Genomic DNA, 101,565 nt, shown 5'->3' on the forward strand with positions numbered 1-101,565 from the left:
CCCCAATGGCGCTGGTCCTCGGCGTTGCCTCGTCCGGATTACCCTCGATGATCCGAAAAAATTCTCAAGGTAATCTTGAACGAAAACTGACCGTTTGGTCAACAAACCTCATGAGCACCGCTTGGGGACTTGACCCGTTCTTCGCTTCCCCCCCCATGCATTTATGTATAGCCCTATAAAAATTTGTGGATCGCCTGCGATAGCATTTATCACCAAATTTCCATCACGCACTGAGACGCGGTGACTTGAGGGATGAGGATGGCGCGATCTCAGATGATTGTTCAACACTCCCTGTTGGATAATGATCAATGACCCGGCGCCTTGTCCCCGCATGGCGCCGGGCTCTCTTTTCGATACAAACACTCCAAACAGGTCTTAGACGCCAAAAAGACCGATAACCGCCCCCTGGATCAACAGCACGCCAAGCCAGTGACCACTGTCAATCACTGTGAGCGAGCGCTTCGCACCCTGGAATCCGTGGTTGACCAGCATCGCCATAAGAATAAAGCCGAACCAGACACACAGAGCGGTGATCAGGCCGTTGACCAGCGAGACGGAAGAGCCCGCAACCGCTCCGCCTTCGCCGGCTAAAACCAAGTGCCCAAGCACGCCGGCCAGCATGAACGCCATGACCAGTTGCGCCGCAAAGGCCACGATGAAAACCCGCGGCGAAGAACCGCTTTTGAATTCCTCTTCGGTCTTGCCGACCGCCGCCATCCAGGGCTTCGCGAGGCTCATGTAATACACCGACCCGAAGGCATAAGACGCAACCCCGGCCACCAGGACCGCGATGTAATTGATACCTGTGAAAAGCATATCCTTCGAATTCCCCCTTGGCGCTTGCGCTGTCCAATACGCGGCCACAACAATGATCGCCGCAGCCCTATCGGCGATTGTATCGCATAGCAGACAACAGCGCGAGATCGAGAGAAGAGCGAAGTTCAAACGTGCGGCTGGATTGAGCGTCGTGTTGCGCTTATAACTTGCAGTGGTGCGACAACTTCGCGAAAAAGCAAACTACTCAGCGGCTAGTCTTCACTTCCATGTCGGCGTTCCGAAACAGAAAACCTTGGGCGACTGCAATCGTGGCCCTGCTCGGCCCAACCACGTCAATGCTCTATCTCGGCAGAGGCCAGCTCGCGATCGCGTACTATCTACTCTCGATTCTGGGCGCCTTAGCTGCGATCCTCTCGGTCCACTACCACGCGCTGGACATGAGCTTTCAAGCCGGCATGTGGGCAGGTTTCTTTGCCATTTACGTGATCGGCTTTGTTCACAGCGTGGTTCTCGCACGTCGGCTTCAGGGCGAAACGCCGCAGGTCTGGTTCGCACGCTGGTATTGGGTCCTCGGACTTGCCATCCTGGTCCCCACGATGATCGCTTCTCTCATCCGATGGTTCCTCTGGGAGCCCTACAGTATTCCATCCCGCTCGATGTATCCCGTGCTGCAGGTCGGCGACCTGATTTACGTTTCCAAATTTGCCTATGGTTACTCTCCGCATTCCCTGCCCTTCGATCCGCAGGTCTTTTCCGGGAGAATTCTGTTCAGCGAACCTGAACGCGGCGATATCGCCGTCTTCAAAAACCCGATGGACATCCGCACCGACTACATCAAACGCATCGTCGGCCTGCCCGGCGATAGTGTTCAGGTCAAAGGCGGCATTCTGCAGATCAACGGCGAAGCGGTTTTGCGGACAAAGATTGAAAACAAACCGGAAGACACCGGTGGGGGTTTCCGCGGACAGAATCTGCAGCGTTACATTGAACAACTGCCCGGCGGCGCCAGATATCCCATTCTCGAGGAGAGAGATACGGGACGGCTCGACAACACCCGTCTGTTCGAAGTGCCGGAAGGCCACTACTTCGCAATGGGCGACAACCGCGACAACACGCAGGACAGCCGGATCATCGGCTTCATTCCCAGGGAAAATCTGGTTGGCCGCTTGTCGCTCGTTCTTTGGAACGACAAGGATCGGCGCCTGAAGTTCTTGGACTAAGCGCCGCTCCCGTCACTCGTAAACCACCTCCAGTTCCGACGAGGTGGCCAGCGATTGGCAGGTCAACACCACACCCTTCGAGATCTCAGTATCTTCCAGAGCCATGCGCGCGCGCATTTCGGCACTGCCCTTGACGAGTCTGGCGCGGCAGGCGCCGCAGACGCCCGACTGACAGGAGAAAGGCGGTGTCAGACCGGCCGCCCGGGCAGCCTCGAGCAGTGTCTGGCCTTCGGCGACCTCGATACTCTGCGTCGAGTCACCGAGTGTCACGCGCGCCGTCGCGGCCATGCCCTTGATCGTATCGTCCTGTGCAACGGCGCCACCGTAACTTTCCATGTGGATACGGCTCACCGGGACATCGAGGCTCGTGAGTGCGGTCCGGACAAACCGGTTCATATCGCCAGGTCCGCAGATGTAATACTGCACGTCCTGAGCATAAGGCGGATATTCCGCGAACACCGCCTCGATCGCCGCTGCATCGATTTTACCCTTACGCCAGGGACGAAAGCCTGACCAGAGCGACGGACTGGAGAGAAGGTGCGAGACGCTGAGACGGCCGGGATAAGCGTCACACAGTCGATCGAGCTCGTCCTTGAAGAGAATCGTAGCGGCGTTTCTGTTGCCGTCGACCAGATGCACAACCGAATGGGGTTCGTCACTGAGCACCGACTGTATCATAGCAAAGAGCGGCGTGATGCCGCTGCCGGCCCCGAAGAAGTAATGGGTACGACGCCGCATCGCTCCGGGATCGAGGCAGAAGCCGCCAAAGGGCGGCATGACTTCGACCTTATCGCCGGCCTTAAGGTTGTCGTTGATGTGGTTAGAGATCCGGCCGCCCTCCACACGCTTCACTGTGATGCGCATCGAGAGCCGGCGATCATCTGAAAAGGGCGACGAGGAAATTGAGTAGGACCGGCGTAATTCTTCGCCACTAAGATTGAAACGCAGAGTCAGATGCTGCCCCGGACGCCAACGAAATGTCTCGCACAGGGCGCCCGGCAGATCGAACACGATCGTCTTCGCACTGCCGCCGATCTCCAAGCGTGTTTCACCGACCCGGAGTTTGTGAAAAGAACGCGTCGCCTGGGGTGCCGCCTGCGTCATCAGCGCCGACCCTCCAGGAAGTCAAGCACGATCTGCTGATGCTGGCGAACCGGGCTCTCGCCCTGTTCGGCGGAAGCGCCAACCTCGAAGTAGGGACTCTTCAGGGACTTCTGTTGCTGCTCGCAGGCATAGACATCCTCGGCCATGAAGTCACCTGAAGTCATGGGGTCTTCTGCCTCCCCGAGTTCCTCCACCGCGTACTTGCCCGAGATATGCTTGCCCCAGAAGGCGCCTGAACGCCACTCCTGCGTACTGAATTCCCAATCCGAGGCATTCTTGACCCGCGTGCGGGTCTCGACCCGGGTCAAATCGGGTGCAAGCGGGATAACGTGGAATGTGGACCAACTGGTCTCGGACTCTCCCAGTCCCAGCCCGGGAAAGAGCATTGGGACGGAAGCGCCGAGCTGGTCCTTCGGCAGAACAAGCGGCATCGGCGCGTTCTTTTCGACATCCCGGGCATAGAACTCGGCGAGGGGTTCCCAAAAGGCATAGTGTGGCCCCACGAAACCGTATTTCGCCCTGGCGTGATCGTACATGGCGAGCGTGCCGGAATGCAGATGCGAGAGATGGTAGACGTCGATGTAGTTCTCAACGACGATCTTCCAGTTCGCCTTGATATCGTGTGAGGTTGCCGCCTGCGGATATTCGACCAGCTCTTCCACCTTGTGAGGCCCCAGGTGCGGCTCCACCTTGCCGAACCATTCCATGATGGAACCTGGGTCGGGCTCCGGATGCACGAACAGCATACCGCGCCAGAGATCGACGGACGCTGGTTTCAGGCCGAGGCAGTTCTTATTGAGGCCGGTGAACTCTTCCGCTTCTTCGGGCACCGAAACGAGCCTACCTTCCAGATCATAGGTCCAGTCGTGATAGGGGCAGGTGATGGCTTTCTGGGTCTTGCCGACGGCGCGTAACAGCTGTGTACCGCGATGGCGGCAGATGTTATGGAACGCGCGCAGCCGCCGGTCACGCCCCATGACGATGAAGATATTGTTGAGCCCGGCCTGAACCGAGAGATACTGGCCTGGCTCGGAGATGTCCTCGGAAAAACCCGCGAAGCGCCATAGCTTCGAGAAGATCTGCGCCTGCTCGCGGTCGAACCATTCCTGCGAGGTATAAGCCTCGACCGGGAGGACATGCATCATACGTGCAACAGTCATTTTAAGCTCCGAACAAGGGTAGAAGGTCGGCAAGGACAAGGTAAATGCTCAGAACGAACCAGGTTCCGAGGATCAGCCAGAAGAGGATGGGGTTTTCACTACGGGCGACCTCCTCCACCAGGTGGGTTCGGCCGGAATAGACCGCCGGCACCAGCCACATGATGAACAGCAGACCCCACACCCAGTTCAGCTCGAATAGGATTGCAACGTAAACGACCGCCAGCGCGGCGATGGTCTTCCATTTGTTCGGCATGACTGTTCTCATATTTATTATCAAACTTGATAATTTACATTTGAGCTTTCATAAGTTAATTGTCAAGTATGATAATTTATAGAGTCGAAAATGGGCCGTCCGAGCGTTAAGGCCCAAAGATCCTCAGAGATCCTCGATGCCTTCGAAACCTGCGTCGCCCGTTACGGTGTGGAAGGTGCCACGCTTGAGCGGATAGCTGCCGAGGCGGGATTGGCCCGCGCCCTCATCCGGCACCACGTGGGCAACCGCGACGACCTGCTGAAAGCCCTCACCAGAAGATTCCTGGCTCAGTCGGAACGCCATCAGCAGGATTTGCTGGATTACCTTCCCGAAGGCGACCGGGTCCTGAGCCTGATCGATCTGCTGTTCGATCACTCCCAGTCCGACCAGAATTTCGTCCTCGTGGCAGAAGCCCTGATCGCCGCCGCGGGTGAGCGCCCCGAATTGGCGGCACAGCTGGCGGACTGGGTACACTCCTTTATCGCCCTGATCGCGGCCGAACTGCGCCGGGAATATGACGCCGCAGCGGCTGACGCAATTGACGCAGTGGCCGCCGGGATCGCCGGAATCTATTTCAATGTGGATTCCCTGACGACACTGGGTGACATGGGAGGACTGCGGCAGGCCTCGAAACAGGCGGCCCTGCGGTTGGTGCGGAGTATCGAACTCGATCATGAGTCACGCTAAAAAGACGCAACCTGTCTGCGACCGACGAAGCCTGTTCTACTGCCCTTCCACCCGCGCCAAAAAATCCGCCAACAGTCCCGCACAGTCGTTAGCATGACTGGTGATCAGAAAATGGTTCGCGCCTTCGACCACGGCGGCGCGAACGTCAGGCAGGCTGTCGTCGAGCGCATCGGTGATGTGGGCCATTGCCGAACAAGCGTTGCTGCCGCGCACCAGAAGCACGGGCATCTTCAGCTGGGCGTAGTCCTTTTTCGTCGCGTGAAACGCAAAGGCTGAGCGCCAGTCCAGAACATTGGCATAGGCGGTCTTGCGGCAGTAATCCCGGACCGCTTCCGGCATGGCCGCGAAGACCCCTTCCCCGCCCCAGAAATCGATGATGCGCCCAGCGGCATCAAGTTCGCCTTCATGATAGGCCGTTTCGAAAGCCTGGCTCATACGATGAACCTCGTCGAAAGCCTCCTGGCTCCCCTGCTCTCTGATCAGTTCGAGGGGATTGGCCTCGAAGACGGCAAGGCTCAAGACGTTGATCCTGCCGGCCAGCGCGGTTGCCAGGGCAACGGTGCCGCCGAAGGAATGACCAACCAGATGAAGCGGCTGGCCGATTTCCCCGGCGACCCGCTCGATCACTTGTACTTCATGCGTCATCTCCAGATCGCCGATGGACCGGGTTTCCTCTGTCGCGCCATAGCCGCAGAGGCTCGTAGCGGACAGACGATAACAGGCCGGCAGAAGTTTTTGCATTGGGCGCCAGGCAGCGGGTGTACTGAAGGAGCCCGGAATGAAGAGAACCGCCGGACCACTCCCACTGTCTTGAAAATCGACGTTCCCGCCGTCGAACGTAATCATGGACCGCCTCAATCCTTTGCAACCTCAAGCATGAATGACGGGCGTGTAAGGTTCAACATTTTGAGACTCTAGGCCCAAACGCCTTTCGGGATCTTCTCGTCGGCAAAAGCCTCGACCAGGAAGTCGATCAGCGCACGCACGCGTTTCGGCAGATTGCGGCCACCGGGATAGATCACCTGAAGTGAACTGGGTGGCTGCTCGAACCCTGCCAGCAACTCAACCAACCGTCCCGCGGCGAGGTCCTCACGGACGTCCCAAATTGCCTTGAGCGCAATACCGTGTCCTTCAAGGCACCAGTGCCGCACGAGGCTGCCGTCGTTGGCCTGGCGGTTGCCGCGAACGAAAAACAGCCGACGCTTGCCGCCGATCATAAAAGGCCATTCCTGATCGATGGTCACGCCGAAGCGCATCAGGAGACAGTTGTGTCCGGCCAGTTCATCCGGATGCTTCGGCGTACCGAATCGTTCCAGATAACTCGGCGCAGCACAGACCAGCCGGCGGCTCAGGCCGAGCCGGCGCGTCCGCAGTGAACTGTCCTTCAGGTCGCCGAAGCGGATCCCGAGGTCAATCCCCTGGGCCACCAGATCGACGTAGCTGTCGCTCAGGGTGAGTTCGATACCAACCTCCGGATGCTCCGCCATGAAACGGTCCAGCATCTGCACGACCCGATGGCGACCAAGGTCGAGCGGCGCGCTGATCCGAACCGGACCCGAGAGTTGCTCCACTCCGTGACGCACCCGAGCTTCCAGATCGCCGGCTTCGTTGACCAAGTCGCGCGCGCCTTCCTGCAGCAATCGTCCTTCGTCGGTCAGACTGATTGCGCGCGTGGTTCGATTGAGGAGTCGCGCACCGTAGTGCGCCTCCAATCCGGCCAAACGTTCCGTCACCGCAGCGGGCGACAGACCGAAATCGCGCCCAGCGGCCGCGAGCCCGCCCTTTTCCACGATCCGCAGAAACAGGGCCAATGAGTCCAGACGATCCATTATTCAGATTTTCCGAATTATATTTCCTGTTTTGTCTCAATTATATCGTGTTTTCGCAAGGACTAGATTGACGATGAACAGGCCGACGTGCAGCCGGACCGGCACCAACTCAAAGCAGAACGGATCGCTTACCATGTCCCTCACATCGAAGATGCCCTTGCAGGTATGGATCCTGACCCTGTCGGCCTTTGCGATCGGCACCGCAGAGTTCGTCATTGCCGGGGTTCTGACCCAGGTCGCCGACTCTCTCGCCATCACCGAGGGACAAGCGGGCCACCTGATCACCGCCTATGCGCTCGCTATCGTGATCGGAGGGCCAGTACTCACCCTCTGGCTCGCGCGTTTCGACCGGCTGAAAGTCTTGGTCGGACTGATGGGCCTTTTTATCGCCGGCAATTTGATCGCGGCCTTTACCACCGACTATTCGACCCTGCTGGCCAGCCGCGTGCTGGCCGGACTGACCCAGGGCCCCTTCTATGGCATCGGCGCCGTGGTCGCGACGCAGCTGGTTTCGGACAAGCTTGCAGGCCGAGCCGTTGGGCAAATGTTTGCCGGGCTGACGCTGGCCAACGTGCTCGGCGTCCCTGCCGGGGCCTGGATCGGAAACAGCTTCGGCTGGAACACGACCTTCTTGGTGGTCGCGGGCCTTGGTGTTGTGGCCACCGCCGCGATCCTGGCCGTTATCCCGTCGCAACAGCCCGAGGCAGGTCGCAGCTTGAAATCTCAGATCGGTGCGTTCAGGAACACAAACTTACTGGCGAGCCTCGCCATCACTGTGCTTGGTTGGGTAGGCTTCATGACTTTCTACGGTTACATCGCACCTGTCGCCGAACAGGTCGCGGGCTTTGCGCGTGCCGATCTGAGCTGGGTTCTGGTGATCATCGGTTTGGGCCTGGTAATCGGCAATAGCCTGGGCGGCCGCTCGGCCGACACCAATCTCAGTCGGGCTTTGATCTTCTGGCCTGCCGCCATGATCGTTGCGTTGATCGTGGTCGGCGTCCTGGCACCCTTCAAGTGGCCCTTCCTGATCGCCGCCTTCGTCTTTGGAATCGTGTCCTTCGCCAACGTGCCGCCCATGCAGATGCGTGTAATGAAGCACGGTGGCGCAGCACCGGAACTCGCGGCCACCGCCAACATCTCCGCCTTCAATATCGCCAATGCCCTGGGCGGCGTGATCGGCGGAAGCGTGGTGGACAGCAGTTGGGGTGCAGCCGCTATTCCCTTCGCTGCAACCCTCATCCCCGTCGCCGGTCTGGTCTTCATTCTGATGCAGGAGCGCAGGCCCCGCAGCGTCTGCCCCAACCCAATCTGTTAGATCCGCTCATGTTTAGGCTGATTCAAGAAAACAGCAAACCGCTACCCATAAGGAGAAAATTCATGAAAGCCGTTGCCCTCACCCGCTATCTGCCGATCGACGATCCGCAGTCCTTCATCGACGCAGACCTTCCCAAACCGGCTCCGGAAGGCCGAGATATCCTGGTCGCCGTCAAGGCAATCGCCGTCAACCCGGTCGACACCAAGGTGCGCGCTCCCAAAGATCAGATCGAGGAAACACCGCGCGTGCTTGGTTGGGACGCCAGCGGCGTGGTCGAAGCGGTCGGTTCCGACGTGTCCCTCTTCAAGCCTGGCGATGAAGTGTACTACGCGGGTGATATCACCCGTTCCGGCACCAACGCGGAGTTCCAGCTGGTTGACGAGCGTATCGTTGGCCAAAAGCCGACAAGCCTGAGTCATGCCGAGGCGGCCGCGCTGCCCCTCACGGCAATCACCGCCTATGAGGCCTTCTTCGATCGGCTTGAGATCGACCGAATTGGTGCAGACAAGGGTCAGTCGATCCTGTTGGTCGGCGGGGCCGGCGGCGTGGGGTCAATCGGGATCCAGCTGGCGAAGCGCGCTGGGCTGATCGTGATCGCCACGGCCTCCCGTCCGGAGACAATCGCCTGGGTCAAGGAACTCGGCGCCGATCACGTGGTCAATCACCGCGAGCCCATGGTGGAGCAGGTTCGCGGCCTTGGGTTCCAGCATGTCGATCACATTGCGATCTTCAACGATATGCGGCATTGGGAAGAAGCAGTTGAATTGATCCGGCCCCAGGGCGGCATCGTCTCGATCGACGACACCAACCTGCCGATGCCCATGGCCGGCATGAAAATGAAAGCCGCCAGCCTGCACTGGGAATTCATGTTTGCCCGCGCCATGCACCAGACCCCAGATATGATCGAGCAGCACAATCTGCTCAATCACGTCGCGGCGGAGATCGACGCGGGTCACATCCGCACGACCCTCGCCGAGGTGCTGAACCCGATCAACGCGGAAAACCTCCGCAAGGCGCACGCAATGATCGAGGCCGGCACGGCGAAGGGAAAAATTGTGCTGGAGGGCTTTTAGACCGGTTAGTGCGGGTGCCTCGATCATTGATGATCGGGCACCCTGCCTATCCCGAAGTTACCCTACCGTCATGACGTTTCCACTACGACCATCAACTCTTGTTCACCAGAACAAGATGCATTTCGGACAAATTTGCACGCGTTTGAGACAAAATGCCGGACAGCTCTTCACATCGGTATTTCGATATGGTGCTGTCTTGTTGATGTCGCTCAACACCTTCGCCCCGAAACAGCTCCTGCGACCACAGCGTCAAAGTCGAGAGTTTTGGAGCGGCCCGTCAAGTAAGTTTCGCCGGATCCCGCAGAACAACGACCATCTGATCGATGCGGGCTTAGTCGTTGGCAACGAGACTGATTCTCCAAGCGACAATAGGAGGTAATCGTCATGGCAAACACGCACACCGTAACCGTTCATGTATGGGATAGTGATGATCAATTTGAGAAGGCCGCAGACGGAGATAAGACCGTAAATCTGAATGCGCCCGCGGTCATCTTGGGTCATGCCTCATTGAAGCTTCAGCACGTCGGTGCAGCCAAAGGAGATTACTACTATTTAAGTTTTTGGCCCGAAGGTAATCATGAAGACCGACCCGCTTTTGGTGGTAACGCAAGAAACCATCAGATGCCGTTACGACACGGACCAGGGTCTGAAGCTCAGGCTCTCGCAGCTGCAAATTTCAAGAAGTTCGACAGCAGTAACTTAGGCGCTGAAAGTAATGACATCTCTTCTGATTGGGAAGATGAAAAGCCTACAACTACATACAGGATAAACGGATTAAATATGGCTAGAATGGTTGGCTGGGTTCAAAATATTCAAGACAAAACTATGAGTGATTATTATTATCATTTAATAAAACATAACTGCGCCACAGCCATTGCCCAGTGCTTAGAAGTCGGCGGAGCACCCAATAAGCCTGCACATAATGTATGGACGCCCCGCAGAGTTGGCGTTTGGTGCGAGCAACTTGTCGTTCATTTTAACGGTCAAAAAAAGACCGCTGCCGGAGTACAGAATTTTTGACCGGAACACTGCGCAACACCATGTAACATCCAGCCAATTCTGAATGCTGATAGTAGCCTGAACTAACTACCATCCGCTGGAAAGCTCTATCAAAGTTTGCTTCGCCTAAACCGGCGTAGGATCGGCATCGAGTTCTGCAGCACTAACTTAGTTACGTCCCAAAGCCTACTCCCCGCCCGGATCGAAGGGATAATCCCAGGCGTCACCGCCAATGAGTTTGGAGATACCGGAATAGTCGGTCTGGCTGTCGCCGGAATCGCAGAAGTGCGAAAAGATCGAGAGCGCGTGGGCAGCGAGCGGTGTGCAGGCGTCGACCGAGCGGGCGGCGTCTTGCGACAGGCGCAGGTCCTTGCGCATCATCTCAGCGGTGAAGCCCGGTTTGTAGCCGTTGGTGGAAGGCACGCCTTCAAGAAAACCGGGTAAGGGGCAGTAGTTGCTGAGCGCCCAGTTCTGGCCCGACGCGTTGGTGATAATCTCGAAGGTTCGCTCCAGATCCAGGCCCAGGCGTTTCGCCATCATCAGAGTCTCAGCGGCGGCGATCATGGAGATGCCCAGAGACATATTGTTGCAGATTTTCACGCCGATGCCGCTGCCCTGCGGGCCGGCGTAGAGTAGCTTCTGGCCCATAACATCCAAGACCGGCCGCGCCCGCTCGAAGGCTTCCTCCGTACCGCCGACGATGAAGTTCAGCTTGCCTACACGCGCCGCCATGACGCCACCGGTTACGGGAGCATCGATCATTTCCAGCCGTGAATTTGAGGCTGCCGTGCCGACAGCACGTGACGTCTCAACGTCGATAGTCGAAGAATCAATCAGTAATGTCCCTGGAGCCGCGGACGAGATCAGCCCGTCGTCGCTGAGATAGACCGTGCGTACGTGCTGCCCTGCCGGCAGCATGGTCACAACGGTGGTCGCACCCCTTGCCGCATCAGCGATCGAATCTGCGATAGTGGCACCGGCCGCATCCGCCTGTTTCAGCGCCGGCTCCGACAGATCGAAAGCCCGCACGGCATATTCCGCTTTTAAAAGCTGCTCGACCATGGGCAAGCCCATGTTGCCGAGACCGATAAAGCCAATCGTTTCCGCCATCATCATCTCTCCATAGAAGGTACGCACCACGCAGGCGTAGCAGTGTTCTCGCTCGGCCCTGTTTTAAAGACCGGGATTTGGTGTGCCGCGGTTGATCAGGACGGTCTTCGAGCAGGTGAAGTGGTTCAGCATGCTGTCGAGAGCGTATTCCTTGCCCAGGCCGCTCATTTTCAGACCACCGTATGACACGTTCGAGCGTGGCGCGACGCATTGATTAACCTGGACAAAGCCCGCCTCGATGCGATCGACGTATTCCATCGCTCGGGAAAGATCTCGGGTCCAAAGGTTTGCAGCCAGACCATAGGGCGTGTCGTTTGCGTTGACGATCATCTCGTCAAAAGACGTAAAGGGCAGCACAGTCGCGACCGGGCCGAAGATTTCGTCCTGACAGAGTTCCGACGTCAGCGGCAAGCCATCGAGCAATGTCGGCGGATAGAAGTAACCCTTGCCGAGTTCAGGGTCCGACGGCCGCTGGCCGCCGAAGAGGACCCGGGCGTCGGGGGTGTTGTGGGCGATCTCCATGTAGTGCAGCGTGCGCTGGAACTGTTCGGCGGAAATGATTGCGCCCATATCAGTGGCTTCGTCCATGGGGTTGCCGAGTTTGATATCGGCCAGCTTTGCTGTGACACCCGCGACCACCTGGTCGTAGATGCTTTCCTGCACAAAGACCCGTGTGCCTGCGGTGCAGGCCTGACCCTGACGGGTATAGCGCATGCCGTCGATGATGCCCGGGATTGCGAGATCCAGATCCGCGTCCTGCAGAACGATGCTGGGGTTCTTACCACCGAGTTCCAAGGTGACTGGGCAGAGCTTCGGGGCGGCGTAGCTTGCGATCGCCTGTCCCACCGCGAGTGAACCGGTGAAGGTCACTTTTCGCACAGCGGGATGTTCAACCAACGGCTTTCCGCAATCCTCGCCGTAACCGGAAATCACATTGAGCACACCGGGTGGCAGTTCGCGGTTCATGATCTCGGCCAAGAACAGCACACAGAACGGCGCTTGCTCGGCAGTCTTGACGACGACCGTGTTCCCCGCCGCGATCGCCGGCGCCACCTTGGCGACGAAGAGAAACAGCGGCGCGTTCCAGGGAATAATACCCGCGACGACCCCGACGGGATCACGCGTGCTGTATTGCAGGACATCGGGATGAGCCGAGGGGATGGTCTCCCCCTTGAGTTCGCCGGCCAGCCCGCCGAACATGCGGGTCAGATCGATGCTGGAGCCAGTTTCAGGCCTGGCCTGCGTGCGTAGCGCGTTGCCGGTATCCAGCGCCAGAACCCGTTCGACCATTGCCGCATTGGCTTCAATGGCGTCCGCTGCCTTTTGCAACATGCGGCCACGATCCCGAGCGGCAACTGTCTTCCACTTTACGAAGGCTTTATGAGCAACCTCAACCGCCGTATCGACATCGGCCTTACCACACTTGGGAGCTTGCCCAATGACGGAAAGGTCGCCTGGATGAATGACCTCGAAGTTTTCCTCAGCTTGCGCCTTCCGCAGTTGGCCGTCGATCAGCACTTTGCCGGAAAGACGCCGGGTCTCCGCAAGAGCCTGTGCTGCGTTTTGCATGGCTGCTGTCTGGTTATCGGTCATTGCTAAATCAGTCATCTCTCGGTTTCTCAAAACTCATTCCAGTCGTCTGCCAGCCTGTGCACTGGGATGAAAGAGAGTACGTGGGGCGGTGACCCCACGTACTCCAATGAGCAAGAGGAAAGCGCAACCTCTTACTCGCCTCCAGGGAGGATCTTTTGGTTGCCGCCTTTACGATTTCCACCAACGGCGTGGTTCCACATTTTCGACCAGCGTATCGGCAGGCAACTCGCGGGCGATCCGATGGATCTCCGTGTAGGTGTCGATGCCACCGGCCCAGCCATTGATGCGTTCGCGCCACTGCTCCCAGGGCTCCGGGACATGCTCGGGTGCGCAAAGTTTGGCGGCTTTCTCACGCTCTTCGTCCGAAAGCGGAATGAAACGCGTGCCGTTTTTCACAAAGATTGTGTTTGGCAGCTGCGGCACGGAATGACCCACCGTATTAACCAGCGCAGCTTCATGTGCGCCTTGAATCAGAGCCTGTGTGAAGTAGGCAGATTCCATGACATCGTCCTGCAGATCACTGCCGAGGCTTTCGAAGACATCCAAGTTCATGGCGGTATGTTCGAAACCGGAGAAGAAGCGCAGATCGATAACCTGGCTGACCACTGGCGACATGTTGGCGTAGGCCACTGCAGAGGACCAGGTTTCAGCACCGTCTATCAAACCCGTCTTCAGGCCGTCGAGGGTTTCTTCCCAGGCAATTGGTGTCGGGTTCAGCTTGAGAAGCGTCATGGCGATCCGGCCAAGCTGTGTGCCGGTCACCCGATTCTTGGTTCCCGCAAGCTCTTCGATTTTGGTGACGTCCGGACGGTCCTTCCACTTCAGGCCCATCTGTAGTCCGCGCAGCTGACAGACCGAAAAGAGGAAGTGCAGCTTATGCTGCTTGCGTAGCGGTTCCCGGAAGATCCGCTCGCTTTCCGGGTGGTAGAGGAAATGATATTGCGACGCCCGGTTGGGGAACATGTAGGCATAATCGAGCACGTTATAGTAAGGCGCGCCGCCAGCCGTGTTTTGGGTAGAGGCCGCAAAGATATCGACGATGCCCTGCTGGGTTTTCTTCACGCAGTTGAGCTGCCCGCAGATCGCATTGTTGCCGATAAACTCGACACGGATCGCACCGTCCGATCGTTCCTCGAGGTCGCGGACGAACTCGAGACAACCTGCGCGCTCGATCAGGAGATTACGCTCGTTGAACCCGGACGCACCGAATTTCAAGGTATGTTTGGCCGGTGTTTTGAAGCGCTTCTCATAGGTCGAGTTCGCCGCTTCCGCCAAGCGTGGCAACGTGATCGCTCCGGTCAGGGTTGCCCCACCCAGCAACGTCGAGGTCAAACCGTACCGGCCTGCGACCCGCATCAGGTCGCGTCTGGAAACACCCTCGCTTACGAATTTGTTCAGCATTACCTTCCTCCCAATAGTCATTGCGCTTTTTTATCGCGCCTTGCGTTCAGGCTTCACGCGAAGAACCGGATCCACCTGTGTCTGCCGCCATCAGGCGGTAATAGAGGGATCTTCCTTAATCCCACTTTCTATTCCCTTCAGTTCAATCCCAAAGGGGTGTCTCTCCCGATCGCGATCTGGCGCCGAGCCAGCCGCCTTCGATCTTGATCTCCGATCCGTTGACAAAGCCCGATTCTTCGCTCGCCAGGAACACCGCCGCGCCCGTAATGTCGTCCGGCTGCCCCCATCGTCCGATCAGATTTTCTTCCGCCCAGGCGGGACCGGTATCCGAGGCCTCAGCGAAGGATTGGTTAAAGGGGGACGCGATCATGCCGGGTGCGATGGCGTTAACACGGATGTTTTTGCCTGCCAGATCGGTCGCCATGGCGCGTGTCAGTCCAAGGACGCCGGATTTTGCAGCCACGTAGGCGCAGCGGTTCGGACGGCCCATAAAACTCGCAATCGAAGCCAGATTAATGATGTTACCGGAACCCCGCTTGACCATGTCGGGGAGGACAGCCTGCGCGCAGAGAAATGGACCGGTCAGGTTGATCCGGAGCATCTGCTCCCAGTCCTCCAGGCTATGCTGCATGAGGCCCTTAATAATCCTGGCGCCGGCGTTATTCACGAGTACGTCGATCTGGCCATAGGCTTCCAGAACCGTGGCTGCCATACCTGTGGTGCTGTTGGGATCTGTGATATCGACCAGTAGCGGAAAAGCATTCCCACCGGAATCACAGATTGATGACGCGACCTGTTCGGCCCCTTGACGGTCTATGTCGGCAACGACGACCCTGGCACCTTCATTCGCAAAAGCTGCGCAGATGGCCGCTCCGATTCCATTACCGCCGCCGGTGACAATCGCGACTTTATTTTCCAGCCTCATGATTGGGCAGCTCTCCTCTAATCCCGCGCCTGAATGTTCCGTCGGCGAGCGATGATTTTCTTAGTTTAGTACGCGCTGAAGCCGGCCAGCCTATAGAGGCAGTTCGTTTCGGTTCGAATCATCGTGATCCTTGAACCAGTCTCCAGTTAGCCGGTAAGAGAGCTATTCGTGTTCTATACGGCTCAAACAACAACGGTCGCTCTCCAACAGGTGAACGCTATTGAAGAAAAGATTACAGATGTTCTTTTTCGGTGAATGTCAGATTTTTGACATTCGGGCAGATTGCTAAAGATTGTTCATCAAGGGCCCGACAAGAGCTAAATCGGTTTCCACAAACCCAGCATCTGAATTGCATAGTCCAGCGCAATCAACGATCAGCCTCTAGGCAGAAAGGATTCGGTTCAGCTTTTCCGGCCGAAGGATGCGGATACGCCGACGTTTATTCTCGATCAGCCCGTCAGACACGAAAGTCCTGAGGATCGCCGTTACATATTGTCTCCGGGAAAGAACAAGCGTGGCCAATTCCTCGTGCGTAATCGGCAAAACTGGCTCTTCGTTCTTGGGCGTCCGGGTTGCAACTTCGGCGTTCAGCTGCAACAGAACACGCGCCAGACGCTGTTCGACACTATGGCCGGTAACGTCGCTGACCCGGCTGTGCAGCAGCTGCTGGCGCTTCAAGAGCACACGCACCAGCAGGACACCCAACTCGCCGTCCGAGCGCATGTAGTTAAAAAATTCATCGCGACTGAAACAGGTCGTCTCCGCTTGCTCGAGCGCGATACCGTTCGCATCACGCAACGCCTGCGGCCGGAGCGCGGAAAGGCCAAGCAGACTTCCCGGACCATGGATCTTGAGCAGAGTCTCATGCCCGTTTTCATCAGTACAGGTCGCTTTTACCGTACCGCTGTTCAGCACATAGACGTGCCCGGCCGTATCGCCTTGAAAATAGAGGTGTTCATTGCGGCTGAAGGCGCGTTTCTGGCCGAGCATCGCCAAACTGCGCAGGTATGCGTCGTTCAGATCCTGCTCGAGGTCGATCCCGTCGCTGAGTTCAAAGTCTGACATGCTTTCGGTATAGTCTTCATCGTCGGCCTACCGCAATGGCTTCGCCGAACCTTCTTCGGACTCTGCCGGTGGCGGCACTGCTTCAGCGAGTTTCCTCACCGGATTGCTGCGTCTTCTGTAGAATCCGGCGCAAGGTATCTACGCGAACCGGTTTCGCGATCGGGCTGATCTTCAGGTTTTTGGAACGACCCATTGCCAACTTATCGGCCATAATGGCGTAGCGCGGATCGTATCCCGTTGCCAGCACGACATGAATCGGGCGTTCCTTGGACGAGAGCCAGCGAATGATCTCGATCCCATCCATGTCGGGCATCACCAGATCGAGAACTATCAAGGTCGGATCAAAAGACTCAAATAGCTCCTGGAACTTGCGGGAATCCTGAATCGTCTCAACGAGGTAATCTTCCTGCTCGGCGACCGTGCGCACGTATTCACAGAACTCCGGTTCATCATCGAGGACGAGTAATCGCCGCTGCGTCATGACTCCCCCTTCTCTACGTCGTCACCTTTCGGCATCTCTCGTGCAAGGGCTTCGCGTATCTTCAGCGCAAGGTCTTTTTTGCGAAAGGGTTTTTGCAGCAGCAGGGCGTCGTGGTCCAGGCGACCGTGGTGGATGATAGCATTTTCAGTATAACCCGACATATAGAGCACAGCTGTGCCCGGCCGCATCGCCACCACGGCGCGGGCCAATTCGCGGCCATTCATCCCTTCCGGCAGGACAGCGTCGGTCAGCAACAGGTCGATTGGCTCGGTAACCTGCAGAAGGCTTAAGGCTTTCGGACCACTTTCGGCCATGAAAACCCGATACCCCAGTTCAACGAGCAGATCGCGCGCCAATTCACGCACCAGGCTGTCATCTTCAACGACGAGTACAAGCTGGCCTCTTCCGGTGACGTCGCCCCGATCAACATTAGTCACTGGCTCTTTCTCGTCCGGCGCCATAGCCCTGGGCAGGTAGATTTTGATGGTCGTACCTTCGTCCTCCTCACTATAGACCGAGATATGCCCGCAGGATTGCTTAACGAAGCCGTAAACCATGCTGAGTCCCAAACCACTTCCCTGACCGGCTTCTTTCGTCGTGTAGAAGGGCTCGAAAATCCGCGCCTTGACGCTGGAGGACATTCCTGTGCCGGTGTCCGTCACCGCGATCATCACGTATTGACCAGGTGTTACCTCAAGCTGTGCCGCCGCATATTCATCATCGATGTAGGCATTCGCTGTTTCCAGGGTCAGTTTGCCCCCGTCCAGCATCGAGTCCCGCGCGTTTATCGCCATATTCAAAAGAGCGTTTTCGACCTGAGAGGGATCGACTTCACAACGCCACAGGCCCGCCGCGCGCACGAATTCCAGTTCATTCTGCTCACCGATCGCCCGGCGCAAAAGGTCTTCGATACTGCGGATCAAGCGGTTGACGTCGGTCGGCCTCGGCATCAAAGGCTGCTTGCGCGAGAAAGCCAGCAAACGCTGGGTCAGCAAAGCGCCTCGCTCAGCGGCGCGGATTGCCTTAAACGCCAGGTTAGCGCATTCCTCATGATCCTTCACATGTTCTGACATTAAGTCCAGGTTACCGAGTACGACCGCCAGGATGTTGTTGAAATCATGGGCGATGCCACCGGTCAACTGGCCAACCGCCTCCATTTTCTGGGCCTGACGCAGCTGCTCTTCGCGTTGAACCAAATCGGTCACATGCGTATATCTTGCCAAAGTGTAACCTTCGGCGGTACGGATCCGGCAGGCGTCGGACCAGTGTTCACTACCATCGAGCCATCTGTACTTGATCCTGTATTGTGGCTCCTGTTCGCCCACCTGCAGTGACCGGAATCCGAGAAGAAGTTCCTCCACCCAGGCATCTTCACGGCCTTCGGCACCTTCCACCGAGCCAAGCCTGATGATTTCACGCAGTACGTCTTCGTAGTGGTCGCCGAGGCTGGTGTTCCAGCCGGCACTCTTGACGAAACTCGCAAAGGTATCGTTGTGATAAATCATCACTTCGTCGGGATCGTAGATCGCAAAGCTTACGTCCCGCATGTCCAAAGCTTTGGCGAAGAAATCCTGAAGGCGCTCGCGCTCCCTAATTGCCTCGATTTCCTTGGTAATGTCAGAGGCGCTGCCCCGGTATCCTATGAAGCGGAGGGCAGAGTCGAACAGGGGAATGCCGCTTATGGAGATATGATGGAGTTTACCGTCGCGTCCCCCTTTGTAATGCCCTCGGAAGTCACGAAAGGCTTCATGCGCTTCGACAAGTCGGCGATACTCCTGCCAAACCTGATCGCTGTTGTCCGGATCGTTGGCCTCCCAGGGGGTCATGCCGATCTGCCGGCCGATATCGATGCCACCTAAATCACTGGCCCGTTCGGACAGATACGAGAGCCGCAGGTCCGAATCAATTTCCCAGAACCAGTCTGATGAAGCCGACACGATGTCCCGAAATCGCTGTTCACTGATCTGCAACGCTTCTTCGGCGCGCTTACGTTCATCAATGTCGACCATCAAGGCATAGAAACCCTGTACTCTGCGGGCTGGATCGATCGTGTTTGATCCCTGACCTACCAAATCGGGTACGTAGGTAACGGAAATCCAGTGACGCCTGCCGTCCTTGAAAACAATCTGATTTTCGAACTTGACGGTTTCTCCTGCGAGCGCCCGATCCATCATCGGCCTCGCCAGAGCATAGGTTTCGGGAGTCAGAAAATCCCCGGGAGTCTTGCCGATGATCGTATCGGCATCGGCATCCAGCGTTTCGGCATAGCGGCGGTTGACGACACGATAGCGCAGGTCTGCATCGAGGTAAGCGATCAGCGCGGGGACATTATCCATAACCAACCGCAACTCGGCTCCACTTCTATGAAGCGAGTCATTGGCAGATTTATGATCTCCGTCGTCCTCGATGAGGTAAATTCCTTGATAACAGAGAATACTAGAACAAGCATAACAAAATACATTCAGCGCACAAAGCAGCAATAACCAACATTCACTTATAGTTGTTTATCAATCTCATGCATGAATTCATCTCAATGACATAAATATCCGCGCTGCCTATATACAATGATTCGCAGAAACTACCAGAGATCGTATCTATTCTCGGGCATATCATTATTCAGTCGCAGCTCTTAATGCACCACGACCCTGCACCGCAACATAGCCGCTCGTCCATGGCCAAGGATGAGCCACGCTGAATCGATGAGCGCTGCACAGGAGTGTAGATTTGGCTTAGCAGGTATGCCTGCAAGCTCCCAGCAGAGGTCATTGACCGATCCGCATTGCGGAATGGGCAATGCATAGCCGTACAGACGAAGTCTGAGAGCTCAGAAATAATTTGACCAAATGGACAGGTTTCCTGGATGATTAAAAAAATACGGAATCTTTAGCAGGCCACGCAGGTTCAAATCGGCCCTACTTCCGGCGGATACTGCAGTGGCCTCAGGGGAAGAGGATATCCAGTTTTGCGGAGACGAAGCATCAGGTCGGTTGCAAAGATTAGCTCAAAACGCGGACGCTTGCGGGGCAGAGGTTTCACAAACCACGCACAAAAACTGAGCAAAGCCGCCTGAAGGAACCGAATTCGACGCAAGACCTAGAGTGCGATCGTTCTTGATTGAAGAAATTAAGGACGTGAATCGCCCTCAAACGATATGATCAAGAGGCTGAGTCACGTTTTTCACATAACCAATGAAAAGCGATCAGGCCTCAGCTGAACGAGAGGAGAGCGAAAATGTCTGTTCTGATCCGAGGCGGTACCATCGTTACCGCAGATCGCAGCTATCGCGGCGATGTCTACAGCGAAAACGGCACCATCAAAGCTATCGGTGAAAACCTGGACGTCCCTGCCGGCGCAGAGGTGGTTGACGCAGGCGGTTGCTATGTTATGCCCGGCGGCATCGATCCACATACTCACATGGAACTGCCCTTTATGGGCACCGTAGCCTCCGAAGATTTCTTCACGGGCACGACAGCTGGCGCGGCCGGCGGCACCACCATGATTATCGATTTCGTAATCCCATCGCCCCAACAGAATATCATGGAAGCCTACAACACCTGGCGCGGTTGGTCCGAGAAGGCCGCAACCGACTACTCCTTCCATGTCGCTATCACCTGGTGGGACGAGAGCGTCCATAAGGATATGGGTACCCTGGTCGCCGAGCACGGCGTCAACTCCTTTAAGCACTTCATGGCCTACAAGGGCGCGATCATGGCCGAAGACGAGGTGCTGGTGAATTCCTTCACCCGGGCCCGCGAATTGGGTGCGATCTGCACGGTTCATGCCGAGAACGGCGAATTGGTGTTCCACCTGCAGCAGGAGATGCTGAAGAAAGGCATCACCGGACCTGAGGGGCATCCTCTCTCCCGCCCCCCCGAAGTCGAGGGTGAGGCTGCGAACCGGGCAATCCGGGTCGCGCAGGTACTTGATGTGCCGCTCTACGTCGTCCACAACTCCTGCATCGAATCCCTGGAAGCCATCACACGGGCACGACAGGAAGGCCAGCGGGTCTTTGGAGAAGTGCTAGCTGGACATCTGCTGGTGGACGACAGCGTTTACCGCCATCCGGATTGGGATTTTGCAGCAGCACACGTCATGAGCCCGCCCTTCCGGGCAAAGAAACACCAGGAAGCTCTGTGGCGTGGTCTGCAGTCCGGCAATCTGCAAACCACGGCGACCGATCATTGCTGCTTCTGCGCGCCGCAAAAGGCCGCCGGCATGGACGATTTCAGTAAGATTCCGAACGGTACGGCCGGCATCGAAGATCGCATGGGCGTGCTGTGGCATCACGGCGTGAACAGCGGCAAGCTGACCATGAACGAGTTCGTGGCAGCGACCTCGTCCAACGCAGCCAAGATCTTCAATATCTATCCGCGCAAGGGCTCGATCACCATTGGTGCCGATGCCGATGTGATCGTTTGGGATCCGAAAAAGAGCCGCACGATCTCAGCCAAGACCCATCACCAGAACATCGACTTCAATATTTTTGAAGGCATGACGGTCACCGGCGCCAACACCATGACCATGAGTCAGGGCAAGATCGTTTATCAGGACGGCGAGTTGCGGACGGAACGTGGCGCAGGACGCTACATCGACCGGCCACCCTTCGCGTCCTACTACGACGCACTCAAAATCAAGCATGAGCGCGAACAGCCTGTGCCTGTCGAACGGCCGCAAGCTGCGGAGTAGTCCACGTCAAACAAGCTCGAATGATTGTGAATACAGCAAACCCCGTCAACTTTGGCGGGGTTTGTTCTTTTAAGCGGCTGACGCGTTATCGAATCGAGTTTGGCAGCAAAAGCTTCGGCAACCACAAGACGACTTCCGGCAGCAAGATGATAATGAGGAGAATCAGCAGCATCGGCAGCAGAATAATCACGACGTCCCGCAACACCTGCACCACGTTGAGACCGCCGATCGAGGCGGAAATCAGCAGACAGAGGCCGTATGGCGGCGTCACCAGACCAAAGGCAAGTGACACAATTCCGATGATCGCGAAAGCCACCGGGTGGATGTCCGCCGCCGTTGCAACCGGAAAGAGCACCGTGCCCAGGATGATGATGGTCGGGATGGCATCGATGAAGAGGCCGAACAACAGAAACAACGCAGCAATGACGAGAGCCGTTCCGAACTGACCGAATTCCAGACTGGTCATCAGTCCCACGATCAAACGTGGCACGTTGTAAAAAGCAAGCATCCATCCGAAGGCGGAAGCCGTGCCGATGGCAAAGAGCGAGATGGCGGCAAAGCGGCCCGTATCGTACAGCACATCGACCAGATCGCGCGCACTGATCGAACGGTAAACGAAGAAACCCAGGACGAAAGAATAGAAGGCCGCGACGATGGCGCTTTCCGTGGGCGTTACGATTCCGCCGACAATCCCGCCGATCACGAAGACTGGAGTAAGCATGGCGAGGCCCGCGCCTTTCAAGGCCAGCCAGAATTCGCCAAAGGTGGGGCGTCCCGCAGTCGGATAATCGTAGACCTTGGCATAACCATAAACCGTCGCCATCAGGGCGGCAGCAATCATCAATCCAGGTATAGCACCGGCCAGAAACAGCGCGCCGACCGAAATGGACATCACGCCACCCCAGACAACCATTAAGATACTGGGCGGAATGATCACTCCCATGACCGAAGAGCAGGCGGTGATCGCGACTGCAAAGCGTGGATCGTAGCCCTGCTTGGTCATGGCTGGGATGAGAATCTTGCCACAACCTGCGGCATCGGCAGTCGAGGAGCCCGAAATTCCGGCGAAGAGCATGGAGACCGCGACATTTACCTGCCCCAATCCGCCCGGCAGCCAGCCGGTCAGCACCCGGGCCAGCTCAATCAATCGATCTGTGATCTTGCCCGAATTCATCAGGTTGGCGGCCAAAAGGAAAAACGGAACCGCCAGCAGGATGAAGGAATTATAAGACTGAAACATCCGGTCCATGATAAGGAAGGGCGTCAGACGCAAGTCAAACGCCACAACCGGAATGGTCGCGATCCCCAACGCAAAAGCAACGGGAACCCGCGCGGCCACGAGAAGGACAAATCCGCCCACCAGGATAAGGCAGGCAACACCGGTTGGGATAATCACTCCGTCACCTCGCTTCGGTGACGATAGTCCCGTACCACTTCCCACAGCCGGTAAAGCGCGAATATCGACCAGCTGATTCCCGCAATGGGCACGGTGATATAGATCACAAGAAGGTTCACCTGCATCATCACCGACTGTTGTATTGAGCCGAACTTTGCGTATCCGATGCCGTAGTACGCAAAGAGGACCGCGAAGGTGCTGACCATCGCCAGTACAAAGCCCTTTTGCAGGAGCTTGCCGAGCGGTGACTTCGCATCCGGCACGACATGAACATCAAAGTGCGTGCCCTCCCACACCGCGATCATGGAGCCGACCATCACGATCCAGATGAAAATGAATTTTGCGAGTTCTTCGGTCCAAAGATAAACCGGGATTAGGCCGGTGTAGCGAGCGATCACCTGCATTGACACCGGGACAATCAGAACAGCGATCAAAACGCCGACGAGAATTCGCAGCACCTGACAATAGGCTTCCAGAGCCTGCTTAATCATGGCGATATCCAACGCGTGAGTTTTTGAGGTCGAACCTGTTGCACCCAGTAGAGTGAAACACACTCAAATTCCTGCGCCAACGAGGGTGGTCTCAAAAAAAGCACCCCGCGGCCGGTCGACCGCGGGGAGCAGTGCAGGTACGTTTATTTCTCGCGGATCGCCTTAAGCAAGGCGTCTGCGCCCAGTTCCTTGGCATAGGAATCCTGAACCGGAATCACCAGATCGAGCAGCTTCGCGCGTTCGGCGAAAGGATGAACCTGGATCTGTTTGGCGGTTTCCATCTGTGTCAGCTTCTCGCCGTCCTGACGGGATTCCAGCTCACGGCCGTATTCTCCCGCTTCCTTACCGGCACGTAACACGATCTCCTGCATCTCCGGGGACAGCTTTGCAAAGGATTTGCCGCTGAAGAGAATGGGACGGACGGTGATGGAGTGTTGAGTCAGCGTGATGTGTGGTGCGACTTCGAAAAACTTGTACTGTAAGAGACTCGCAGACTCGTTCTCCAGACCATCGACCACACCGGTCTGAATGGCGTTGTAGACCTCGGAATAGGCAATCGCCGATGGCGCTGCAGTCAGAGCCTCGAACACGCGGGCCTGAATCGGCGCGCCCATGACGCGCATCTTGTGACCCGCCAGCTCGTCCATGTTGGAGATCTTCTTGTTCGAGATCAGGTTACGGGTTCCACCGCCTGCATATCCGATGACCTTAATGTCTGCCTTTTCGAGAATGGCATCTTCCAAAGGCTTCAGCACATCGCTGGAAAGAACCGCATTCCAGTGATCGAGGTCGCGGAACACGAACGGCATATCCATGAGCGGTACCGACGGTGCGAAACGGGCAAGGTTCGACGGTGCCGCGATGGCGTAGTCGATGGCAACACCTTGATTCAAAAAGTTGACGTAGTCTGGCTCTATCCCCAGTTCGCTGTTACCGCGAAGATCGAACTCAATCTCCTTACCGGCATACTTGTTGACCAACTCACCGAAGCGGATAAGCGTTTTACTGTAGGCATGCTCGTTGTCGAACAGGCTTGCACCCCGAAATGTCATATCTGCGGACTGCGCAACGGTCGCCGAGACAGCAAGCGCCCCAACGATGGCAGCACCTTGAAACAGTCTTTTTGTCGTGTTGAAAAGCGTCATGTCATTCCTCCCAGAGACCTGATTTCGCCACTCCTGGAATGTTGGGCAGCGGATTGATTTCTTGATTTTCATGATCGAGACAAGCACGCCAATTTGCGCTCGTCAACAAATATGTAGACTAGTATGGTAATTTACTGAAATCTTAAAACCTGCGGTCCGACGACAGTTCCCATTTAAGGTTATGGCTTGAGAAACCCCTCTCTTCATGGTTTATCGTCAAGCAGCGCAGTGTGCGGGACGTCTGTCATACAGCCGAGATTCTGTATCTGCAGTTGACGGGTTCGCCGAACAAGCTGGCAATCTGGGGTATTGAATGAACGTACAGAATACATTCCGGGATTCGGAAAGACGGACGTCCGCCGACGAAGTTTTTGAACGGTTGCGCGCAGATATTGTGGCACTCCGTTTAATCCCCGGCGCCAAGCTCTCGGAAGTAGAGGTTGCAAAGCAGAGCGACGTGTCGCGGCAACCAGTGCGCGAGGCCTTCATTCGTCTCAGCAACATGAATCTGCTTCTGGTCCGACCTCAGAAAGCAACGCTGGTTCGGAAGATTTCCGTGCAAGACATTCTCAATACGCGATTTATCCGCACTGCGATCGAAGTCGAAGTGGTGCGCAAGGCCTGTCTGACAGTGGACGAAGAGGGCCTTAAGAGGATCAAAGACAATCTGAAGCAGCAAAAGCGAGCCGCCAACAAGCGGGATAGTGACCGGTTCCACGAACTCGATTACGAATTTCACCATTTGATCTGCGCCGCCGCCGACAGCGAGTTTGCGTTCGCTGCAATTGCGGAAAACAAGTCCCACGTCGACCGCCTATGCATGCTGAGTCTGGCGAACAAGAGCGGGATGTTAGAGCTGTATCGGGACCACTCGGCGATTTATGACGCCCTCGAAAAGCGGGATGAAGAGGGCATCGTCTCCATGACAAGGCTGCACCTTTCGCGTCTTGACGAAACGCTGGACGATGCCCGAAAGAACCATCCCGACTACTTCGAGGATTAAAACCTTCGGCAATTTGGTAACATTCCTCTCCCTGCTGCTCCCTGCCCGCATCAGCTATTGTATGCCCTTGCGTTGATGGTCTGATCAGTTTTCTTTGAATCAAACACGAATACGAAACACTTCACCTTCAAAGCATTGGAGGATGAGGGATCGAATTCCTTGACAGATCTAGGAGACTACCATACCAGTTTAATCATAACCGGTAACTGACACCTTGAGCATGGTCGCGCCACTTTGACGCAATTAATGACGGCCAGACCCTAGATTTGATTGAAAGCACGAGGAAGAATTGATGAACCTGAACGACAAAGTAGCGATTGTAACCGGCGGGGGCCGAGATATTGGCCGCGCCTGTGTCATGAGATTGGCGCAGGAAGGCGCGAAGGTTGCAATCAATTACCATTCCAGCAGCGCAGGTGCAGAGTCCGCAGTTCAGGAAATCACTGCTGCCGGCGGCGAGGCTTTCGCTCTTCAGGGCGACATGACCAAACCAGCCGACGTTGAGAAGCTTGTCAGCGAGACCCGCACGACCTTCGGCAACGCCATCAATGTTCTCATCCATGTGACCGGAGGTCTGGTCGCACGCAAGCGCATCGAAGAAATGGACCTCGAGCACTACAACCGGGTCATGGACTTGAACACCACATCACTGTTTCTGACCGTAAAGGCGATTGAGCCCTTTATGCCTGAAGGCAGCGCGATCGTTCCACTTGCTTCACAGGCCGGCAGAGATGGTGGAGGTCCAGGCGCTGTAATCTACGCCACCTCAAAGGGCGCCGTGATGACGATGACCCGCGGTTTGGCCAAGGAGTTTGGTCCACGCATCCGCGTCAATGCCTTGTGCCCTGGGATGATCGACACCGACTTCCATAACACTTTCACGAAACCCGAAGTCCGCACGCACGTGGCCAATGCCAGCCCGTTAAAACGCGAAGGCACGCCAGAAGACACCGCTAATCTTGCCGTTTTCCTTGCTTCGGACCGATCGGCTTTCATGACCGGTGCCTGCATCGACATCAACGGCGGCATGTTGTTTTCCTGACCCTCAGGCCCTTCTTTGTATCGGCTGACCGGAGTTGCACACCTTTACTCCAGATTATGATCGTTTTTCTGGAACATCGTGTGTCACACCTGACGCATTGAAGCTGTCCGAAATTGAAAGCAACCGCTTATCAACCTCCAAAAGCTGCCAAAGCGTAATATCAGACGACAGTTATCTTCAAATCACCCACACCTTCTACATGGCCGTGGAGCCTGTCACCGCGCTGTACCGGTCCGACGCCAGCCGGCGTACCAGTCAGAATGATGTCGCCAGCCTGCAGGGTAAACAGCTCCGACAGATAGGAAATCATCTCGGGGATTTTCCAGATCATCTGATTGAGGTCGCCTTCTTGCCGAACTTCATCGTTAATCTTGAGCCACACGGCCCCATGATCGGGATGACCGGTGTCCCCAGCCGGGATCAAGGCTGAGCACGGTGCCGAGTTTTCAAAGGCTTTACCGATTTCCCATGGTCGGCCGAGCTTCTTCATCTGTCCCTGCAGGTCGCGCCGTGTCATGTCCAGAGAGACGCCATAGCCGAAGACGCAGTCGAGAGCGGCTTCCACAGGGATATCACTACCGCCGGACTTGAGGGCGACGGCCAGTTCGATTTCGTGATGAACGTCGCTGGTCTTGCCGGGGTAGGGAAAATCTTCGCCTTCGAGCAGAATATTGCCGGGGTTTTTCTGAAAGAAAAAAGGCGGTTCCCGATCCGGATCATGCCCCATCTCGATGGCATGAGCCGCATAGTTTCGTCCAACGCAATAGATTCGATGGACAGGGAACACCTCGTCGCTGCCGCGCACCGGAATTGTCGTTTGTTTAGGAGGAGAGAAGACGTATTTCATGGTTCTGTGCTTTCAAACTTTGTGCCGCGGCCCGGTAAATAAAAATCTCGCGGTTAACCGGCCAACTCCGGAATACTCAGTTCCTGCGCGATCTTGGAAAGTGTGTCAACGAGGTTTGGATGCAGGGGGATGCCGTTCAGATTCCGATCTTTATGGATATCACCGCGAAGCTGCCCCGGAATTCGGACGGGGTCATGCCCGGCAAGCGGCGTTGAACCGCGCATTGTGGCCAGAACACCGTCAACGGCAGACTTGAAGACAGCAACATCTCCAAAAGCCTCCACAGAAATGGCCGCAACGAACTGGCCGGTATTGGTGGGGCTTGTCGTATCCTTGGTAAAATTGACGACATCATCGCCGAAGGCCGCGCCATTGAGCGTACCAGCTAGCAATCCGATGGCCATGGCAAGCCCGTATCCCTTGGCTCCGCCTATCGGTAGCAACAGGCCTTCCCCCTGGCGGTTCGGATCGGTCATCGGATTGCCCTCACGATCGATCATCCAGCCTTCCGGCATCGGCTCACCGCGTTGAGCAAGGACCTTGATCTTGCCGGCGGCTGCGTTGGAAGTCGCCATATCCAGCACAAAGGGCGGTGCTTCTCCGGCTGGAACGGCAATGGCAATCGGGTTGGTGCCGAGCAACAGGTCCTGCCCACCGAAGGGCGCCACATGGTTGGCGCTGCCGACGGCGGCCACAATGCCGATCATATCTCTTTCCACCGCCATATTGACGTAGAGCGAAGCCGGTCCGGCATGGTTGCCGTTGCGCACACCGACCCAGCCGATGCCGCCGCCGGTCGCCTTTTCGATCGCCAGCTCCGTTGCCCGCTGCATAGCCAGATGTCCTAGACCATTGTCGCCGTCGACAACGGCACTGGCACCGCGTTCCACGGGCGTCGTTATATTGGCGTTCGGATTGGTGCCTCCATCTCGAAGCCGGTTGACGTACTGACGCAAGCGGAATGTGCCGTGCGTGTCGTAACCATAGAGATCCGCCCTGACCATCAATCCGGCGACGCTTTTGGCATCGGCTTCAGGCACGTTCAGCGCAATGAAGGCCGACGTCAGGAACGCTTCTATATTCTCGGCGCGGTATACTTTGCTATCTCCACTCATTGCGATGCCTCCTGAGCCTTCGTCAAGCTGTCAGGCACGGGTGCTGGCATAGTATTCAACCTTATGCTCCAGCCAGCCAATAGCCGAAGAGAACACCAGAGCGAAAATAAAGAGAATGATTGTCAAAGCCCAAAACTCCTCGAATTGGAAATTGTCCGAAAAGGTTCTGAATAGCCTGCCGAGCGCGACCACTGAGACCAGTAACTGACCGATCACGATGCCCTTCACCGCCCGGATCAACCCCATGCGGATGCCTGCGAGGATTTCCGGCAATGCCGCCCAGAATAAAACCTTGCTAATGAGCTGCCACCGGCTGGCGCCGAAGCAACGGCCCATTTCAGACAGCGACGGCGAGATGTGTCGAACGCCGGCATAGGTATCGAGGGCGATGATCCAAGTTGAAAACAAAACAACCGTCACGACGATTGTTGTCTGGCCGAGACCAAAGAGCAGCATCAGCACAGGCACCAGCGACGATAATGGCGCGCTTGCAAAGATGTTCACCCACATTCCAAGGACGCTGTTGGCGATTTTGTTGGTGCCCATCAGAAAGCCAATCACCACACCCAGCAAGATAGCAATGGCCATGCCGATCGCGAACGACTGAAACGTCAAGAGAGCCGCCGCCTGAAAATCCGCACGCTGAACCAGGATTACCAACTGCGCCAGAACAGCCGAGAATGGTGGCAGGATGAAAGCAAGTTCCAACTGCCCCGCAACTTCCCAAATCGCAATCCAGATCAGCAATGAAAAAACCGGCGGGATGCGAAAACCGTAAATACTCATCCAGCTGCCCTCAATCCAGGTATTTGCGCAGGTCGGTCCAGATCTCTTCGACGGTATCGAGATAGGTCTTGTTACGCCGTATGTCGTCCGGGCTGATGTCGCGGCTGATATCAGGACGGATCGTGGCGTGGATACGTCCCGGACGCGGCGATAAGAGGACGATTTGATCGGAGACGTAAACCGCCTCCTCGATCGAATGCGTAACGAAGATGACTGTTTTTCGCTCGACCGAGAGAAGATGCAGGAGGTCTTCCTGAAACTTGCGGCGCGTTTGTTCATCGACCGCCGAAAAGGGCTCATCCATCAGCAGCACATCCGCGTCGACCGCCATGGCCCGTGCCAGGCCGACGCGCTGACGCATGCCACCCGACAGTTCGTGGGGATACTTGTCCTCGAAACCGGCCAGGCCTACTTCGTTGATATAATGTCGCGCCTTTTCCTCGCGCTCGGACTTTGGGTGTTTTGTCAGTTCCAAGCCGAAGCCGACGTTGCGCAAAACCGTAGCCCAGGGCAGCAAGGCAAAATCCTGAAACACGAACGCGCGTTCCGGTCCTGGACCGGTGACCGGCCTGCCATGCACGAAAACCTGGCCGTCGCTTGGCTCCAGAAGCCCGGCGATAATTTTAAGCAATGTTGTCTTACCGCAACCGCTGGGCCCCAGCAGGGTCGTCATCTGGCCGGTCGGAAAAGCCAGGTTAATAGCATCGAGCGCGTGGATATCCGTCCCGTAGGTCTTTGAGATATTGCGCACCTCGACAATGTTGTCTTTTGAGGTTTCGGTCGTCCCTTTGTATGCCGGTGCTGCAGCTGCACTTGCCATTACAGACCTTTCTTCTTTTCGGGCCGGAAGTATTTGACTTCAACGTTTTCGAGAAACCCAACCATGACAGCGGAAAAGACAATGATCGAAAACACCGCTGCGTACATCTGAGGGTATTCCGCGATTGAACGGTGATAGGAGATCAAATCGCCAAGACCGGTCGGCGTGATCAGAAGCTCGGCGAGGATGACACCGATAAAACCCGCAGCGACACCCAGTCTGAGACCAGCAAAGATTATGGGTGCAGCGCTTGGGATGATCACCTTCCAGATTTCCTGCATCCGCGTCCCTTGAAAGGAACGACTCATCTGTATGAGACTCGGGCTGGCGTTTCGAACCGCCTTATAGGTGTTGAGGACAATGATGGGGGCGGCCAGCATGATGACCGCAACTGTTTTCGCGGTGAGCCCGATCCCATAGGCATAGGTTATCAGCGGGATCAGCGCAGCGACCGGAGAGGCCTGAAGCACAATGAAGATCGGTTCCCACATCCATTGGAACAGCCGGTTAAGCCCCATTCCAACGCCGATAACGACGCCAAACACTCCCGATATGATCACCCCGGTCGCAAGCGGCTTGAGCGTTTCACCGTAAGCATGGACCATGCGTCCATCCAAGGTCATCTCGAATAGGGCCTGCATGGTCTCGCCGAAGGTTGGGAAGGCGACACTGATTGGAATTCTGCCCGCGATCTCCCAGATGCCAAACACGGCTACGATCGACAACAATCGATAGACAAGCGTATTCGACAGGCCAAAGAGCAGATTCTTTTTCCCCGGCCTATCGGCTCCAGCCTGCGTTGACGAAGTGGCGCTCGACATTATTTCCCTTACATCGGGTCGTAGAGTCCAGCGTTCGCGCTATGCAGTAAATGGCGCGAACGCAGATGGATTTTCCTGTTCACCTAGAGCCTGATCCAGGTTCACCGAGTCTGTAGTGATCGTTAATCGGCCTCGACGCTACAATGCGCTCTGGGCGATGGATCCCCGGGGCGCGGATTACTTTTTGCCCAGCTTTGCCAGCGCTGCATCCACCGGGTCGAGGTACCAGTAGTCTTCGACCTTGAGTTCTTCCGCATTACCGTCCAGTGACCCGGAAGTCGTAAAGAAAGCGAAGTCTTCTTTAACGGAATCGGCGCTGCCACCATTGTCCGGATAAAGATCGATCTCGACGCCTTGTGTAAACGACGGCACGAGCTCGTCGACCTCGATTTTCTCGATATCAGGCAGAACATTATATTTGGCCCGAAGCGCTTCGATAGAAGCAGGATCGTCATTGATCTCCCGCCAGGTCTTGATCAACTCCTCAACCAGGATAGCGACGGCTTCCTTTTCACTTTCCAGCCAGTTCTTGTTGGCATAGAGCGCTTCATCCGTTGCCTTGATGTCCGGTAGCGGTAGAAAAACGAACTTTCCGGGGGCTTCACGTTCCAACAGTCGGCTGCGCTCGTAGTCCACGATCGATGCGGTTATGCGATCCTGCAATAAGGCGCCGGCACGAACACCGGAACCGGGAACATAGCTTACGGAGTTATAGGAGACGCCGTTTTCCTTGGCCATCAATTGCATAATCGCCTCGGTTCCCGAACCCCGGCCATGCACCGCGACATCGGCACCGTCGAGATCCTTCCAGCTTTTGTACTTCTCGCCGTTCACGACCGGATAGAAACGCAACATAGAAAGTTGATAGAACATCCGGATAGGTGCTTTGACCTTCTGGATCAAAGCGTAGGGAGTGCCGACGCCGATATCGGCCTGGCCGCTGACGATCGCCTGGGCCGCTAGATCTTCGGACTGCAAATACGATGTCTCAACCGAGACGCCGCGTTCCGCTGCGCGAGCCACAGCGATCATGAAGTTGACCATTTCACCGCCGGGAACGTCACCGAAGGCGACCCGCATTGTGCCTTTGTCCTGTGCCATTGCAGGTACAGCCGTAAACCCCATAACCAACGCCACCGCTACCGCGGTGCCGGCACGTTTCACTTTGGCAAAGCTCTGCATTGTTTCCTCCCAGGTTTGTTTTGCGTAATCCTTTACGGATTATTTTGTCCGGAGATCTTTGAGACAGTCAGGCAGCGAGACCCTCCTTGGAGACATCACGAACGCTATTCGTCAACTGACCAATGCCTTCGATTTCGCAGGTGAGGATATCGCCGTTTTTCAAGAACTGTGGAGGGTCCATGGCATAGCCGACGCCCGAGGGGGTCCCTGTCGCCAGAAGATCACCGGACTCGAGCGTCAAACCCTCGGAAAGCTGCTCCAGCAGATGAGCGATCGGAAAAATCAGATCTCCGGTACTGCCGTCCTGACGCAGCTCGCCGTTAACCTTTATGCTGATGCGCAGATTTTCGAAGTTCGGCAATTCATCGAGCGTGACAATCTGTGGCCCCATCGGGCAGCAGGTATCCAGGCCCTTGCCTTTCAAAAACTGACCGCCGTGCGCGCGTTGAAGGTCGCGCGCCGTAACGTCATTGATAATGGTGAACCCAAAAATATGATCCAGGACGTCCGCCGCCTTGATGTTACGGCCGGGTTTGCCGATCACAACGCCCAACTCAACCTCATAGTCCATTTTGTCGGAGACGGCCGGATCGAGACGTATCGCATCGCCCGGTCCAACGACGGCTGTCGGAGGTTTTGTAAAGAAGACCGGACGCTTCGGAACCTTGTCTTCCTTTTTCTGCGCCCGGCTCGACTCCGTGACATGAGCACGGTAATTGCTGCCGACGCAAAAAACGTTTTTTGCAGGCCGCGGGATAGGCGCCATCAGACTTACACTACCGATCGGCATTTGGGCTTCAGACAACACACCAGCTTGAGCCTCACGCAAAATGGTCCGACAGGCGTCGGCCAATGCCGGACCACCGGCGATAATACCGGTGATGTCTTTCGGAACCTCCAAGGTGTCTTTGACAGATCCGCTTGCTTTGGCGCGCGAAAACGCGGTTGCCAAATCCAAGAGAGTCCCGCCATCAACCTCCAGGGCCGGGCGTGGCTCATTGCCGGATCGATAGGTTACAAATCGCATGAGGTGTCTCCCACTGGATAACCGCATCAACTGGAAAAACTGCAACCGGCGCCGTTCAGGACTTCAAACTCGACCGTGACCCCCAAAACCAATCTTGATTTTGGTGTAACCTCATTGTGTTATTATTTGGCTTGTTACCTGCCATTTTTATAAATTAGATATGAAGCTTCGTTCCAAGAGAACCCCCTTTTTTAACCCAATATGCAAAATGGTTCGCAATGGTTGATAACGCAGGTGACGCTCAAACTGCCCTTGTTTCGCTCAGAAACTATCTGTCCGAACAGAAACTTGCGCTGAACGGCCGCTTGCCGGCAGAACGCCAATTGTGCAGCGAGCTAAATCTTTCGCGCGGCAAATTACGCAAGGCACTCGCGCAGCTCGAGTCTGAAGGCCAGATCTGGCGCCATGTCGGACGCGGAACTTTCATTGGCCCGCGGCCGGTCCTCAATCTCAGCGATGTCGAGTACTTGAGCGAACAGTCCCGCCCGACGGAAGTGATGGAAGCGCGCATGGCAGTTGAGCCTCAACTCGCAAAACTGGCGTCACTGCATAGCACCGCGTCAAATTTTGCCGAAATCCGCCGGTGCAACCGGCGATGCCGGGCGGCAAAGGAATGGCGCGTCTATGAGGCCTGGGACAATAATTTTCATCAGGCGATTGCATCGGCAACGTGCAACAGACTTCTGATCAGCCTGTTCGATACGCTGAACATTGTGCGGCGCTCAACGGTCTGGGGACAATTGCGCTCGACAAAACTGCCGCCAGCCGACCATCGCAGCTTTGATGAGCACGACGCAATTTATGAGGCGATCGCTGCACGCGATCCGGAGTTGGCAGCCGAATGCATGCGGACCCATCTCAGATCGGTTCGCGACAGAACCTTCTCTTCATTGGATTCCTGAGAGAAGCCCAACTCCGGCCTCACCCGCTACTTCAGCGCATGACGAAGCGCGGCACGCGCAAGCAAACGCGTCGAATCTAGCGTGGGAAGCGGAGAATTCGCATCGTCAATGATCAGTGGGATTTCGGTACACCCCAGAACCACCGCGTCACAACCACCCTCCCCCAGCCGCCCGATGACTTGCTGAAAGCAGGCAATCGCCTCCGGTTTGCAAACACCCTTCACCAGTTCGTCCATGATGATGCGGTTGATTTCCAGTCTCTCGGCGGCAGAGGGTCGTTCGAATGAGAGCCCGCGGCCGGATAGCTTTGCGGGATAGACCTCGCTCTCGACCAGCCATTTCGTTCCGGTGAGCGCCAGCCGCCGATACCCCCGATTGACCGCCTCCCCTGCGACGACCTCGGCAATATGCAGCCATGGCAACGGGGACCGCGGAGCGACGTAATCAAAGGCCTGATGGATCGTATTGTCGGGGCAGATCAGGAAATCCGCCCCAGCCTTCTCCAGCTTCTGCGCGGAAGCCAACATCAGTTCTCCGACACCCTCAATGTCGCCCTGATCCAGGCGAACGACATAATCCGCTAGAGACGGTGTATGCATGGATACTTCGGGATGGGCGTGTGGCCCGAGCAACCTTTCACCCTCGGCACAAATGGTGCGGTAACAGAGCGAGGCGCCCTCAGCGGAGCAACCGACGATGCCGATGTGCTGGGTCATATACACTTATCTCTCATTGTTATCTTGCTACAGATTATCGCGGAGCAGATTAAGTACAATGCGATTTTGGCTGGCGGCAACAGGCGGTCAGAACATGTTTACCGCCGAACCGCGATAACGCCTGAAATCACGATTATAATCAAACCGCAAACGGTTACCGCGTCTGGCACTTCACCAAAGAAAATAAAGCCCCAGATCACCGCAAACCCGACATAGGCAAAGTCGAAGGTGGCAACGACGGACGACGGCCCAGCCTGATAAGCAACGGCAGTGCCGATACTGCCCACTAAAATCGCGATTGCGAGAAGAATGATCGCCACGAATTCGTTCGTCGCCATTGGTGCCCAGCCAGCCAAGAGAAAAGACGACGAAGCCTCTAGAGGGTTCACGACTTCGATCAAGAGGGTGGCAGCCAATCCGACGGCGATGAATGTCACGTTGAGCGCAGCAGACAACATCAGCGGGTGCTCATCCCGACATTTAGTTCTCGTCAGAATCATCGCAAGCGCATAGAGCATGGCCGACATCAGCGGCATCAAGGCATAGAGATTAAAGTCGTCCGCCGCCGGCTTGAGAATAAGCGTCACGCCGCAAAAGCCTAAAACAATCGCGAACCACCCCAGCGCCCGAACCTTCTCTCCGACGAAGAACGCAGAAAACAGCGTGATGAAGATCGGCAGAGTGTAATAGGCAGCGGCGGCGATCGAGAGCTGCAGATGAGGCAGCGAAGCATAGTAGGCCACCCACATGAGCGTGAGCATCAGGCTTCGCACAGCGGTCCAACCTGACGCGCGCAACCTCAAGGGAACCGATGCGAAGCGCGTGCGCATAAGCAGAAGCAAAAGCGGGATCGCAAGCAACGACCGAAGTACGAATATCTGCCAGAGCACCATGTTCGCGCTGGCTTTCTTGATTACGGCATCACCGAGGGAGAGCGCCAGCACTGTCAAGACGATGACGGTAACGGCAAGCTTGATGTTGTCGTGCCGGAGTTCTGTGTGAGCGGACATTGGGAGTCACCAGATTTTTTAAATAACCACCAATTAATGATATTCCTGCCCATTTATTATAAAAATTGACTTTTTATGTCAGATTCATAACTTTTAGATATGCATTTAAATGGAGGATTCGACTAAACGGGGTCAACTTAGAACACAGGGATCAGCATCAAGATGCAAACCAATGCGTCATCTTCGCGGATTGCCACATGAACAAATTGAGAAAAATGCTCCCGCCGCTAACGAGCCTTTTGCCCTTCGAGGCAACGGCAAGACTAGGCAGCATCACGAAAGCCGGTGCGGAGCTTGGGCTCACCCAGGCCGCAATCAGCAAACAGATACGGTCCCTCGAAGAAAACCTCGGGACGCGGTTGTTCGAGCGGCGCAACCGGGCAATTCATTTGAATGAGGACGGCCGCGATCTCGAGCGCATTGTGTCTGCGGCCTTCGAATCGATAGGAACCTTTTCGCAAAGCTTGCGCCAGACGCACACGGAGGGCGAGATTGTCCTGCATGCGCAGCTCTGCGAGGGCCTCTACTGGCTGATGCCAAGACTATCCAAGTTCTACCAGCAGCATCCAAACATCGAAGTAAGAGTATCTGTCTCCACCAAGCCGATCACCGAGACGCAGGAACGCTTCGATCTGGCCCTGCAGACCACTGGCCGGGATAGCGGAAACGCAAAGCTGGCCTTCAGCGTTTCAGACGAAGTCTTTCCGATCTGCAGCCCAAAATACCTCGGGGACGACAGCGGGCCTCATTCGATTGGTCAACTGACCCAACATCGCCTCCTTCACCATAAGATAGATCCTCAAGATTGGATCGACTGGGATGGCTGGCTGGAGCAGCTGAAACTCGATATTCGGGTCGGGCATAACGGGATGGTCTACGATAGCTATCCCATGATGATGCAATCGGTTCTCGAAGGCCACGGCATCGCTCTTGCCTGGCGCCGGACCACCGAACAGCTGCTGCATAGCGGTGCAGTTGTCCGGCCATTCAAGGAGCAGTTGCAGCTTCCGGATAGTCTTTCCGTCTATCACCCAGATGGTTGGCTGATGAGAAAGAACGCGACTGTATTATTGGATTGGTTGAAAGCCGAATTCTCGTCGTGAGCGCTATCTCATGTTGCAACTGTTTAGTCGAGGCAGGTCACCCGGTTGCTGATGCGGACGACTACTTAAAATTGGGTCACCTGTTCAACCATACCCACGGCGCATTCAATCAGCCCCTGCAGTCAGCAGTTGCGTTCGCTGATGACCTGCTCCAGCCAAGCCTGGAATCTGGTGTTCAACAGGTCCAGGTCGCCAAGTTCGGCCTGTAGACGCGACAGCGTGTCGTCGTCAGGTGTTGCAGCTATCTCGAAGGGATCACGTTTCGCAAAAGACTCAAAAACACTGAACAATTTATCGGTCTCGTCTTGAAGGAACAGGATGAAATAGCGTGCCGTGGCGTGATTGACAGCCTGCTGCGCCACCAGTTCACCTCCTTCTAAACTGTTGAAGGCGCGCCAATCCATCGTGACCAGAGTGCGGAGAGACGGTAGTTCGATCTCCGATCCAAAACGTTCAATCCAGAACTTTCTTAAAACGCAGCTACGCCAGTTCTCTCTCCCACGCACCGCAAGCTCTCCACCCACTATCGGCGCCCCCTGACTACCTATATCGGCCGGTCGATCGGGCAGGTACTTGTCTGCCGTATTGGAAACCTCATAGAGTGCCGCAGTTCCCTCATCCAGCCAGGGTGGAAGATCACCGTACTGATCCCGCACCATCATGTGGAAGAGCTCGTGTGCCAGCGTCCCCATCCTTGCGTCCCGAACCACGCCGAGAATACTGAGATCGTCCTTAAACGAATATCCGATTGATTGCGCCGGTATCCTCAAGCCATGAAGCTCTTCAGCAACTGCCGCTAGCTCGTCGACACTCGGAACTAGATAGACGGTTATCAGGTGTTCTGGTGCGCGCAGGCGGTAGGCGTCACGAAAAAATGCAAGGAACTTTTCGAGCTTTTGTCCGACCCGCTCAAGTTCTCCCCGCGAATGATCGCCTGTGTCTGCCACAACGAACGAGCTCGTGGAAATCACCTGGGCTCGCACAGTCAGACGTTCTTCAGCTGCCTCTCTGGCCCTGTCAGCGCTGGCAGCCACGTACAGCCTGCCAAGTAGTTCCTCGGGTGATCTGGGGTCGACGATTTCTATCGGCTCGGTGTTGATCGCCGCGTTTTCACGCCCCAGCCAGTAGTAGAGCTTTAAGCGGACTTCGGATTTGCCTGCGCCGCCCTGGCCGAACTGCACGTTAAAGGAGACGTCGGTAGGTATATCCGATCGACCGCAGCGGTCCATTTCCCGAAGGATCGTGTCGTAACTGTCGCCGACCTGATAGGAGTTGAGAATCCAGTTGAAATGCCTCCGGCCGGCGGACACGAAGTCCGGAACGCGGCAGAGGGCCGACGCAATCATGTAATCGACCTCCGGCGTCTTTGCGAAACGTCCTTCCCGATAGATTTTCAGATCTTTGGCCGCTTGGAAGTAGTCTTCCTCAGTTTCGGCCATGCGCCAGGCTGTACGCACGCGTTCCAGTTCATCGGCCCGCGCGGAGCCGGCAGCCGATGCACTGATAACTAACAAAATGACAACCCTTGACACTACGGTCATCAATTTAAACTGGGACAACATCATTGCAGGGTCCCTCCCAATACTTGGGTGTTATCGGGTCACGCCAGCGCCGTTACCACCATTTCCACCGAACAGGTCATCAAGTTCAGGATTGGATGGCACGCCTGCCGATTCAGATGGTGCTTCCATGCTGCCGGAGCCATTGCGAAGCGACAGTGGTTTGGCAATTCCCTCATTGCCGCCGCCACTCATCCTCAGCCCCCCGACAAAGATCGCCTGATCGGTGACGGCGATCTCGTGATGAGTGGTGATGGTCGTGATCATCATGGCCACGCCGAGCGTCGCCATGATGAGGCCAGGCGACGCCGTCTTGAAGGTAAAACTGCCGGCAGATGATTTTGCCGTGGCCTCTGAACCCTGGTCTTGAAGACGGCCGAGTACAAAGGCGGCGCCGACCATTGCCAGCACCATGCCGGTCACGAATCCCAGATAACGGGTCCACACTCTCGAGAGGAGAGCCACATTGGCCTGGTGGTAGCGAAATCTCATGGCGCTGAGTTCAAGCGCCGACAGAACGGCAATCGCGGCATTCTGACGTTCACCGTTGCCCGCCTCTTCATCCCCGGAACCCTGCAGCAAGGCCATCGGCATTTCGAGGTCAGGCTGAGGCGCCTTTCCGATTTCTACATGCAGATAGGCAAGCTGGATAGCACTCGCGATGAAGAAGAAGAGAGTCAGACCGATCAACATCCAGCCCATCAGGGGCAACAGCTTCTTCGACCAGTTTTCTCTTTCAAGCACGGAAGAGCCGGCTTGATTCTGATGCTGCTCATCGGGAACCACAGCAGTTATTTGCGCTGTTTTATCCATAACTGGTGCGAGTATATCAGAAATGTTTGTATAGATACAATTATTCGAAACTCAGCCGTTCGCTATGGGAACACAGTGACCGGGTCGCACCGGAAGTAATTCTCGATGTCCAAAAGGCCTTAATTGCTCATCATGATCGCTCTGCTTGACTGTTCTGCACCGCTAATCTGCCACGACCGCCGCCGGACCCACCGCTGCCGGAAGCTTCCTTGGAAGGGCCGCGACGGCAATCAGAACAACGAAAGCCGCACCCGCGAGAATATGAAACAGTGTATCGAAACCCCATCTTTCGTAGACAACAGCGATCAAGGGCAGCGTCATCGCCAGGACGGAAAAGGCGACGACATAGCGAACACCGTAGATACGAGCCCGATGAGCACCGCTGGCCATCTTGCCGATCATGAAATCGTTTATCGGAATTTGCCCGAAAGCGCCGAGCATAAAGCCGAACGCCACCGCGAGCGCAGCCCCGTCGTTGAGCCCAGGCATGAGGGAAAAGAAAATCAACTGTATGGTCGCCACGACCATGAACACGCGGCGCGGTCCGAAACGATCAAGCATACTGCCGACTAGGAGCTGTGCCAGGGAAGCGACTGCAAAAACCACAAAAGCGAGCGAACCGACAACGGTCGCGATCTCTCCCTGACCGGATATCGCCGAGCCCAGCATTGATTCCGACAGCTGCGCTGCGAGGCCTTGGAGCCGTTCATCGAAAATCTTCGGCAGAGCAAATGTGGTCGACTGGAAGATAACGGAAGAGACGGCCGTCGTGAGAAAAACGATCGCCGAGACACGCATCAACAGTGTCCTGTACGAGACCGATAAATTTGATTCCTTATTGGTTGATCCGGCCTTAGGTACCGCCTGATTGCTCTGAGTAATCGACCGGACCAGCCCGGTGTAGGCCACGCCCATCAGGATGGAGAAACAGCCGGGCAGAATGAATGCCATACGCCAGCCGCCGTTATCGATCAGATATCCGGTGATAAGTGCGGCGCAAGCGACACCGAGATTTCCCCAGACACCGTTTATGGCAATCCGCATTCCGGTATTGCGCCACTTCATGGTGACAATAGCCAGGCCCACCGGGTGGTATATGGCGGCAAACATGCCAATCACGAAGAGACCAACGCCCATCTGCAGGGCGGTTTCGGCAAAGCCGGTGACGATCGACGCAAGGCCGATGCCGATAAAGAAGACGCACATCATGCCATCGCGGCTCCATTTATCTGCAAGCCACCCGGCAGGGAGCGCAAAGAAACCAAAGGCGAAAAAGCCGGGTGTCGCATAGGCGAGGAGTTCTGCATAACCGACACCCCATTCACGGTGCAACACCAGGGCCGCGACAGTCGCAAAGATCAACGTGAACAAATGGTCGAGGAAATGCCCGATGTTAAGAAGAAGAAAAAGCAGACCGTTTTTGTTCATTGCATAGAAAATCCCAGCGAGTTGAGCGCCTTCACAGACGAGGCGTGTTCTTATGCGAAGCATTGCCGGTCCGTAAGTTACCCTTGGCAGAAAAGTGATGTCATGCCAACATTCATCGAAATTCTGCCAGAACTTCGAATTCAATCGGAGAATTCCGATCCATAAAGACCGCAGCACCGACCCGCTTGAGTTTCAAGACCTGCCGCAAGCCATTGGGGCAATGTCAAAGAGCTTTGACGATGGATATGTCGTCAGGCCCCACGATCATGACCGTGATCAATTGCTTTATGCAACGGCCGGCATAATGCGTTTGAGAACCGAGCGCGAAGCATGGATCGTGCCCCCTGACCGGGCAGTTTACATACCCGCCGGAACACGTCATTCCGTCAGCATGCACGGCAACGTCGATATGCGTACCCTGTACATCGACGTGGCGGCCGTCCGTGAGCGTCCCGACACCCTTTGTGTCGTTGCAGTTTCCAACCTGCTAAGAGAACTCATCCTTGCGCTGAGCGAGGAACCGGTCGTGTACGGTTCTGACAGCCGCGGCGGCCTCATCGCCCGACTTATCGAACTGGAAATGCTTCGGGCACGCCAACTATCGCTTCACGTTCCGCTGCCGAAGGACCAAAGACTGCAAAAGCTTTGCGCCAGGCTCCTCGCGGATCCTTCGGACAACAGAACCCTTATAGGCTGGTCCGAGGTGGTCGGAGCCTCGCCCCGCACCCTCGCCAGGTTGTTCGAGAGTGACCTGGGAATGACCTTCAACCTCTGGCGCCAGCGTATTCGTTTTCAAAGCGCCATGGAGGCACTGTCACACGGTGAGCCGGTATCACGTGTGGCGGAGAAGCACGGTTACCGCAGTGCAAGCGCCTTCTCCGCCGCCTTCAACAAAGTCATGGGATCACCGCCGTCGAAAATACAGGTCGAGTAAATTTTTGACCGTAAATTCACTTTAGAAGCGCCGTAACTGAGCAAAGCAATTCTCGGCAGATTCGCGACATAGTCAAAATCAACCAATTGAAAAAACTTAACTTTCTTTGACTCGATAATTTAGGGAGGCCAAGCCGGATTTGACTCAATCAAACCTATCCATCACACGGCCTTTCGTTACGGTCGCGAAAATACCGAACTTATGAAGGGCGTGAAACGGCGTCTGATAAAGGGCCGTGACCGGCAGATCTGCGCCCTCGCCTGTGATCTCCCGCGCCAGTTGCTTGCCCATCATGGTAGCCATGGCGATGCCGCGGCCGTTATAGCCCATTCCGGCGAGGACACCTGGGGCAAGCTGCATGAGTTTTGGCGCCTTGTCCCAAGTCATGGCGGGATATCCGGCCCAGTCGTAAATCCACTTTACGCCTTTAAGGGCCGGAAAATACCGCTCGGCCATGGCGCGGCAAGCCGCCGTCGACCCCTGCTCCGCCGCCTGCCAGACCGGCCCCGCACCACCAATGACAAATCGACCTTCATTATCCAGTCGATAATAGACCTGAATGCGAATGGTCTCGGATACGGAATGTAAAGCGGGCAGGATCGATTCGCGCAGGTTGTCGGAGAGCGGTTCGGTTGCCGTGAGCACACTGGCGACGGGCACGACAGCTTTCTTGAGGCCCGGCCAGAGATTGTCGGTGTAACCGTTTGTGCCGATAACCACATGGCGTGCTGTCAGCGTCCCATTTGTGGTGCGGACACGCCAATCCTGGCCCATCGGTTCGATAGAAATCGCTGCCGAATTCCCATGTACCAAAGTACCCGCCGACTGGGCAGCGAGGGTCAAGCCTCGGGCATAGGAAAGCGGCTGCAGATTACCGCCATCCGGATGCTGCATGCAGGCGTCATAAGCTTCGGTGCCGAGCAAGTCAGCGGATTCCCGCGCATTCAACAGCCGGGCGTCCTTTCCGACGCTCTGCCACAGCTCACAACGCTGTTGGAGTTGGCGAAGCCCCCGCTTCCCCACACCACCTTGGACATAGCCAGAGCGAACCGCCTGGCAGTCAATCTTGTGGCGATCGATCAATTCGAAGACGGTGCCGCAAGCTTCCTTCGCAACACCGATCGCCCGATCTTTCCAGGCATCGCCGTAATGTCGTGCGATCTCATCGAGATCAAGTTTCCAGCCCGGGTTGATCTGCCCGCCGTTTCGCCCGGAGCAGCCCCAGCCCGGTTCGTGACTGTCGAGCACCCGCACGTTCTTTCCCGCTTCCGCGAGATGAAGCGCCGCCGACATACCCGTGTAGCCAGCGCCGACCACAGCGACATCACAGTCTTCATCGCTGTCCAGGGCCGGACAAGGAGGTGCCGCAGGAGCAGTCGCCGCCCAAAGCCCGTGGGTATTTGTGTTATCCGAAATCATCCGCCGCGTTCCAACATTGTCTTTGCGGCTAGAAGATCACGATATGCCGGTGACTGGCAAACAGAGGCAACTCGTTGTCACCTCATGACCCGCCGGCGGCTTTCGTGAAACGATCTGCAAGATCTGCCATCGCCGTAAAATACGGCCTTGGCCCGTAGCTGATACGCCCAACGCCAAGTGACGCCAGTTTGTCGATTGAAGGCGCGCCGTCCATCATCATGGCGTTGACGGGCAGGCTCGTTGCTTCACAGATCGCACCAATGAGCTCCGGCGCCACCAGACCTGGAATGAAGAAGCCACTCGCCCCGGCTTCCGCGTAGGCCCCAGCCCGTTCCGTAGCTTCCGACACCAGACCACCATGCGCACTACGATCCCTTTCCTTGAGAAAAAGGTCGGTTCTGGCATTTATGAAAAACGGAATATCCGATTCTTCTGCTGCCTGTCGGATCGCCGCAATTCTCTTGCTTTGCGCGTCCAGAGAGTGGAAACCGGCCCCGCCGACGATCTGATCTTCGAAGTTAATACCGACTGCACCGGTCCCGATCATCCGGGAGACGTTTGCAGCAACCTCATCAGGCGCCTCGGCGTACCCGCCTTCAAAGTCCACAGTTACGGGCAGATCGCTTGTCGCCACGATCCGGGCAGTTATCTGCAGGAGAAGCTCAATCGGGATTTTCTGGCCGTCCTGATAGCCATGGGCAGCAGCGACCGACCAGCTTCCCGTCGCAATCGCCTTCGCGCCGGCCTCTGCAATGGCTTTGGCACTACCGGCATCCCAGATATTGTAAAGCACTAACGGAGTTCCCGGCACATGCAGGTCGTAAAATTGGCGAGCTTTAACTGCTTGGGTCATAGGAATTTCCTCAGGAATGCTGGTATTGGCGAAAACTGTAGTGCGATCGCGTAGGTCTGTTGAATTTCGGATCTCGGCTCTGAATTACCAGCGGGACGCGACAAGCACCAGACAGGACAGACTATGAGGTCCGAAAGAGGCCAAGTCCATTGAGAAGCCGCAACACCGCTGTTCAAATTCTACGACAACCGGCATAGGCTATTGCAGCTTCAATCTTTTGTTAGGAATGCGCATGACCTCCTGGTTCCGAGGCTGCGCTGTGCTACTGTGGGAGGTGGGATCAGACGATCCGCGACAGGAAGTATTTTGCACTAAGATCAGAAAGAACCAGGTAGTTTACATGACCGAATACAACGCCAAGGACGCCGAACACCTCCATCCTCTGATCCATTCTCACGTGCCTTCGGAGCCTGCTTTGCGGGTTAAGGCGCTGGAAACACTGTTGGTCGAGAAAGGCCTGTTGGACAGCGCCGCGGTCGATGCCTGGGTAGAGGTCTACAGCGACGAGATCGGACCGAAGGTCGGTGCGGCCGTGGTGGCGCGCGCTTGGTGCGATGACGGTTTTCGCGAGCGGCTCCTGGCGGATGGCGCGACCGCAATCGGTGAGCTGGGCATTCAGGGTTGGGCACCCAATCACCTGAAAGTCGTCGAAAACACCGAGAGCGTGCACAACCTGGTGGTCTGCACGCTCTGCTCCTGTTACCCCCACCGCCTGCTGGGTATTCAGCCGGCCTGGTACAAGCTCGAAGCCTACCGCTCCCGAGCAGTGCGGGACCCGCGCGGTGTCCTGGCCGAGTTCGAGGTCTCGATCCCCGAAACGGTGCGGGTCGATGTTTGGGACAGCACCGCGGAATTGCGCTACTTCGTACTGCCGCAAAGACCGGAGGGAAGCGAAGATATGGATGAACAGGCGCTCGCAGCTTTGGTCAGCCGAAACAGTATGATCGGGACGCAACGCGATCTTCCGATCGAAACCGGCGGAGCATAATCATGGACGGCATTCATGACGTCGGCGGCAAGCTTGGCTTCGGTCCGATTGGCATCACCAGCGACGAGCCGCCGTTCCACGCTCCATGGGAAGGCCGGATGTTTGGTATTGTGCGTTCCATGGCCCGTCCGTCTGATTGGAACGTGGATAAATTCCGGCATACGCGCGAGCTCGAAGACCCGGTGCTCTATCTGACGCGGCCCTATTTCGACCAGTGGTACAAGGTCTACGCCTGCATGTTCGTCGGATCCGGCGTTCTTACTGTGGCCGAACTCGCGTCAGGTGAATCCGATGGAACAAGCCCTGAAGGGCTGCCCGAACCTATGGCAGCCGATGCGGTTGACGGCGCAAAAAATGGCGGCGCCAGTTTTGAGCGCCCCTACGATGCAAAACCAAAATTTGAAGTTGGCGATACGGCACGCGCACGCCTGATTACGCCGGTGGGACACTGCCGGTTGCCGGCTTATGTACGCGGTCACCTCGGTAAGATTGCCGATTATCGTGGCGCCCATCTGCTAGCCGATGCATCGGCCCATAACGAAGAGCGGTCGGAGCCGCTTTACAGCGTGGCCTTCAAGTTGAGCGACTTGTTTCCCGAGCGAGAGGGCTCGACGGATCAGGTTTATCTCGACCTCTGGGAAAGCCATCTTGAAAATGATGAGTGAACTCGGCGACCGGCAGCAACCCGCCTTCGACGAACCTTGGCACGCACAGGCCTATGCCATGTCGCAAGTCCTTATCGAAAGCGGCCGGATTACACCTGGCGACTGGGCGGCAGCGCTTGGCAATGCGATCAAAACGCGCCTGGCATCAGGAGCGCCCGATACGACTGATAGTTACTTTGCGGCCATTACAGATGCGCTGGAAAGCGTGCTCGCCGTCAAAGAGCAGGAAATCAACCATACCGTAGAGGCTTGGCGCGATGCCTACGAAACCACTCCGCACGGCAAGCCAGTGAAGCTGAAAACCGGCAAACCCGAATAGAGAACTTGGTCGCACTCTTGATGGGCCGCCTACATTCCCCGCTTATGACTCGTTTGCAGTGATGGCAGCGCGCCCCTCATCAGTTCCGGCGGTGCTTTTGGCGACCGGACGTCCGGCCGCCAGCCAGTAACCGTAGCCCATAAAAAGTGCGCCCGAGGCAGTGTTACCGAGGGTCACCCAAAGCAGATTGCGTCCGGCCCCGAAGAGCGAGACTTTGTCGGGATGTTCCGACAGCAGCGCGACGCTAAAGACCGTCATATTGGCCACCGAGTGCTCGAACCCTGCCGCGATGAAAGCAAAGAGGCACCAAAAGATGATCAGGCACTTGGCGGCGTCGTTCTGAGTGCGCGACGCGCCCCAGATTGCCAGGCAAACCAGCCAATTACACAGCATGGCGCGAACAAAAAGCTCGAACGCGGGCGCCGTCATTTTCTTGGCGGCCACGGCATGAAGAAGATCCTGTCCTCCCGCCTGCAAAACGACTCCACCGCCCCCTGCAACAAAAAGCGCTCCCAGGAGAACTGAACCGCCAAGGTTTCCGAACCAGGTCGCTGCCCAGGCGCGCAACACCTGAACAGTTCTGATTCTGCCGGTCAGCCTCCCGATCGCCATGTACATGGTGTAACCGGTGAAGAGCTCGGAACCGGCAAAGACCACCAGCGTTAAGGCGATGCCGAAACTTACCCCCATGATCAGATTGCGCAGGGCAGGATCGGCGTTCTGCCCGACTGAAAATATCAGCAGGATGCCCATGCCGACGTACGCGCCGGCCATCATAGCCGCAACCCAGAAGCCAAGCGGATTCCTGGCGAGAAATTCGGTCTTGGCAACGGATAGTTTGCCGAAGGCCGAAACGGAGTCACCAAGCGTCATACCGTCACCTTATTCGTTTTTGACTGAGAAGCGCCCGTTTCGCTGGGGGATGGGAAAAACAACGGAAACGTCCAAGCGAGGCTCACGGCAATCGCAGCAATGAGAAAACCATAGCCCAGGCGTTGCTGGTCGGAGACCAAGTAGGAATTGCAGATTCTCAAGGGTGCATGAATGTAGAGAAAGCCCAGAACACCCAGCATGGAAATGGCATTCGCTTTCAGGAACCCCCGCAAAAAAGGGTGCGCCTGACGCCAAGCCAGCGCAAGTGAGGCCCCAACCAGCGTTGGCAGGGTCAAAAACTTCGCGAACTCGACGAACGGGTTGATCAAAGAAGCATCGATATAGCGCGGCAGCATCCAGAAAAAGACAGCGAAGACCGCCACTAGCGTGATCGCATTGGCAAAGTAAGCAGGTAGTTTCACAAACCGCAGGTCGGTTGCGAGCAGCAGCAACACGCCCGCAAGCGCAAGCGCGGGCAGTTGCAGCAACATATGCGTAACCGGGTCCGCCTCAAGTTCTCCGCGGAAAACCACGCAGCCGGAGAACAGGACAGCGGACAGGACGGCGAAGAGCGTACGCGTCACAACCTCTCCTCCAGCGCGCGATAGGCGCCCTCAACGTCATCGATGTCGAAGACGGCGGAGAAACGTCCCGACGGATCGATCAAATGCATTGCAGCGTTGTGCTCGTATCCGCCCCAGACGTCGGGGATCACCCGTAAACCGAAGCTGCGTTTCATCAGCTCCAAATCCTGTACGCCGACCCGCGCAATGTTCCAAAGAACACCATCCGCTCCATGCGCCTCGGCATATCCGCGCAGCTCTTCCGGGCCGTCCTGCTCAGGATCGAAGCTGACCGAAAGCAGGCGCACCCGGTCTCCCAAGCCGGATTGCTTCAGACGGTCCCGCAGCTGCGCATAGTCGCTTCCAGCGGTCTGACAAATGGTTGGGCAACTGGTGTAGATGAACTCCACCAGGGTAATCTGCCGTTCCTCGCCGGCCTTGTCAGCGAACGCCCCATGGGTCAAACCCAGTATCCGGCCGTTCATATCCTCGAGCAACAGAGAAGGCACTTGCGGTCGGGACTCGGCAACCTGCAGGCGGCGGGCGCTTTCCTCGGTCAGCGCCCGAAACCCATCGGTGGCTGCCCAGAGAGTGCCGACGCCCAAAACGAGGACGCCGAGACTCGGAAACCAGCGGTAGATGGATGACTGGGCACTCATGACCTCTGGCCTCGGCCCAGCCCAACCGCATACTTCAGCACCAGTGCCAGGGTCGACAGCACCACCAGTGCGGCGAAAAGGGTACCGATCCGGTCCTGCAGGATCCACCCAGGCAGATGCACGGCCCAACGGCGGGGTACTGACAGGGCGCCGGAGATCAGGAACACCATTGTAAAGCCGGCAGCCCCGACCAGATAAGTGCCAAAAGTGGCCTTGTCCAGCGTGGACATTCCTGCTTCCGACGCCTGCCCCTTACGGACCAGCCAGGCCATGAATCCGAAGCTCATGGCGACCTCACCGAGCAACAGATAGATGTGAAAATGCCCGGGAACCCATTGGGTGTTGTGCATCACTTTATTAACCACAAGCATCCCGTCGATGATCGCCGGGATCGCGCCGATCGACCAACCGCCAACACCCAGCACAAGCAGGGATAGGCCAAGATCCCACCGCGCTTTCGAGCCGTGAAGATAGACGCCGAGCGAGAATGCCGTAACCGCAAGCAGCGGCACGCCATTCAAGTAGGACACCACCTGCCCCATCACCAGTATCCACCCCGGCATAACCACATCCTGCTGCAGGTGATGCGGATAGACCGCCATGACGAAGAGCAGGATAGCGCTCCAGGCAATGATAAACGGCCGGGAAGACTTCCAGGGTCGTCCTGTGTACTCCGGTACGATCTCATAGACCGCAATCACCGCCATGTAGATTGAGGCGTTGATGAAGACGTGGCCGAAGAAATAGATCGCGTTCTTCGCCAGGAGAGCGTCGACCGCAAAGCCCGGCACCAGCAGATGCACCAGGCTGGCAACCAGCACGGCGGCACCCACGACGGTTCCCAGGGTGTTGAACACGGTGACGGCGGCCGCGGCGATAATGGTGGGCGGCGGTCCGTCCGCCGGGTCGGCACCAGCAAAGACGACATGCCATCCAAGCGCACGGGCGAGCCCGCCGTAGCGTTTAATAACGGGATAGCCAATCGCGAGATAGTACAGCAGAAAGCCAACGCCGATAGAGACATAACCTAAGATAAAGGTCGCTGCAGCCCAGGGTTCCCAGGCGCCGCCCGCGATGGCAGGCAAAGGGAAGAGAAAGGTCCACGCACCCCCGAATTCGCCGAGAAAAATCGCGCTGAGAATCAGCACCACCCCCAGCAGAAACAAGCCGAGGAAGGCCCAGTACATCGCCGCGCTTAATTGGACGTAGCGGCCTACGAAATACCACATGATGGCGGCACCTGAGAGACCGGCAACACCCACCATCCCGGCCCCGTGCGCGGTCAGGATCTGATAGAACAGTGCGGGATCCAGCTCGATAAATTCGCCTTGCGCCGCGCGCATGATCAAGCCGAGCGCCATCATCAGGACAAAGACCAGACCTGACAGCAGCATGGTGAACTTAACGGCGCCGGCGTGGGGTTTGATTTCCGCTTCGGACATGTCAGCCTCCCTTAGTTCGCAACGACGGTGAATTCGTCGAGCATGTCGTGATGGCCGACGCCGCAGAACTCCATGCAGAGCACGCGGTAGTCACCCGGTGTATCGAAAACGTATTCCACTTGATTGACGTAGCCCGGCATGGCCTGAGTCTGAAACAGCAGGCGACCTTCGGAATCGACAACGCCGAACCCGTGGTTCACATCTTCGGTATGGAGATTAAAGACAATCGGTTTTCCTGCCGGAAGCTCCGACCTATCGATTTCCCAATACCACTGTCCGCCGGTTGCATTGACCTGAATCGCGGCATCGCCGGAAGCCAGGGCATGGGGCCATTCACGCAGGGAGGCCACTGTAACCAGTAAACCAACAGCCAGCATGACCCATATAAGCTGGCTGCGCCGACTATTGGTGTCACCAAGTTGTCTGTCCGCATTGGTCGCGCGAACGACACGATAAAATACGAAGGCGAGCAGGATCATCAACGCCAGGGTGACAGCCAGAACTAGGGTCTGCATATCTCTCTCCTTTTTTTAGGTATTTTATATACCTATTTTTAGCGACACAATTGATCTGTCAATCGCAATCTGTCAAGAATGCGTGATGCAGATCACGACTTTCTCGGATTACTGTCTCAGAATCCTGATCTTTCTTGCTGTCAGCGATGGACAGCAGGCGAGCTCACGTGAGATCGCCGAACGCTATGGCATTTCCGTTCACCATGTTGCCAAAGCCTCAAAATGGCTGGTGCGACAGGGTTACGTCGCGGCCACAAGGGGCAAAGGCGGTGGCCTGCGCCTTGCCCGCCAACCCGATCAAATCAAGATCGGCGAAGTGATCGGTCGGGCGGAAACCGGTACAGGACTGGTCGAATGCATGCGCAGCGGCAAAGGCAGTTGCGCAATTGAAGGATCCTGCGGACTGGCCGCTATTCTGGACGAAGCCCGCGACGCCTTCTTTGATACCTTGGACCGCTATACACTCGCCGACGCCATCACCAAGCGAAAGGGCTTAGCCAAGCTTCTGCAGCTGCTGGATACCCGGCCCTAAGGAATGGTGTAAGCCGCTGGCAAAAGCCTCCCCAGTCCTGCGTCCCGCCACGACCGCCAGAGCCAGGAGCATCGGCAGCTTCACGGCCTGAGAAAGAACGTACAGAAGATGCATCCGGGATTCGGGAAGAGGCCGATCGGCCAGTACCGCAAGGAGCCGCTCGTCGAGCAATGGCCTCAGCAGGAAATTCTCACCCAAGGTTATTGCCAGGCATAAACCCGCAATAACCGGCAACAGTCCCAAAGATCTTCCGCGAGAAGCCAAAAGCACTGCCCCCAGAAGCAGGATCGACATCGCAACCTCGACTGGACCAAACAGTCCGAAAGTCACGCGGCCCAAATCAAGCGCTTCCTTGAAGTTAATTAGGGGAGCAGTGAACTTGACCGGCGTCGCAATAAAGGACACGCCGAGAATCAATCCGCACCAGACGGACGCAATAAGCGTCGCCACCCTGCGCGCAGTGTCAGAGGCTACATTCATGGTCGTCAGATTCCGCCACGTTCAATTCGATCCGATTTCGGGGAAATTCCGCAAGTAGGCATTGAGATTTTCGATGTCCGCCGGTTTTTTGAGACCCGGAAAGGCCATTTTGGTACCCGGCACATATTTCTTCGGCGCAGTCAGAAAGGCCGCCAGAGTTTCGTCTGTCCAGACCAAGCCATCACCGCTCTTGGCAAGCATGGCCTTCGAGAATTTGTATCCGTCGATCGATCCGGCCGCCCGGCCAAATAGACCATTGAGCTGAGGCCCGATTTTGTGCTTCGCGCCTTCACCAACCAAATGACAAGACTTACACTTCCGGAAGACCTTCTCCCCCAATTTCTGATCACCCGCGACGGCGGGTTGCGCAACCGTAATCGCGGCAACAAACATACCCAAGAGCACCAAATTTCCTTGCATTCGTCTTCTCTCTCCCGAATTGCCGTTCAAATCGAATTCGTGGCGTTCAAATTATAAAAAGGGCCACAAGCACGGTTACCAGGCCCCAAAAACACATGTTGACGAAGGAGCGCAGGATCCCGCCGTCCTCCTCGATGCTGATGCCGACTCGTTTAATCACGAGATCACCCGGCATGAGAAAAGCTATGAGAATCCAACGAAACACGGACATGGCTTGAACTCCGACTCTCGATTAAATAGGTATATTAAATACCTGTTTAATCGAGAGCACGCCTGGATGCAACAACGGAATTCAGAAAAGTACACCGGTCTCATTAGATAGCGCCGCGTCAGAGACACTGAATTTTCACTCGTGCAGCCTTTGCACGACGCCATTGCTGCTCCTGCGGTTTATTCCTGCTGCGACCGGCAATATTCTAGGGGCCTCTACGATCAGTCCGTTGCCAAAACCCAACAGATAGAGAAAGACAACAGATGACAGACCTCACAGGAAAGGCCGCAATCATCACCGGTGCGAGCCGTGGCATTGGCGCAGCAGCAGCGCGTGAACTCGCGACACAAGGTGCTTCGGTCGTTCTGGCCGCACGCTCTCATGGCGAAATCAATGCGATCGCTGAAGAGATCCGTGATCAAGGAGGCAGGGCCGAGAGTGTAGTCTGCGACGTCAGTCACTACAGAGACCTGGCGAAGGTCATCGAGACCTGTCAGCGCGACTTTGGGTCTGTCGACATCCTGGTAAATAATGCGGGTGTGATCGACCCCATTGCCCGCCTCGCCGACTCTGATCCCGACCACTGGGACAAAGTGGTCGATATCAACCTCAAAGGTGTTTATCACGGGCTGCGGGCGGCCATTCCGGTCATGCAGGAGCAAGGTTCAGGTGTAATCGTCAACATCAGTTCCGGCGCCGCCACAGGCGCCCTGGAAGGATGGAGCCACTATTGTGCGACCAAGGCGGCAGTCTTCTCGTTGACCCGATGCGCCGACAAGGAATATCGAAACCACGGCATCCGTGTCGTGGGCCTTAGCCCAGGCACGGTGGCAACCGATATGCAGATCTCAATCAAAAGTTCGGGCATCAATCCGGTCAGCCAGTTGGATCCGTCGGTGCACATCCCTGCCGACTGGCCCGCCCGTGCCATTGCCTGGCTTTGCACCGAAGATGCAGCGGAGTTCGCGGGAACGGATTTTTCAATCAAGAACGACGAAGGACGAAGAAGAGTCGGGTTGATCGATTAGCGGCCGATACGCAGCGGGACATGGAACTGGCGGGCGCCGATATTTCCATCCAAGCCGAGGGACAACAACGTCGGGTAGATTCCACCTCCAACAGCAATTCGGGCGGACCTGACTTAAAGCTGGAAAAGGTCCCTGCCTCATGATAATATGTATGCATACAAATAAATACTCAGTGAAAGACTTAAAGGCCATTCCACAGAGAGAGTCTGATCGTTTTCTACTGGAACAGCGAACAATGTGAATCCACCTCTCTTTATTCTGTTCGAGGACGATTCACGTTCTTGATCGCTATTACCAATGACGATCGTTCTCTAGATCAGGATCTGCCTGACTCGTTCTGAAGCGCGTACCTTGTCACGGTGCCAGCTTATTGAGCAGGCGATTCCGAAAGGAGTACGCCATGAAATCTCGATTTACGGCAGTTGCGCTTACCGCCGCTTTGTCGTTTGGCGCCGCCGACAAGAGTCATAGCGCCCAACAGATGGGATTCATCTGTGATCTGAACGGGGTCGATGCTCAGATGAGGGTCGTGGTCGAATACGTTTCCTCGACGGGCATTGTAACCGGGCCCGGAGCCAATCCGAACATCACGGGACTTATCCCCACTGGGAACTACACGGTCTATACAGCAGGCGACGTTCGCAGTCCGTCCGCATACTATACCTTCAAGGGGCAAGGCGAATATGCGGACTTCACTAACATGCATCAGAACGAGCGCTTCCGTGTCCGATTCGTTTCGGCGTCCAAAGGCATCTGGATGATCATTAATCCCCACCAGCCGCCCGAATGGCAGGGCCGCCACTTTTGCCGGCGTGTCGGTTAAACCGACTGAAACAAGTCAGACCGCCAGACGAGATCATTGAGCATCAGGGAAGCTTACGTGTATTCCGCAGAACTCGCGCAGGTTTCTAACCTCTACTGCTCGGCCGCTGTCGAGACCTTCTGCGGAATCAGCCTCAGTGCGACCGGATTGGGCAACTCGCTACAGGAAGCCGAAGCACGGCGGGAAGCAGAATTTGCAGAAGGCAAAGCACAGATACTGGGACCGCGTGGCCCCACCGTTGAGTTTTTCAAAAAATTAAGATCAGAGGCGGAGGGAGATCCGGACTGGGGAGAACTTCTCGACGAGATCTCACCACCTGGGACGCCCCTAACATGCGAAACCCTGGAGTGCTTCCGCGCCCGCGATATTTCTTCCGGCGCCGAGCGGTTCTTGCCAACGGCATTCTTGGGTAGCGAAGGCAGCCAGGCGCCAGTCGCGATTGGAATCGCCGCGGGTACAAACCTTGATATGGCCCTTTTTAATGCGTTGCTGGAAGCGATCGAACGCTATTCCAGCCTGAATTGGTGGTCCGGCTGTCATACAGCAGCCGCGCCATCTCCTGCCGCAGAGCGTTGTTTCAGTGACCAGCAAAGATACTGGATTCGAAAGGCCACGCGGCGGACCGGTCTGCTCGACATCACGCCGCACTTCGGCATTCCAGTGTACGTTGCCTGGTCCTGCGGACATGGTGGACGCGATCTATGTTTCGGCACGGCGTGCCGGCCAAACGATCAAGCCGCGGTCCGTGCAGCACTGAAAGAGCTTTTTCAGATGGAGTTCGGACTGGACGTGATACGCTATCGTCAACGACACGGCGTAAAACTTGACCGAAAGGAAAGGGTCATGCTCGCGCGCGCGTTCAGGTTGAGTGTCGAAAACTGTTCGGCGCTTCTGACTCCTGCCCGCGCGGTTAATCCAGCTGCACCTTCAGCATCGATGGAAACCTCAACGCGCATCGCCGCGCACCTCTCTCGCTTTGACAAACAATGTTATGCGATCGATTTCGAACGCCCGGACGAAGTTCATTGGGTGGTTAAGGTCTTGTCCCCCAATCTGCGAATCTCTTCGGCCTGTCGCAAGGGTGACGGACAGGTTTCGCCGATCGAACGGCGGGCGGAAAACGAGGCGCCCTGGCGGCGCTGGGATCTCTACTAACCGGATTGATCGGGAGCATGACAGCCAATCAACTATACCTGCAGCTAATCGACGGCTTTCAGGCCCGCGTGTCGGGAACGGGTCTGGCGGCATCAGATTTGCCAATTACATCTGCGCCGGCACGTCTGGCCCTAGGCTATCTGGCCCTCAGCCCGGGGAAAACAGAAAGCCGGGCGAAACTCGCCGCGATGATTTGGGAAGATTCGGACGACTATCGTGCAAGACGAAACCTGCGGCAGTTGCTTTATGGTCTGCGCGCCGATCTGGGGCGTAGCTGGGACGGGCTTAAAGCCGGTCGCTCAGACGTAACACTCCAATCGGACGTTATCCTGACCGACTGTGACGAGATCATCGAAGCGCTGCAAATTGGTACCGTACCGGATGTCATCGTAAACAAACCGGAGATTCACAGGCGGCTGCTGACTGCCGTTCCCGATCAGGGCGAGCTCTTCGCGAGTTGGCTGCATCTCAGGCGCAAGGAATTTGAAAATCAGCTGCAAAGCGAACTCGAAAAGATCTTGAATACCAACGCGCACGAACAGAGAGAGCAAGCTGCACGTGCTCTATTAAGTCTCGACGCATCAGACGAAAATGCCGCACGGCGATTGATCAGTTTGTATCACGATCGCGGAGACACGGGACGTGCCTTAGGAGTCTACTCCAGCCTTTGGGAGCATTTGGACGAAGCCTACGGGATGGAACCTGCGCCTCAGACTCAAGACCTAATCGTCGAGGTAAAATCGGGAGTGCGCAAGCCTCTTGATCGAACACCAGCGGGTAGCCAGGGACCAGCAGAAGGTAGAACGAACAGCCGAAACGCTTCCGATCATAGAGGCAGTGACCGGAGGATCGCCGGCCGAAGGGCCACGGATCGCAACTCTGGAGATGGAGCATCTGAGGATGCGGCGAGTGATGCCAAATCGGACCGGAAACTGGAGATTGGCGTTCTGCCGATTTTGACCTCCGAAATGACCGGCGACGCGCATCTGATCGGAGATCTTTTCCGCACAGAGCTGATCTCCAGGATGGTCAGTTTTCGCGAAATCGATGTCATCGATGCCGCGGTCAAGGACGTCGCAACCGAGTATCGGCTCAAACTGACCATGGCCCCGGCGGGCGAGCAGCTTGCATTGATCGCAACCCTCACCCGTTCGACTGACGGTATGGTGATCTGGAGTGACCGTTTCGGCCAGATCGTCCAACACTGGTGGGAGTATCAGGCGGATCTCGCCAGCCGGCTGGCGACGGCCTGCAGCCTCACCCTGTCCCGGGCACGGCTATCGGAAATCAGGACCATGTCGACGGTCCAGGGCTCCATCAACAACTGGCTCATGGGTCAGAAATTTCTTGATGGCTTTCACTCGGAAGATTGGGATTCAGCGATCAGCTGTTTTCGCAAGGCAATCGAGCTGGATCCAAGCTTTTCGATGGCCTACAGCAGTCTTTCACAGGTTCACAACATCCGCCATCTCGTCCATCCGGGCTTTATGCGGCAACGCGAACTTCTGCTGGAGAGCAAGTCGCTGGCAAATGCCGCCATTGCGTTGGATCCGACCGACAGCCGTGCCCACCTCTGCAGAGCCTGGTCCAGCCTGCTGCTGGCCGATTATGCCCAGTCGGCAGCAAGTTTCGCCATAGCAAGGCAGTGCAATGAGAACGACCCCTGGACTGTGATGTCCTCCGCCTTGGGGGCGGCCTTCAGCGGCGAAATCATACTGGCGAACGAATTGGCCTCCCGTTTTCACAAGGAAGGTTGGACGAGCAATCTGTGGCTCTGGGGATACCAGTCCAACATCCATTTTCTGGCAGGCGATGACGAAGCTTGCGTGATTGCGATCGACTACGCCGGCGACTGCATCATGAATTTACCAGCCTGGAAGGCGGCCGCACTCTGGCATCTCGGCAAACGGGAGGAAGCCGCCGCAGCCTGGCGTGTGTTTGAAACTGCGGCCAGCGCTCAATGGACAGGAACCGAGCCGGCCAGCACAGAAACTATCCTGGCGTGGTTCTTAGCCTGTTTCCCGATTCGTATGCGAGACGCACAGGAGCGTCTTGCAGAGGGCGCGACCCAGGCCGCACAGCTCTATCTGCATTGCCCGCAAACATAAGCGGCCATATAGGGATCGAGGAAACATTCGAAGGGCTGATCCCGCAGCGTGACTTCATAGTTCGCTGGGCCACTGTCTTCAATGGCGGGCCGTATGGGCACGGCATCTGGGTCTCCAGGAACAACTTCTGCATAAACAGCGGCCACACGCACCTGCAGCGGCAGGTCGTGATCGAGCAAATGATGTATCATCTCGGCTTCCGGCAACAGAATTGAGAAACGGTTCGGCTGCCTAAGGATCAGTTCGACCTCTTCGATCCCCGCACGAATGCAGTAGTCGCCATCGCCACTTTCCGGTTGGCCTTCATTCAGCCCTTCCCCATTCAGCGCATTTCTGAAGGCGTCCACGTAAAAGACGCAACGGCGCTCTTCTTCTAACCTATGGTCGGGACGCGATGCAGGATCAACCGTCCATTCCCTGATCAATTTACCAAGAACGCCCATAGCTTTTTTGGTGCGGAGTGTGACTGGGTTTTCCATCGCTGTTTCCTTCCCAATTCCCTGACAGAACGCCGAACGAGGCCGCAGTCTAACAAAGACACCTGGAGCGCGACAGTCATGGCCAGCGGCGCTTGACGCGCCAATGACGCTGAAATGACGCTGCCGCCTACACCCCCATGTTCGATTGATTTTGCGACCCGAGGGATTGGACCCGAGGGCGTGAACACCCGGAAGAACAGGCGCACCAATCTCGCGGCTGTCCGAAACAGGAAAGGGACTGCATCATGTTTAATTCGGATTTTGTCTGGCTCAACTTCGACAAGGAGTTCAACCGGCCTAACGAAGAAGCCACCCGTTCGTTCTACATCGATGAAGAACCGACGGCCGCTTCCCCACGCGGTCAGAACATCACCTCTGAAGGCTACATCCTCATCCAGGCCGAGGACGTCGGCAACAGCAGCACCGAAGAGGGCGATGAAATTACCCATCGGATCCTGATCAACGGCAAACATTTGCCGTCCTTCGACATGGTTGCCGCCGATGGATGGAACCTTTGGATGGACCGCATCCCTAAGGACTTTCTTTTGAAGGGCGACAACTGCTTAACCATCCGACGCCGTGCGGTTGATGGTTTTCGGGTGGCCAACGTGGTCGTCCAATGGCGCGAGCGCCGCGGGACAGCGAGCCTCTCTGCCTCCGATGACATTGCTGTGGGGTGATGTTGGTCTCAGGGAAAGGAGTGAGCCATGAATTCCGTGTCACCTTTTTTCAAAAGCCTTTTCTTCGCGGTTTTGCTCACGCACGCGGCACCGTGGAAAACGGTCCTCGCCGAGGAGGTGAAACAGTATCAGGCGAAGCCGGAGTTGAACTCTGTTCTACGCTCAATTTCACCTCAAAGAGGCCGGCTTATTCCGCATGGCACCCGCCTTCAGGCCCGTGGGCGCTCCGAACAGCTGACCTGTTGCACCCACTGGAACAGCTCCACGGGCGGAACAGGCTGCGCAACTCACGACGACAGCGAAGGCTCCTGTCCTAAGGATACCTTTCAAGTCGATTGCGGAGCCAATGGCTGCTGGTAGCCAATCGAAACTGTTGTGCTTCCAGAAGCTGGTCGAGCGGCGGGTTCGCAGACGCCGGCGAGCCCGCCGATCACCCAAAAACATTCGTGTAATCACGCCCGCCGCCATTGTCAGACAAGGAGAAACCGATGTCTAAATTCAATTCCAGACTTGCCGCTACCGTCATGTTGTTGATGGCCAGCGGCTGCACCGAAATTCTCAATACGCATTCCAGCGGCAGCGGACCGGAGGGGCCTGGCGCCATTCCAGGCGCACCGGGTGGAGATTCGGTCAGCGCAACCGGCCCGGTGATCTTCAACAGCGGCAACATTCAGCTACCTGCCAACGGAACTTCGCCGATACTGGTCGATCTGATCGTAGGCGGTCATCCGCACGACACTAGCGAATACGCGATCAGCTTTTCCGGCGTGAAGCTGACCATCACAGACACGCCGGTAATCGCCATCGACGCTCTCAATGCCGTCGGGCAGCAGGCCTGCGGCCTGGAAATTTCAGGCGGCGAGTTCCGCCTTGTCAGCGGTGCCGGTGCTCCGGCGATCGGAACCTATACGGGGGCAGCGGATGAACATCGCGTCTTCCTGCGCGTCGATCTTGCCAGTGCGCGCTGCTTCGTTCGGATCGAACAGGTGGCACAGGGCACGGATGGTCCACCGGTTCAGCCGGTGATCGTTGGAGATGGCCCAGTCATCGCAGCGGCGTTCGGCGAACTGGACCGGCTGCGCATCGCCTGGGAAGAAACCTCGCCGGGCGACGCAACCAACTACTTTCTAGGACCGGTCGTCATCTCCAAGCGCAATTGAAGCGAACGGGATGAACATCAGGCCACCATATCGTCGAAGCCGAGCGGTGCAAGTTGATCGATCACACCACCATCAGCTTTGATCACATCGTTGTAGGGCGCGGCCTCCAAATTGGCCGCGCTCAAGTCTTCGGCCTGGACATCCTTGAGAGTGTAGTTGTGTCCACCATTGTCGAGAACTTCAATTACCAGATCGTCGCCCTGTTCGGTGATCTTCACCTGATTTGCCGCCATGTGGCCGAAATCGAACACATCGGTCGCCGGATCAAAATCGCTGACCACCTCCTGCTTAGCCCAGCTCCAGGCGATCTCAATCCGCCCGTCGCTCGGCTCGGCGTCACCTTCGCCGCTGGTCGGCGTTCCGCCTGATCCACTGCCACCGTCCTGCGGCGTCACGCCGCCGCCATCACTTCCACCGCCGCTGTCACCGCCGCCCGGTGCATTGACGCCGTCGCGTGTCTGGAAACCATCCGTTCCCTGCCCCGGCGGTGCTTCAGGGGTCAGCAGAACCGTGCGGTCAACCAGCGTCACGTCTTCCTGGGCGAACCCAAACGGCACCTCCAGATTGTCCTCGATCACCTGGTCGAAATGAAACTCCACCTGCCCAGGCGAGAGATCGGCAAGTTCCACGCCCGCAAAGGTAAAGCTCTGACCGCTTGGCAGGGTCTGAATGACAAGTCCATCAGCGGTATCCTCGACCGAGAGCTGTTCACGGGTCCCGAAATAGAGAAAGCTAATCTTCATGGTCGCGGGATCGAAGTCGTCGATCACCTCCTGCTTGCCGTATTCGTGAGAGCGGATGTAAACCGTATCGGCCTCTCGAGGGCCGATCCCGAGTTCCCAGGACAGCACGCCACCGATATCCTCGCGGAGATGTTCGTTACCCACGACCCCGAAATTTTCGATACTGAGATCCGCGAACTTCACGCCTTGAACGATCTGAATGGCTTGGCTCCAGGGAAAATCGATGGCCACCTCTCCGGCCGGTGTTTTGGTGAGAATCATGCCATGCACTGAATTGTTGCCGAAATCGAATTGGTCTTTGGCCGGGTCGAAATTCAGAATGTCGTCGGCATTGACGTCCGCGACATACTTGACGCCGCCTTTTTCTGTAGTGCCTGAGGTCTTAGCAGGGCTTGAACCATCGTTATCGTCGGTAATATCGAAGCCGCCTCCCTGGGGTGGCGGCGCGCTGACCGTCGCGTTGATGGCTGTCACCACCTCATTAAATGCGGTTTGCTCGGCAACCGAAAAATTACTCAGAGTGAGGTCGGCCAAAGTGATCGCCTGCAGTGTGGTCACGCTGATCATCGCACCGTTCTCGTCGGTGATGACGATACGTACAGCCTTTCCAGCTCCCTCCCCCTCTTCCGACATCTCGAATCGATCGCCTGTGACGTCCTCGAGCAAGTGAACCATATCCTTTGCCGGATCGAAGTCGGAGATATCGCGCGAGCCACTGTCGAGTCCGATCATTACCATTTGCGCTGGATCGCCACTGTTCCCCTGGCCATTCCCGCCGCCATGGCCGCCATCATGACCTCCCCCATGGCCGTTGCCGTTGCCTTGACCTGCATCCCCGCCTGACCCATCCTCCGTGTTCTCGTCCACTGCAATAAGACCAAACACTTCCGTCGCGGCGGTGCCATCTAGAATCGTAAAATTTGAAGGTGTCAGATCTGCCAGAGCGACCCCCTGCAGGATCACGTTCTGATTGTTGGAAGGAATAGCGAAAACCGCACTGCCGTTCTGTTCCGACACTTCGAGCTGCTCGGCGTTAATCCAATCGATGAAGATCGTATCGGACGAAGGGTCGAATTCGGTCACAACCTGTTTTTGACCCCAGGCCCAGGTCACAACCACATCGGCGGTTTCTTTAGTGACGCCGGCACCATTGCCATCGGTACCGCCGCCCAAATCACTCCCACCTGAACCAGAAGATCCGCCACCTGCACCGGGTGCCCCAAGACCTTCGTCGCCTGTCAACCGGCTTTCAAAGTAGGCCACAGCTTCAGCTACCGACGGCGCATCGTAATCGCCGAACTGTTCGATATAGCGCAAGATCGAGGTACCGAATTCATCGGTGGAAACCGAGCCGCCCTGCAGCAGTGCCAAGGTCCCATAGGCGCCGCGCAGATGCGCTGCCGCCATGATTCCGCTCAGAGTCAGTGGCACTTCCACAGCTTGGCCGTTTTCGACATAGCTGCGCGTGGTCCCGATGTAGTCGTCGAGACTCTCACCATTGTTGGCGAGTCCTTCCTGGATAATCTTAAGATTGAAGCCGAAGGCCTCCTGGATCGCAACTTCCTGTGCCTCCTTTGTCATGAAGTCCTCCAGGGAGTTCACGCCGTTCTTGCCGGTCCAGGTTCCATCCCAGGTATTGGTCGTAGCGCCCGCACCATAGAAGACATCGTCATCGTAGTAACCCAGGTCGATCATCAGGGCTTCGCCGAACTGGTAACCGACAAATCCCAGAGTGTTCATAGAGCGATAGGACATGGAATCCCATTCTTCGTCGCTCAGTTGGGACCAACTGGAGTATCCGGGAAAAATCTCCTGGACGCTGCCGCCAGCCCAAAGGTCGAGCTGAAAATCCTGGATGTTTCCATTGTCATACCGCTCCCGATCCCAACCGGATTCGAAAGCGCGCAAAGCATCACGGAACTCGCTGTAGGACCCTCGGCTCATGTTTTAACCCCTGTGTCGGCTACGGTTGGTACAAACAAACGACAACCTAGCTACACCAAGAGGCGATAAAGGGATTATGAGAAAGCTGTGGTTTTATCCTGACAATCTTTGTCGTACGGCACGAACTGTTGGTGGGCCGCCCACCCCGTGCTTTCAATCGCTGTTCAGTAAGGAGCTAATTCTGGTCGCCGCCTGTTCGATGGTTTCCAATGCCGTGTCGGCCACGACATTCGCGGAAACCCATGGGATATACTCTCGTGCCAAGACGTCCTGCCAGCTCGGCGGGCGCAGACCGGGAATATCAGAAACGCGCGTCTCAACCCGACGCCGGTGTTCATTTTTGTCAGTGCAGATTACCTCGACTTCGAGCGCGGCCACAGCGGCACGTTGCGCGACTTTCAGCCATGCTTCCCGGGTTATTGCGATGGGATTGACTGAGTCGGCGATCACTTTTTTGCCAAGGCGGAGATTATCTTCGGCAACCGCATAAGCAACGAGATATCCGCTTTCGTCCATGGACGCGGGTGCCATGGATGAATTCCTGATGGCCTGTTCGATCGTATCGATCCGCAGATGGAAGGCATCCAATCGTCTTGCCAAGGCCTTCGATAGCGTTGTCTTTCCTGTCCCGGGCAGGCCGCCGAGGATAATCAGCACGTCTTTCTCCTCACAACGAGGAACTCCAATTGAAACACAATATCCATCGCCGGGATCACGGTAAGAGCTTTCCCAAGAGCCGGCTTAATGTTGCCGTTTCCTTCGCCGTCAGACGATCGGCAACAGCACTATTGAGGGCGGGCGCATAAACTTGCCACATTCTGCGGCGCAGCTGTCTGCCCAGCTTTGTGATGACAACGACCTGGCCCCGACCGTCTCCATCGCATGGCCGGCGCTCAACGTAGCCTGCTTTTTCGACCCGGTCGAGCAGCCGCGACAATCCGTACTGCGGGACCAGCAAATGACTCTCAAGCTCGAAAGGCCGCATCCCTGCCCTATCGCCGCGTTCCAGCTCCCATAAAACATCATACCAGGTCAGAGGTGGAAACCCGGCATCCTTGAAGGATTGCTCTACCTGGGTCAGGGCTGCGTTTTGGGCGCGCATCAGCTGCGTCCAGGCACGGACAGCAGTTTCATTCGGTTCGTTTTTCATTGAGGGAGATTTTACAGATAAATGCGTTTGCATCAAGCTTGACATTTTTATGCGTTCGCATATATCTACATGCAATTGCATTTAGTGGAATAACAGCATGACGCAGACCACCCTTACTGCGACAGCGGCGTTGCTGCTGCGGATCGCGCTCGGCACCATGTTCCTGGCACACAGTGCACTTCTGAAATATTTCATCTTCTCGCTGGAAGGAACCGCTCAATTCTTTCAGGCGATCGGCTTGCCGGGTTGGCTTGCCTATGCCGTGTTCTTTACCGAAGTCATTGGCGGAACGCTGCTCATTCTCGGCGTCCAGACGCGCTGGATCGCGCTTGCTCTGATGCCGATCCTGCTGGGTGCCACCTGGGCGCATTGGGGCAATGGCTGGATGTTCGGATATGAAAACGGGGGATGGGAGTATCCGCTCTACCTATCGCTGCTGGCAATCGTGCAATTCCTGCTGGGCGACGGCGCCTATGCACTGATGAAATCAGCACCAGTTCCCAAAATCGCAGATTCAGACGCGCCAGCATAAACTTGAAAGGAAGTCCGAATGTCCCAGCCTCTTATCCTGGCCAGTCATCACCTCTGTCCTTACGTGCAGCGCGCAGCAATCGCGCTGACCGAAAAAGGTGTCGCGTTTGAGCGCAGGCATGTCGACCTCTCGAACAAACCCAAGTGGTTCCTGGCGATCTCACCACTGGGAAAGACGCCGGTTCTCAAAGTAGGCGGCACGGCCGTATTCGAATCAACCGTGATCCTGGAGTACCTGGAAGAGACGCAAGGCAACCCGCTTCATCCCGACGACCCGTTGAAACGAGCGGAGCACCGTTCCTGGATCGAGTTCGGTTCATCGGTCTTAAGTGATATCTGGGGGTTCTACGCTGCACAGGACACCGAAACTTTCAAAGCAAAAACAGATGCGCTGTCAGCGAAATTTGCGCGACTTGAACAGCGACTGGGCAATGGCCCCTATTTCGATGGTGACGCTTTTTCTCTGGTCGACGCGGCTTTCGGCCCAATCTTTCGGTACTTTGACACCTTTGATTGCATCGGCGAATTTGGCATTCTCCATAGCAAACCCAAGGTTACAGCCTGGCGAGAAGAACTAGCTATCCGCCCTTCTGTCGCGACCGCAGTATCATCAGACTATCCAACTCTCCTCTGGAGCTTTCTTGAGAAACGCAATTCTCGCCTCTCTGACTTGATAGCAAGGGTTGCTTGAAATCGAATCAGCAAAATTTTCCTTTTTTCAGTTTAATGCGTCTAGCTGCAAACTACTCAACTGCTTGTATGAAGGAATGCCGGTTGCACCCGGCGTCGATCCCTACCGAACGTCCGCCCTGGGACATGGCGACTCCTAACGAGCGGCCGACCGCTTGGCGACGGTGAACCGTGGCTTCTTCGCACCGCCCGGTATTTGACTGCCGACCAGTGCTGCCGCCGCTTCACCCGCCGCCTCAACATAGGCCGGATCGCGATGAACCAACATCGATGAAAAGGCGCCGTCCATCAGCAGAACGATCTGCCGCGCCAACAGCTCTGCGTTGCCGCAACCGGCCTCATCGATAACTTCCATCAACCAGGCTTCGAATTTTCGCTTGTGTGCTGCGCCAACCTTTACCGCCGGATGGCCCGGCATGTTCGCGAGCTCGGCAGCTGTTCTAAGAAATCCACAACCCTTCCATTTTGGATGGCGGGCAGACTTGGCGAGGTTCAGAAAAATAGCCTGGATCTTGTCCGCGAGCGTGCCGTCCGCAGCATTGAACCATTTTGCAAAGAGCTTGAGATTAGGCTGGTCCCGGGATTCGAGATAAGCGGTGATAAGCTCATCCTTACTCTTGAAGTGGTAGTAGAGCGTCCGTTTGGTCAGACCGGCCCGTTCAGCAATCGCATCAACGCTGACCGCACGGATACCCTCACCATAAAACAAATGGTTGGCGGCATCTAGGATACGGTTTTTGGTTACTGAAGCGTCACGTGGCATCCCTCAAAGTATACTAACCAGTGAGTGTACTCAATATCACAGTGACGATAGGCTTTATCGCAGCAGATTAATCTACCTCCTCAAGGAACACCCCAATGGCTGCGCCGGTACTTATTCAGATTGAAAACAACATTGCGCTTCTCACGCTTAACCGCCCGGAGAAGCACAATGCACTCAATTACGAAACCAACGACCTGCTCTTATATTTGTTTAATGAGATCGAAGCTGACACGAATGTCGGGGCAGTCATCATCACCGGCGCCGGCGACAGAGCATTTTCCGCAGGGGGTGATATCCACGAGTTTTCGACAAGCATCGAAGAAGGTCCCGACGACGCCGTGAGAGAATTCGCTCGTCGCGGTCAAACCGTGACAGCACGCATGGAAGCCTTTCCCAAACCCATCATCGCAGCAGTTAACGGCCTCGCCTTCGGTGGAGGCTGTGAAATCACTGAAGCCGTTCATCTCGCAGTCGCCAGCGACCAGGCCCGTTTCGCCAAACCTGAAATCAACATCGGAATCCCACCAACCTTTGGCGGCACGCAACGTCTGCCCAGGCTTGCTGGTCGGAAACGGGCGTTGGAACTGTTGCTGACCGGCGACAGCTTCTCACCCCAGCGGGCCTATGAACTTGGCCTCGTAAATCAGATCGTCCCGCACGAAAACCTCCTGCCCGCCGCCTTCGCGCTGGCGAACCGTATCATCCGCCATTCACCTCTGGCAGCTTCGCGCATCATCACCGCGGTTACACGTGGCCTAAATACGACCATCGCTGAGGGCTTGCAGATCGAAAGCGAGCAATTCGCGCGCATGGCCGCCACGCAAGACTGCCGCGAGGGCCTGAAGGCCTGGATCGAACGCCGCGAACCAAAGTATCGGGGCTGTTAGCAGCAAGACTCCCGCCCTGGGTTGAGGACTCATGTTTCTTGATGGCCTTGATCGTATTTTGGGCAACTAGATTATGCGTTGTGGACAGCGTCGCGTTGTCGGTCCAATTCCGGCAAAGGCACGATGCATCAGCATCGCTCCGTTACTAACTCCTTGCCAGAAAACCTAGTTTTGTCGTCAAGGTCATCAAGGAATAGGAATTCCCAACCTAGGAGGCAGCCCCGAAGCTCTCCCGAAATGCTGCGACAATTGCGGTTACGATTTCTTTCCCCGCCCTTCCGCTCGTCGTCCGGTGATGCAGACACATTTTAGTCGATGGTAAAGGCGGCAAACCGGACCCACGCCCGAGTTCTCGACAATCGGCGGGCAGGTTTCGACCGTCCACCGCCGCAACACCCAGTCCGGCCGAGACAGCGGCCTGAACCGCAGCAACGCCGCTGCCAAGAAAAACCTCTCGCCATTTGATTTCCTGAGCTTCCAATGCTGCGATAGCAGCCGCCCGGACACCGCAGGGCGCCGCCAAGGAGACGAGTGGCAATGCCTCCGAGCGATCCCAGGAAAAGCCTTTCGCCGCAGCCCAGATTATCCGGTCCCGGAACAGCCTGCGCCCCTTCCCTTCGCCGCTTTCATCTCTGACCACCACAGCGTCGTATTCTCCAGCCGCGAAGGCATCGTAGAGCTCAGATGAAACTCCGACCGTCACCATAAACTGCACTTCCGGGTGCCGTTCAGCCAGCACCGCAAGTACCTGAGGCAAACAGGCCCCTGTGGCATGATCACTGACCGCTAGACGAAAAGCCGGCCGCTGCTTCGGTCCATGCGCCCGGATAACCGCTTCGTCATGAGCATCCAAGATGCGCCGGGCGTCCGATAGAAAGCTCTCGCCAAAGCTGGTCAGGCTGATCAAGCGTGGCGTACGTTCCATCAAACGCCGGCCTAAACGCTCTTCAAGCTTGCGAATGCGCACACTCATGGCCGATTGGCTGGCACCCAGTGTAACGCCTGCGGCAGTGAAGCTATGGCCTTCGGCAACAGCCACGAAACTGCGAAGCAATTCAATGTCGAGCGACGGAGGAATCATCATTCCATTTCATTATCTTTAAAATAATATCTATTCGTTTCTATTATGATAAAAACGCTCTTACCTTTCCAGTATCAATCTCGCTCGTGATTTCACCCAGGAAAGGAAGCCGCTATGCCACTTACCCGAATCTCGCTGAAAAAAGGAAAGAGCGGAGACTACCGCCATGCCGTCATGGATCAGGTTTATCAGGCCATGCGCGAGACTTTCGATGTCCCTGAAGACGACCGCTTCATGACGGTTTCCGAGCATGATGACGAAACCTACGACTTTGGCCGCAGCTATCTTGATATCGCACGCTCCGATGATCTGGTTCTCATCCAACTTACCGTCAGCAACACCAGGAACCTGGAACAGAAAAAGGCGCTCTTTGCCAAGATAGCAGAACGCCTTTCTGTTACACCGGGCATTCGACCGGAAGACATCTTTATCAATCTTGTCGAGGTGCCAAAGGAAAACTGGTCCTTCGGTCACGGGCTGGCTCAGTACGCCTGACCAGCCTCAGAAGCGAGCGCCTAGAGGGCGATTCTTGTTCTTGACCGATTCATTCAAGAACGCCCTCGCTCTCGAGTGTCCAATCCTCCAGGAACAATGCCATGGCTTCACTGCCTGTAGCCTTCACGTCCTGCGGATTCAGGGCGGTACCTGCCTCCAGCAGCAATCGGGCACAACCGATGTGGTCACGTCCGGCCCGATCAGGGCAGTGTTCGGCCCCGTGGATAACCGTCGAAAGCGCATCGCCGCCATATGCGTTGACATGCTTCAGATCGGGTTGGTGTTCCAGGAGAAGCGCCACTAGATCGAAGATCCCCTGCCAACCGGCCGCCTGCAACGCGGTCAGCCCCATTTCATCGGCCTGATCCGGATCATATCCCGCTTCAAGCAATGTTTTGATATGCAAGAAGCGGCTTGGCTCGTGGGCAAGACGTGTCAGAAGGAGTTGGTCTTCTTTGCTCAGATCTGCCGGATCGATCCGAACGCCGGGCCGTTTACCATCAGCGCAAAGCGCCAAAGCGCGCTCGCTATCCGAGAGCGAGGTTGCACAACCACGAGCCTTCAGCGCCGAGGCGGCATCTCGATTGCCATAGATCCGGGCCGTGGCATAGGGCGTATGGGACTCCCAGATCGCGTCCAGGTCAGCGCCATGATCGAGCAACAGCTCGACGACTGCCTCTGACCGCCAACGGCGTGCCGCCTGATGTAGCGCGGGGATACCGTCGACCGGCTGTCCGCTGGGATGTTCGGTCATGGCTTCGTTGGGGTCTGCACCATGTTCCAGAAGCAGACGCACGGCTTCAAGGTCGTCAAAATCCAAAGCACGCGGCAAAGCGTTCGTCCCGCTGCACCGGACACCGTGCTTGATCAACAGCTTGAGACCCTCATTATGGCCAAGTTCCACAGCATGATAGAGGCTCTCGTCATCGTTCGCGTCGGCGCCGTGATCAAGCAGCCAGGCCGCTAACGCCATGTTGTCAGCGTGTCCCAGTGCACCATAGAGCGCGGAAAGCTTGTGTTCACTGCCGGGTTCGGCGGCATATCCGTCGTTAGGGTCTGCTCCCTGCTCCAACAGCAAGTCCGCGAGCTCGAGCATCTCGGTTTTTTTTTCCGGCGCCATGTGAATGTACTTCGAAAAAGCGAGGTGCAAGATCGGACGTCGCGGTCCGATTTCCAACAGCGCGCGCTCAGGGCGTTCCAATAACGCGGTTCGAACGGCTTCGAGATCATAAAGGGCGATCTGCAGGCCCAGGTTATCGGCGGGAAGATCGGGATCGTCTGCCAGCAGTTTTTCGATCACCCAGTTTTGCCCGAAATAGAGCGCCGTCTTCAACCGCTCCGCCCGCTCATCGCGATCCATCGATGCCGTTTCCAACGCGAACTTAAGCTTCGGCCAGCTTTCGTGCCCATTCTCGCGCGCGATCACATGTAGGAAATCGGCGTGCTTGGGTGTCACGTCTCCAGACACATACCTATGGCAGCGCTGCAGTGTTTGCGGATCGCCCGTGGCATAGGTTTTCTTGAGCCGTTTGGCGGCGGATCGCAGTTTTTCGATTTCAGGAGTCATTGGCTTTCCTCTTGTCGCATCCCAACGGCCCGCCACTTTGGGAATAAGAAGAAAAACCAGATAGACGGCATCTGACTGGCAAGGTGCTGTAAAGCTTTCCGCGGACCCGGATGCCGCCCCGACGGCAACACATTTTTAGCATTGAGCGGTCGGAGCAACAAGCAGGTGTGTTCAATTTCCAAACAACGATGTCAACAGCTTGCGGGTTACGGCTTTATAGTCCTCAGGCGGCTGGCCTTCGGCGATCGCCAGCGCAGCCCGGTCGAAGGCTGCAGATAGGATATCTGCCATGGCATCGAGCGGCAGCGGATCGATTCCACCTTTCTCAATCGAGAACGCCAGCCCTTGGCGCAGTTCCTCTCCACCCGTCTCCCTGTCAATTGCCGCCATCTCCGTATGTCCCAAGACGGCCGGTCCATCCAGCAGTAAAAGGCGGGTACGTCCGGGCATGGTCATAGCATCGAAATAAGCCTCCGCACCCACAATCATCGCCTCCAAAGCGCCTCCGGGTTCGGAGGTTTTCCGTGCGATCTGAACGGCCACGGCCTGAGCTTCCCGCGCCACCGTCGCGCGGAAGAGATCCTCCTTGTCGGCGAAGTGATGATACAGCGCACCCCTCGTGACCTTTGCCGCCGCAACGATTTCCGGCGTACCGGTTTCGGCGTATCCCTTTTCAACAAACAGCGCACGTGCTGCAGCGATCAGAGCGTTGCGTGTGGCTTCGGTGCGCGCCTTGTTGGTACGGCGGTCAGGGGACCGAGCCGAGGACCCGGCAGCAGATAAGCCACGCGACGGTTTAGGTTTTTCTTGCATACATACAGCCTGTATGTTTTTATCTTTTACATACACATTGTATGTTAATTATCTGAAGGTTGAAAGCCATGAAATGCACGCAGTTTTATCCCGTCATCATGACTGACGACGTCGCCGGCACCGCCCGCTTTTATCAAGAGCATTTCCGCTTTAAGCCGAGTTTCGAGAGCGACTGGTACGTGCATCTGCAATCCAGCGAAGATGAAAGCATAAACATCGCAGTCCTGCAGGGCGATCACGAGACGATCCCCGAAGCCGGCCGCGGCCGGGTGTCGGGCCTGCTGCTCAACTTTGAAGTCGAGGATGTTGACAGCGAATACGCGCGCGCCGAAGCGAGCGGCCTGCCGATCCTCCTCCCCCTACGCGACGAGCCTTTCGGCCAAAGGCACTTCATCACCCGTGACCCCAGCGGCGTCCTGATCGACATCATCAAGCCGATCCCGCCAAGCGAGGAATTTATGAAACTTTATGCTGAAGAAGCGAGGCTGACGTGAATCAATACAAAAGCAGCGGCCCCTCCCTGGAGCTGCCGCTTTCACGTCACCTAGCCGCCTGCACTCAGTACAGCGCGACAGGATTGCCTGGCGAGCCGGTACCGCCCTTGATTTTCAGCGGTGAGCAAACGAAGAGGAACTCGTAGGCCTTATCCGCTGCCAGTTGGGAAAGGTCCATGTTTTCCAGGTTCCAAGTGCCGCGCCGAGTCATCATTTCCGCATGGCATTCAAAAGGCTGATCGGTTTCACCGCGGAAGCCCGGGCCGACGGCTTCCGAACCCCAGGTGTCGGCGCCCCAGAGAATGATCTTCTGTTCGGCCATGTAGTTGCAGCCGGAAATCCCGAAACCGGGTTCGCCCGAGTTGAACTTGCAATGCGTTCCTGTTTGTCCTCGACGCTAAAGGTGTCCCATTCCTTGGGATGCCAGAGGTCACCAAGTCCGGTGTAAAGGAACACGCAATCGCAATCGAGTGAACGAGGCCGAGCGGCATGGATTCGTTCAATCGAATCCCAGTTCAAAAAGCTGGCGTCCGTCAGTCAGACCGAACCCGGGATCGTCGGCAAACCGCGACGGCTGAAAGCCGGCTTTCCGCACGGCCGCGGCAGATGCAGGATTGTCCAACGCGACATTGGCAATGAGATACCGCCTGCCGAAACGCTTGAGCGCCGGTCGGCCATAAAGTTTGAGCAGAGCGGTGCCAATGCCGCGACCGTGAAATGAGGATGCAATCCAATAGCTCAATCCCAGTCGTTTCCGGTCGATGTCATAGGATCCGATGGACCCAATGAAGGCTCCGCTGGTACAGTCTTCCACTGCGAAGGCACTGGATTGGCCGTCGATGCACAGGCGCCTGCTGTTATGGAACTTCTCGACCCGTTCGGACGGTGACAATTCACATAGCAATCGGAGCGGACCGCCAAGCCGAACTGACCCCCGCAAGGTGCCCGAAACCCGGTGGTCGGCGAGGATGTCGCAAAAGGCCGATTCATCCTTCGCACGCAAGTCCCGAATGCAGACCGTTTCACCGATTAAATGCATCGCCTGGTCCCCTCACAAAGATACAAGGTCGTAAGAAGCAAATTCAGATCTGCATTTATCATCATTCCGCAAAAGCTTCTTGTGATGCGAGGAAGAGCTGTGCGTCCGCCCCGCGAACTATCAGTCCATTGCAACTTCTGATGAGCCAGATCCCCAAACAAACGGCCCCGTCAGGCATCATATTTATATTGTGCGCGACTGGCATGGCATAGCGACAAACGCCTCCAATGAGCATCAGGAAGCCCGATGGTTCAGTCTTGACGAGCCCGCCTCCCTGAATTTGGCTTCCGGCAGCTACCCGGAGATATTCGCAAGCTGCATTTGACCTCTCATAAAACGTCGTCCCCGCAGCCTTTGCACTGACGTCGGATCAGTGAAAAACTAACCGCGAATTCGGTCACGACCGGAACAAGGGAGTTTCTTCATGCTGCTCGATACACCGATCTGCGATTTCGGCTGGAAAGCGCCGTCTTTCAACTTGTCCGATCCGGATGGCCAGCCCCATTCGATGGAGGACGCGATGGGCGAAAACGGCCTGTTGATCGCCTTCATCTGCAATCACTGTCCTTATGTGAAAGCAATCATCGATCGACTCGTCGCAGATGCCAAAACTCTTCAGAATGAAGGTGTTGGCGTGCTCGCCGTTATGTCCAACGATTATGCGCGCGTTCCGGCTGACAGTCCGCCCGAAATGAAGCGCTTTGCCGTACAACACGGCTTCAGTTTTCCTTACCTGATCGACGAAGACCAGAGCGTCGGTCGCGCCTATAGCGCTGTCTGTACGCCGGACTTCTTCGGATTCAATAACAAGGGTGAGCTGCAGTACCGCGGACGTCTGGACGATGCCAAGATGAACGACGCCGCAAACCGCAGACCTGAGCTGCTGGAAGCCATGCGCCTGGTCGCCAAGACCGGCCGCGGCCCCGAGCAACAGATCGCCTCCATGGGCTGTTCAATCAAGTGGCGCTAATCCGACCCTAACCACCCCTCAGGCGCTGAATCAGATAAACCTCACTGGTTTCGCTAACAGGTTCGGTCAGGCTGCTGGCGACGATCCTGCCGTCGACGGCCACCGAGACGCCTGCCTCGATGGCCGGTTCCAGCCCGGGATAGGCCTGGACGAGGCCCCGGAGGACCTCGCCCACGTTTTTTGCGTCGATCTCGACCTTCTCTTGGCCGTCCGTAAAGGCCTTGAGGCCGGACCAGAGATTGACCTCAACCATCGGCCTGTGCCGCAAGCGCCGCGAGAATACGCGGCGGCGACATGGGCAGTTCCTTCAGACGTACACCCGCGGCGTTAGAGACCGCATTGGCGATGGCCGCCAACGGTGGACAGATCGAAGTTTCACCAACCCCGCGCACGCCGTAAGGGTGGCCGGGATTAGGCACTTCGACGATTACCGTGTCGATCATCGGCAGGTCGGAGGCGACCGGGATCCGGTAATCCAGGAACAAAGAATTCTGCAACCGGCCGTCTTCGCCGTAGATGTACTCTTCGTTCAGCGCCCAGCCGATACCCTGCGCAGCGCCGCCCTGAAACTGGCCTTCCACATAGGTCGGATGGATCGCCTTGCCGGCGTCCTGAACAACCGTATAGCGCACCACTTTGGTCTGCCCGGTCTCCTTATCCACTTCTGCATCCACGATATGGGTCGCAAAGCTGACGCCCGCCCCCTCAGGTGTGGCCTCGAAGTGGCCGACGATGGGGCCGCCGGTGCGGCCCATGCTGCGGGCAATTCTCGCCAGCGGCAGCGGCTCGAATTCTCCGGCGTTCGGACCTGATGGTTTGGCGCAGCCGTCCTCCCAGACCACCGCATCTTCGTCGATGCCCCATTTCGCCGCCGCCCGCGCACAGAGCTTCTGGACGGTATCGCGCGCAGCCTGGATAGTCGCCAGACCACTGGCATAGGTCACCCGGGACCCATGGCTGATCTCGTTGTATCCAAGGGTTGCCGTGTCGGCCACGGTGGTTCGGATCTTCTCGTAGGGAATGCCCAGCTCTTCCGCTGCCATCTGCCCCATGGACGCCCTTGAGCCCCCGATATCGGGCGTACCGACCGAGAGCGAAACGGTCCCGTCTTCGGATAGCGCCAGAGAAACGGCGGTCTCACCCCCATGGTTGAACCAGAAGCCGCAGGAGATTCCCCGTCCCTGCCCTTCGGCCAGCGGTGCCTTATGATGCGGATGAGCTTTAGCGGCCTCCAGGGTTTCCACCAGACCGATCCGGTCGAACTTGGGCCCGAATGAAGCTTTAGTCCCCTCTTTTGAAGCGTTCTTCAGACGCACTTCGATCGGATCCAGATCCAGTTCGTTGCAGAGCTGGTCCACTACGGATTCGACGGCGAAAGCGGCCATTGGTGAACCCGGTGCTCGATAAGCCGCCTGCTTTGGCCGGTTCGACATCACGTCATAGCCAACCTGATGCACGTTCTCCAAGGCGTAGGGCGCAAAGGCGCACATTGCCGTGAATTCCATGGGTGCTCCGGGAAAGGCGCCGCCTTGAAGACGGAACACACCCTGGGCTGCGGTGATCTTGCCGTCCCGGGTCATACCGATCTTGATGTCCATGGACGTGGAGGCAGTCGGCCCGGTCGCCCGGAAGACTTCAGAGCGGCTCATCACAAGCTTGACCGGCCGGTTCGCCTTGCGCGAAAGCGCCAGAGCCACCGGTTCAATAAAGACAACGGTTTTACCACCGAAACCACCGCCGATCTCCGATGGAGTCACCCGGAGTTGGCTGGCATCCGTGCCCACCAACGCGGCGCAGACCTTCTGGACGTTGAAATGCCCCTGAGTGCAGCACCAGACTTCGCCCTTGCCATCCGGACCCAGCTGAGCCAGGCAAGCATGGGGCTCAATGTAGCCTTGGTGGGTCGCTTCAGTCTTGAAGCTGTCTTCGAGCACAAGATCGGCCTCAGCGAAGCCCTTTTCCACGTCACCGTGTCCGCTTTCGTGATAGCGCACGACATTCGGGTGCATACCTTCCGGAACGGATTTGTCGGCCGCACCTGTCCGGATCACGGGAGCACCAGACCCCATGGCCTTGTCCACGTCCGTGACATGAGGCAGCAGTTCGTATTCCACTTCGATCAGCTTGGCCGCATCGCGCGCAGCCAGCGGCGTGCTGGCAGCCACGGCAGCTACGGCGTGGCCGTCGTAAAGCGCCGTGTCGCTCGCCATGACGTTTTCGAGAATGTTCCAGTTCTCTCCCGTCAGGCCCTCCGCAAAATCGGCTCGGGTCACAACGGCTTTCACACCCTTCATGGCCTCCGCTTTGGCGCTGTCGATCTTTAGAATCTTGGCGTGCGCATGCGGGGATCGGACGATTGCCGCATGCAGCATACCGGGCGCCGCAGCGTCGGCACCAAACTTTGCACGTCCGGTTACCTTGTCTACACCGTCTGGCCGGTTGGGGCGCGTGCCGACAACCTTAAAGCCATTTGTTCCATGTCCATCAGGGGCCATTACGATGCCTTTCTCAGGTCAGCAGCCGTATCGAGCACGGCGCGGATGATTTTGTCGTACCCGGTGCAGCGGCAGAGATTTCCCGCCAGCCAGTAACGCACCTCGGTCTCGGTCGGATCAGGATTCTTTTTCAGCAAGGCTTCTGTCGCCACCAGAACGCCCGGTGTGCAGACGCCACATTGAAGAGCCGCGTATTCGATGAACTTCTCCTGCAGGGGGTGCAGGGCCTCGCCGTCGGCCATCCCTTCGATCGTGCCAATCGATTTACCTTCTGCCTCGGCGCCCAACATCAGGCAGGAGCAGACCAGCCGATCGTCAACCGTCACGGAACAGGCTCCGCAGTCGCCCGTACCGCAGCCTTCCTTCGCACCGGTCAGTGCCAGCCTGTCGCGCAGCACATCCAACAGCGTTTCGCGCGGATCGCAGAGGAATTCGACCTCGTCGCCGTTAACGGTCGTGGTTACATGAATCATAGTCATTTGGCGCCCCCTGCGCGGTCATATGCAATTTTGGCGGCGCGTTTTGCCAGGACACCGGCCACATGCGTACGGAACTCGATGGTTCCGCGTTTGTCGTTGATCGGTTTGCAGGCTGCGGACGCAGCTGCGGACAGCGCTTCAAGTGCGGCAGCGTCCAGTGTCGTTCCAATGACCGCTTGTGCAGCCTCTTCGACCAGCAGCACCGTCGGCGCGACCGCGCCCAACGAAACACGCGCCTCGGCAACTCTGTCGCCGTCCAGGCGCAGGTTTACGCCGCAGCCGACCACTGCGATGTCCATCTCGGTACGCGGAATGAAGCGCAGATAGGCATCGCCTCCGTTGTCACCACGGGCGGGAAGATGCACTGCGCTCACCACTTCTCCCTTTTCCAGGCTTGTACGACCCGGCCCGGTGGGGACGTCTTCGACCTTGATCGTCCGGCTACCATCAGGTCCCACTACCGAAACCGAAGCACCTGCCGCGATCATCGCCGGAACACTGTCGGCCGCTGGAGACCCGTTGCAAAGGTTGCCTACCAGCGTCGCACGGCCTTGAATCTGGGTCGACCCGATAAGATCCATCGCCTCGACCACCCCTGGCCATTCCTTATCCAGCTCTGGGTGTTCGGTCATCTCGGCACCCGTCACGGCAACACCGATCCGCCAGCCACCGTCTTCGCGGGCAATGTCACTTACTCCGTCGATGTGCTTGATATCGATCAACACATCGGGCGTGACCATATCGGCGCGCAATTGCACCAAAACGTCGGTGCCACCCGCGAGAAAACGGGTCACCCCTTCCGCCTTAGCGGCAATCGTGGCAGCGTCATCGAAACTACCGGGCGTATGGTATTGCATAGCTCCTCCTGGCACCCTTAGGTGCTTCTCTTTTCCTTTCAGCAAGTCTCTTTGAAACCGCTACGGAAAGTCTGTGTTTTTATCTCGTGGCCAGCCTGCAGAGAACAGACCAAAACCTCGGGTGGGAAGGTGTCACGAACCGCATGAAATCGGCAAGTCACAAAACGACACACCATGCTTGAACTCTGCAGCCGATCACTCAGAGCAAGCAAATTTGATTGGTGACGCGAGGCGGGCCAGCCTATCTTACCAATAGAAACGCCGGTGCAAAAGGGTAAGGAGCGGGCGCCGGTTCGCTGACAGACAAATCCACGACGGAGGCTTTGAACCATGGCGACACGGCGGCATTTTCTTCTCGGCAGCGGCACGTCACTTGGTTTGGCGGCCTTGGGCTTCGCGATTCCCGGCACGCAGACCGCCCTCGCCCATCACGGCTGGCGCTGGACCGAGGACGGCAATTTCGAACTGGTCGGGCTGATAAAGACCGTGCAACTCGGCAATCCCCACGGCGTAGTAACGGTCGATGCCGAGGGTGAACTCTGGACAGTGGAGGTCGGACAGCCCTGGCGGAACGAGCGGGCCGGTCTGAAAGACGAAATGTTCTCGATTGGACGGGAAATCACCATCTCAGGGCAGCGTTCGGATGATCCCGCCCAAAAACTCATGAAAGCGGAACGCGTCATTTTCGAAGGGACGCTGTACAATCTCTATCCGGATCGCGATTGACACGGGTGGCCAAGCCACGGCCAGTCAAGTCACGGCCAGCCCCTATGGTTCTCTGATAAATGGATCTTTGGCCCTCATTGCTCGAGGCCCTGACGGCATTTCAGGATATGGCCCTGCCCGCCGCCTTGCGGGCCTCACGCTGGATCTATCCTATCGTCAATGCCGGTCACATCCTGGGACTCACTCTGCTGTTCGGTGCCATCCTGCCTCTTGATCTGCGGCTATTGGGCTTCTGGCCGTCGCTACCCATCCGTCCGCTGGCCCAGGTCTTGGTGCCGGTTGCTCTCTTTGGTCTGGCAACTTCTGTGAGCACAGGGTTGCTGCTGTTTTCGGTCAGCGCCGCAAAGTACGCTGCAACCCCGTTGTTTCAGGTGAAACTGTTGCTGATTTTGGCCGCCATCGTAAATGCCCTCGTCCTCCGGCGTGCCGCCTCTTGGACCTTGATTCAAACCGAGGGCCACGCCGTCACGAGCGTCAGGCTGCAACTTGCGGGCGCGATCTCTATCCTGCTTTGGCTGGCCGTCATTCTCTGCGGACGTTTTTTGGCGTATATCCTGTAGCCGGCTTACTTGATGGATTTTCAGGCGAAATCACATCAAACGACCGCCGTCGCAGAAAAAATGCCCTCTGAGTCCCGCGCGGAACGTCGCAGAACCTCCAATTCGGTCGAGAGCATTTATAGGCTTAGGCGGTAAATCATCGATCAAGACGGTGAAAGGCAGGACCATGAAGAACGTCTACACCTGGGCCTGGTGCCGCGCAAAACCACCTGATTCGGCGGCCTCCAGGCATCGGCAAAACGACCGAAAAAGCTTATGAGCTCTATCGGAAATTCAAACGCTATGAAGAAGCTGGCGCCGTCCTGGTCGAAGCCGAAGTCATTCCCGGCCGGGTGATGACCGAAATCTCCAAACGCTGCGGCCTAATTACGGTCTCATTGGGTTCCGCTGGCGGCGGCGACGTGAACTACCTCTTCATGAATGACATCTGCGGCGAACAACCGACCTCGCCGCACCACGCCCGCGCATATGGTAATCTCTACGCGCTTTACGAACAGATCAAGGACGATCGCATCCATGCACTGAAAGCCTTTCGCAAAGACTGCATAACCTTCCGATTTCCCGGTGATGCGGAAACTCCGAACACCAAGGAGAAAGAGTTCAAAGGCTTTGTGGCCAAGTTGAAGGGGGGATCGCTCCCAGAAGGCCAAACCCAGCCGCCGCGATCAGGAATCAAGACGAGCAAATGGGTAGAGTGAGTTATTTTGGGCGGAACGGCTATGACCGGCTGGTAAAATTTCTGGCTCGAAAAGGATTGAGGGTTCGCTTACTCGAGGTGAGTTAACCCACAGCTTTTTATATCCAAAAGGAATACCAAGAACTGTTATCCGGCCAATCAGTGTCCGGAATCCGAATTCAGCAATCGGAGAAACTGCATGGCAGCTGACATAATTTTTATGGATTTGAGAGGCTTTGAAGCCGATATCCGGCGAATTGGCGGAGAGATGCGCGGGAGGGTGAGTCAAAGGGATCTCTTTCACCTGAGAAAGATTGAAGGAATTGGGCGTCTCGCTACATTTCTGGGATTCTCGACGGCGTGGATTTTCCCCAACCCACTCAGCGCATTCCTGATTGCCCAGGGAATGATCGTGCGGTTTATCATCGGACACCATGTTGGTCATGGTGCATACGATCACATCAAGGACGTTCCTAAACGCTACACATCGAAGGCGTTTGCCCGAGGATGGCGACGATTCATCGATTGGCCCGACTGGTGGAGTCACGATGCATGGCTTTACCTGCACAACGGTCAACATCATCCCAATACGCAAGATCCCGATGATGCCGATCTGATGAATCCTAACCAATTCGTTCAGATATGGCTTCCCGTACGTTACCTGATTTTTGCCTTCTTCACGTTGACTTGGAAATTCAGCTATTACGCCCTCTATGTGGAACAAACTTGGCGCGTCTATCGGCGAAACGAAAAGCCTGCACGGCAAACCGAAGTTACGCCTGGAGACGTTTTCGACATCACGCGCCGGTATGTCAGAGATTTGTGGCTGCAGCGTTATCTTCCCTACATAGGTTACCGTTTTGCCCTGCCTACGTTGGCGTTTTTACCGCTCGGGTCCGGCGCTGCAGCAAACGTGCTTTTGACCGTAATTCTCGCCGAGTTGATCCATAATGCGCAGACGTTTATCTGTATCCGCTCCAGTCATAGCGCACCTGATCTACCTGCATTCAGGAATAAAGCCGCAAGCCGCGGAGAGTATTTTGCCCGTCAGGTCCTCGCCACCGCCAACTACAATGGTGGCAATGACTTGACCGATATTCTTCACGGCTGGACAAACTACCAGATCGAACATCATCTCTGGCCAAACAGCACATTGTTACAGTGCCAGCGGGTACGGGAAGAAGTGAAAGCGGCCTGTAAAGCCAGGAAGATTAGCTACATTCAGGAGACCGTTTTGAAGCGGTACTGGATGATGTCGCGAGTATTTCTGGCGTTGGATTCTCAACGAGTCACCGAAATTGCGAAGAAGACCCAGACTTCACAGATAACTCAGTAAACACCCTGTTCGCATGCATGAAGTGGCCCCAGTTTTCCGGACAGGTTTTCGGCGTTACTAAAGTGTATCCATGTTATGTTTCATGCTGAAATTTTCCCGTTTCCTCCTGCCCAATATGCCTCCCTTGGTGTTCTGAACTCATGGGAGGAATGCGGTCTTGCTGTGTTGTAAAACACCATCCAGTTGCTGATGGCGTACCGGGCGTAGAAACCGTCCTGGATTTCTTCGAGGTAGATGGCTTCCTGCTTCAAAGATCGCCACAACCCCTCGATAAAAATGTTGTCAATGCAGCGGCCGCGCCCGTCCATAGATATCCGCACTCTGGCTGTCGTCAATGCGGTAATCCACGCGCTGCTGGTGAACTGGAAGCATTGATCAGTATTCATAATCACGGGTGGGCCGAATGTGTGGATCGCCTCGTTTAGTGCTTCGACGCAGAAATCAGCGTGCATCGTATTGCTGAGCCGCCAGCTCAACACCCTGCGCGTCGACCAATCCCTGATGGTTACCAGATACAGGAATCTGTATCGCACAGGAATGAAGATAATGTCCGAGCGCCCTTTGCCCGGCAGGTGATGTTTGCATCGCCGAGAGGAGGGCTTGGTTCGGTCAGTCGATGGACTTCACCAGATCCAATGTGACCGCGTTGATTCCGACTGGCAAATACTAGAATGCCGACCGACTCAGCTTCACCTGCCGACATTGCTGGTTGACGCTGAGTTCAGGATGGCCGCAGCGGATCAGCGCTTTCTTCTTTGCTGGGCTCATTGAATAGTCCCAAGAATTATAGACGCCTTCTTCCCTAAGTTTGAGGTAAGGAGGTCCTTATGGGCACAGGTAATTTCAGCGATGAATTCAAACGCGATGCGGTTGCTCAAATCACGGAGCGGGGTTATCCGGTCGCGGAAGTGTCGCGGTGATTGGGTGTTAGCCAGCATTCGCTTTATGCGTGGAAGAAGAAGTTCTTCCAGGCTTCCGGCACTGTCGGTGATGACAAGGACGCCGAGATCCGGCGTTTGAAGCGCGAACTGTCCAGGGTTACCGAGGAACGTGACATTATAAAAAGAGCCACCGCGTATTTCACCAAGGATGCAAAGTGAGGTACGCGTTCGTTTCCGAGCATCGCCCGCTGTTCTCAGTGCGGGCGATGTGCCGTTGCCTGTGCATCCACCCAAGCGGCTTTTATGCCTGGCTCAAGAACCCGTTGAGCAAACGGGCCAAGGAAGATGCGCGTCAGACCGAACTCATCCGCAAGGCATGGAAGGACAGCGGGAAGGTCTACGGTTACCGCAAGCTTCACGATGATCTGTTGGATCAGGGCGAGACCTATTGTCCGAACCGCGTTGCACGACTATCCAGGTTGGCTGGCATCAAAGCCCAGATCGGCTACAAATGTAGACTAGGTAGTTACGGCGTCAAGCCATCGCTAGTCGTCGACAACACGCTAGACCGCCAGTTCGATGTACAAGTGCCCGACAGGGCCTGGCTGACAGACATCACCTACATCAGGTGAATTAGTTTTGATCTGATCTGACACTGCTCTGTTGGAGGAGCGAGGGTTACCGGTTTTGATGGTGGCGCAAACCCAACCATCGAAACACTTCACGGAGGCAACCTTCATGTTGCAGAATAATCAAAAAGTCATTCGCCACAAAGTCGGTCTTCTCAATCTGGCAGAAGAACTGGGTAACGTATCGCGCGCCTGTCAGGTCATGGGCCTGTCACGCGATACATTTTACCGTTACAGGGACGCGGTCGAGGAAGGTGGTGTAGAGGCGCTACTGGAACGAACACGTCGGGTTCCCAATCCAAGGAACCGTGTTGATATTGAGATCGAGAATGCGGTTATCGATTACGCCCTTGAATACCCTGCCCACGGCCAGGTCCGCGTCAGCAATGAGCTGCGCAAATTGGGCGTGTTCGTGTCGCCTAGCGGGGTACGTTCGATCTGGCTGCGCAACGACCTGGCCAACTTCAAGAAACGATTGAAAGCTCTGAAGGCCAAGGTTGCTCAGGCCAAACTCTACAAAACCAAAACCCCGATCACGGCGGCCGATATGCTCAACGACAAGGTTTTGGCGTTCTATGAGCAACACGATCTGCCGGTGCTGCGTATCCTCACCGATCGGGGAACGGAATATTGCGGTCGTGCCGATCGCCATGATTACCAGCTGTTCCTGGCTATCAACGACATCGAACACAACAAAACAAAGGTTAAGTCACCGCAGACCAACGGTATCTGCGAGAGATTCCACAAGACCATCTTGCAGGAGTTCTATCAGGTGACATTCCGAAGGAAAATCTACGAGACCATCGAGCAGTTGCAGAACGATCTGGACGAATGGATCGACTACTACAACAATGATCGCACTCATCAGGGTAAAATCTGCGAAGGTCGAACGCCAATGCAGACCCTGGTGGAAGGCAAGACTGTCTGGAAGGAAAAGTTTGTAGACCAAACCTGACCTGAAAGACGCCACATCAAAACCGCTAACTGTCAGATCGAGTCTGAACTACTACACATTAAACTTCAGCAATCGAGGTTCATCTGTTGCCGCGTTCCCAGAAAAGACCCTCTCTATTGCTGCGGTATCCGGGCAGGGGATCGCAGAACCTTGCTCTATCCAAAGCCCCCCACAGATAGAAACTCGGTAATTTTTTGAAGATCCCGCTTCTGTATAGACCAATGCCTTCCTGCAGGTCTTCCTGCTTTACAAAGGGAGTTTGAAGCCTGTTTGCATGCCAAAATAATTCCTTTGCCGTAAAGCCTGCTACATCCTGTGCCTCTACAATAACACCCTTTTTATAACCTCCCTCCGGCCCTACAGGCGATAGGGCAACTTTATGAGTGCTAAGAATGATTTCGTTCGATGAGAGGCCTATATCCGATGGCTGCTCACTCAGCGACCCAACGAGCGCAGCGGGGTCATCAAAATGGCCATGAACCCAATGTGTTTGAGTAGATCGGAGTAAGCGCAAAGGCAGATCTGGGCGGTGAGCAGAGATTTCTTCCGTTGTTAATGGTTCTACTCGTAAAATTTCTGAATCTTCCAATAGGTCGCTAGTTTTAATACGTGAATAGGCACCCTTTTCACTTAACTTCGAGAACTCCCAGCAACTTAAGTGGTCCCACCAAATTTCATAGAGTGCTTCTACGCCATCACATAAGAGAATTCGGACTAATCGTTCGTCCCAATTCCTCTTGATTACGCTTCCTGGAGTCAGGGTCATGCGAACAACAACTCACTTCTTGTAGACAAGCAACCAACTAATTCTCACCGCCAATCTGGCAGGCTGGAGTCCATACCTTGGTTGTAGTGATCTTGCAACTCGCGATACCCGCGTTCAAGAGTCTTTGTATTGTTTCTGGCGATTGCTCGATTCTTATTACTTGACGTGCCGCCGCCCCTAATTCCTGGGTCTCTTTTAGCTCCGCCAAAGTGATCAATCAAATCTTGCTCACGAGCACGTGCCGCAGTTCGAGATCTGAACGATCTATCGAGAACAGCGTCCGCGAAACCCATGCCACGTAAATTGTCATGCCTTTTATCTCTGTTCTTAACATTTTGCTCAGGTGTTCCATAGCCACTTGTGTGGCCGGCATATGGAGGTAGACCAGAGAATTTTGGGGCTGCTTTTGTGTACGTTTGATATGTGCGCCGAGGCCTTCTTGGCTGGCCCATAATTTCTGCGATTGGACGCGCAGTAACATTGACAAAATCAACCTCAACATCTTCTTCGACCTTACAAATACATTCCTCAAACAAACTCGTAAAAAACTCGGCGATTTCAGCAAAGAGGTTTGGTTGGGTAACAAGCGCTGTCCCAACAAGGGATGTGTATTGTGAATCGTACCCGACAAGCGCGTTGTAATCGTCCTTTAGACCTTTGGATCTCTCTGGACTACTATGAACCCCTCTATCAATCCCACTGAATTCTGTCTGATCCCCAGGATCGCCAGCGCTGTTGAACCTATTCGCATTGCCACCTGTGTTCCCGCTGTGAGAGCCGTGCGCTTGGCCGCCTTTGCCAGGCCCATCATATCCGTCATTGCCTTCTGAGCCTGCCCCCCCTCCATAGCTCTGGTCGCCAACGCTTCCTCCATGGGCATAGAACCCGCTTGGATCTGTAAAGCTGAGTGGGTTGTTGAAGACATAGGCGTAGCGGTTAAAGCCCTTGGCCGTTTCGGGAACCTGGACGTAAGGGTCCGGTGACAGAAAACGTCCCAGCTCCGGCGCATAGACCCGCCCGTTCATATGGATCAGCCCAACACCGTCCAGATGCTCGTGCCCTGTGAAACCTCTCGGCGTTTCGCTTGGTGCCGCCGGCACCCCGGCCTGCCAGTCGGAGAGACGCCGCTTGCCGTGCGCGTCATAGGATAGATGCCCGGAGATCGCCCCCAGCTCGTCGGTGATGGTCTCCACCGAGTAGATGTGATCCCGATGCAGGTAACGGGTCTTGTCGGTGAGCGCGTTACCATCGTCGATCTTGGTGAAGATCGCCACGGTATCGCTGGCACGGATGTAATGCACCAGTTCGTCCGGCTGGCTCAGGCGGCTGCGGCGCTCGTAAGTGTTGCCGATGTAAGTCGTGGTGGTGACGAGGCCGTTGGTCTGGGCGTTCTGCTGGATGCGTGCCCGGTCCGGACCGTAGACAAAGGACGTCTGGTTACCGGTCAGAGCATCGGCGATGAGCTGAGGCTTGCGGAAGGAGGTCCAGGCCACCGTGCGCCCGGCCCCTGAGGTCATGCCACCGTTGGCATCGTAACTATAGCTGTTGGACCCCGCCGTCGTCACCGCATGCGGTCCTGCACCGTTCTGACCGTAGAGATAGTTGCCAACATCCGACTTGTTGGTGATGTTGCCGATCAGGTCGTAGCTGTAAGTGGTCGGCGTGCCGAGCTGGTTGGTTGTCGAGGTCTCGCTCAGCGTCGAACTGGTGAGCTGATTGCGATTGTCGTAGGCAAAGGCCTCGGTCCGGTCCCGCTGCAGGTCCTTGCGCTCGGTCAGATTGCCCATTTGGTCAAAGACAAAGGTCAGGTCCTGAACCGTGTTCGCACCAGAGGTCGAGGTGATGGACTGCACCAGGTTGCGCGCCGGATCGTAGGTCCGGTCCGTGACCACGCCGTTGCCCAGAGTCTCCTGGGTGATCTTGCCCTCTGCATTGACTGTGTTGGCTTGCCAATAGGTCGTGCCCCCCAGAACCTCGGAGACCGAGGCGAGATACCCCCTGGCATTGTAGCTGTTCTGCACTGCAAAGCCGGAGGGATAGGTCCGGGTGTCCTGACGCCCAGCAGAATCGTAAGTCAGCCCGGTTGTATAAACCGTGCCGGAAATGGTCCGGGTGGTTTGATCGGACCGGCCCAGGCTGTCGTAACTCTGGACCTGGAGATAGCCGTTGGGACCTGAGATCTGGTGGATCTTGCCGACACCTGTCGTGGCGTTGTCATAGGTCCAAGTCGTGGTGCCCTCGGCCTCGACCCGGGTGCTCGTACGCCCCAGCTTGTCGTAAGTCATGGTGACCATCTGGTTCTTGGCATCGGTCTGGGTCAGCAGTTGCCCCAGGACGTCATGGCTGTAGGTCCAGGTGCCCATGTCAGGATCGTCTATGGTGATCCTGTTGCCACGTATGTCATAGGTCATAGTCGTGACCAGACCCTCGACATCGGTGGAGATCAGATTACCGAACGCGTCGTAGTTGTAGCTGCTGACAGCGTGCAGGTGGTCTTCGCTGGAGACCAGTTCCCCGAGCGCATTGGTAATGCGGTCCTCGATCTGGCCGCCTGGATTGGTGTTGACGGTCAAAAAGCCATCGTAGCTGGTGGTGAAGTACCTCATGTCCGGTTCAATCAAGTTGAGCCGACGCCCAACCACGTCGTAGTCGCTGTGAGTCCACTTGATGTTCGCGGCAACCGTGCCGGCAAAGTAGGGCCGTGAGACCTCTTCGATAAAGCCACGGACGTTGTACTTGCTGTCGACGTAGATCTTCGAGCCGTTGGCAAAGCCCTCGGTTTCGGTGCGGAGGTTCCGGTTCAGTTTGTCGAAATAGGTAATGCTTTTGCCGCTGGTTGCCGTCCCGCCGGTGGTCAGGAAATCCTGGCTTTCAATCATATAGACCGAGCCGGTGGGTGCCGAGGCGCAAGGATTGCCAGTGCCAGCGCAGAGCTCGTAACTGATTTGGGTTTCCGTACCGTCGGCGCGCAGCTCCTTGGTTTGGCGGCCAAAACCGTCATAGAGCCAAGTGGAGGTGAGCAGATTGGGCCCGGTCAGACTCTCGGTCACGCCGAAACGCGCGTCCATGGTCCGGTTTTCCGTATGTGTCAGAGCATTGCTGGCACTGACCATCAAGTGGCCGTTGCTGTCATAGGCCGCCGAGGTACTTCGATTGGCGATGCCGGTCCCGCTGACCGTGGTGTTGATCAGGTTACCAAAGACGTCATAGCTGTAGTCACGGATCAGTTTGTGCGTGGACGTATCGGGCTCGATCACTTCCTGGGTCACCCGGCCGGTGACGGTATCGTAGGTCCAGGACATGGTGCGCGTGGCGGCGCTGCCGCCGTAGCGGGACTTTGCGACCTCTGTCCGGGTACGCTGGCCGAGCAGCCAATTCATTGTGTCGTTGGTGAAAGTGTTGGTCGAGGTCGTGGTGAAGGTCTCGGTGCCGCCCGCGGCCGGATGGCCCGTGGTGGTGCCGACGATCAACGTTGGATTGCCGTAGCTGTCGAAGGTGTTTGCGACCGTCTCGGAGATCAGCGGCGCATTACCATTGCCGTCGTTGATCTCGTAGCGCTCGTGGGTGGATGAGAAGAGATAGGGAAAGACAATTGAAGGCTGCCCCGTAACCGCTGTCTCGGTCGAGGCCCAGGTAAAGGTGGTCTTTTCCAGCAGCGCGCCATTGGCGATGGCGATCTTGTTTTCCTTAACGAAACCACTGTAGCGATAGTCCCGCTCGTAGGTCGTGGTGGTGACGTTGCCTGTCTGGACGTCGGTCGCCGTCATCTCCCGGAAGCCCAGGAACCTGCGGCCCTGATCGTGATAGCGCCCACCGGCGTAGGTATAATCGGTTGCCTTCTGGCCACCGAGACCGTCGTCACGGCTAAGCTGCGAGACCACATAGGCCGAGACCTGTATGTCCCGCTCGGGGAACAGCGCGTCGCTGTCCTTAGTGTAAACGGTGATGTCGGTCAGAGGCTTGTATGTAAGACTCGCGACTCGGCCCAGGCTGTCCGTGACAGAGATGAGCGTATCGGGAGAACCGGAGGTGTTCAGCCAGGTTTTCTGAACCGAAGTGCCGCTGGCGAGACGATAGGCCCGCACCCAGTCCGTCAAACCGTCACCGTTCACATCGGCAAAGGCACCGCGGAGAACATCATCCTTACGGTCGTCGATCACGCCGGGCATCAGATGATCGACGGATTCCGACCAACCGTTTCCGGTGTTCAACCAGGTTTTCTTGACCTCTGCGCCATTGGTCTGCCGGTAAGCCCGCACAAAGTCGAGCAGGCCATCACCGTTCACGTCAGCAAACGTGCCTTGCTTAAGGCTGTCCGCCTTGTCCTCGATGACAAACGGCGGCTTGTAGCCGACATGTTCCGACCAGCCGCTGCCGGTATTTAACCAGGTCTTCTGGACGGAGGTCCCATTGGATTGCCGGTAGGCGCGTACAAAGTCTGGCAGACCGTCGCCATTCACATCAGCAATCTCACCCCGGCGCAGATTGTCTTTTTTGTCTTCGATGACAAAAGGGGGCTTATAGCCGACATGCTCCGCCCAGCCGCTGCCGGTGTTCAACCATACCTTCTGCACGGAGGTTCCATTGGATTGCCGGTAGGCGCGCACAAAGTCCGGCAGGCCATCACCGTTAACATCGGCCAATTCGCCACGGCGCAGGTCATCCTTCTTGTCTTCGATAACAAAGGGTGGCTTGTAACCAACGCTTTCGACCCAATCGCTACCGGTGTTCAACCAAACCTTTTGAACCGAAGTGCCGCCGGCATTCCGATAGGCCCTTAAAAAATCAATACGGCCATCACCATCCACATCGATGAGCTCGCCGCGCCGAACCCCGTCCTTCTTATCTTCGATAACAAAAGGCGGCTTATAGCCAACGTCTTCGACCCAATCGCTGCCCGAATTCAGCCAGGTTTTTTGAATCGACGTTCCGTTGGTCTGACGGTAGGCGCGCACAAAGTCCGGCAGGCCATCGCCATCCACATCTGCAAATTCACCGCGTGTTATATCGTCTTTTTTGTCTTCGATAACGAAGGGCGGTTTGTAATCAACGTTTTCCGCCCAACCACTGCCTGTGTTCAGCCAGGTCTTTTGAACCGAAGTGCCGCCAGCATTCCGATAGGCCCGCACAAAGTCGACGAGACCGTCGCCGTCGACATCGATAAGCTTTCCTCGTTCGACACCGTCCTTTCGGTCGTCAATGACGAAAGGCGGCATGTAATCTACATCTTCCAGCCAGGTACTCGTGCCGGATGTCATATCGCTGTAGGTAAAACTGACGGGCTCAAAGCAGTTCGGCGTTGCGAGATTGCCGTCACACTCTGTAACCGATGTCAGGCGCGACCGACCGGTGGCGACACTGGGGGCATAGGCAAGGTTGTAGCGTTTTACCAGGGCGTCGGCGCCAGCGATTTTTGCATAGGTGTCGATCGTCTTGAGACGTTCCAGCAGTTGACTGCGGGCTTGGGCAACGTAGTTGACCCGCGTATCGGTCCGGGCCTCGTAGGTAATGCGCACAGAAGCCTGCGCAACAGTGCTCTGGGAGGTATTGCCGCCATAATCGATGCGGGTAAGCTTGTGGGTGTTCTCGGTGGCCGATGTGGCCGTTGTATCTTCGGCGTAGCTGAAGGTCATCTCGTTGCCGAAACGGTCAGAGACCTTGTTCAGCGCCCAGTAACGCACATCCGTCTGACCCGGCACCTCGACACGGGAATCAGCCGTGTTGCCGTATTCCAGAATCTGGCCGGATTTGGTCCAGACTGTGAAGGACAACGGGCCTGTTCCTGCCGTGCCATTGGACACGACCTTGGAGAAGGACTGGATTTCAGTGCGGTACTCTGTGCCGTTGTCTCCGTAGGGGTCTACCGTGGCAACGAGACGCTCGTTATCCAGGCAGAAACGATCGTTCGCGCTATAGTCGATGCCACTCCGGGCACCGTCCTGAGCAATAGTGCGGCTGCAGCGCTTGATGACCGAAACACCATCCAGCACCCAGCCCACGCCGAGAACGCCGTTCTTCTTAGGACTGCGATAGAGCAGTGACAAATCAGGAGAGAGGCCTGCAACACCTGGCGGGACTTCGATAGGGAGCCGGTAATTCGCGGCGCCGGTCTCGTCGACCGCCAAAGACCCGGGCGTGACACCCGCCACCGTTGTCTGCGCCGATACTGACGAGCCGCCGATCAGAAGCGAGGCTGCGGCGACCGCCGAAAACAGCATGCCCCTCTGCCCCGCAGCAGACTTAGACCCAAACGACAGTAGACGAGATACCGAAATCATCGGCTATTCCCCCAAGGAAAACCACGCACACAAACAAAACCGAAGCCTGAAAAAGGATTCAGGTCACAAAAAAGCCGGTTCCCAAAGGAACCGGCGCCGCCGAACGAGCCAGACACACCGCATTCTCGCACCCATGGCAGATACCCCTGCCATCAGGCCGCAGGAAAGCATCCCGCAAAGATTGCAAAACAAAAGCGTAACCCATTACGCCTCTTCATATTTTAGGCAACTGCGCCGAACTGAGTTTACAGCTATAGGTTAGATCACAAAAAGATCACCAGCAAGATGCAACAACCACTAAAAGGATAAATACCTGTGGATAAGGCAACTAAACAACTATAAATAATAAACTTTCTAAAGTTGAAAAAATCTTTCAATAATTCGGCACAGAGGTGGTGCTCACGCCGTTTCTTCCGAGTCGAAAAATACGAAGATCGGCCTTGCGAAAAAGGCAGGCTGCGCGTGAGAATGACAGCCTTGCAAATTCACGATGGCCCCTTAGAAGGTGGTGAACAGAATCACGCATCGCATCCGCAAATCGGGCCGCGCGCGCAATAGCCGGGGCGTCGCCTTGGTAGCTGTAATCTGGGTCACCGCTGTCCTTGCCGTTATCGCGACCAGTGTCGCAACTTCGAGCAGAACAGAGACTTCGCTCAGCCGAAATCGTGTGGCCAACGCACAGGCAAGAGCGTTGGCGGACGCAGGTGTGCATCGTGCAATTCTGTCAATGTTATCCAGCTATGGCAGGGACCGGAGCCCAGCCACAACGCCACCCACAGTCCCTCAGGACGGGCGTCTGGGGCCACAGGCGATGCGCGGTGACGGCACTGTTTATAGCTGGCCGTTTGGTGGAGGTGTCGTTTCGATCTCCGTGCGCCTGGAAAGCGGCAAGATTAATCTCAACGGCAACAACGAAGAACTGTTTCAGGGATTGCTTGCTTCCGCCGGACTGCCTCCGTCCGACGTCAGCCGCTTATCGGACTCGATCATCGATTTTCGCGACCCGGATTCCGAACGCCGCGCTTACGGCAGAGAAACACCGGGCTATGCCGCACTGGGGTTGAAGTATGGTGCCAAGAACCGCAACTTCGATGTCCTGGACGAGCTTCTTCTCGTGCCGGGCGTCACCCGGGAACTTTATCGGAAAATAAAACCTGCGGTAACAGTCTATTCCGCGGCACTGGGCTTTAACCCAAGTTACGCCCCTGCGGAAGCCTTTATGGCGCTGCCCGGCATGAACCGGCAACAAGTGCAGGACATTATCACGCGCCGGCAAAGTATGAGCGCAGAGACCTTCAGGCAGACCCTGCCGAATTCAACCTTTTATTCGAATAACAGCGCCCCGGTCATGACGATCATTGCCCAGGCTAACACTGCCGATGGCGCCAGTTTTACAAGAGAAGCGGTCGTCGCGCTGACGCCCAACGAAAAACCTGCTTTTCATATCTTCACGTGGAACTAAATCCAGAAAGAACGCGTTCCGACGAGGGGCTTCAGTCTAAGTTTAAGACCGGCAAACGGCCATCGGACCGTGATTCGTCGTCTGATAGCAAGCCTGGCAGCTTCTGGCGCAATTCTTCGGTAACCGCCCGCGCATCGTCCTGGTTCCGCACAACCCGAGGCTTGATTAGAACCAGCAATTCAGTCCTGCTTGCACTGTCATCGATGGACTTGAAGAGATTGCCTACAAGCGGCACTTCGGAGAGGACGGGAATGCCGGTGGTGGCCTTTTCGATCCGGTCCCGAATCAGGCCGCCGAGCGCGATTGTCTCCTGATTGTAAACCGCGACTGTACTCTTGACCTTGCGTTGCTGAATTGTCGGCGAGTCGATGCCCGATGTCGTCGTCGCTGTAACCTCGCTGACTTCCTGTTCGATATCCAGGATGACAAGGCCGCTCGCGTTGACCCTAGGCGTGATATCCAGAATCACACCGGTGTCCCGAAATTCCACCGAATTTACAATCGGTGCATTGGCATCCGTGGTCCCGACCGAAGACTGGGTGACGACCGGGACCTCATCTCCGACCTGGAGACGGGCCGTCTGATTGTCGAGCACCAACAGGGTCGGTGCGGAGAGGAACTTAACGTCGGTTATTCCGCGCAGCGCATTCAAGGTGGCGCGAATGTTCCCGGTATCGAAGACATAGGAAAAGCCAGGGAACGCAGACCCAAGTGCTGCAGCGCCGGTCGAGGTGGCAGCATCGCTGAAGGTCGCCGAGCTGTTGGCCCGGCCTGATTCAAAAAACCAGCGCAGGCCAAGCTCCAGGTCGTCATTGAGCGTGACCTCAGCGATCGTCGCCTCGATGAGGACCTGCAACGGCAGGATATCGAGTTGGCGGATCGCTGCCTCCACTGTCCGGTACCCCTCCAAAGTCGCAAGCGTGACGAGCGAATTGCTGTCTTCATCCGCGATAATGCGGATCTTCCCGGTACCGCCAAGAGAGATTGCCCCTTCCGCCGTAAGACCATTTCCTCCAGGGACACCGTCGAAACCCGCTGCCGGGTCGCCAGGAACGCGCCCAGGCTCATTATCGATGGCGTCTGAATCAAGGATTGTCGGGGTTACGTTCGGAGCCAACCCGGAAGAGCGGGTCGTCACTTCAACACCTTCAGATGCGAAGATCTCGCTTAAAATCTTTGCCAGATCCGCTGCGCGGCGGTTCTGAACATAGTAAACGTGCACGTTTTCTGTATCTGCGTTGCCCTGATCCAGGCGTGCGACCCAGGACCGCGCCTCATCGAGATAGCGCGGCTGTTTGGTGATAATCAACACAGCGTTCATGCGCTCAATGGGAACAAAGCGCACCAGATCAGATAGCACGGGGCCTTGCGGATCGTTGAAAATCGTCTCCAGTTCGCCGGTGATGGTATCCGGCGCGACATTTTGAAGGGGGATCAAGGCAAAAGACATCCCACTGAGACCATTGACGTCGAGAGCCGCCGCCAACCCACTGACACTGGTCAACTCACGTTGCGACCCTGTTACAAAAAGCAGATTACGTGCACGGTCGACCTGAACACCCTCCGGATTTGACACAAAGGGTTTCAAGAGTGTCTCAACTTCCGCGGCGGACACGAAACGAAGAGGCAAAACCCTGACAGACTGGCCGCGGCCGGGATCGGCACCGAAAGAGAAATTTGAGGCAATACGGCCAACCTGTTCTCCCGGCACCACCTGAAGCAGGCCATCGCTTTCAATCAGCGCGGCCCCGCTCATCCGCAAAACCTCTTCGAGCGTCGGCAGCACTTGGTCGCGCCGCAAAGGACGGCTTGTCTGTAGAGTCACCGTCCCCTGTATCCGCGGATCTATAGAGTAGTTGAGGCTCAAAGCGTCTTCGAGGACGGCACGAACCACTTCGGGCAGTTCGGCTTCGACAAAGTTCAAGCTGTAACCGCCATCGCTTGCGGAAATGGCCTCCTGCCCCGATGTGCCACCCCTTGTCACGGCGGAGGGAGACACCAATTGTCCCGAGCCGCGGATTTCAAAGGGTGTGACGCGCCGGTTGTCACCAGTACCCACCTGCGTCTCGGAACCAACTTCTCCGGCTGCATTGCCAGTCTTCAGGTCGGAATTCGTCGATACCTCTTCGGAATCAGGGGCTTCGGCAAAAACGCTGTCAAAAAACTTTGTTTCGTCGCGCAGGTTGAAGCGTTCACAGGCGCTTACCCCCAAACCCACAACAACAAAAACGAATACATTTATGAGCCATCTTGGCTTCACATTCACACGCCGCCCCCTGATCATAACCACGAGCGGGAGTGTAACAACCTCAACCTATGGAAATCTAGCAGCAAAGCGGTTTTCAACTGTAAGGAATCACGACTAACGGTCAGCCGCACCGGATTCATTAACGATTGGAGGAGCCGGGATCCCTAAGCTCCACCTCAAATGTCTCGTCCTTGGACTTCAATTGAATTCGGTCCGGCAGGATGTTTTCTAGCGTCCAGCCATCAATCGTTTCGCCGCGTGAGAGACGGATTTGCTTCTCTGTTCCAGCCTTCAGGATAACGGCGACGCTCGACACTGAATTGACGAAAGTGCCCACCAGCACAATCCGGGGGCGTGCAATAGGTTGTGGCTTGGTAACGACCACCGTGCGGCGGGGTTGAGGTGGACGGCGTGTGGCTGAAAAAGGCGGGCGGGCGATCAATTGCGAAAACTGGTCGCGAGCCGGCATTCGGTCGGGCATAGCTGACTGGCTTTGGCCTGCCCCTTGAGCGGCCGTGCCAGGCTCCAGCACGGGTACTCTATCGGGAGCCCGCAAGGACTCCTGGTACAGGAAATAGCCAAGAACACCGCAGATGAGGCACAGAACCAGATTGAATTTGCCGAGAATTCTCATTATCGCCTTCAACTCTCAATCCGGCTTCTCTTCGGCCGCGCGTAGAAATCCGTAGACATCGAACCGGATCGTCAAGAGCACGTCAATTTCTCCCGATTGTCCATTTGCGATCTGTTGTCCGGGCCGGACGTCGATATTGTCTACAAATAGAAATGGGCGAGAGGCCTCAATACGGTGAAGGAGGTTTCGAAGCCCCGTTGCATTCAGATCAGCCTGCGACCTGACGGTGACACGGCGAAATCCATCCCTTTCCTTCGCCGGCATGATTTGAACCGACCGCAAGGTACCGCGCTCTGCCTGAACCGCACTCCGGACGAACTGCTGTAAAGTCGCAGCCGCAACGGCAGGGTTGGCACCTCTCAGCAGATTAGCGCCAGATTGCGCCTCCCGCTTCAAATGCGCGCGCTTTTGCTCCAGAGCGCTTGTCTCGAGGTTCTTTCCGCTAAAACGTTCAAGCAGCGCGAGCGACTGCTCAATGTCCTGGGTGTGCCGCTCGAAGGCACCCCTTATCGGCACGACGAGAACAACATAGATAGCGGCGATCATCAAAAGAAGCAGCGTGAGTGCGGCAAGTCTGCTTAAGGGTGGCTTCAAGGTCATAGTGCTCACGATCCTTGCTCCGCCAGCTTGAGGGTCAAACTGAACCGTTCCACGCCGCTTCTTTGATCCCGCGTCACCGGCGAGCGAAACTTTGGCTCCGTGAAGAGAGCAGATCCGTCGAAGATCGCAATCAGTTTTGCGGCATCCTGAGAATATCCCGTTACTTCAAGTCGATCCTCGATAAGGCGCATTTGACTCAACCAGGTGTCATCCGGAAGCAATCGCGTCACATCATCCAAAACACGGGATACCAGAACCGTGTTCTGACGCAGATCGATAAGGTAGCGATTGCTTTTTTCGAGGGATTGAATTTCATCCGTGAGATTGCGAACGGCACCAAGTTTTTTCCTTGCCAGAAGAACCTCCTGGCTCAAAGCCTCGGCGAAACGCGCCTTGCGGTCGAGCGGCAGGGATATGGCCATAACCGACAACGCAATGAGCGCGGCCAGTAATCCAACCGAGATGGCGCGCCTGATTATGCTCGAGGCGCCCTTAGAGACCGGCGGCAGAAGATTAATCCCCTGCAGCAACGACTGCGTTCCGGAAACAACATCAACCCGGCCGGCATGCAAATTCCACGCTCGCATGCGATCTAGGAACCGGTCTACTGCGACGCGGGGCGACACAGTCAGAGCGACCTTCAGCTTCTGCTGCTCGAGGTCGCGGCCGACAACACTGATATGAAAGTAGACTTCGTCTTGCTGAAATGGCGTCAGGCGATCCATTTCGAAGCCGATCACTTCATCAAGATTCTCCGCGGCGGCAAGCGGCAATTCACCGTCCTTCGTCGTCACCGATGAGCGGGGGAGCGCCAAAACCACGCCAGCCGGCCCAGCCATCGCCTTTTTTATCTTCGCGGCCAATCCATCGGGCAACTTCTTGGCTTCAAGATCGCAGTCCCCCAGTTCGAGAGACCTTTCTCCCTGCAGGCTGTGGAACCTGGCATTCCCGTCCCTCACCTCAAGCACCAGGACTGATGTTTGACCGATCACGGCGCGGCGCAAAGGCGACGGCAGCAACGCGGCCAGTTCACCTGCCCACCAACGGCCAAAACGGATACAAGGGTCTAGCAGAAACGCCATGAATCCCCCCTTCCATCAGCATCAGTCAAACGACGGAACCTTCTCTCGCTGCTCTGCTTCACCGACGCAGCCTCCGGGTCATCACAGCCGCGACAAGCTCGGGCCAAACCCTGGGATCGTCAGCTGCGAACGCAACCTCGATCTTCACCAGAAGCGGCAACTCGCTTTTGTTCAGCCATTGCTGTGTCCAGGTTCCGGGTGTTCGTTCATCGCGCCGGCCGAAATAAGATATCTTCAAGCCGGTAACATCCTCGAGCAGCACTTCCGTTTCGGCATTTTCGCCAAATCTAAGGTCACGAGGTTCGGACACAAATGGCTGCCAGGCAAGAACCAGATGCTCTTTGGCGCCGGCCCGTTCCATACGCAAACCCATAAGGTGCCGCCCACCCTCGCCGAGAGCCTCGGGAGCCGGTCCGCCAAAAATCAGGCCTTCTTCTGTACCGGCAAACGCCACCGCGGTTTTTTGCCGCTGATCGCGGTAGTGGAGCGTAACGGCTTGAGATATTTCCCGCCGTAAAACGTCTTGTACGGTGAACACGTTGCTTTGGCGCCCACCGCTTTCGCTTCTGCGCTCCCAGACCCGGGTTCCGAAGTGAAGACCGCCATACATCATGACACTCAGCATCGAAAGCAGCGTGATGGCGACCAGCAGTTCGAGCAGTGTAAATCCACCTTGCTCTCCCCGATCGGGGCGCCGGTCTTCCGGCGCAGTCCCGATAATATGCGCAGCCCCAATACCATGGCTTGCCTTATTTAAAATCATCCCGGCGCTCCGAGACGAAGTGTGGAGAGAGTCAACGACCTGGCGTGCGCACCTTCCCCCCAGCTTATGGAAACTTCAACGCTGAACGGCACGGCAAAGCCTCCGCCTCCCGTCTCAACCCCTGGCACAGATGCTTCCACATGGCGGGAGATAATCCGGTGCCAGCGTAAACCCTGATCTAAAACACCCGAGCTTTCTCCTGCTGCAAGCGGGGTTTCGATACCGGTCCGGGCAATCAGCGATTCTGCGTGACTTACCGCTAGTCCGTAGAGTTCGGCAATTTCGTCGTTACGCGAGCTTGTCGAGAGGATCTGCAGAACCGCCGTGAAAGTCACCGCGAAAATCGTAAAGGCGACAAGCACTTCGAGAAGCGTAAATCCGCCTTGCCGCTGAATCTTTCTTTGGCCGGGTTTCACTGGATCTTCTCTTTGCAGTTTACTGCACAAGCGCAACCTGCCCGGTCAGCCAACGGACCTTGACTTGAAGTTGTTGCTGGAAGCCATCGACAGTCACCACGCCACCCGTCGCACTGCCGTCGGGAAAGAAACGGACAGCGCCTTCATTCCGGCCGCGCAGTTCTTCTCGGGCCGTTGTGAAACGAACGTCGATGGCGTCGCTAAATTCCTTCACCTTGGACTCCTCCGCAATGCCGTAGCGGCGTTGCCCGACATCGAGAAAGAACACCACTTCTTTATTGCCGGCTATCGCCTGACCACGGGCACGGCGCAGACTGTCGGCAATATCCTGCGCCGTCGCACGCACCTCGAGCGAACCGCTGGAGGAGAAAAGACTTCCGGGCAGAAGCGCATAGATCATGCCGATGATCGTCAGAACGATCAAAAGCTCCAGCAGAGTGAAGCCTTCCTCGTGCCTGCGCGCGCCCACAAAAGATTGGCGCAATATCTGTTTACCAGCTGGTGACATCGCTGTTTTCGCCGTCCCCGCCCTCGGCATTGTCCGCACCGTAGGAATAGATATCGATTTCGCCGTGCTGACCCGGGCTTTCATAGCGGAAGGGGTTGCCCCAGGCGTCATTGATGGCCTCCCGCTTTTTCAGATAGGGTCCTTGCCAGCGCGCCAATCCGTCCGGCGCATCGAACAATGCAATCAAGCCCTCGTCTTTGGTCGGATAGCGGGCATTGTCCAGCCGGAAAAGGTCAAGGCCCGCAGAGATCTGATCGATCTGAAGTTTCGTGGTGTCGGTCCTTGCCCGGCCGAGATAATTGATCGCAACGGTCCCGACACCGACCGCCAGCAAGCTCAGGATCGTGATGACCACCAACAGCTCCAACAGAGTAAAACCCGCCTGGCCACGATCAGCGGCGTCCCTGCCGGTCATGCCCGACCGGGAGATCTGCGCGAGGCTTTGAGGCCTTTCGAATTTCCGGCTCACCAGACTAGACGACCAACTGGTTGATACTGAAGAGCGCGAGCAGGATCGAAGAAATGATAAGAGCAATGAGAACCCCCAGCCCAAGTGTGAGAACAGGTACCAGCAGCGCGAGCATGCGCTGAATACTGGCTTGGCTTTCCTGGTCGTAGATATCCGCCAGTTTGAACAGCATGTCTTCCAGATGACCGCTTTCCTCGCCGACCTGCAGCAGTTGCAGCGCCAGATCGGGAAACAGCCCGGTTTCGCTCAGTGGCTTCGACAGGCCGCGTCCGGCCTTGACTTCGGGTTCGGCCTCACTGACTGCGTTACCCAGGGCCGCGTTGCCCAGCACATCCTTTACCAGCGCCAAAGCGGCGAGCAGCGGCACACCATTGGAAAGCAGTGTGGCCAGCGTCCGGCTGAAACGCGCGACGTCGATACGGGTCCAGAGCCCTCCGATGAGCGGTAGCCGGAGGAGCTTTGCGTGCCACCAAAGCCGGCCGGCTGGCCGTGCCATATGCAGCCGGATCCCCAAACCACCAAGCAGTCCCAGCAACAGCGGTATCCACCAGTAAACCCGGGCGAGATCGCCAAAGCCGATTACAATCTGGGTAATCACAGGGATCTTCGCACCGGCATCGTCGAACAGCGGTTGAAAGGTCGGAACCACATAGGTTATCAGGACGACCACCGAGATCCCGGCGGTGACCAGGAGAAAGATCGGATAGATCAGCGCCGAGCGAACATTCCGGCTCAAGGCCCGCGACTGCTCCATGAAATCGGCTAGTCGGCGCAGTACCGTCTCCAACGTCGAGCCGGCCTCGCCCGCCCGCACCATGCTGCGATAATATTTGGGAAAGGCCCCCTTTTGCAGATCGAGAGCGTCGGCCAGACTGGTACCGCCGCGCACCTGCTCCAGGACGCTGTCCACGACCTTTTTGACCTTGGGTTTCAAGCCCAATCCGGCCAGAATCTCAAGGCTGCGCTCGAGCGTGAGACCGGCGCCCAGGAGCGTCGCGACCTCGCGGGTCAGGGTAGAAATCTCATCTGCTGAGATGCCGCCGCTGGCAAAGACTTCCTGCTGCAAAAAGCCCGAGCCGGCGAAAGACCATCTGCCTGCCGCCTCGATCTTGACCGGAATATGTCCCTGTTGGCGCAGATTGGAGACCACAGCGGCTTTGTCGGCGGCGTCCAGCTCTCCGTTGGTCACTTCCCCCGATCCCGCGATCGACTTATAGCGAAACAGCGGCACGCCTAGAGCCTGTCGCGTTCAATTGAATTCATCGCCTTCTCCGAACGCATTGTGTTTCGAAAACGCTGCCCCCGCGAAACCATTGAATCATGTTACCGGTAAAACGCGACACGCTCTAATTCTCGCTGATGACCCGCATGACTTCCTCAAGCGAAGTCATGCCCAGCCGCGCTTTCACGAGGCCGTCCTGATACATACTGCGCATGCCGGCGGTCATGGCCGCGGCTTGGACCTCCCGGGCTTCGGCATGGCGGAGAACCAGACGACGGATCTCGTCGTTCATCGGCAGTATTTCGATAATCCCGACACGTCCCCGATAGCCGAGGCCGCTGCAGGACGCACAACCCTTCGGACGATAGAGCGTGATCGTGTCGTCATGATCCGCCTGTCCATCCGTATCTTCGGCCGGATCGAAACCGCTGCGGCGGATCTGTTCCGCCAGTTCCGGCAGGGCGTCATAGGCTTCGCGGCAGTCTGGGCAGAGGCGGCGCACCAGACGTTGCGCCACGATCCCGACCACCGTCGAGGTCAGCAGATAGTCTTCAACCCCCATGTCCAGCAGGCGCGTGACCGAGGCCGCCGCCGTATTGGTATGCAGCGTCGCCAGCACCAGATGTCCGGTCAGCGAAGCCTGAACCGCAATCTGCGCCGTCTCGAGATCACGGATCTCACCGATCATAATGATGTCCGGATCGTACCGCAGGATCGAACGCAGGGTATGGGCGAAGGTCAGACCGATCTTCGGGCGGACCTGGATCTGGCTCAGACCCTCAAGCTCATATTCCACCGGATCCTCGACCGTCACGATCTTCTTTTCCGGCGAATTGAGATGAGTGAGAGAGGTGTAGAGCGAGGTGGTCTTGCCGCTGCCGGTCGGTCCCGTCACCAGCAGGATCCCGTTCGGCCGCTCGAGGAGCGCGAGATACTCCCTAAGTGCCTGGGCATCGAAGCCGAGGGACTCGAAATCCAGCACGACCCCTTCGCGGTCGAGAATACGCATGACCACGCCTTCACCGTGCAGGGTCGGCAGGGTCGAAACCCGCAGATCGATCTCCTTGCCACGCACGACCGCTTTGATCCGGCCATCCTGCGGCAAACGGTGTTCGGCAATATTCAGGCGCGCCATGATCTTGATACGCGAGATGACAGCCGCCCGCAGCGCCGCCGGCGGCGCATCCACATCCCGCAGCACCCCATCGATCCGGGTGCGCACACGCAGACGCGATTCGGAGGATTCTATGTGAATGTCGGACGCGCGCGCTTCAACCGCACGGCTGATCAGCAAGTTGACGATGCGGATGACCGGCGCCTCGCTGGCCTGATCGCGCAGGCGCTGAACATCGGCATCCGTCGACTCCTCGTCCGGGCGGTCCAGGGTGTCGGCGATCTGATCGATCGAGGACTTGCCTTCGGAATAGAGCCGCTCCAGAGCGGCTTCCAGTTCGGCCGCCACCGCCACCGAGGCGATCACCCTGCGCCCGGTGCGCAGAGCCACGGCCTCCGCCGCCGCCCGATCGAGCGGGTCGGCCATGGCAAGCGTGACGCTCGCCTCATTTTCATCCAGGGGCAGAACGTGGCTGCTTTTCAGGAAACGGACGGGCAACACGCCATCGAGCAGCGGTAAATCCGGATAATCGGAAGCTGAGGCCAGGCCGATGCCCAGGTGCCGCGCCATGGCTTCAGCCATATCGCGATCGCCGACCAGCCCCAGCCGGGTCAGAACCCGGTCCAGGCGCTCGCCGCTCTCCGCCTGCGCACGCTCCGCCCGTTTAAGGGCCGCCGCGTCCAGCTTTCCCTCCGCCACCAGCAGGGCACCAATGCTCGCCTGAGGCGAAGGCGTACCGGGACCTCCGGAAACTTCACTGGATTTTATCCCGGCAGAAACGCCGGCACTGTGATCGGCAGGCGCAGTTTCCGGCGGGCGCTCCGCGGAAGGAGTATCCTCTAACGCCGCCGTCGGCCTCTCCTTGACACCTGAAGAGGCTGTTGCCTTAACTTGCCTGCCGCCGTCCAAAACGCCGTTTCTTTCCCCAAGTTACCCAATCGTGTGTCGCGCTTAATCGGAAATGCCTATTCGAAGGCGCATCCGAGGCAGCGTTTGCGGAGCACAACGCGTTCTGATGCGCGTAAGAATGCGATCCAGCGCGACATGCGCTATAGGGTTATTCATCGAACCCGAGCAGGCAGCTTAGCGCATTCCGGCGCGCGATACACACCGAAAGGCTGAATCGGATTATTATCCTGTCACAATAAAGAAGTTTCCAGCCGCAGCCGCGTCTCGGGGCAAAAATCCGCAGAAACAGGGCTTTTCTCTAAGGCTAAAATCCGAGCGGGCCGTATAGCCAGGTCAACCAGAAGCCGAAGGCCAGAAATGTCCCGAAGGGCACCGCCATGCTCGCCGAGAGCGTCCCGCGCATCCGGCCCCAGATCACGGTGGCAACCAGCGCGGGCAGCGCCGCCCAGAGCATAACGCTGCCCAATCCAGCCCAGCCAACCCAGGCACCCGCCGCCGCCATCAGCTTGGCATCGCCGACACCCAGGCCCTCGCGGCCGCGCAGGCGCTTATAGACCCAGCCGATGCCGTAAAGCCCACCGAAGCCGATCAAGACCCCGGCCAGGTGATGAAGCAACAAACCCGGACCAACCGTGTTCTGATCGCCCCACCAGGTGACCAGCAACCCAGCCGGGATCAGCGGCAGGGTCAGAACGTCAGGTAGCAGAAAATGCCGCGCATCAATCAGCGCCAGCGTGAGCAACGTCCAACCCAGCGCCGCCCCAATCCAAGGTAGTGCACCATCGGACGGCAGTACCAGGACGGCCCAAAACGCAATCCCGAACGCGGCCAATTCAAGCGCCGGCGCAAGCCAACCGATCGCTGCGCCGCAGCTTCGGCACTTACCTCGAAGCACCAGCCAGCTTGCCAGCGGAATGAGATCCCGCGCCGCAAGCTGTACCCCGCAGCTATCGCAGATCGACCGCCCGAAGACGATGTCCCGCCCCGTCGGCAGGCGCAGGATCAACAGGCCCAGGAAACTGCCAATAAAGGGCGCAAAGATAAGGAGAAAGATATTCTGGAATGCCACACAGAATGACTACCTACCGGGGTCGGAGGCCAGCTTTCCTTGCGACGGTGATTTGGGCACATCTATCATCGCAC

At 56.7% G+C, this 101,565-nt stretch carries 101 protein-coding genes and 1 pseudogene; 36 read left to right on the forward strand and 66 right to left on the reverse strand.

The genetic code is table 11. The features are described from left to right. Positions 1-375: 375 nt before the first annotated feature. Positions 376-816, reverse strand: coding sequence for a DUF1761 domain-containing protein (locus QMZ18_RS31715; RefSeq protein ID WP_282610442.1), 441 nt, complete (start codon positions 814-816; stop codon positions 376-378). Between the two features lie 269 nt (positions 817-1,085). On the opposite strand from QMZ18_RS31715, the gene lepB reads away from it, so the two are divergent. After that, positions 1,086-1,997 (forward strand): signal peptidase I, encoded by a 912-nt coding sequence (gene lepB / locus QMZ18_RS31720; RefSeq protein ID WP_282610443.1) that lies wholly within the window; start codon positions 1,086-1,088, stop codon positions 1,995-1,997. A gap of 12 nt (positions 1,998-2,009) precedes the next feature. Here lepB and QMZ18_RS31725 read toward each other — a convergent pair whose 3' ends face one another. The 3 genes from QMZ18_RS31725 to QMZ18_RS31735 are packed head-to-tail and all read right to left on the reverse strand — an operon-like array spanning position 2,010 to position 4,514. Then, complete coding sequence (locus QMZ18_RS31725) at positions 2,010-3,101, reverse strand: ferredoxin--NADP reductase (RefSeq protein WP_282610444.1); 1,092 nt, start codon at positions 3,099-3,101, stop codon at positions 2,010-2,012. After that, a complete protein-coding gene (locus tag QMZ18_RS31730) occupies positions 3,101-4,261 on the reverse strand; it encodes an aromatic ring-hydroxylating dioxygenase subunit alpha (RefSeq protein ID WP_282610445.1) in 1,161 nt (386 codons plus the stop codon). Before QMZ18_RS31730 ends, QMZ18_RS31725 begins: the two co-directional genes overlap by 1 nt. A gap of 1 nt (position 4,262) precedes the next feature. After that, positions 4,263-4,514, reverse strand: a complete 252-nt coding sequence (locus QMZ18_RS31735) for a hypothetical protein (RefSeq protein ID WP_282610446.1) — start codon at positions 4,512-4,514, stop codon at positions 4,263-4,265. A 90-nt stretch (positions 4,515-4,604) separates the two neighbouring features. Here QMZ18_RS31735 and QMZ18_RS31740 point away from each other — a divergent pair, with 90 nt between their 5' ends. Beyond that, positions 4,605-5,201, forward strand: coding sequence for a TetR/AcrR family transcriptional regulator (locus QMZ18_RS31740; RefSeq protein ID WP_282610447.1), 597 nt, complete (start codon positions 4,605-4,607; stop codon positions 5,199-5,201). Between the two features lie 36 nt (positions 5,202-5,237). On the opposite strand, the gene QMZ18_RS31745 is transcribed toward QMZ18_RS31740, so the two are convergent. Beyond that, positions 5,238-6,047, reverse strand: coding sequence for an alpha/beta fold hydrolase (locus QMZ18_RS31745; RefSeq protein ID WP_282610448.1), 810 nt, complete (start codon positions 6,045-6,047; stop codon positions 5,238-5,240). A 68-nt stretch (positions 6,048-6,115) separates the two neighbouring features. Next, positions 6,116-7,030 carry a LysR family transcriptional regulator gene (locus QMZ18_RS31750; RefSeq protein WP_282610449.1) on the reverse strand — a complete coding sequence of 305 codons (915 nt, stop codon included), beginning with the start codon at positions 7,028-7,030 and terminating at the stop codon, positions 6,116-6,118. A 73-nt stretch (positions 7,031-7,103) separates the two neighbouring features. Here QMZ18_RS31750 and QMZ18_RS31755 point away from each other — a divergent pair, with 73 nt between their 5' ends. The 3 genes from QMZ18_RS31755 to QMZ18_RS31765 all read left to right on the forward strand — a co-directional run bounded on the left by QMZ18_RS31755 (position 7,104) and on the right by QMZ18_RS31765 (position 10,438). Further along, positions 7,104-8,345 carry an MFS transporter gene (locus QMZ18_RS31755; protein ID WP_282610450.1) on the forward strand — a complete coding sequence of 414 codons (1,242 nt, stop codon included), beginning with the start codon at positions 7,104-7,106 and terminating at the stop codon, positions 8,343-8,345. A 62-nt stretch (positions 8,346-8,407) separates the two neighbouring features. Next, positions 8,408-9,418, forward strand: coding sequence for a zinc-binding alcohol dehydrogenase family protein (locus QMZ18_RS31760; RefSeq protein WP_282610451.1), 1,011 nt, complete (start codon positions 8,408-8,410; stop codon positions 9,416-9,418). A 384-nt stretch (positions 9,419-9,802) separates the two neighbouring features. Then, entirely contained in the window at positions 9,803-10,438 is a 636-nt protein-coding gene (locus tag QMZ18_RS31765) for a hypothetical protein (RefSeq protein WP_282610452.1), read from the forward strand. A 165-nt stretch (positions 10,439-10,603) separates the two neighbouring features. Here QMZ18_RS31765 and mmsB read toward each other — a convergent pair whose 3' ends face one another. The 7 genes from mmsB to QMZ18_RS31800 form a co-directional block, all read right to left on the reverse strand. Beyond that, a complete protein-coding gene (gene mmsB / locus QMZ18_RS31770; RefSeq protein WP_282610453.1) occupies positions 10,604-11,527 on the reverse strand; it encodes a 3-hydroxyisobutyrate dehydrogenase in 924 nt (307 codons plus the stop codon). A 63-nt stretch (positions 11,528-11,590) separates the two neighbouring features. Next, complete coding sequence (locus tag QMZ18_RS31775; protein ID WP_282610454.1) at positions 11,591-13,135, reverse strand: aldehyde dehydrogenase family protein; 1,545 nt, start codon at positions 13,133-13,135, stop codon at positions 11,591-11,593. Positions 13,136-13,288: 153 nt separating this feature from the next. Next, the gene (locus QMZ18_RS31780; protein ID WP_282610455.1) at positions 13,289-14,521 is read right to left on the reverse strand and encodes a TRAP transporter substrate-binding protein; all 1,233 of its coding nucleotides are present in this window, start codon (positions 14,519-14,521) and stop codon (positions 13,289-13,291) included. 142 nt (positions 14,522-14,663) lie between these two features. Then, positions 14,664-15,446, reverse strand: a complete 783-nt coding sequence (locus QMZ18_RS31785) for an SDR family NAD(P)-dependent oxidoreductase (RefSeq protein WP_282610456.1) — start codon at positions 15,444-15,446, stop codon at positions 14,664-14,666. A gap of 381 nt (positions 15,447-15,827) precedes the next feature. Further along, a complete protein-coding gene (locus QMZ18_RS31790; protein WP_282610457.1) occupies positions 15,828-16,511 on the reverse strand; it encodes a Crp/Fnr family transcriptional regulator in 684 nt (227 codons plus the stop codon). A gap of 82 nt (positions 16,512-16,593) precedes the next feature. Then, complete coding sequence (locus QMZ18_RS31795) at positions 16,594-16,992, reverse strand: response regulator (RefSeq protein ID WP_282610458.1); 399 nt, start codon at positions 16,990-16,992, stop codon at positions 16,594-16,596. Beyond that, positions 16,989-19,472, reverse strand: a complete 2,484-nt coding sequence (locus QMZ18_RS31800) for a PAS domain-containing protein (protein WP_322097503.1) — start codon at positions 19,470-19,472, stop codon at positions 16,989-16,991. The genes QMZ18_RS31795 and QMZ18_RS31800 overlap by 4 nt, the downstream gene beginning before the upstream one ends. A gap of 751 nt (positions 19,473-20,223) precedes the next feature. Here QMZ18_RS31800 and hydA point away from each other — a divergent pair. Continuing rightward, positions 20,224-21,678, forward strand: a complete 1,455-nt coding sequence (gene hydA, locus QMZ18_RS31805) for a dihydropyrimidinase (RefSeq protein WP_282610460.1) — start codon at positions 20,224-20,226, stop codon at positions 21,676-21,678. Positions 21,679-21,763: 85 nt separating this feature from the next. Here hydA and QMZ18_RS31810 read toward each other — a convergent pair whose 3' ends face one another. From QMZ18_RS31810 to QMZ18_RS31820, 3 genes are all read right to left on the reverse strand, one after another. Next, on the reverse strand, positions 21,764-23,074 hold the full coding sequence (locus tag QMZ18_RS31810; protein WP_282610461.1) for a TRAP transporter large permease: 1,311 nt from the start codon (positions 23,072-23,074) through the stop codon (positions 21,764-21,766). Beyond that, complete coding sequence (locus QMZ18_RS31815; protein ID WP_282610462.1) at positions 23,071-23,565, reverse strand: TRAP transporter small permease; 495 nt, start codon at positions 23,563-23,565, stop codon at positions 23,071-23,073. The genes QMZ18_RS31810 and QMZ18_RS31815 overlap by 4 nt, the downstream gene beginning before the upstream one ends. A gap of 143 nt (positions 23,566-23,708) precedes the next feature. Next, positions 23,709-24,710: a TRAP transporter substrate-binding protein gene (locus QMZ18_RS31820; RefSeq protein ID WP_282610463.1), complete on the reverse strand. Its 1,002-nt coding sequence runs from the start codon at positions 24,708-24,710 to the stop codon at positions 23,709-23,711. A gap of 313 nt (positions 24,711-25,023) precedes the next feature. On the opposite strand from QMZ18_RS31820, the gene QMZ18_RS31825 reads away from it, so the two are divergent. After that, the gene (locus QMZ18_RS31825; RefSeq protein ID WP_282610464.1) at positions 25,024-25,713 is read left to right on the forward strand and encodes a GntR family transcriptional regulator; all 690 of its coding nucleotides are present in this window, start codon (positions 25,024-25,026) and stop codon (positions 25,711-25,713) included. Between the two features lie 292 nt (positions 25,714-26,005). Beyond that, positions 26,006-26,755, forward strand: coding sequence for an SDR family NAD(P)-dependent oxidoreductase (locus QMZ18_RS31830; protein ID WP_282610465.1), 750 nt, complete (start codon positions 26,006-26,008; stop codon positions 26,753-26,755). A gap of 160 nt (positions 26,756-26,915) precedes the next feature. Here the strand turns inward: QMZ18_RS31830 and QMZ18_RS31835 are convergent, their stop codons facing one another. The 7 genes from QMZ18_RS31835 to QMZ18_RS31865 all read right to left on the reverse strand — a co-directional run bounded on the left by QMZ18_RS31835 (position 26,916) and on the right by QMZ18_RS31865 (position 33,353). Continuing rightward, entirely contained in the window at positions 26,916-27,602 is a 687-nt protein-coding gene (locus QMZ18_RS31835) for a fumarylacetoacetate hydrolase family protein (RefSeq protein WP_282610466.1), read from the reverse strand. A 53-nt stretch (positions 27,603-27,655) separates the two neighbouring features. Further along, positions 27,656-28,717, reverse strand: a complete 1,062-nt coding sequence (locus QMZ18_RS31840) for an Ldh family oxidoreductase (RefSeq protein ID WP_282610467.1) — start codon at positions 28,715-28,717, stop codon at positions 27,656-27,658. A 30-nt stretch (positions 28,718-28,747) separates the two neighbouring features. Continuing rightward, entirely contained in the window at positions 28,748-29,332 is a 585-nt protein-coding gene (locus QMZ18_RS31845) for an ABC transporter permease (RefSeq protein WP_282610468.1), read from the reverse strand. 181 nt (positions 29,333-29,513) lie between these two features. Further along, complete coding sequence (locus QMZ18_RS31850; protein ID WP_282610469.1) at positions 29,514-30,323, reverse strand: ABC transporter ATP-binding protein; 810 nt, start codon at positions 30,321-30,323, stop codon at positions 29,514-29,516. After that, positions 30,323-31,144: an ABC transporter permease gene (locus tag QMZ18_RS31855; RefSeq protein WP_282610470.1), complete on the reverse strand. Its 822-nt coding sequence runs from the start codon at positions 31,142-31,144 to the stop codon at positions 30,323-30,325. Before QMZ18_RS31855 ends, QMZ18_RS31850 begins: the two co-directional genes overlap by 1 nt. A gap of 177 nt (positions 31,145-31,321) precedes the next feature. Continuing rightward, positions 31,322-32,326: an ABC transporter substrate-binding protein gene (locus QMZ18_RS31860; RefSeq protein WP_282610471.1), complete on the reverse strand. Its 1,005-nt coding sequence runs from the start codon at positions 32,324-32,326 to the stop codon at positions 31,322-31,324. 67 nt (positions 32,327-32,393) lie between these two features. After that, complete coding sequence (locus QMZ18_RS31865) at positions 32,394-33,353, reverse strand: fumarylacetoacetate hydrolase family protein (protein WP_282610472.1); 960 nt, start codon at positions 33,351-33,353, stop codon at positions 32,394-32,396. 218 nt (positions 33,354-33,571) lie between these two features. Between QMZ18_RS31865 and QMZ18_RS31870 the strand changes: the two genes are divergently transcribed. Continuing rightward, positions 33,572-34,255, forward strand: a complete 684-nt coding sequence (locus QMZ18_RS31870) for a FadR/GntR family transcriptional regulator (RefSeq protein WP_282610473.1) — start codon at positions 33,572-33,574, stop codon at positions 34,253-34,255. Between the two features lie 26 nt (positions 34,256-34,281). Here QMZ18_RS31870 and QMZ18_RS31875 read toward each other — a convergent pair whose 3' ends face one another. Together QMZ18_RS31875 and QMZ18_RS31880 are read right to left on the reverse strand one after the other, a co-directional pair. Next, positions 34,282-34,971 (reverse strand): aspartate/glutamate racemase family protein, encoded by a 690-nt coding sequence (locus QMZ18_RS31875; RefSeq protein ID WP_282610474.1) that lies wholly within the window; start codon positions 34,969-34,971, stop codon positions 34,282-34,284. Positions 34,972-35,069: 98 nt separating this feature from the next. After that, positions 35,070-35,981 carry a DMT family transporter gene (locus QMZ18_RS31880; RefSeq protein ID WP_282610475.1) on the reverse strand — a complete coding sequence of 304 codons (912 nt, stop codon included), beginning with the start codon at positions 35,979-35,981 and terminating at the stop codon, positions 35,070-35,072. 197 nt (positions 35,982-36,178) lie between these two features. Between QMZ18_RS31880 and QMZ18_RS31885 the strand changes: the two genes are divergently transcribed. Continuing rightward, positions 36,179-37,084 carry a LysR substrate-binding domain-containing protein gene (locus QMZ18_RS31885; protein ID WP_282610476.1) on the forward strand — a complete coding sequence of 302 codons (906 nt, stop codon included), beginning with the start codon at positions 36,179-36,181 and terminating at the stop codon, positions 37,082-37,084. Positions 37,085-37,206: 122 nt separating this feature from the next. Here QMZ18_RS31885 and QMZ18_RS31890 read toward each other — a convergent pair whose 3' ends face one another. The 3 genes from QMZ18_RS31890 to QMZ18_RS31900 all read right to left on the reverse strand — a co-directional run bounded on the left by QMZ18_RS31890 (position 37,207) and on the right by QMZ18_RS31900 (position 40,884). Beyond that, complete coding sequence (locus QMZ18_RS31890; protein ID WP_282610477.1) at positions 37,207-38,598, reverse strand: hypothetical protein; 1,392 nt, start codon at positions 38,596-38,598, stop codon at positions 37,207-37,209. 78 nt (positions 38,599-38,676) lie between these two features. Then, the gene (locus tag QMZ18_RS31895) at positions 38,677-39,456 is read right to left on the reverse strand and encodes a hypothetical protein (RefSeq protein ID WP_282610478.1); all 780 of its coding nucleotides are present in this window, start codon (positions 39,454-39,456) and stop codon (positions 38,677-38,679) included. 162 nt (positions 39,457-39,618) lie between these two features. Next, on the reverse strand, positions 39,619-40,884 hold the full coding sequence (locus QMZ18_RS31900; protein ID WP_282610479.1) for an MFS transporter: 1,266 nt from the start codon (positions 40,882-40,884) through the stop codon (positions 39,619-39,621). A 97-nt stretch (positions 40,885-40,981) separates the two neighbouring features. Between QMZ18_RS31900 and QMZ18_RS31905 the strand changes: the two genes are divergently transcribed. After that, positions 40,982-41,818: a helix-turn-helix domain-containing protein gene (locus tag QMZ18_RS31905; protein ID WP_282610480.1), complete on the forward strand. Its 837-nt coding sequence runs from the start codon at positions 40,982-40,984 to the stop codon at positions 41,816-41,818. Positions 41,819-41,962: 144 nt separating this feature from the next. Here the strand turns inward: QMZ18_RS31905 and QMZ18_RS31910 are convergent, their stop codons facing one another. Continuing rightward, on the reverse strand, positions 41,963-43,237 hold the full coding sequence (locus QMZ18_RS31910) for an FAD-binding oxidoreductase (RefSeq protein ID WP_282610481.1): 1,275 nt from the start codon (positions 43,235-43,237) through the stop codon (positions 41,963-41,965). An 82-nt stretch (positions 43,238-43,319) separates the two neighbouring features. Beyond that, positions 43,320-44,090, reverse strand: a complete 771-nt coding sequence (locus QMZ18_RS31915; protein ID WP_282610482.1) for an isocitrate lyase/phosphoenolpyruvate mutase family protein — start codon at positions 44,088-44,090, stop codon at positions 43,320-43,322. Between the two features lie 340 nt (positions 44,091-44,430). Here QMZ18_RS31915 and nthA point away from each other — a divergent pair, with 340 nt between their 5' ends. The 3 genes from nthA to QMZ18_RS31930 are packed head-to-tail and all read left to right on the forward strand — an operon-like array spanning position 44,431 to position 46,062. Then, positions 44,431-45,078, forward strand: a complete 648-nt coding sequence (nthA, locus tag QMZ18_RS31920) for a nitrile hydratase subunit alpha (protein ID WP_282610483.1) — start codon at positions 44,431-44,433, stop codon at positions 45,076-45,078. A gap of 2 nt (positions 45,079-45,080) precedes the next feature. Next, positions 45,081-45,743 (forward strand): nitrile hydratase subunit beta, encoded by a 663-nt coding sequence (gene nthB / locus QMZ18_RS31925; protein ID WP_282610484.1) that lies wholly within the window; start codon positions 45,081-45,083, stop codon positions 45,741-45,743. Then, entirely contained in the window at positions 45,733-46,062 is a 330-nt protein-coding gene (locus QMZ18_RS31930; protein ID WP_282610540.1) for a nitrile hydratase accessory protein, read from the forward strand. Before nthB ends, QMZ18_RS31930 begins: the two co-directional genes overlap by 11 nt. Positions 46,063-46,104: 42 nt before the next feature. On the opposite strand, the gene nirC is transcribed toward QMZ18_RS31930, so the two are convergent. Genes nirC through QMZ18_RS31955 form a run of 5 tightly spaced genes read right to left on the reverse strand, consistent with a single transcriptional unit; the run spans position 46,105 to position 50,114 of the window. Beyond that, complete coding sequence (gene nirC / locus QMZ18_RS31935) at positions 46,105-46,935, reverse strand: nitrite transporter NirC (RefSeq protein ID WP_282610485.1); 831 nt, start codon at positions 46,933-46,935, stop codon at positions 46,105-46,107. Continuing rightward, on the reverse strand, positions 46,932-47,519 hold the full coding sequence (locus QMZ18_RS31940; RefSeq protein WP_282610486.1) for a hypothetical protein: 588 nt from the start codon (positions 47,517-47,519) through the stop codon (positions 46,932-46,934). The genes nirC and QMZ18_RS31940 overlap by 4 nt, the downstream gene beginning before the upstream one ends. After that, positions 47,516-48,157, reverse strand: a complete 642-nt coding sequence (locus tag QMZ18_RS31945) for an SCO family protein (protein WP_282610487.1) — start codon at positions 48,155-48,157, stop codon at positions 47,516-47,518. The genes QMZ18_RS31940 and QMZ18_RS31945 overlap by 4 nt, the downstream gene beginning before the upstream one ends. Continuing rightward, positions 48,154-49,599, reverse strand: coding sequence for a cbb3-type cytochrome c oxidase subunit I (locus tag QMZ18_RS31950; protein WP_282610488.1), 1,446 nt, complete (start codon positions 49,597-49,599; stop codon positions 48,154-48,156). Before QMZ18_RS31950 ends, QMZ18_RS31945 begins: the two co-directional genes overlap by 4 nt. An 11-nt stretch (positions 49,600-49,610) precedes the next feature. Next, positions 49,611-50,114, reverse strand: coding sequence for a hypothetical protein (locus tag QMZ18_RS31955; protein ID WP_282610489.1), 504 nt, complete (start codon positions 50,112-50,114; stop codon positions 49,611-49,613). A gap of 85 nt (positions 50,115-50,199) precedes the next feature. Here QMZ18_RS31955 and QMZ18_RS31960 point away from each other — a divergent pair, with 85 nt between their 5' ends. Further along, positions 50,200-50,646 carry an Rrf2 family transcriptional regulator gene (locus QMZ18_RS31960; protein ID WP_282610490.1) on the forward strand — a complete coding sequence of 149 codons (447 nt, stop codon included), beginning with the start codon at positions 50,200-50,202 and terminating at the stop codon, positions 50,644-50,646. Here QMZ18_RS31960 and QMZ18_RS31965 read toward each other — a convergent pair. From QMZ18_RS31965 to QMZ18_RS31975, 3 genes are read right to left on the reverse strand one after another with little or no spacing between them, the layout of a single operon-like run. After that, positions 50,608-51,126, reverse strand: coding sequence for a hypothetical protein (locus QMZ18_RS31965; protein ID WP_282610491.1), 519 nt, complete (start codon positions 51,124-51,126; stop codon positions 50,608-50,610). The genes QMZ18_RS31960 and QMZ18_RS31965 overlap by 39 nt on opposite strands. Positions 51,127-51,147: 21 nt before the next feature. Next, a complete protein-coding gene (locus QMZ18_RS31970; protein ID WP_282610492.1) occupies positions 51,148-51,546 on the reverse strand; it encodes a cytochrome c family protein in 399 nt (132 codons plus the stop codon). 46 nt (positions 51,547-51,592) lie between these two features. Then, a complete protein-coding gene (locus QMZ18_RS31975) occupies positions 51,593-51,757 on the reverse strand; it encodes a hypothetical protein (RefSeq protein WP_282610493.1) in 165 nt (54 codons plus the stop codon). A 263-nt stretch (positions 51,758-52,020) separates the two neighbouring features. Here QMZ18_RS31975 and QMZ18_RS31980 point away from each other — a divergent pair, with 263 nt between their 5' ends. From QMZ18_RS31980 to QMZ18_RS31995, 4 genes are all read left to right on the forward strand, one after another. Beyond that, the gene (locus tag QMZ18_RS31980; RefSeq protein ID WP_282610494.1) at positions 52,021-52,785 is read left to right on the forward strand and encodes an SDR family NAD(P)-dependent oxidoreductase; all 765 of its coding nucleotides are present in this window, start codon (positions 52,021-52,023) and stop codon (positions 52,783-52,785) included. 400 nt (positions 52,786-53,185) lie between these two features. Beyond that, positions 53,186-53,608: a hypothetical protein gene (locus QMZ18_RS31985; protein WP_282610495.1), complete on the forward strand. Its 423-nt coding sequence runs from the start codon at positions 53,186-53,188 to the stop codon at positions 53,606-53,608. A gap of 57 nt (positions 53,609-53,665) precedes the next feature. After that, positions 53,666-54,763, forward strand: coding sequence for a YcaO-like family protein (locus QMZ18_RS31990; protein ID WP_282610496.1), 1,098 nt, complete (start codon positions 53,666-53,668; stop codon positions 54,761-54,763). Positions 54,764-54,780: 17 nt separating this feature from the next. Beyond that, positions 54,781-56,871 (forward strand): BTAD domain-containing putative transcriptional regulator, encoded by a 2,091-nt coding sequence (locus tag QMZ18_RS31995; RefSeq protein ID WP_282610497.1) that lies wholly within the window; start codon positions 54,781-54,783, stop codon positions 56,869-56,871. On the opposite strand, the gene QMZ18_RS32000 is transcribed toward QMZ18_RS31995, so the two are convergent. Continuing rightward, positions 56,847-57,350 carry a hypothetical protein gene (locus QMZ18_RS32000; protein WP_282610498.1) on the reverse strand — a complete coding sequence of 168 codons (504 nt, stop codon included), beginning with the start codon at positions 57,348-57,350 and terminating at the stop codon, positions 56,847-56,849. The two genes, QMZ18_RS31995 and QMZ18_RS32000, sit on opposite strands and share 25 nt — an antisense overlap. Positions 57,351-57,595: 245 nt before the next feature. Between QMZ18_RS32000 and QMZ18_RS32005 the strand changes: the two genes are divergently transcribed. From QMZ18_RS32005 to QMZ18_RS32015, 3 genes are all read left to right on the forward strand, one after another. Continuing rightward, on the forward strand, positions 57,596-58,030 hold the full coding sequence (locus QMZ18_RS32005; protein ID WP_282610499.1) for a hypothetical protein: 435 nt from the start codon (positions 57,596-57,598) through the stop codon (positions 58,028-58,030). A gap of 27 nt (positions 58,031-58,057) precedes the next feature. Next, positions 58,058-58,390, forward strand: coding sequence for a hypothetical protein (locus QMZ18_RS32010; RefSeq protein ID WP_282610500.1), 333 nt, complete (start codon positions 58,058-58,060; stop codon positions 58,388-58,390). A 128-nt stretch (positions 58,391-58,518) separates the two neighbouring features. Continuing rightward, entirely contained in the window at positions 58,519-59,190 is a 672-nt protein-coding gene (locus QMZ18_RS32015; RefSeq protein WP_282610501.1) for a hypothetical protein, read from the forward strand. A gap of 17 nt (positions 59,191-59,207) precedes the next feature. Here QMZ18_RS32015 and QMZ18_RS32020 read toward each other — a convergent pair whose 3' ends face one another. From QMZ18_RS32020 to QMZ18_RS32030, 3 genes are all read right to left on the reverse strand, one after another. Next, positions 59,208-61,877, reverse strand: coding sequence for a 1,4-beta-glucanase (locus QMZ18_RS32020; RefSeq protein ID WP_282610502.1), 2,670 nt, complete (start codon positions 61,875-61,877; stop codon positions 59,208-59,210). A 153-nt stretch (positions 61,878-62,030) separates the two neighbouring features. Continuing rightward, a complete protein-coding gene (locus tag QMZ18_RS32025) occupies positions 62,031-62,534 on the reverse strand; it encodes an AAA family ATPase (protein ID WP_282610503.1) in 504 nt (167 codons plus the stop codon). Positions 62,535-62,589: 55 nt separating this feature from the next. Next, a complete protein-coding gene (locus QMZ18_RS32030) occupies positions 62,590-63,027 on the reverse strand; it encodes a MarR family winged helix-turn-helix transcriptional regulator (RefSeq protein WP_282610504.1) in 438 nt (145 codons plus the stop codon). A gap of 97 nt (positions 63,028-63,124) precedes the next feature. On the opposite strand from QMZ18_RS32030, the gene QMZ18_RS32035 reads away from it, so the two are divergent. Both QMZ18_RS32035 and QMZ18_RS32040 read left to right on the forward strand, forming a co-directional pair. Continuing rightward, positions 63,125-63,559 (forward strand): DoxX family protein, encoded by a 435-nt coding sequence (locus tag QMZ18_RS32035; RefSeq protein WP_282610505.1) that lies wholly within the window; start codon positions 63,125-63,127, stop codon positions 63,557-63,559. Between the two features lie 18 nt (positions 63,560-63,577). Next, positions 63,578-64,249 (forward strand): glutathione S-transferase family protein, encoded by a 672-nt coding sequence (locus QMZ18_RS32040; RefSeq protein ID WP_282610506.1) that lies wholly within the window; start codon positions 63,578-63,580, stop codon positions 64,247-64,249. 135 nt (positions 64,250-64,384) lie between these two features. Here the strand turns inward: QMZ18_RS32040 and QMZ18_RS32045 are convergent, their stop codons facing one another. Next, positions 64,385-65,011 (reverse strand): TetR/AcrR family transcriptional regulator, encoded by a 627-nt coding sequence (locus QMZ18_RS32045; protein ID WP_282610507.1) that lies wholly within the window; start codon positions 65,009-65,011, stop codon positions 64,385-64,387. A 95-nt stretch (positions 65,012-65,106) separates the two neighbouring features. Here QMZ18_RS32045 and QMZ18_RS32050 point away from each other — a divergent pair, with 95 nt between their 5' ends. Continuing rightward, the gene (locus QMZ18_RS32050; RefSeq protein WP_282610508.1) at positions 65,107-65,898 is read left to right on the forward strand and encodes a crotonase/enoyl-CoA hydratase family protein; all 792 of its coding nucleotides are present in this window, start codon (positions 65,107-65,109) and stop codon (positions 65,896-65,898) included. Between the two features lie 208 nt (positions 65,899-66,106). On the opposite strand, the gene QMZ18_RS32055 is transcribed toward QMZ18_RS32050, so the two are convergent. Then, positions 66,107-66,982, reverse strand: a complete 876-nt coding sequence (locus QMZ18_RS32055) for a LysR family transcriptional regulator (protein ID WP_282610509.1) — start codon at positions 66,980-66,982, stop codon at positions 66,107-66,109. Positions 66,983-67,093: 111 nt separating this feature from the next. Between QMZ18_RS32055 and QMZ18_RS32060 the strand changes: the two genes are divergently transcribed. Then, positions 67,094-67,474, forward strand: coding sequence for a tautomerase family protein (locus tag QMZ18_RS32060; RefSeq protein WP_282610510.1), 381 nt, complete (start codon positions 67,094-67,096; stop codon positions 67,472-67,474). A gap of 49 nt (positions 67,475-67,523) precedes the next feature. On the opposite strand, the gene QMZ18_RS32065 is transcribed toward QMZ18_RS32060, so the two are convergent. Together QMZ18_RS32065 and QMZ18_RS32070 are read right to left on the reverse strand one after the other, a co-directional pair. Continuing rightward, on the reverse strand, positions 67,524-69,041 hold the full coding sequence (locus QMZ18_RS32065) for an ankyrin repeat domain-containing protein (protein ID WP_282610511.1): 1,518 nt from the start codon (positions 69,039-69,041) through the stop codon (positions 67,524-67,526). A gap of 171 nt (positions 69,042-69,212) precedes the next feature. Next, positions 69,213-69,854, reverse strand: a complete 642-nt coding sequence (locus QMZ18_RS32070) for a TetR/AcrR family transcriptional regulator (protein WP_282610512.1) — start codon at positions 69,852-69,854, stop codon at positions 69,213-69,215. Between the two features lie 68 nt (positions 69,855-69,922). Here QMZ18_RS32070 and QMZ18_RS32075 point away from each other — a divergent pair, with 68 nt between their 5' ends. Next, positions 69,923-70,348 carry a VOC family protein gene (locus QMZ18_RS32075; protein WP_282610513.1) on the forward strand — a complete coding sequence of 142 codons (426 nt, stop codon included), beginning with the start codon at positions 69,923-69,925 and terminating at the stop codon, positions 70,346-70,348. Positions 70,349-70,412: 64 nt separating this feature from the next. Here the strand turns inward: QMZ18_RS32075 and QMZ18_RS32080 are convergent, their stop codons facing one another. Next, positions 70,413-70,670, reverse strand: coding sequence for a hypothetical protein (locus tag QMZ18_RS32080; protein ID WP_282610514.1), 258 nt, complete (start codon positions 70,668-70,670; stop codon positions 70,413-70,415). A gap of 177 nt (positions 70,671-70,847) precedes the next feature. Continuing rightward, positions 70,848-71,387, reverse strand: a complete 540-nt coding sequence (locus QMZ18_RS32085) for a GNAT family N-acetyltransferase (RefSeq protein WP_282610515.1) — start codon at positions 71,385-71,387, stop codon at positions 70,848-70,850. A 97-nt stretch (positions 71,388-71,484) separates the two neighbouring features. Between QMZ18_RS32085 and QMZ18_RS37140 the strand changes: the two genes are divergently transcribed. Then, positions 71,485-71,712, forward strand: coding sequence for an NUDIX hydrolase (locus tag QMZ18_RS37140; protein ID WP_367575966.1), 228 nt, complete (start codon positions 71,485-71,487; stop codon positions 71,710-71,712). Positions 71,713-71,811: 99 nt separating this feature from the next. Beyond that, positions 71,812-72,357, forward strand: a complete 546-nt coding sequence (locus QMZ18_RS32090; protein WP_282610516.1) for a thioredoxin family protein — start codon at positions 71,812-71,814, stop codon at positions 72,355-72,357. A gap of 7 nt (positions 72,358-72,364) precedes the next feature. Here the strand turns inward: QMZ18_RS32090 and QMZ18_RS32095 are convergent, their stop codons facing one another. The 4 genes from QMZ18_RS32095 to QMZ18_RS32110 are packed head-to-tail and all read right to left on the reverse strand — an operon-like array spanning position 72,365 to position 76,188. Next, on the reverse strand, positions 72,365-72,610 hold the full coding sequence (locus tag QMZ18_RS32095) for a MoaD/ThiS family protein (protein ID WP_282610517.1): 246 nt from the start codon (positions 72,608-72,610) through the stop codon (positions 72,365-72,367). Next, positions 72,603-74,852: a xanthine dehydrogenase family protein molybdopterin-binding subunit gene (locus QMZ18_RS32100; protein ID WP_282610518.1), complete on the reverse strand. Its 2,250-nt coding sequence runs from the start codon at positions 74,850-74,852 to the stop codon at positions 72,603-72,605. Before QMZ18_RS32100 ends, QMZ18_RS32095 begins: the two co-directional genes overlap by 8 nt. Then, positions 74,852-75,331 carry a (2Fe-2S)-binding protein gene (locus QMZ18_RS32105; protein WP_282610519.1) on the reverse strand — a complete coding sequence of 160 codons (480 nt, stop codon included), beginning with the start codon at positions 75,329-75,331 and terminating at the stop codon, positions 74,852-74,854. Before QMZ18_RS32105 ends, QMZ18_RS32100 begins: the two co-directional genes overlap by 1 nt. Beyond that, positions 75,328-76,188 carry a xanthine dehydrogenase family protein subunit M gene (locus QMZ18_RS32110; RefSeq protein ID WP_282610520.1) on the reverse strand — a complete coding sequence of 287 codons (861 nt, stop codon included), beginning with the start codon at positions 76,186-76,188 and terminating at the stop codon, positions 75,328-75,330. The genes QMZ18_RS32105 and QMZ18_RS32110 overlap by 4 nt, the downstream gene beginning before the upstream one ends. A gap of 330 nt (positions 76,189-76,518) precedes the next feature. On the opposite strand from QMZ18_RS32110, the gene QMZ18_RS32115 reads away from it, so the two are divergent. The 4 genes from QMZ18_RS32115 to QMZ18_RS32130 all read left to right on the forward strand — a co-directional run bounded on the left by QMZ18_RS32115 (position 76,519) and on the right by QMZ18_RS32130 (position 79,486). Next, positions 76,519-76,914 carry a DUF6152 family protein gene (locus tag QMZ18_RS32115; RefSeq protein WP_282610521.1) on the forward strand — a complete coding sequence of 132 codons (396 nt, stop codon included), beginning with the start codon at positions 76,519-76,521 and terminating at the stop codon, positions 76,912-76,914. A gap of 59 nt (positions 76,915-76,973) precedes the next feature. Next, positions 76,974-77,474 (forward strand): DUF2214 domain-containing protein, encoded by a 501-nt coding sequence (locus QMZ18_RS32120; protein WP_282610522.1) that lies wholly within the window; start codon positions 76,974-76,976, stop codon positions 77,472-77,474. Between the two features lie 230 nt (positions 77,475-77,704). Further along, on the forward strand, positions 77,705-78,172 hold the full coding sequence (locus QMZ18_RS32125; RefSeq protein ID WP_282610541.1) for a 3-methyl-2-oxobutanoate hydroxymethyltransferase: 468 nt from the start codon (positions 77,705-77,707) through the stop codon (positions 78,170-78,172). A gap of 177 nt (positions 78,173-78,349) precedes the next feature. Then, entirely contained in the window at positions 78,350-79,486 is a 1,137-nt protein-coding gene (locus QMZ18_RS32130) for a fatty acid desaturase (RefSeq protein WP_282610523.1), read from the forward strand. Positions 79,487-79,566: 80 nt separating this feature from the next. Here QMZ18_RS32130 and QMZ18_RS32135 read toward each other — a convergent pair whose 3' ends face one another. After that, positions 79,567-80,058 carry an integrase core domain-containing protein gene (locus QMZ18_RS32135; RefSeq protein WP_322097522.1) on the reverse strand — a complete coding sequence of 164 codons (492 nt, stop codon included), beginning with the start codon at positions 80,056-80,058 and terminating at the stop codon, positions 79,567-79,569. A gap of 255 nt (positions 80,059-80,313) precedes the next feature. Between QMZ18_RS32135 and QMZ18_RS32140 the strand changes: the two are divergent. Beyond that, positions 80,314-80,996, forward strand: a pseudogene (locus QMZ18_RS32140) (IS3 family transposase); the annotation flags it as partial. Between the two features lie 109 nt (positions 80,997-81,105). Further along, complete coding sequence (locus QMZ18_RS32145; RefSeq protein ID WP_282610543.1) at positions 81,106-81,951, forward strand: IS481 family transposase; 846 nt, start codon at positions 81,106-81,108, stop codon at positions 81,949-81,951. A gap of 79 nt (positions 81,952-82,030) precedes the next feature. Here the strand turns inward: QMZ18_RS32145 and QMZ18_RS32150 are convergent, their stop codons facing one another. Both QMZ18_RS32150 and QMZ18_RS32155 read right to left on the reverse strand, forming a co-directional pair. Then, a complete protein-coding gene (locus tag QMZ18_RS32150; protein ID WP_282610524.1) occupies positions 82,031-82,717 on the reverse strand; it encodes a hypothetical protein in 687 nt (228 codons plus the stop codon). Positions 82,718-82,761: 44 nt separating this feature from the next. Next, positions 82,762-88,995 (reverse strand): FG-GAP-like repeat-containing protein, encoded by a 6,234-nt coding sequence (locus QMZ18_RS32155; RefSeq protein ID WP_282610525.1) that lies wholly within the window; start codon positions 88,993-88,995, stop codon positions 82,762-82,764. A gap of 508 nt (positions 88,996-89,503) precedes the next feature. Here QMZ18_RS32155 and QMZ18_RS32160 point away from each other — a divergent pair. Beyond that, positions 89,504-90,457 carry a general secretion pathway protein GspK gene (locus QMZ18_RS32160; RefSeq protein ID WP_282610526.1) on the forward strand — a complete coding sequence of 318 codons (954 nt, stop codon included), beginning with the start codon at positions 89,504-89,506 and terminating at the stop codon, positions 90,455-90,457. A 31-nt stretch (positions 90,458-90,488) separates the two neighbouring features. Here QMZ18_RS32160 and gspD read toward each other — a convergent pair whose 3' ends face one another. The 11 genes from gspD to QMZ18_RS32215 form a co-directional block, all read right to left on the reverse strand. Beyond that, a complete protein-coding gene (gene gspD / locus QMZ18_RS32165; RefSeq protein WP_282610527.1) occupies positions 90,489-92,723 on the reverse strand; it encodes a type II secretion system secretin GspD in 2,235 nt (744 codons plus the stop codon). Between the two features lie 121 nt (positions 92,724-92,844). Then, positions 92,845-93,339: a type II secretion system protein N gene (locus tag QMZ18_RS32170; RefSeq protein WP_282610528.1), complete on the reverse strand. Its 495-nt coding sequence runs from the start codon at positions 93,337-93,339 to the stop codon at positions 92,845-92,847. A 15-nt stretch (positions 93,340-93,354) separates the two neighbouring features. Further along, positions 93,355-93,939: a type II secretion system protein GspM gene (gene gspM, locus QMZ18_RS32175; RefSeq protein ID WP_282610544.1), complete on the reverse strand. Its 585-nt coding sequence runs from the start codon at positions 93,937-93,939 to the stop codon at positions 93,355-93,357. 5 nt (positions 93,940-93,944) lie between these two features. Continuing rightward, complete coding sequence (locus tag QMZ18_RS32180; protein ID WP_282610529.1) at positions 93,945-95,021, reverse strand: PilN domain-containing protein; 1,077 nt, start codon at positions 95,019-95,021, stop codon at positions 93,945-93,947. Positions 95,022-95,079: 58 nt separating this feature from the next. Further along, the gene (locus QMZ18_RS32185; protein ID WP_282610530.1) at positions 95,080-95,784 is read right to left on the reverse strand and encodes a prepilin-type N-terminal cleavage/methylation domain-containing protein; all 705 of its coding nucleotides are present in this window, start codon (positions 95,782-95,784) and stop codon (positions 95,080-95,082) included. Further along, positions 95,781-96,200 (reverse strand): prepilin-type N-terminal cleavage/methylation domain-containing protein, encoded by a 420-nt coding sequence (locus tag QMZ18_RS32190; RefSeq protein WP_282610531.1) that lies wholly within the window; start codon positions 96,198-96,200, stop codon positions 95,781-95,783. Before QMZ18_RS32190 ends, QMZ18_RS32185 begins: the two co-directional genes overlap by 4 nt. Positions 96,201-96,219: 19 nt before the next feature. Continuing rightward, positions 96,220-96,708, reverse strand: a complete 489-nt coding sequence (locus tag QMZ18_RS32195; RefSeq protein ID WP_282610532.1) for a GspH/FimT family pseudopilin — start codon at positions 96,706-96,708, stop codon at positions 96,220-96,222. Next, the gene (gene gspG, locus QMZ18_RS32200; RefSeq protein WP_282610533.1) at positions 96,692-97,177 is read right to left on the reverse strand and encodes a type II secretion system major pseudopilin GspG; all 486 of its coding nucleotides are present in this window, start codon (positions 97,175-97,177) and stop codon (positions 96,692-96,694) included. Before gspG ends, QMZ18_RS32195 begins: the two co-directional genes overlap by 17 nt. 4 nt (positions 97,178-97,181) lie before the next feature. Continuing rightward, positions 97,182-98,408, reverse strand: coding sequence for a type II secretion system F family protein (locus QMZ18_RS32205; protein WP_282610534.1), 1,227 nt, complete (start codon positions 98,406-98,408; stop codon positions 97,182-97,184). 115 nt (positions 98,409-98,523) lie between these two features. Next, positions 98,524-100,422: a type II secretion system ATPase GspE gene (gspE, locus tag QMZ18_RS32210; RefSeq protein ID WP_282610535.1), complete on the reverse strand. Its 1,899-nt coding sequence runs from the start codon at positions 100,420-100,422 to the stop codon at positions 98,524-98,526. 304 nt (positions 100,423-100,726) lie between these two features. Next, positions 100,727-101,491 carry an A24 family peptidase gene (locus tag QMZ18_RS32215; protein ID WP_282610536.1) on the reverse strand — a complete coding sequence of 255 codons (765 nt, stop codon included), beginning with the start codon at positions 101,489-101,491 and terminating at the stop codon, positions 100,727-100,729. Positions 101,492-101,565 lie beyond the last annotated feature (74 nt).

This window comes from Pelagibius sp. Alg239-R121 (genome assembly GCF_947331435.1).
In the GTDB taxonomy this organism is placed as follows: domain Bacteria; phylum Pseudomonadota; class Alphaproteobacteria; order Kiloniellales; family Kiloniellaceae; genus Denitrobaculum.

Bases quoted from the DNA above. Each gene is read 5' to 3' on its own strand.
- QMZ18_RS31715 (WP_282610442.1), bottom strand. From the start codon at position 816: ATGCTTTTCACAGGTATCAATTACATCGCGGTCCTGGTGGCCGGGGTT.
- QMZ18_RS31725 (WP_282610444.1), bottom strand. From the start codon at position 3,101: ATGACGCAGGCGGCACCCCAGGCGACGCGTTCTTTTCACAAACTCCGG.
- QMZ18_RS31730 (WP_282610445.1), bottom strand. From the start codon at position 4,261: ATGACTGTTGCACGTATGATGCATGTCCTCCCGGTCGAGGCTTATACC.
- QMZ18_RS31735 (WP_282610446.1), bottom strand. From the start codon at position 4,514: ATGCCGAACAAATGGAAGACCATCGCCGCGCTGGCGGTCGTTTACGTT.
- QMZ18_RS31740 (WP_282610447.1), top strand. From the start codon at position 4,605: ATGGGCCGTCCGAGCGTTAAGGCCCAAAGATCCTCAGAGATCCTCGAT.
- QMZ18_RS31745 (WP_282610448.1), bottom strand. From the start codon at position 6,047: ATGATTACGTTCGACGGCGGGAACGTCGATTTTCAAGACAGTGGGAGT.
- QMZ18_RS31750 (WP_282610449.1), bottom strand. From the start codon at position 7,030: ATGGATCGTCTGGACTCATTGGCCCTGTTTCTGCGGATCGTGGAAAAG.
- QMZ18_RS31755 (WP_282610450.1), top strand. From the start codon at position 7,104: ATGAACAGGCCGACGTGCAGCCGGACCGGCACCAACTCAAAGCAGAAC.
- QMZ18_RS31760 (WP_282610451.1), top strand. From the start codon at position 8,408: ATGAAAGCCGTTGCCCTCACCCGCTATCTGCCGATCGACGATCCGCAG.
- QMZ18_RS31765 (WP_282610452.1), top strand. From the start codon at position 9,803: ATGGCAAACACGCACACCGTAACCGTTCATGTATGGGATAGTGATGAT.
- mmsB (WP_282610453.1), bottom strand. From the start codon at position 11,527: ATGGCGGAAACGATTGGCTTTATCGGTCTCGGCAACATGGGCTTGCCC.
- QMZ18_RS31775 (WP_282610454.1), bottom strand. From the start codon at position 13,135: ATGACTGATTTAGCAATGACCGATAACCAGACAGCAGCCATGCAAAAC.
- QMZ18_RS31780 (WP_282610455.1), bottom strand. From the start codon at position 14,521: ATGCTGAACAAATTCGTAAGCGAGGGTGTTTCCAGACGCGACCTGATG.
- QMZ18_RS31785 (WP_282610456.1), bottom strand. From the start codon at position 15,446: ATGAGGCTGGAAAATAAAGTCGCGATTGTCACCGGCGGCGGTAATGGA.
- QMZ18_RS31790 (WP_282610457.1), bottom strand. From the start codon at position 16,511: ATGTCAGACTTTGAACTCAGCGACGGGATCGACCTCGAGCAGGATCTG.
- QMZ18_RS31795 (WP_282610458.1), bottom strand. From the start codon at position 16,992: ATGACGCAGCGGCGATTACTCGTCCTCGATGATGAACCGGAGTTCTGT.
- hydA (WP_282610460.1), top strand. From the start codon at position 20,224: ATGTCTGTTCTGATCCGAGGCGGTACCATCGTTACCGCAGATCGCAGC.
- QMZ18_RS31815 (WP_282610462.1), bottom strand. From the start codon at position 23,565: ATGATTAAGCAGGCTCTGGAAGCCTATTGTCAGGTGCTGCGAATTCTC.
- QMZ18_RS31820 (WP_282610463.1), bottom strand. From the start codon at position 24,710: ATGACGCTTTTCAACACGACAAAAAGACTGTTTCAAGGTGCTGCCATC.
- QMZ18_RS31825 (WP_282610464.1), top strand. From the start codon at position 25,024: ATGAACGTACAGAATACATTCCGGGATTCGGAAAGACGGACGTCCGCC.
- QMZ18_RS31830 (WP_282610465.1), top strand. From the start codon at position 26,006: ATGAACCTGAACGACAAAGTAGCGATTGTAACCGGCGGGGGCCGAGAT.
- QMZ18_RS31835 (WP_282610466.1), bottom strand. From the start codon at position 27,602: ATGAAATACGTCTTCTCTCCTCCTAAACAAACGACAATTCCGGTGCGC.
- QMZ18_RS31840 (WP_282610467.1), bottom strand. From the start codon at position 28,717: ATGAGTGGAGATAGCAAAGTATACCGCGCCGAGAATATAGAAGCGTTC.
- QMZ18_RS31850 (WP_282610469.1), bottom strand. From the start codon at position 30,323: ATGGCAAGTGCAGCTGCAGCACCGGCATACAAAGGGACGACCGAAACC.
- QMZ18_RS31855 (WP_282610470.1), bottom strand. From the start codon at position 31,144: ATGTCGAGCGCCACTTCGTCAACGCAGGCTGGAGCCGATAGGCCGGGG.
- QMZ18_RS31860 (WP_282610471.1), bottom strand. From the start codon at position 32,326: ATGCAGAGCTTTGCCAAAGTGAAACGTGCCGGCACCGCGGTAGCGGTG.
- QMZ18_RS31865 (WP_282610472.1), bottom strand. From the start codon at position 33,353: ATGCGATTTGTAACCTATCGATCCGGCAATGAGCCACGCCCGGCCCTG.
- QMZ18_RS31870 (WP_282610473.1), top strand. From the start codon at position 33,572: ATGGTTGATAACGCAGGTGACGCTCAAACTGCCCTTGTTTCGCTCAGA.
- QMZ18_RS31875 (WP_282610474.1), bottom strand. From the start codon at position 34,971: ATGACCCAGCACATCGGCATCGTCGGTTGCTCCGCTGAGGGCGCCTCG.
- QMZ18_RS31880 (WP_282610475.1), bottom strand. From the start codon at position 35,981: ATGTCCGCTCACACAGAACTCCGGCACGACAACATCAAGCTTGCCGTT.
- QMZ18_RS31885 (WP_282610476.1), top strand. From the start codon at position 36,179: ATGAACAAATTGAGAAAAATGCTCCCGCCGCTAACGAGCCTTTTGCCC.
- QMZ18_RS31895 (WP_282610478.1), bottom strand. From the start codon at position 39,456: ATGGATAAAACAGCGCAAATAACTGCTGTGGTTCCCGATGAGCAGCAT.
- QMZ18_RS31900 (WP_282610479.1), bottom strand. From the start codon at position 40,884: ATGAACAAAAACGGTCTGCTTTTTCTTCTTCTTAACATCGGGCATTTC.
- QMZ18_RS31905 (WP_282610480.1), top strand. From the start codon at position 40,982: ATGTCATGCCAACATTCATCGAAATTCTGCCAGAACTTCGAATTCAAT.
- QMZ18_RS31910 (WP_282610481.1), bottom strand. From the start codon at position 43,237: ATGATTTCGGATAACACAAATACCCACGGGCTTTGGGCGGCGACTGCT.
- QMZ18_RS31915 (WP_282610482.1), bottom strand. From the start codon at position 44,090: ATGACCCAAGCAGTTAAAGCTCGCCAATTTTACGACCTGCATGTGCCG.
- nthA (WP_282610483.1), top strand. From the start codon at position 44,431: ATGACCGAATACAACGCCAAGGACGCCGAACACCTCCATCCTCTGATC.
- nthB (WP_282610484.1), top strand. From the start codon at position 45,081: ATGGACGGCATTCATGACGTCGGCGGCAAGCTTGGCTTCGGTCCGATT.
- QMZ18_RS31930 (WP_282610540.1), top strand. From the start codon at position 45,733: ATGATGAGTGAACTCGGCGACCGGCAGCAACCCGCCTTCGACGAACCT.
- nirC (WP_282610485.1), bottom strand. From the start codon at position 46,935: ATGACGCTTGGTGACTCCGTTTCGGCCTTCGGCAAACTATCCGTTGCC.
- QMZ18_RS31945 (WP_282610487.1), bottom strand. From the start codon at position 48,157: ATGAGTGCCCAGTCATCCATCTACCGCTGGTTTCCGAGTCTCGGCGTC.
- QMZ18_RS31950 (WP_282610488.1), bottom strand. From the start codon at position 49,599: ATGTCCGAAGCGGAAATCAAACCCCACGCCGGCGCCGTTAAGTTCACC.
- QMZ18_RS31955 (WP_282610489.1), bottom strand. From the start codon at position 50,114: ATGCAGACCCTAGTTCTGGCTGTCACCCTGGCGTTGATGATCCTGCTC.
- QMZ18_RS31960 (WP_282610490.1), top strand. From the start codon at position 50,200: ATGCAGATCACGACTTTCTCGGATTACTGTCTCAGAATCCTGATCTTT.
- QMZ18_RS31965 (WP_282610491.1), bottom strand. From the start codon at position 51,126: ATGAATGTAGCCTCTGACACTGCGCGCAGGGTGGCGACGCTTATTGCG.
- QMZ18_RS31970 (WP_282610492.1), bottom strand. From the start codon at position 51,546: ATGCAAGGAAATTTGGTGCTCTTGGGTATGTTTGTTGCCGCGATTACG.
- QMZ18_RS31975 (WP_282610493.1), bottom strand. From the start codon at position 51,757: ATGTCCGTGTTTCGTTGGATTCTCATAGCTTTTCTCATGCCGGGTGAT.
- QMZ18_RS31980 (WP_282610494.1), top strand. From the start codon at position 52,021: ATGACAGACCTCACAGGAAAGGCCGCAATCATCACCGGTGCGAGCCGT.
- QMZ18_RS31985 (WP_282610495.1), top strand. From the start codon at position 53,186: ATGAAATCTCGATTTACGGCAGTTGCGCTTACCGCCGCTTTGTCGTTT.
- QMZ18_RS31995 (WP_282610497.1), top strand. From the start codon at position 54,781: ATGACAGCCAATCAACTATACCTGCAGCTAATCGACGGCTTTCAGGCC.
- QMZ18_RS32000 (WP_282610498.1), bottom strand. From the start codon at position 57,350: ATGGAAAACCCAGTCACACTCCGCACCAAAAAAGCTATGGGCGTTCTT.
- QMZ18_RS32005 (WP_282610499.1), top strand. From the start codon at position 57,596: ATGTTTAATTCGGATTTTGTCTGGCTCAACTTCGACAAGGAGTTCAAC.
- QMZ18_RS32010 (WP_282610500.1), top strand. From the start codon at position 58,058: ATGAATTCCGTGTCACCTTTTTTCAAAAGCCTTTTCTTCGCGGTTTTG.
- QMZ18_RS32015 (WP_282610501.1), top strand. From the start codon at position 58,519: ATGTCTAAATTCAATTCCAGACTTGCCGCTACCGTCATGTTGTTGATG.
- QMZ18_RS32020 (WP_282610502.1), bottom strand. From the start codon at position 61,877: ATGAGCCGAGGGTCCTACAGCGAGTTCCGTGATGCTTTGCGCGCTTTC.
- QMZ18_RS32030 (WP_282610504.1), bottom strand. From the start codon at position 63,027: ATGAAAAACGAACCGAATGAAACTGCTGTCCGTGCCTGGACGCAGCTG.
- QMZ18_RS32035 (WP_282610505.1), top strand. From the start codon at position 63,125: ATGACGCAGACCACCCTTACTGCGACAGCGGCGTTGCTGCTGCGGATC.
- QMZ18_RS32040 (WP_282610506.1), top strand. From the start codon at position 63,578: ATGTCCCAGCCTCTTATCCTGGCCAGTCATCACCTCTGTCCTTACGTG.
- QMZ18_RS32045 (WP_282610507.1), bottom strand. From the start codon at position 65,011: ATGCCACGTGACGCTTCAGTAACCAAAAACCGTATCCTAGATGCCGCC.
- QMZ18_RS32050 (WP_282610508.1), top strand. From the start codon at position 65,107: ATGGCTGCGCCGGTACTTATTCAGATTGAAAACAACATTGCGCTTCTC.
- QMZ18_RS32055 (WP_282610509.1), bottom strand. From the start codon at position 66,982: ATGATGATTCCTCCGTCGCTCGACATTGAATTGCTTCGCAGTTTCGTG.
- QMZ18_RS32060 (WP_282610510.1), top strand. From the start codon at position 67,094: ATGCCACTTACCCGAATCTCGCTGAAAAAAGGAAAGAGCGGAGACTAC.
- QMZ18_RS32065 (WP_282610511.1), bottom strand. From the start codon at position 69,041: ATGACTCCTGAAATCGAAAAACTGCGATCCGCCGCCAAACGGCTCAAG.
- QMZ18_RS32070 (WP_282610512.1), bottom strand. From the start codon at position 69,854: ATGCAAGAAAAACCTAAACCGTCGCGTGGCTTATCTGCTGCCGGGTCC.
- QMZ18_RS32075 (WP_282610513.1), top strand. From the start codon at position 69,923: ATGAAATGCACGCAGTTTTATCCCGTCATCATGACTGACGACGTCGCC.
- QMZ18_RS32080 (WP_282610514.1), bottom strand. From the start codon at position 70,670: ATGGCCGAACAGAAGATCATTCTCTGGGGCGCCGACACCTGGGGTTCG.
- QMZ18_RS32085 (WP_282610515.1), bottom strand. From the start codon at position 71,387: ATGCATTTAATCGGTGAAACGGTCTGCATTCGGGACTTGCGTGCGAAG.
- QMZ18_RS32090 (WP_282610516.1), top strand. From the start codon at position 71,812: ATGCTGCTCGATACACCGATCTGCGATTTCGGCTGGAAAGCGCCGTCT.
- QMZ18_RS32095 (WP_282610517.1), bottom strand. From the start codon at position 72,610: ATGGTTGAGGTCAATCTCTGGTCCGGCCTCAAGGCCTTTACGGACGGC.
- QMZ18_RS32100 (WP_282610518.1), bottom strand. From the start codon at position 74,852: ATGGCCCCTGATGGACATGGAACAAATGGCTTTAAGGTTGTCGGCACG.
- QMZ18_RS32105 (WP_282610519.1), bottom strand. From the start codon at position 75,331: ATGACTATGATTCATGTAACCACGACCGTTAACGGCGACGAGGTCGAA.
- QMZ18_RS32110 (WP_282610520.1), bottom strand. From the start codon at position 76,188: ATGCAATACCATACGCCCGGTAGTTTCGATGACGCTGCCACGATTGCC.
- QMZ18_RS32115 (WP_282610521.1), top strand. From the start codon at position 76,519: ATGGCGACACGGCGGCATTTTCTTCTCGGCAGCGGCACGTCACTTGGT.
- QMZ18_RS32120 (WP_282610522.1), top strand. From the start codon at position 76,974: ATGGATCTTTGGCCCTCATTGCTCGAGGCCCTGACGGCATTTCAGGAT.
- QMZ18_RS32130 (WP_282610523.1), top strand. From the start codon at position 78,350: ATGGCAGCTGACATAATTTTTATGGATTTGAGAGGCTTTGAAGCCGAT.
- QMZ18_RS32145 (WP_282610543.1), top strand. From the start codon at position 81,106: ATGTTGCAGAATAATCAAAAAGTCATTCGCCACAAAGTCGGTCTTCTC.
- QMZ18_RS32150 (WP_282610524.1), bottom strand. From the start codon at position 82,717: ATGACCCTGACTCCAGGAAGCGTAATCAAGAGGAATTGGGACGAACGA.
- QMZ18_RS32155 (WP_282610525.1), bottom strand. From the start codon at position 88,995: ATGATTTCGGTATCTCGTCTACTGTCGTTTGGGTCTAAGTCTGCTGCG.
- QMZ18_RS32170 (WP_282610528.1), bottom strand. From the start codon at position 93,339: ATGAGAATTCTCGGCAAATTCAATCTGGTTCTGTGCCTCATCTGCGGT.
- gspM (WP_282610544.1), bottom strand. From the start codon at position 93,939: ATGACCTTGAAGCCACCCTTAAGCAGACTTGCCGCACTCACGCTGCTT.
- QMZ18_RS32180 (WP_282610529.1), bottom strand. From the start codon at position 95,021: ATGGCGTTTCTGCTAGACCCTTGTATCCGTTTTGGCCGTTGGTGGGCA.
- QMZ18_RS32185 (WP_282610530.1), bottom strand. From the start codon at position 95,784: ATGATTTTAAATAAGGCAAGCCATGGTATTGGGGCTGCGCATATTATC.
- QMZ18_RS32195 (WP_282610532.1), bottom strand. From the start codon at position 96,708: ATGTCACCAGCTGGTAAACAGATATTGCGCCAATCTTTTGTGGGCGCG.